Source organism: Hahella sp. HN01 (assembly GCF_018986435.1).
In the GTDB taxonomy this organism is placed as follows: domain Bacteria; phylum Pseudomonadota; class Gammaproteobacteria; order Pseudomonadales; family Oleiphilaceae; genus Hahella.
Window position 1 is genome coordinate 1 of sequence record NZ_JAHMIN010000005.1, and the last position, 113242, is coordinate 113242.

General features: G+C 54.8%; 108 protein-coding genes and 1 riboswitch (1 of these 109 cut by a window edge). Of the genes, 43 read left to right on the forward strand and 65 right to left on the reverse strand.

The features are described 5' to 3' along the window. Both KP814_RS06100 and KP814_RS33345 read left to right on the forward strand, forming a co-directional pair. On the forward strand, positions 1-1029 hold a 1029-nt coding region (locus KP814_RS06100), incomplete at its 5' end, for an ISAs1 family transposase (RefSeq protein WP_216735921.1). Between the two features lie 833 nt (positions 1030-1862). Further along, positions 1863-2093: a DUF433 domain-containing protein gene (locus KP814_RS33345; protein ID WP_216735922.1), complete on the forward strand. Its 231-nt coding sequence runs from the start codon at positions 1863-1865 to the stop codon at positions 2091-2093. Positions 2094-2651: 558 nt separating this feature from the next. Here KP814_RS33345 and KP814_RS06110 read toward each other — a convergent pair. The 3 genes from KP814_RS06110 to KP814_RS06120 all read right to left on the reverse strand — a co-directional run bounded on the left by KP814_RS06110 (position 2652) and on the right by KP814_RS06120 (position 4699). Continuing rightward, entirely contained in the window at positions 2652-2825 is a 174-nt protein-coding gene (locus KP814_RS06110; protein ID WP_216736151.1) for a hypothetical protein, read from the reverse strand. Continuing rightward, on the reverse strand, positions 2795-3016 hold the full coding sequence (locus KP814_RS06115; RefSeq protein ID WP_216735923.1) for an AlpA family transcriptional regulator: 222 nt from the start codon (positions 3014-3016) through the stop codon (positions 2795-2797). The genes KP814_RS06110 and KP814_RS06115 overlap by 31 nt, the downstream gene beginning before the upstream one ends. A gap of 441 nt (positions 3017-3457) precedes the next feature. Beyond that, positions 3458-4699 carry a site-specific integrase gene (locus tag KP814_RS06120; protein ID WP_216735924.1) on the reverse strand — a complete coding sequence of 414 codons (1242 nt, stop codon included), beginning with the start codon at positions 4697-4699 and terminating at the stop codon, positions 3458-3460. A 415-nt stretch (positions 4700-5114) separates the two neighbouring features. On the opposite strand from KP814_RS06120, the gene KP814_RS06125 reads away from it, so the two are divergent. The 5 genes from KP814_RS06125 (at position 5115) to bfr (ending at position 8939) form a co-directional block, all read left to right on the forward strand. After that, the gene (locus KP814_RS06125; RefSeq protein WP_216735925.1) at positions 5115-6137 is read left to right on the forward strand and encodes a phospholipase; all 1023 of its coding nucleotides are present in this window, start codon (positions 5115-5117) and stop codon (positions 6135-6137) included. Between the two features lie 2 nt (positions 6138-6139). Further along, entirely contained in the window at positions 6140-7387 is a 1248-nt protein-coding gene (locus KP814_RS06130) for a peptidyl-prolyl cis-trans isomerase (RefSeq protein ID WP_216735926.1), read from the forward strand. A 197-nt stretch (positions 7388-7584) separates the two neighbouring features. Beyond that, positions 7585-7974, forward strand: coding sequence for a hypothetical protein (locus tag KP814_RS06135; RefSeq protein WP_216735927.1), 390 nt, complete (start codon positions 7585-7587; stop codon positions 7972-7974). A gap of 142 nt (positions 7975-8116) precedes the next feature. Beyond that, a complete protein-coding gene (locus KP814_RS06140) occupies positions 8117-8347 on the forward strand; it encodes a (2Fe-2S)-binding protein (protein ID WP_241566926.1) in 231 nt (76 codons plus the stop codon). A gap of 112 nt (positions 8348-8459) precedes the next feature. After that, positions 8460-8939 (forward strand): bacterioferritin, encoded by a 480-nt coding sequence (bfr, locus tag KP814_RS06145; RefSeq protein ID WP_011400513.1) that lies wholly within the window; start codon positions 8460-8462, stop codon positions 8937-8939. Between the two features lie 90 nt (positions 8940-9029). Here bfr and KP814_RS06150 read toward each other — a convergent pair whose 3' ends face one another. Continuing rightward, positions 9030-9521: a DUF2505 domain-containing protein gene (locus tag KP814_RS06150; protein WP_216735928.1), complete on the reverse strand. Its 492-nt coding sequence runs from the start codon at positions 9519-9521 to the stop codon at positions 9030-9032. Between the two features lie 319 nt (positions 9522-9840). Between KP814_RS06150 and KP814_RS06155 the strand changes: the two genes are divergently transcribed. Together KP814_RS06155 and KP814_RS06160 are read left to right on the forward strand one after the other, a co-directional pair. Continuing rightward, positions 9841-12528: a site-2 protease family protein gene (locus tag KP814_RS06155; protein WP_216735929.1), complete on the forward strand. Its 2688-nt coding sequence runs from the start codon at positions 9841-9843 to the stop codon at positions 12526-12528. Positions 12529-12533: 5 nt separating this feature from the next. Beyond that, on the forward strand, positions 12534-12836 hold the full coding sequence (locus KP814_RS06160; RefSeq protein WP_216735930.1) for a peptidyl-tRNA hydrolase: 303 nt from the start codon (positions 12534-12536) through the stop codon (positions 12834-12836). 66 nt (positions 12837-12902) lie between these two features. On the opposite strand, the gene KP814_RS06165 is transcribed toward KP814_RS06160, so the two are convergent. Then, positions 12903-14876 (reverse strand): ribonuclease R family protein, encoded by a 1974-nt coding sequence (locus KP814_RS06165; RefSeq protein ID WP_216735931.1) that lies wholly within the window; start codon positions 14874-14876, stop codon positions 12903-12905. Between the two features lie 426 nt (positions 14877-15302). On the opposite strand from KP814_RS06165, the gene KP814_RS06170 reads away from it, so the two are divergent. Next, positions 15303-16307 (forward strand): putative solute-binding protein, encoded by a 1005-nt coding sequence (locus KP814_RS06170; protein WP_216735932.1) that lies wholly within the window; start codon positions 15303-15305, stop codon positions 16305-16307. Between the two features lies 1 nt (position 16308). On the opposite strand, the gene ilvE is transcribed toward KP814_RS06170, so the two are convergent. Beyond that, the gene (ilvE, locus tag KP814_RS06175; protein WP_216735933.1) at positions 16309-17193 is read right to left on the reverse strand and encodes a branched-chain-amino-acid transaminase; all 885 of its coding nucleotides are present in this window, start codon (positions 17191-17193) and stop codon (positions 16309-16311) included. Positions 17194-17373: 180 nt separating this feature from the next. On the opposite strand from ilvE, the gene KP814_RS06180 reads away from it, so the two are divergent. Beyond that, positions 17374-18807 (forward strand): PLP-dependent aminotransferase family protein, encoded by a 1434-nt coding sequence (locus KP814_RS06180; protein ID WP_253938208.1) that lies wholly within the window; start codon positions 17374-17376, stop codon positions 18805-18807. Between the two features lie 6 nt (positions 18808-18813). Here KP814_RS06180 and KP814_RS06185 read toward each other — a convergent pair whose 3' ends face one another. Then, entirely contained in the window at positions 18814-19419 is a 606-nt protein-coding gene (locus KP814_RS06185) for a hypothetical protein (protein ID WP_216735935.1), read from the reverse strand. A gap of 106 nt (positions 19420-19525) precedes the next feature. Then, positions 19526-19802: riboswitch (cobalamin riboswitch) on the forward strand. A gap of 77 nt (positions 19803-19879) precedes the next feature. Here KP814_RS06185 and KP814_RS06190 point away from each other — a divergent pair. The 6 genes from KP814_RS06190 to KP814_RS06215 all read left to right on the forward strand — a co-directional run bounded on the left by KP814_RS06190 (position 19880) and on the right by KP814_RS06215 (position 27944). Continuing rightward, the gene (locus KP814_RS06190; protein ID WP_253938209.1) at positions 19880-20761 is read left to right on the forward strand and encodes an ABC transporter substrate-binding protein; all 882 of its coding nucleotides are present in this window, start codon (positions 19880-19882) and stop codon (positions 20759-20761) included. Then, the gene (locus tag KP814_RS06195; protein ID WP_216735936.1) at positions 20751-21722 is read left to right on the forward strand and encodes an iron ABC transporter permease; all 972 of its coding nucleotides are present in this window, start codon (positions 20751-20753) and stop codon (positions 21720-21722) included. The genes KP814_RS06190 and KP814_RS06195 overlap by 11 nt, the downstream gene beginning before the upstream one ends. After that, positions 21719-22501 carry an ABC transporter ATP-binding protein gene (locus KP814_RS06200; RefSeq protein WP_216735937.1) on the forward strand — a complete coding sequence of 261 codons (783 nt, stop codon included), beginning with the start codon at positions 21719-21721 and terminating at the stop codon, positions 22499-22501. The genes KP814_RS06195 and KP814_RS06200 overlap by 4 nt, the downstream gene beginning before the upstream one ends. After that, positions 22498-23295 (forward strand): energy transducer TonB, encoded by a 798-nt coding sequence (locus KP814_RS33120; RefSeq protein WP_216735938.1) that lies wholly within the window; start codon positions 22498-22500, stop codon positions 23293-23295. The genes KP814_RS06200 and KP814_RS33120 overlap by 4 nt, the downstream gene beginning before the upstream one ends. Before the next feature lie 175 nt (positions 23296-23470). Next, complete coding sequence (locus KP814_RS06210; RefSeq protein WP_216735939.1) at positions 23471-24487, forward strand: LacI family DNA-binding transcriptional regulator; 1017 nt, start codon at positions 23471-23473, stop codon at positions 24485-24487. A gap of 286 nt (positions 24488-24773) precedes the next feature. Then, positions 24774-27944 carry a glycoside hydrolase family 3 protein gene (locus tag KP814_RS06215; protein WP_216735940.1) on the forward strand — a complete coding sequence of 1057 codons (3171 nt, stop codon included), beginning with the start codon at positions 24774-24776 and terminating at the stop codon, positions 27942-27944. Positions 27945-28053: 109 nt separating this feature from the next. Here KP814_RS06215 and KP814_RS06220 read toward each other — a convergent pair whose 3' ends face one another. Then, complete coding sequence (locus KP814_RS06220) at positions 28054-29424, reverse strand: MATE family efflux transporter (protein ID WP_216735941.1); 1371 nt, start codon at positions 29422-29424, stop codon at positions 28054-28056. A 532-nt stretch (positions 29425-29956) separates the two neighbouring features. On the opposite strand from KP814_RS06220, the gene KP814_RS06225 reads away from it, so the two are divergent. From KP814_RS06225 to KP814_RS06235, 3 genes are all read left to right on the forward strand, one after another. Then, positions 29957-32182 carry a hypothetical protein gene (locus tag KP814_RS06225; protein WP_216735942.1) on the forward strand — a complete coding sequence of 742 codons (2226 nt, stop codon included), beginning with the start codon at positions 29957-29959 and terminating at the stop codon, positions 32180-32182. A 100-nt stretch (positions 32183-32282) separates the two neighbouring features. After that, positions 32283-33401 (forward strand): hypothetical protein, encoded by a 1119-nt coding sequence (locus KP814_RS06230; protein ID WP_216735943.1) that lies wholly within the window; start codon positions 32283-32285, stop codon positions 33399-33401. A gap of 39 nt (positions 33402-33440) precedes the next feature. Then, positions 33441-33647, forward strand: a complete 207-nt coding sequence (locus KP814_RS06235) for a hypothetical protein (RefSeq protein WP_216735944.1) — start codon at positions 33441-33443, stop codon at positions 33645-33647. A 1-nt stretch (position 33648) separates the two neighbouring features. Here KP814_RS06235 and KP814_RS06240 read toward each other — a convergent pair whose 3' ends face one another. From KP814_RS06240 to KP814_RS06250, 3 genes are all read right to left on the reverse strand, one after another. Beyond that, on the reverse strand, positions 33649-34605 hold the full coding sequence (locus KP814_RS06240; RefSeq protein ID WP_216735945.1) for a substrate-binding domain-containing protein: 957 nt from the start codon (positions 34603-34605) through the stop codon (positions 33649-33651). Between the two features lie 106 nt (positions 34606-34711). Continuing rightward, positions 34712-35728: a hypothetical protein gene (locus tag KP814_RS06245; RefSeq protein ID WP_216735946.1), complete on the reverse strand. Its 1017-nt coding sequence runs from the start codon at positions 35726-35728 to the stop codon at positions 34712-34714. Positions 35729-35790: 62 nt separating this feature from the next. Next, complete coding sequence (locus KP814_RS06250; protein WP_216735947.1) at positions 35791-36774, reverse strand: carbohydrate kinase family protein; 984 nt, start codon at positions 36772-36774, stop codon at positions 35791-35793. A 187-nt stretch (positions 36775-36961) separates the two neighbouring features. On the opposite strand from KP814_RS06250, the gene KP814_RS06255 reads away from it, so the two are divergent. Further along, positions 36962-37249 carry a hypothetical protein gene (locus tag KP814_RS06255; RefSeq protein ID WP_127974168.1) on the forward strand — a complete coding sequence of 96 codons (288 nt, stop codon included), beginning with the start codon at positions 36962-36964 and terminating at the stop codon, positions 37247-37249. Between the two features lie 87 nt (positions 37250-37336). Here the strand turns inward: KP814_RS06255 and KP814_RS06260 are convergent, their stop codons facing one another. Both KP814_RS06260 and KP814_RS06265 read right to left on the reverse strand, forming a co-directional pair. Further along, entirely contained in the window at positions 37337-38098 is a 762-nt protein-coding gene (locus KP814_RS06260) for an SDR family NAD(P)-dependent oxidoreductase (RefSeq protein WP_216735948.1), read from the reverse strand. Positions 38099-38109: 11 nt separating this feature from the next. Continuing rightward, positions 38110-39123: an NADP-dependent oxidoreductase gene (locus KP814_RS06265; protein WP_216735949.1), complete on the reverse strand. Its 1014-nt coding sequence runs from the start codon at positions 39121-39123 to the stop codon at positions 38110-38112. Positions 39124-39477: 354 nt separating this feature from the next. Here KP814_RS06265 and KP814_RS06270 point away from each other — a divergent pair, with 354 nt between their 5' ends. Further along, the gene (locus tag KP814_RS06270) at positions 39478-40251 is read left to right on the forward strand and encodes an ABC transporter substrate-binding protein (protein ID WP_216735950.1); all 774 of its coding nucleotides are present in this window, start codon (positions 39478-39480) and stop codon (positions 40249-40251) included. 39 nt (positions 40252-40290) lie between these two features. On the opposite strand, the gene KP814_RS06275 is transcribed toward KP814_RS06270, so the two are convergent. From KP814_RS06275 to KP814_RS06285, 3 genes are all read right to left on the reverse strand, one after another. Continuing rightward, a complete protein-coding gene (locus tag KP814_RS06275) occupies positions 40291-41391 on the reverse strand; it encodes an acyltransferase family protein (RefSeq protein WP_216735951.1) in 1101 nt (366 codons plus the stop codon). Positions 41392-41686: 295 nt separating this feature from the next. Continuing rightward, entirely contained in the window at positions 41687-42577 is an 891-nt protein-coding gene (locus KP814_RS06280) for an NAD(P)-dependent oxidoreductase (protein ID WP_216735952.1), read from the reverse strand. 30 nt (positions 42578-42607) lie between these two features. Beyond that, positions 42608-43021, reverse strand: a complete 414-nt coding sequence (locus tag KP814_RS06285; protein WP_216735953.1) for a VOC family protein — start codon at positions 43019-43021, stop codon at positions 42608-42610. A gap of 110 nt (positions 43022-43131) precedes the next feature. On the opposite strand from KP814_RS06285, the gene KP814_RS06290 reads away from it, so the two are divergent. Together KP814_RS06290 and KP814_RS06295 are read left to right on the forward strand one after the other, a co-directional pair. Then, positions 43132-44082, forward strand: coding sequence for a LysR substrate-binding domain-containing protein (locus tag KP814_RS06290; RefSeq protein ID WP_216735954.1), 951 nt, complete (start codon positions 43132-43134; stop codon positions 44080-44082). Further along, positions 44082-44555, forward strand: coding sequence for a hypothetical protein (locus tag KP814_RS06295; RefSeq protein ID WP_216735955.1), 474 nt, complete (start codon positions 44082-44084; stop codon positions 44553-44555). Before KP814_RS06290 ends, KP814_RS06295 begins: the two co-directional genes overlap by 1 nt. On the opposite strand, the gene KP814_RS06300 is transcribed toward KP814_RS06295, so the two are convergent. Further along, positions 44549-45427, reverse strand: coding sequence for an ABC transporter substrate-binding protein (locus tag KP814_RS06300; protein ID WP_216735956.1), 879 nt, complete (start codon positions 45425-45427; stop codon positions 44549-44551). The genes KP814_RS06295 and KP814_RS06300 overlap by 7 nt on opposite strands. Before the next feature lie 168 nt (positions 45428-45595). Between KP814_RS06300 and KP814_RS06305 the strand changes: the two genes are divergently transcribed. Further along, the gene (locus KP814_RS06305) at positions 45596-46051 is read left to right on the forward strand and encodes a GNAT family N-acetyltransferase (protein ID WP_216735957.1); all 456 of its coding nucleotides are present in this window, start codon (positions 45596-45598) and stop codon (positions 46049-46051) included. 8 nt (positions 46052-46059) lie between these two features. Here the strand turns inward: KP814_RS06305 and KP814_RS06310 are convergent, their stop codons facing one another. After that, positions 46060-46824, reverse strand: coding sequence for a zinc ribbon domain-containing protein (locus tag KP814_RS06310; RefSeq protein WP_216735958.1), 765 nt, complete (start codon positions 46822-46824; stop codon positions 46060-46062). Positions 46825-46967: 143 nt separating this feature from the next. Here KP814_RS06310 and KP814_RS06315 point away from each other — a divergent pair, with 143 nt between their 5' ends. Further along, positions 46968-48524 carry a cryptochrome/photolyase family protein gene (locus tag KP814_RS06315; protein ID WP_216735959.1) on the forward strand — a complete coding sequence of 519 codons (1557 nt, stop codon included), beginning with the start codon at positions 46968-46970 and terminating at the stop codon, positions 48522-48524. On the opposite strand, the gene KP814_RS06320 is transcribed toward KP814_RS06315, so the two are convergent. The 3 genes from KP814_RS06320 to KP814_RS06330 form a co-directional block, all read right to left on the reverse strand. Next, positions 48525-48974 (reverse strand): hypothetical protein, encoded by a 450-nt coding sequence (locus KP814_RS06320; RefSeq protein WP_216735960.1) that lies wholly within the window; start codon positions 48972-48974, stop codon positions 48525-48527. A 51-nt stretch (positions 48975-49025) separates the two neighbouring features. Continuing rightward, positions 49026-49445, reverse strand: coding sequence for a MarR family winged helix-turn-helix transcriptional regulator (locus KP814_RS06325; RefSeq protein ID WP_216735961.1), 420 nt, complete (start codon positions 49443-49445; stop codon positions 49026-49028). 68 nt (positions 49446-49513) lie between these two features. After that, positions 49514-50392 carry a metal-dependent hydrolase gene (locus KP814_RS06330; RefSeq protein ID WP_216735962.1) on the reverse strand — a complete coding sequence of 293 codons (879 nt, stop codon included), beginning with the start codon at positions 50390-50392 and terminating at the stop codon, positions 49514-49516. Positions 50393-50555: 163 nt separating this feature from the next. On the opposite strand from KP814_RS06330, the gene KP814_RS06335 reads away from it, so the two are divergent. The 3 genes from KP814_RS06335 (at position 50556) to KP814_RS06345 (ending at position 55179) form a co-directional block, all read left to right on the forward strand. Further along, entirely contained in the window at positions 50556-51539 is a 984-nt protein-coding gene (locus KP814_RS06335) for an AraC family transcriptional regulator (RefSeq protein ID WP_216735963.1), read from the forward strand. 72 nt (positions 51540-51611) lie between these two features. After that, positions 51612-53384, forward strand: coding sequence for a gamma-glutamyltransferase (gene ggt, locus KP814_RS06340; RefSeq protein ID WP_216735964.1), 1773 nt, complete (start codon positions 51612-51614; stop codon positions 53382-53384). Between the two features lie 178 nt (positions 53385-53562). Further along, on the forward strand, positions 53563-55179 hold the full coding sequence (locus tag KP814_RS06345; protein ID WP_216735965.1) for an NINE protein: 1617 nt from the start codon (positions 53563-53565) through the stop codon (positions 55177-55179). Positions 55180-55198: 19 nt separating this feature from the next. Here the strand turns inward: KP814_RS06345 and KP814_RS06350 are convergent, their stop codons facing one another. Further along, positions 55199-55750: a TetR/AcrR family transcriptional regulator gene (locus KP814_RS06350; RefSeq protein ID WP_216735966.1), complete on the reverse strand. Its 552-nt coding sequence runs from the start codon at positions 55748-55750 to the stop codon at positions 55199-55201. A gap of 131 nt (positions 55751-55881) precedes the next feature. On the opposite strand from KP814_RS06350, the gene KP814_RS06355 reads away from it, so the two are divergent. Continuing rightward, the gene (locus KP814_RS06355; protein WP_216735967.1) at positions 55882-56322 is read left to right on the forward strand and encodes a nuclear transport factor 2 family protein; all 441 of its coding nucleotides are present in this window, start codon (positions 55882-55884) and stop codon (positions 56320-56322) included. Positions 56323-56325: 3 nt separating this feature from the next. On the opposite strand, the gene KP814_RS06360 is transcribed toward KP814_RS06355, so the two are convergent. Beyond that, the gene (locus tag KP814_RS06360; protein WP_216735968.1) at positions 56326-57252 is read right to left on the reverse strand and encodes an isopenicillin N synthase family oxygenase; all 927 of its coding nucleotides are present in this window, start codon (positions 57250-57252) and stop codon (positions 56326-56328) included. 294 nt (positions 57253-57546) lie between these two features. Between KP814_RS06360 and KP814_RS06365 the strand changes: the two genes are divergently transcribed. Together KP814_RS06365 and KP814_RS06370 are read left to right on the forward strand one after the other, a co-directional pair. Then, positions 57547-58452: a DUF4349 domain-containing protein gene (locus tag KP814_RS06365; protein WP_216735969.1), complete on the forward strand. Its 906-nt coding sequence runs from the start codon at positions 57547-57549 to the stop codon at positions 58450-58452. Positions 58453-58626: 174 nt separating this feature from the next. Beyond that, positions 58627-60297 carry a glycosyl hydrolase family 8 gene (locus KP814_RS06370; RefSeq protein ID WP_216735970.1) on the forward strand — a complete coding sequence of 557 codons (1671 nt, stop codon included), beginning with the start codon at positions 58627-58629 and terminating at the stop codon, positions 60295-60297. A 15-nt stretch (positions 60298-60312) separates the two neighbouring features. On the opposite strand, the gene KP814_RS06375 is transcribed toward KP814_RS06370, so the two are convergent. The 26 genes from KP814_RS06375 to KP814_RS06495 form a co-directional block, all read right to left on the reverse strand. After that, positions 60313-63456, reverse strand: coding sequence for a transglycosylase domain-containing protein (locus KP814_RS06375; protein ID WP_216735971.1), 3144 nt, complete (start codon positions 63454-63456; stop codon positions 60313-60315). 401 nt (positions 63457-63857) lie between these two features. After that, entirely contained in the window at positions 63858-66923 is a 3066-nt protein-coding gene (locus tag KP814_RS06380) for a VPA1262 family protein (protein ID WP_216735972.1), read from the reverse strand. A 134-nt stretch (positions 66924-67057) separates the two neighbouring features. Then, entirely contained in the window at positions 67058-68146 is a 1089-nt protein-coding gene (locus KP814_RS06385) for a hypothetical protein (RefSeq protein ID WP_216735973.1), read from the reverse strand. Then, positions 68122-68835, reverse strand: a complete 714-nt coding sequence (locus tag KP814_RS06390) for a hypothetical protein (RefSeq protein WP_216735974.1) — start codon at positions 68833-68835, stop codon at positions 68122-68124. The genes KP814_RS06385 and KP814_RS06390 overlap by 25 nt, the downstream gene beginning before the upstream one ends. Further along, positions 68832-69353, reverse strand: a complete 522-nt coding sequence (locus KP814_RS06395) for a DNA-binding protein (RefSeq protein ID WP_216735975.1) — start codon at positions 69351-69353, stop codon at positions 68832-68834. The genes KP814_RS06390 and KP814_RS06395 overlap by 4 nt, the downstream gene beginning before the upstream one ends. Next, positions 69350-70249 carry a hypothetical protein gene (locus KP814_RS06400; RefSeq protein WP_216735976.1) on the reverse strand — a complete coding sequence of 300 codons (900 nt, stop codon included), beginning with the start codon at positions 70247-70249 and terminating at the stop codon, positions 69350-69352. Before KP814_RS06400 ends, KP814_RS06395 begins: the two co-directional genes overlap by 4 nt. Further along, the gene (locus KP814_RS06405; protein WP_216735977.1) at positions 70246-70602 is read right to left on the reverse strand and encodes a phage tail assembly chaperone; all 357 of its coding nucleotides are present in this window, start codon (positions 70600-70602) and stop codon (positions 70246-70248) included. Before KP814_RS06405 ends, KP814_RS06400 begins: the two co-directional genes overlap by 4 nt. A 13-nt stretch (positions 70603-70615) precedes the next feature. After that, positions 70616-72616 (reverse strand): phage tail protein, encoded by a 2001-nt coding sequence (locus KP814_RS06410; protein WP_216735978.1) that lies wholly within the window; start codon positions 72614-72616, stop codon positions 70616-70618. A gap of 13 nt (positions 72617-72629) precedes the next feature. Then, complete coding sequence (locus tag KP814_RS06415; RefSeq protein WP_216735979.1) at positions 72630-73226, reverse strand: phage tail protein; 597 nt, start codon at positions 73224-73226, stop codon at positions 72630-72632. Beyond that, positions 73223-74392 (reverse strand): baseplate J/gp47 family protein, encoded by a 1170-nt coding sequence (locus tag KP814_RS06420; protein WP_216735980.1) that lies wholly within the window; start codon positions 74390-74392, stop codon positions 73223-73225. Before KP814_RS06420 ends, KP814_RS06415 begins: the two co-directional genes overlap by 4 nt. Beyond that, a complete protein-coding gene (locus tag KP814_RS06425; RefSeq protein ID WP_216735981.1) occupies positions 74389-74706 on the reverse strand; it encodes a DUF2590 family protein in 318 nt (105 codons plus the stop codon). The genes KP814_RS06420 and KP814_RS06425 overlap by 4 nt, the downstream gene beginning before the upstream one ends. A gap of 2 nt (positions 74707-74708) precedes the next feature. Further along, complete coding sequence (locus KP814_RS06430) at positions 74709-76733, reverse strand: phage tail tape measure protein (RefSeq protein ID WP_216735982.1); 2025 nt, start codon at positions 76731-76733, stop codon at positions 74709-74711. 7 nt (positions 76734-76740) lie between these two features. Next, the gene (locus tag KP814_RS33350; RefSeq protein WP_371824041.1) at positions 76741-76920 is read right to left on the reverse strand and encodes a hypothetical protein; all 180 of its coding nucleotides are present in this window, start codon (positions 76918-76920) and stop codon (positions 76741-76743) included. Beyond that, complete coding sequence (locus KP814_RS06435; protein WP_216735983.1) at positions 76917-77195, reverse strand: putative phage tail assembly chaperone; 279 nt, start codon at positions 77193-77195, stop codon at positions 76917-76919. The genes KP814_RS33350 and KP814_RS06435 overlap by 4 nt, the downstream gene beginning before the upstream one ends. Continuing rightward, positions 77185-77391 (reverse strand): phage holin, encoded by a 207-nt coding sequence (locus tag KP814_RS06440; RefSeq protein ID WP_216735984.1) that lies wholly within the window; start codon positions 77389-77391, stop codon positions 77185-77187. The genes KP814_RS06435 and KP814_RS06440 overlap by 11 nt, the downstream gene beginning before the upstream one ends. 1 nt (position 77392) lies before the next feature. Continuing rightward, positions 77393-77872, reverse strand: coding sequence for a hypothetical protein (locus KP814_RS06445; protein WP_216735985.1), 480 nt, complete (start codon positions 77870-77872; stop codon positions 77393-77395). Next, positions 77869-78456 carry a hypothetical protein gene (locus KP814_RS06450; protein WP_216735986.1) on the reverse strand — a complete coding sequence of 196 codons (588 nt, stop codon included), beginning with the start codon at positions 78454-78456 and terminating at the stop codon, positions 77869-77871. Before KP814_RS06450 ends, KP814_RS06445 begins: the two co-directional genes overlap by 4 nt. Next, on the reverse strand, positions 78453-78689 hold the full coding sequence (locus KP814_RS06455) for a TraR/DksA C4-type zinc finger protein (RefSeq protein WP_216735987.1): 237 nt from the start codon (positions 78687-78689) through the stop codon (positions 78453-78455). The genes KP814_RS06450 and KP814_RS06455 overlap by 4 nt, the downstream gene beginning before the upstream one ends. A gap of 3 nt (positions 78690-78692) precedes the next feature. Beyond that, the gene (locus KP814_RS06460) at positions 78693-79148 is read right to left on the reverse strand and encodes a DUF2597 family protein (protein WP_216735988.1); all 456 of its coding nucleotides are present in this window, start codon (positions 79146-79148) and stop codon (positions 78693-78695) included. 18 nt (positions 79149-79166) lie between these two features. Then, entirely contained in the window at positions 79167-80270 is a 1104-nt protein-coding gene (locus KP814_RS06465; RefSeq protein WP_216735989.1) for a DUF2586 domain-containing protein, read from the reverse strand. Between the two features lie 2 nt (positions 80271-80272). Further along, the gene (locus KP814_RS06470) at positions 80273-80926 is read right to left on the reverse strand and encodes a phage virion morphogenesis protein (protein ID WP_253938210.1); all 654 of its coding nucleotides are present in this window, start codon (positions 80924-80926) and stop codon (positions 80273-80275) included. Further along, on the reverse strand, positions 80910-81398 hold the full coding sequence (locus KP814_RS06475) for a phage tail protein (protein ID WP_216735991.1): 489 nt from the start codon (positions 81396-81398) through the stop codon (positions 80910-80912). Before KP814_RS06475 ends, KP814_RS06470 begins: the two co-directional genes overlap by 17 nt. Then, positions 81398-81862, reverse strand: coding sequence for a head completion/stabilization protein (locus tag KP814_RS06480; RefSeq protein WP_216735992.1), 465 nt, complete (start codon positions 81860-81862; stop codon positions 81398-81400). The genes KP814_RS06475 and KP814_RS06480 overlap by 1 nt, the downstream gene beginning before the upstream one ends. A gap of 97 nt (positions 81863-81959) precedes the next feature. Continuing rightward, positions 81960-82661: a phage terminase small subunit gene (gpM, locus tag KP814_RS06485; RefSeq protein ID WP_216735993.1), complete on the reverse strand. Its 702-nt coding sequence runs from the start codon at positions 82659-82661 to the stop codon at positions 81960-81962. A gap of 4 nt (positions 82662-82665) precedes the next feature. Then, entirely contained in the window at positions 82666-83703 is a 1038-nt protein-coding gene (locus KP814_RS06490) for a phage major capsid protein, P2 family (protein ID WP_216735994.1), read from the reverse strand. 25 nt (positions 83704-83728) lie between these two features. Then, positions 83729-84544 (reverse strand): GPO family capsid scaffolding protein, encoded by an 816-nt coding sequence (locus KP814_RS06495; protein ID WP_216735995.1) that lies wholly within the window; start codon positions 84542-84544, stop codon positions 83729-83731. Positions 84545-84703: 159 nt separating this feature from the next. On the opposite strand from KP814_RS06495, the gene KP814_RS06500 reads away from it, so the two are divergent. Genes KP814_RS06500 through KP814_RS06510 form a run of 3 tightly spaced genes read left to right on the forward strand, consistent with a single transcriptional unit; the run spans position 84704 to position 87777 of the window. Next, the gene (locus KP814_RS06500) at positions 84704-86449 is read left to right on the forward strand and encodes a terminase large subunit domain-containing protein (protein WP_216735996.1); all 1746 of its coding nucleotides are present in this window, start codon (positions 84704-84706) and stop codon (positions 86447-86449) included. A 13-nt stretch (positions 86450-86462) separates the two neighbouring features. Further along, positions 86463-87455, forward strand: coding sequence for a phage portal protein (locus KP814_RS06505; protein ID WP_216735997.1), 993 nt, complete (start codon positions 86463-86465; stop codon positions 87453-87455). A gap of 58 nt (positions 87456-87513) precedes the next feature. Further along, positions 87514-87777 (forward strand): ogr/Delta-like zinc finger family protein, encoded by a 264-nt coding sequence (locus KP814_RS06510; protein WP_216735998.1) that lies wholly within the window; start codon positions 87514-87516, stop codon positions 87775-87777. Here the strand turns inward: KP814_RS06510 and KP814_RS06515 are convergent. The 10 genes from KP814_RS06515 to KP814_RS06560 form a co-directional block, all read right to left on the reverse strand. Next, the gene (locus KP814_RS06515) at positions 87770-87976 is read right to left on the reverse strand and encodes a hypothetical protein (RefSeq protein ID WP_011400437.1); all 207 of its coding nucleotides are present in this window, start codon (positions 87974-87976) and stop codon (positions 87770-87772) included. The genes KP814_RS06510 and KP814_RS06515 overlap by 8 nt on opposite strands. A 382-nt stretch (positions 87977-88358) precedes the next feature. Further along, positions 88359-89090: a hypothetical protein gene (locus KP814_RS06520; protein WP_216735999.1), complete on the reverse strand. Its 732-nt coding sequence runs from the start codon at positions 89088-89090 to the stop codon at positions 88359-88361. Positions 89091-89161: 71 nt separating this feature from the next. Further along, on the reverse strand, positions 89162-92011 hold the full coding sequence (locus tag KP814_RS06525) for a UvrD-helicase domain-containing protein (RefSeq protein WP_216736000.1): 2850 nt from the start codon (positions 92009-92011) through the stop codon (positions 89162-89164). A gap of 179 nt (positions 92012-92190) precedes the next feature. Beyond that, complete coding sequence (locus KP814_RS06530) at positions 92191-92970, reverse strand: hypothetical protein (protein ID WP_253938211.1); 780 nt, start codon at positions 92968-92970, stop codon at positions 92191-92193. Beyond that, positions 92970-94343, reverse strand: a complete 1374-nt coding sequence (locus tag KP814_RS06535) for a hypothetical protein (protein ID WP_216736001.1) — start codon at positions 94341-94343, stop codon at positions 92970-92972. Before KP814_RS06535 ends, KP814_RS06530 begins: the two co-directional genes overlap by 1 nt. A 171-nt stretch (positions 94344-94514) precedes the next feature. Further along, positions 94515-95102: a 3'-5' exonuclease gene (locus tag KP814_RS06540; protein ID WP_216736002.1), complete on the reverse strand. Its 588-nt coding sequence runs from the start codon at positions 95100-95102 to the stop codon at positions 94515-94517. 64 nt (positions 95103-95166) lie between these two features. Continuing rightward, entirely contained in the window at positions 95167-95334 is a 168-nt protein-coding gene (locus KP814_RS06545) for a hypothetical protein (RefSeq protein ID WP_253938212.1), read from the reverse strand. A gap of 37 nt (positions 95335-95371) precedes the next feature. Then, a complete protein-coding gene (locus tag KP814_RS06550) occupies positions 95372-95509 on the reverse strand; it encodes a hypothetical protein (protein ID WP_216736004.1) in 138 nt (45 codons plus the stop codon). Further along, a complete protein-coding gene (locus KP814_RS06555) occupies positions 95506-96060 on the reverse strand; it encodes a hypothetical protein (protein WP_216736005.1) in 555 nt (184 codons plus the stop codon). The genes KP814_RS06550 and KP814_RS06555 overlap by 4 nt, the downstream gene beginning before the upstream one ends. A gap of 457 nt (positions 96061-96517) precedes the next feature. Further along, positions 96518-99172 (reverse strand): toprim domain-containing protein, encoded by a 2655-nt coding sequence (locus KP814_RS06560; protein WP_216736006.1) that lies wholly within the window; start codon positions 99170-99172, stop codon positions 96518-96520. A gap of 495 nt (positions 99173-99667) precedes the next feature. Between KP814_RS06560 and KP814_RS06565 the strand changes: the two genes are divergently transcribed. The 4 genes from KP814_RS06565 to KP814_RS06580 all read left to right on the forward strand — a co-directional run bounded on the left by KP814_RS06565 (position 99668) and on the right by KP814_RS06580 (position 103377). Next, the gene (locus tag KP814_RS06565) at positions 99668-99985 is read left to right on the forward strand and encodes a helix-turn-helix domain-containing protein (RefSeq protein WP_011400427.1); all 318 of its coding nucleotides are present in this window, start codon (positions 99668-99670) and stop codon (positions 99983-99985) included. Then, positions 99985-100998, forward strand: coding sequence for a tyrosine-type recombinase/integrase (locus tag KP814_RS06570; RefSeq protein ID WP_216736007.1), 1014 nt, complete (start codon positions 99985-99987; stop codon positions 100996-100998). The genes KP814_RS06565 and KP814_RS06570 overlap by 1 nt, the downstream gene beginning before the upstream one ends. A gap of 466 nt (positions 100999-101464) precedes the next feature. Next, the gene (locus KP814_RS06575) at positions 101465-102613 is read left to right on the forward strand and encodes a hypothetical protein (protein ID WP_216736008.1); all 1149 of its coding nucleotides are present in this window, start codon (positions 101465-101467) and stop codon (positions 102611-102613) included. Then, the gene (locus KP814_RS06580; RefSeq protein ID WP_216736009.1) at positions 102610-103377 is read left to right on the forward strand and encodes a hypothetical protein; all 768 of its coding nucleotides are present in this window, start codon (positions 102610-102612) and stop codon (positions 103375-103377) included. Before KP814_RS06575 ends, KP814_RS06580 begins: the two co-directional genes overlap by 4 nt. Positions 103378-103476: 99 nt before the next feature. On the opposite strand, the gene KP814_RS06585 is transcribed toward KP814_RS06580, so the two are convergent. Continuing rightward, positions 103477-104352, reverse strand: a complete 876-nt coding sequence (locus KP814_RS06585) for a LysR family transcriptional regulator (RefSeq protein ID WP_127974138.1) — start codon at positions 104350-104352, stop codon at positions 103477-103479. Between the two features lie 113 nt (positions 104353-104465). Here KP814_RS06585 and KP814_RS06590 point away from each other — a divergent pair, with 113 nt between their 5' ends. From KP814_RS06590 to KP814_RS06600, 3 genes are all read left to right on the forward strand, one after another. Further along, complete coding sequence (locus KP814_RS06590; protein WP_216736010.1) at positions 104466-105671, forward strand: MFS transporter; 1206 nt, start codon at positions 104466-104468, stop codon at positions 105669-105671. Between the two features lie 65 nt (positions 105672-105736). Beyond that, on the forward strand, positions 105737-106612 hold the full coding sequence (locus KP814_RS06595; RefSeq protein WP_216736011.1) for a transporter substrate-binding domain-containing protein: 876 nt from the start codon (positions 105737-105739) through the stop codon (positions 106610-106612). Between the two features lie 274 nt (positions 106613-106886). Continuing rightward, positions 106887-108221: a reverse transcriptase family protein gene (locus KP814_RS06600; protein ID WP_216736012.1), complete on the forward strand. Its 1335-nt coding sequence runs from the start codon at positions 106887-106889 to the stop codon at positions 108219-108221. A 22-nt stretch (positions 108222-108243) separates the two neighbouring features. Here KP814_RS06600 and KP814_RS06605 read toward each other — a convergent pair whose 3' ends face one another. Both KP814_RS06605 and KP814_RS06610 read right to left on the reverse strand, forming a co-directional pair. Next, entirely contained in the window at positions 108244-108609 is a 366-nt protein-coding gene (locus KP814_RS06605) for a thiol-disulfide oxidoreductase DCC family protein (protein ID WP_216736013.1), read from the reverse strand. A gap of 20 nt (positions 108610-108629) precedes the next feature. Continuing rightward, a complete protein-coding gene (locus tag KP814_RS06610) occupies positions 108630-109079 on the reverse strand; it encodes a TerB family tellurite resistance protein (RefSeq protein ID WP_216736014.1) in 450 nt (149 codons plus the stop codon). A 116-nt stretch (positions 109080-109195) separates the two neighbouring features. Here KP814_RS06610 and KP814_RS06615 point away from each other — a divergent pair, with 116 nt between their 5' ends. Further along, positions 109196-110131 (forward strand): hypothetical protein, encoded by a 936-nt coding sequence (locus KP814_RS06615; protein ID WP_216736015.1) that lies wholly within the window; start codon positions 109196-109198, stop codon positions 110129-110131. A 6-nt stretch (positions 110132-110137) separates the two neighbouring features. Here the strand turns inward: KP814_RS06615 and KP814_RS06620 are convergent, their stop codons facing one another. The 3 genes in view from KP814_RS06620 to KP814_RS06630 are tightly spaced (at most 39 nt apart) and all read right to left on the reverse strand, a layout consistent with a single transcriptional unit that may run on beyond the window. Further along, positions 110138-110608 (reverse strand): DUF411 domain-containing protein, encoded by a 471-nt coding sequence (locus KP814_RS06620; protein WP_216736016.1) that lies wholly within the window; start codon positions 110606-110608, stop codon positions 110138-110140. 39 nt (positions 110609-110647) lie between these two features. Next, on the reverse strand, positions 110648-111007 hold the full coding sequence (locus KP814_RS06625) for a cupredoxin domain-containing protein (protein ID WP_216736017.1): 360 nt from the start codon (positions 111005-111007) through the stop codon (positions 110648-110650). Beyond that, on the reverse strand, positions 111004-113242 hold the 3' portion of the coding sequence (locus tag KP814_RS06630; protein WP_216736018.1) for a heavy metal translocating P-type ATPase. 374 nt of this gene lie beyond the right edge of the window; only the last 2239 of its 2613 coding nucleotides appear in the window; its start codon lies beyond the right edge, outside the window — the gene reads right to left on this strand; its stop codon occupies positions 111004-111006. The genes KP814_RS06625 and KP814_RS06630 overlap by 4 nt, the downstream gene beginning before the upstream one ends.

A 113242-nucleotide genomic window follows, 5' to 3' on the forward strand; every position in this document is an offset into this window, starting at 1 on the left:
CTCTGCGGGATCATCTGTGGCGCTGACGATTGGGTCACCATCACTCGGTTTGGCGACGCTAAAAAAGAGTGGTTTGAGTCTTTTCTGGAGCTGCCCAACGGCATTCCCTCCCACGACACCTTCAACAACATCTTTGCGAAGTTAGACCCCGAGGCGCTAGAGACAAGCTTTCTATCCTGGACTTCGAYGCTGGCGGAGCAGATTCCAGATGATCAGATCGCAATAGACGGCAAAACGCTACGGCGCTCATACGACCGATCCTCTTCCAAACCCGCCATTCATATGGTTAGCGCCTGGTCGACAGCGAACGAACTGGTGTTGGGACAGGTGAAAACTCAGGAGAAATCCAATGAAATCACTGCTATTCCTAAACTGTTGAAGGCATTGTCATTAAAAGGAAGTCTCGTCACCCTGGACGCGATGGGATGTCAGCGGGAGATCGTGAAGCATATCCGTCACGCGGAAGCAGACTATTTAGTGGGTGTGAAGGAAAATCAGGCCTCATTACACGATGAGATTCACGACCGGTACGTGGACGCTGAGGCTAAAGGCTTCGGCGAGGATTTTGTCGACTTTGTATGCGAACCAGGGCGCGCTGAGGATGAGAAGCGGCGCTGCCGCGTTTCAACGAATCTGGAGGGCTTGGAAAAGCTACAAAGTCGCTGGCAAGACCTGAAGAGTTTCATCGTCGTAGAAACAGAGCGAATGGAGTCAGGACAAAGAACGCTGGAGCGCCGCTTGTATATTTCGAGTCGAGAAGGCGATGCGAGATATTTCCTGAATGCGACGCGAAAGCACTGGCACATAGAGAACAAACTGCACTGGGTGCTGGATGTAGCGTTTAAAGAGGATGACTCGCGGCATCGCATGGGACACAGCGCGGAGAATCTAGCGGTGTTGAGACATATGGCGTTGAATTTATTGAAGAATGAGAAGACGGACAAAGGRGGTATAAAAACTAAGAGGCTACGAGCGGGCTGGGACCATGGTTACTTAAAAAAAGTGCTATCGGGTCTGGCTACTATGTAGCCACATAGTGCGATTTGCCTGCATAACCACCTCGTTAAACTTGGCGTCGTTGCCGGTTCACTGAGGTGAATAGTTGAGTCTGTTTTGAAAGAAAATCGGCGAACGAACGCCAACGTAAGGGGGCTGCTTGTTGGAAACTATCGGGCCTACTCGATCGGTATTTTTTAGGATGCGTTTAAGCTGCTTGGTATTATTAATGCGGCATAGATATAGGCATGCTATGCCGCATATTTGATGCTCGGATGATTATAGAATGCTTCAATTTGATACCGGTTCTCCTCAAGCCAAGCTTTCACCGCCTGGGCGTGATGAACTCTCAATTTGTCCAGTATCAGGAAGACCTTGCATTTCATCAAGCCGAGGTAGTTTTAGACTACATCATATTCTTTGTGAGATTGTACAGGCGAGGTTCTCAAAAATCACAGCAACACATTGCATCCAAACTCATAACGCTCCTTGAATTGGCTCTAGTTTGGAAAATCATGGAGGGGCTCTTTGCTCGCCTGGAATCACCTTGTATTTCAATAGGAGAAAAATCAAGTTGTAGATGGTTAGGCTTGCAGGTGGTGCATATCGTCAAATCCGAGTTTTTGACCGCGCTGATTGAATAACCTAAATAGCCATATGTCAAAACAATACGTGGGACTATGGTAGATTCTAAGAAGGTGTCCGTAAGGCGGAGTAAGGGAAGTCAAAAAGCAGGGTTTTATAGCTCCGTATGTTGGATTAGAGGCTGTAGGTAACAGGGCCTTGTTGGTCCGCATGACGGAATAAATTAATCCACGCGACGGAATAGAGAATTTTTATTTGTCGCCTTGACGCTGGCGTTTGCTTTGACGCTCAGATCAGACAGGGCAAGTCTTTTTTCGCAGATTGCCGTCGCAGACGTGCTGGCTTTCTTGGCGGACGGGATGCCTGTCACAGACATTCTGGAAAAGGTTTCTGGCCTTACCGTCGCCAAGGTGCGGACTGCCTTGCTATGTGCGGCTGAAAGATTAAGCGGAGATGTGGCTAACCACGACCCCAAATGGCTGATTTTGTTCGAGAATAAAAAGTCGTCCTAAGTGAGAGGATTTTTTTATGTTCGAATATTGCCTGAGCGCCTGCATAATCCGCTTTCTCGTTCAGGCCAATACATAGGTTGCGCCCACTCTATAAAGTCCTCTTATAAAAAGCCTCAGGCCGTATTCTGATTTTCATTGCTTGGATAGTTTGTCATCAGGCCTCAACCCCCTCATATCGGCGTGGCTGACATTACGTTCGAGCACTCCGCAGGCAGGGTCTAACCTCTCCAGAATGCGGATTAACTAAGTAGAGGGAGGACCTACGGTTCGAGCGATAGGGTTTCAAATTCCTCTGCATCGTAATAGTAAGCTGGTTATGTTTTTATCCGGGCTAAACTGTCATTATCTCTCTGCTGTGGAGGCTATTATTCAAGTCGCTTCCAGTGGTCTATTCCTCACTTAAAACGGAGTAGGCGGCTTGTTTCAGAGTGGTGGCCTTCAGGTTGGTGAGCGTGAGAAGTGCCGGTGGAGCTTGTTATTTGTTTATTGAGGGGAAGAAAAAACGGCCCAGAAACAGGGCCATCGTAGATTCGCATCATCACCTTGAGTAATCTCCGGCTATCCGGCCACCTTTTGAGCGTAGTGAGAAACTTGATGGTTGTTATGATTGAGTAGTGGGTGAGGGTAGCCATTCTGTTCTTCGAAGCTCAGGCACATGCGATTCCAGAGTACCCCAAATAGAACGCCTTTGGCTTTGCCGCTCAACACTTCGTCTCTTTCCGGTTTACCCATTGAGCGTAAGGTACGCCTGCTTTCAGGGAGGCCTGCCAGTCGTCGAGTGAGGACTCAAACCAGCCCACGGCCCGATCTCCCAAGTGTACTGGAGATGGGAAGCTGCCATTGGCTACACGTTCATAAATAGTCGACCTGGAAAGGCCTGTTAATTTGGTTGTTTCTTTAATTCTGAAAATCATTTCCGCCATGCTTTATCGGACTCCTTTGCTCGAAAACGGATGTTGTAAATAGCCGCTACATAATACTGTGATCCGGTTTATTATCAATTAAATCAGTTGCTTATGATTAGTGCTATATCTGATTTAGACCGTATCTGTCGCTTTGGGAGCAAATACGAGAAAAGGCGGTTTCCACTAATGTGCAAGTGTGTGTTTTAACGAGTAATAACGTGCGTGGGCCGGTTTTAGCCAGAGGATTTATTACAATCTGGTTATACTCGAAAGGCAGCAAAGGGCTAGGCAGGCTATTTAGAATGGCGTCGCTAGATAATGCTTTGTGGGCACTGCCAGGTGCAAGTTTAATTCGTAAAAAATTGATCGTTCCTAACCGTACCATATGATTAGGTTTGGTGAAGAGAGAAAGCGGCGTTAGCTGTAATACGCCGCCGTAGCGAATGAAGGATAGTCTTGTCAGGCGTGAAGAGGAACTACGTTCCCAAAGTCGTTGGCGACATGATTCTCCACCATCTCCCCCCAAGCTTTCCAAGCGGTTTTTTGTTCGTCCACATAGGTTGCCCGTTGATAAGTTGCTACCAACTTGTCTAAGGGTTGATGGTTCAGCATTTTTTCAATGACGTGAGGGGGCGTTTTTAGTAGCTCGCCCCAGGCTGTTGCAGCTGAGCGACGCAGGTCGTGAACTGTGAAGTGCGGAACGCCTTTCAGCTTTGCTGATAGCCGCCCAGGACAGCCAGAAAGGCCGTCTGTATGTATAGGCGCGCTGCCATCGCCTGTGCTGAATACAAATTTGCCATATCCGCTGATTGGGCGCATGGACTTAATAACGCGGACTGCCAAGTCGGACAGGTACACAGTATGTCCTTTGCGGTTCTTCGTGCGCTCGGGAGGCAGGGTCCATATACCCTGTGTTAGATCCAGTTCGCTCCAAGTCATGTTTGCAACTTCGCTACGTCGCGCTCCAGTAAGAATCAGCAACTTGAATGCGTTGATTGTGGCGAAGGCAAGGGGCTCTCTATCAAGTAAGCTCCAAAATGTACGCAATTCGGTAAGTGACAAAACTCTTTCTCGTGGGGCGCCAGAGGTGACCTTGAAACTTTTAGCGCTTAACGCCTCAGCTGGACTTTCTTCAATATGATGGCGCTCTATTGCGTAGCGGAACATCATTTTTAACAGGCATAAAGTTTTGCGGGTTTCCTCCTTGATTCCCTTTTCGACCATAGCGTCAAGCACAGCTGCGATGTGGCGACGGGTGACGTGCTTGGCCAGCAGAAGTCCCAGTGGCTTTTGCAGATGAACGCGCCAGCGCCCCTCATGTTGGGCTAACGTTTTGTCAGCAACTTCACCCGCTGATTTCTGGAGCGCTAGCCAGGATTCAAACAGTTGCTTAACCGTTACAGCGTTAGCGTTATTGGCGCGCTGTTCTCTCTGTACATGTTGAGGATCAAACCCTTCAAACAGCTGTCGACGTATCGTCTCCACTTGCTGGCGGGCTTCCCTTAGAGACACAGCAGGATAGTCTCCTAACGTTAGCTTGGCGGGTTTCTTGGTGGCGGGTCGGCGATAGCGAAACACCCAGGTTCGGGCCATTTTGCCTTGTTTTGGGTAGATTCTAAGGGATAGGCCGTTGCCGTCTGAAAGACAGGTGTCCGTTTCTGTTTTGGCGTTGCGTATTTTGGCATCGCTCAGTTTTCCCATTTATACAGCACTCCGTTAGTTCATGGGTTAAAAACAAAAGTCCCCCGCATTTGTACCGGTACATTTTTCGGTACACATTTGAAGCGGATGCAGGTGATTAATTGCGGACAATATTGGATCAAAACCTCTTTTATTTCAATGAAGTAAATGATTTTCTGGATGGTTTTGGATGCCGGTGCACTCCGTGCAGCTCACCTGTTTGGGTGATTGTAACCCTGATCATATTTTATTCTCCTAACGGCGTTCAGAGAATGCCGCAGAAAACGTCCTGGTTAAGCGGGTCGGTCCATTAATCCAGGAATGACGGGCGATTACGAAAAGGCGCTCTCATCTTTTTCGTTACAACCTTTCTGTAACACGCAGTAGTTAGAGTTTCCTTACACAAACACGATAAAAAATAAGGAGATGACTGTTCATGGGAAATAAAAATCTGATTTTGGCCGGCGTTATCCTTGCTTCCCTCGGGGCTCAACCTGCTCTGGCTTTCAAACAGGAAACCCACAAGCGCTTCGTTATCGACGCTGTCGAGTTCATGCGCACGCATCCTGACATCACCAACTACGCCAAACTGGAAGCAGTGGCCGCTGCAGCGGGAATCAGCGTGACTCAGATGGCGGATATGATTGGTCAGGGCGCCTACGACGTGGATGACTTCGAAGACACTTTTCTGTGCGGCGCGGTGACCGGCGATTGTGTGCTGGCGCCGGTATGGGGTCTGGGCTCCAGCATCGTCAACTACACCTCTTACTGGCACTTCCAGAACCATACTCGCGGCGCGGACGCTCATGGCAACGACATCGGGGGCTATGACTATTCCAAGCTGAGCGTGAAGGGGGATGTCGATAACATGGCGGCGTCCTGGCTGAAAGGCGACCACCTGGATGACGGCGCGGGCGGTCAGACTGGATGGTTCGGGGCGGAGGACTCTGAATACAAGAGCTATCAGGTCACCGAGGCCAACTATCGGCAGGGCAGTTACTCCACCTACAGCATGTACAAGGATTTTGAGAGCATTCCCTTTCAGCCCATCGATAACCTGGGGCAATACTGGTACAGCGCATTCTGGGCGCAGCCTACGATTCAGACGCTGGGTTTCACCCTGCACACCACGGACTTGTTGCAGCCGCACCATACCTGGACCACCTCCGCATTGAACCATTCCGGCTGGGAGGCCTGGGTGCGTGACTACTACGACTCGGAGAACCTGAACGATGACGCCCTGGTAGAGCAGGCGCTGGCGGACTTCCCCACATTAAGCGCCAACTCTGCGGAAATTCGTCCCTTGTTGACCAAGGGCGGTGAAATTTCCTACTCCATGGGCGGCGTGGTGTTGTCTTCCACAGATCACTCGGATCGGCTGGCTGTGGCGAAAATCGTGGTGCCCCACGCTATCGCCATGACCGTGCGCATTCTTAATCACGCCATGAACCGGTTCTGATCATGCGCGGGACATTCCAGGTCCTGGCGCTGGCCCTTTGCCTGCTGTGCGCAGGCGGGGCCTCCGCCTCCGTCTACTTGTCGGTGGATGACACCAGCCTGTCGCGCGAAGCATTTGATGCGTTGCATCAGCAGGCGAGCCAGCTTCGCAAAATGGATCGCAAAACCTTTGCTGACGAGTTAATCGACGCCTTGCTGATGTACCGTTGGGCGCAAGAAGAACTCCCTGAAGAGCAATGGCGGGGGACTGAAATTGGCTACGCCTATGGATGGCATATCCGCCGCCAGTTGGATCGGACGTTGGCCAAGCTATATCCCAAGTGGCCAGCTTCGGAATTGATGCGACAGTACTCCAAACCCGGCGTAGAGGCGCGGGAGGCGCTGACGACGATCGCCGCCCAATCGATTCTGGGCTACCAACTGACGCCGGCGCAGCGGGACAACGCCGCCTCTCTGGTACTTGCCCGTATGGCCTTTCCAGACCAGCAAGACGTGACGCTGACATTGCTGGAAGTATACGAGGGACAGTCCATACAGGGTAAAAAGGCGCTGATGGAAGGCGACGTCAAACTCTTGGGTATGGAAATGCTTTCCTGGAAGCAACATCAACTGCGCTTATGGTGGCTAAGTCACGAAGGCGGCGTTGAGAGGGATGCCATTGACGATCTGAGACGGACAATTGAGGCGCATTATTTTTACCCCAAGATCCTCAACGCATTGGGCGTGATTAAACGCAATCATGGCGATAATCCCGGGCTGATCAAGTTCAGAGAGCAAGTTAGCGCGGCGCAGATCAACAGTTACTATCAGCGACATCAGGAAGACTTTCGTTTTTTGGCGAAGATCAAGGCGCGCGGCGCGATATATGGCGATGAGGCCACAGCGCGACGCGCTCGCCAACAGCTAATGAACGGCCTGTCCTGGGCGGATCTAAAAGCGCCATCCCATCCCGCCAACTTGCCGTTAGACGCTGAAGGCTGGCTGCATAAGGATGCGGTTAAACCTACGGACTGGCTGGCGTCATTGGCCTTCGCCACCCCGCCGGGAGACGTCAGTGAAGTCGTTCGTTCTCCGACGGGAGATTGGGTGATTCTGCAAGTGAGCGGGCGCGAGTACGACTATTATCCCGCCGACAGCGAGACGGTGCGCTATCTTGCCACTGATGTGCTGGCGATTCAGCAGGCGGTGGCGGCCTATAGTGAGCTGATCAATCAGCTGCGTCGTCAGGCCAGTCTGCAAAGTAAGGTATGAACCGGAAGTCATGGCGACCTGGCTGGATCCTGTCGGCATTCTTCTGCGCCGTCTGTATGGCGATGGGATTTTTCTTTTTCATCAGCACTGACGCGCCCAAGGACTCAGTCCCGCTTTCATCCAGTCTTGTCGCGGTTCCGACGGCTGAGCTACCGCCGATGCAGGCGCCTAAATCTGCACCGCCAGTAGGCTCGTCAATGCAAGCTGTCACTCAGGAAGAAGTCCTACCTCAGTTAGATGAAGAAGAGGCATACCCTGAGTTGCCCACCGACATTGAGGCGTTGGCGTCGTTGTCCGCCTCCATTGAAAATGGGGACCGGCGCGCTCCTCCCATCACCAGGCGTGCGCCGGAAGAAGCGCCGGATGCGGAAACCCTGGCGGATCATGAAGCCTATGCCCGCCTGGAAGCGCAGCAGCATCAGCGGGTGCTCAATAACTTCCGCTCCGCCGCCCGGGACAAGGCGGATGAATTGGAGCGCCTGATCGCCGAAGGCCGCACCCGCGGCGTCTCCCCCGAACTGTTACAGGAGGCGGAAGCCAAGCGCGAGGCGCTGTTGGATGCTATCCATATGATTAATCAGGAATAATTTTTTATAACGATTTTACTGCGCTACAGCTCAGGAAATTTTGGTTACAGTCCGGCAAAGAAACTATTAAAAACATTATTGACAATCATTCTCATTAGCATTAACTTTCTTCACAGACTGCTAATAAATGAGAGAGATTTTCATGTACGTATGTCTTTGCAACGGAATTACCGATCACTCCATTCGCGAAGAAGTCGCGAAAGGCGCTCAACATCTGCGTGATGTAGTGCGTTCGTTGGGATTGGCGAAAGACTGCGCCCGCTGTGTGGAAGCCGCTCGTGAAGTATTTGACGAGGCTAAATCTCAATACGATCTCTCTATGGCGGAGCAACTGGCTTACGCAGCAGATATTCCTACCTTGACCGCCGCCTGAAAATTCGATTGTACTTTCCTTCCCGTTACAACTAACCTTAAGGGTTGAGTTGGTAACCCCTTGTTTTTATGGGGTTATTGCAATTGAGAATCATTCTGACGGGAGCGCTGTGATGAAGGGCGATAAGAAGGTTATCGAACACCTTAACCAGATTTTGGCTAATGAACTGATTGCGATTAATCAGTATTTTCTGCATGCGCGCATGTATAAAAACTGGGGCCTGACGGCTCTGGGCAAGAAAGAATATGAAGAGTCCATTGATGAAATGAAGCACGCCGATCAATTGATCGAGCGGATTCTGTTTCTGGACGGCATTCCCAACCTGCAAAAACTGGGCAAGCTGATGATCGGCGAAACCCCGAAAGAAATGCTGGAATGCGATCTCAAGCTGGAACTGAAAGCTATTCCAGACTTGCGCGAAGCAATCGCCTATTGCGAGCAGGTACGCGATTACATCAGCCGCGAGGTTCTGGAGAACATTTTGGAGTCGGAAGAAGAACACGTCGATTGGCTGGAGACTCAGCTGGATCTGATGGAGCGTGTGGGCATGGAGAACTATCTGCAGAAGCAGATGTCCGACGCCGATTCCTGACAGACCTTCTTTTGCATCGCTCCGGCGCCGGCCGCCCTTGGGTTGGCCGGCTGCCTTAAACCTCCCTGTTTCTCCTCTTTTTTCAATCCGTTAGAGGTTGGCGCGCAGATAATCCGCTACAAAAGCGAACTCGTTCTGCATCGTCTCCTGAGATTTAGCGGCGACGAACTCCGCCAGCTTTTTGCCTACCAGCGGCACGCGACACTCGAAGTTCAGCGTGACCTCATGGACGCTGCCTTCCCCTTCTGAGTACAAACGCATTTCGCCGTTGATGGAAACAGGCACGCCCTGTATATCCACCTTCACCTGCGCGCGGTATTCGCCGGCATTCTCACGCCAGTGTTCTTCCTGAGTCACCCGGTTCCATTCGGAAATGAATTTTCTCAGCATCGCCGGGGCCTCTGCGGGCACCTCGCGAATTATCTTCAAGTCCAGTGCGGAGTCAGTCTGTTCGCACTGACGGATATCTATGTTGCGGGAACCGAGAAAGCGTTGCTTTTCTTCAATGTGGTGGGGAGCGCCAAAAGCGCTGAAAACGGTGGCTGCTGTGTAAGGGAAATGCTGCTGCCCTTTTACGATCATCCCTAGCTCCTGTTGTGATTATGATTATGAGAGTCGGTCTTGTCTTTATTGTTAATCGCGTCAGCCGCACAGCCAAGCGCGGCAAGGCCTGGAAACCATAGCAGCATGGCTGAAAAGCTGGCAATAATCCGTGGCGCTGAATGTAGCCTGGGTCTCAAATTGGACATTTGTCCGCGGATTGACGGAATTTAAGTGTAATAGCGGTCAATTTGGGTATAATTGCGCGATTTTTAATCGGCCAGACGTTGCGGTGACTGCGTTGCTGGCGACTCCTTCCGACTTGAGAGCGTACTGGTAGTTTTTGTAGCGGTTGCGGTAAATGTCCTATCTGTTTGGTTTCCTGTTATTTCTTATATGCATCCAGGTTTTTGCCTGGGGGGCAGTTACTTGGCGGATTCTGCAACTCAGGGGGAAACTGGAGGTATCCGGCGGAGTCGTTAATGAAGAGGAAGTGGGACAAGCCTATCGACGTGTTTTAATCCCCAATATCGAAGAGCTGTCTGAATTTGGCTTCGCGAAATTTTGTTGGTTACGCTACAGCGAAGGGTTCAGCAAAGACGAGGTGGGTATATATGCCTGTGTGATGTATCACCCAGGAGAGCGGACCTACGTTCTCTTGTCCCTTCAATCTGATCTGAGTGTCGGTCGCGAGGTGCAAGTGACTTTTATCACTTACCTCCGCGATGGCGAAATCCTTGAAACGATGAACGGCGGCAAGCATTGCCTTCTGGCTGATGTCACTGGTTATCACATTGAAGACCCTTATGTCGCCGAGCTATCTCAACATTGGCGTGCACACCTGCACCGTCTTGAACAGAGCAGTGTTGAGCGGCTGGAAAAGACGCCAAAGTGTGTAGTAGATACAGGCGACGCCTTTTATAAGGCCTACATACAGGAGCTGCTGGCGCAGAAGGTCCTAAAGCTCGCTTCCCCCAATACACAATGCGTACAGTATACGCTCGCGGGAGCTTTGCGCAGTCAAAAAATAGCTAAAACTGGGGCGGAACGCCTACAAAAATCCATGCAGAGTGCGCCCAGGCACGCGCCCTCATTGGATTATCAGGTTGCCGCGCATATGCGAATCGATTCAAGCCTGACAGGACAGGAGTCGACAGGCTGGTTAGGAAAGGCGCTACTGTTACTGTTCTCTTTAGGCGCCTTTATGCTGAGCTTTGGCTTCAGAATGGATGCCCCTATATTGCTGATCTTGGTCGCTGTCCTTTTTTTGCATGAGTTGGGACATCTGCTTGCGATGAAAGTCTGTGGATTCCGCGATTTACAGATTCTGTTCATTCCCTTTTTAGGGGCTGCTGCGCGTGGCGATAAGGATCAAGTGCCGGCATGGCAGAAAGTGATTGTTGACCTGATGGGACCGGCGCCAGGGCTGATACTCGGTATCGCGCTTTGTTTCTATTTGCCGATTGATGCTCCTGACTGGATGACTCGAGCGGTGTTCATGCTGATTGTCCTGAACTACTTCAACTTGGCTCCGGTTCAGCCGTTGGATGGAGGACAGCTTTGGAATCTTCTGTTTTTCCGGCGTTGGCCGATGGTCCAGTTTGTTTTCTTTTGCCTCAGTATTTTGGCGTTCGCTGCGTTTTCTTGGTGGTCACAAGAGGTTGTGCTTGGATTGGTGGCGTTGTTCTGGGTGTATTTGCTGCCGAACCAGTGGCGTCAAGCCAGACTGTTTTCCCATATCCGTCGAAAATATCCTCAGCTGTCACAGCATGACTCGTCTTCGCAATTAGCGGCTGTTTATGAGGGTGTAGAAAAGCTCAAGCTACCCTGGAGTGGCGCAATTGCTTATCAGCAGGTCAATGAATTAATGCTGCGCCTGAAGGAAAAGCCGCCTTTAGCATGGGAAATCCTGTTCGGTTTAACCCTATATCTGACGCTGATAGTTGGGGCCCCGGCGGCGCTGATGCAGTCCCCCCAGTACGGCGATTATCTGAAGGATCTGATTGCCCCCTGGCTGCCTGAAAAAGGCATGAACTGGGACGGACAAATCGCCAACGCCAAGAACCCCAGAGAGCGTCTGAGTCTGCTGATTGCCGCAGGGGACTACTATTTCTATTCCGGCGATGAGGTCATGGCTGAGAAATATTACGACTTGGCGCTAAAAGAGACGGAAAGAAACGGCATCAGCCCGGAAGAAAAAATAAAGATTCTTTATCAGTTGGCGCAGGCCTTGTTCATGAACACCAATGATAAAGAGTCCGTATCAATCGCGTATTTGCAGGAAGCTTTGCGGCTATATCAAAAAGAGCGCATCCAGAACGGCGAGTTGATCCCTGATATTTATGAGCTGCTGGTAGAGTGTTATTTATTCCAGTCCGACTACACATCAGCCCTGAAGAACATTGACGGCGCCTTCGCCAACAGCGATATCCGTCGTAATGAGCAGCGTGTGGCGCAACTGTATATGTTGAAGGGCAATGCGCTTTCGGAACTGCATCGGGTGGTGGAGGCGGAGCGCGCCTATATTCAGGGCATCAAGGCTTCCAAGTCCGTGGATTTCAAGCGCACGGTGGAATTGCGGTTATTGGAGTTCTACCTGAATGAAGACCTGAACGACGCCGCCATCAAGCGTCTGGAATCTCTTCTATACGGTCCCAAGGCCTTCACCGGATATACCGACGGGATCAGCTACAACCTTAATCTGCGTCTGGCCTGGGCTTACTACAGCAAAGAACGCTATATCGACGCGGAGATTACGCTGCGGTCGTTGCTGGTGGACATGACTGACGCCGGTTTGGGCGATGTTTCGTTACTGCCCGCCCTAGAGCTGCTGCATATCGTGCAAAGCGCCCATGATCCCTGGCAAGCCGCCGGCACCCGCATCTGGATAGAACAAATTGCGGAAAACACGCTGGATCTGGCCCCGGACGCCTACATCGATTCATTGCGCGAACAGCTTCATTTTATCCCCAAAAGCAGTCGCTACCGTCGCAAACTGGCGGAGGCGGGCCTCACCAGTTTTGGCGTGAAAAACGCCTCGGAATCCTGATTACCATGAAAATGTATATCCTGATTAAAGACACGATCTCTTCCGGGTATGCCATGGTGGCTGCGGCCCATGCGTCGCTCGCCGCCTATTTGAAGTTTCAGGATACAGCTGAAGTAAGAGAGTGGTTGTCAGGCCCTTTCTACAAAACCCTCTGCAAGGTAAACGAAAAGCAGTTCGAGAAAGCCAAAACTTTTGCAGACCATGTGGTGATTACGGAGTCCGCTCTGGAAGGTCAGGAAGTGGCGCTGGCGTTTAAGCCGAGAGAAGAGTGGCCAAAGGACTTTAAGTTTTATCCTCTGTACCGGTAAGCCATTGTTTTGAAGAGGTGAGGCGGGAACCGCCGCAGCGCCGGCTAGCGCTGCGGCGATGTACGATTATTGCTCCGCTTGCGGCTCTTCCGCCTTAACGGGCTGCGCTACCGGGGTAGGCTCCGCCAGCTCCATCTGAATCAGTTTTTTCTCCATGTCGACCGCGCTGATGGTGACTTTCACAGGTTGCTCCAGGCGGAATTGGCGATGCTCGCCAGTGTGCTGGAAGTAAGTGCCGTCGAAGCGGAACTTCTCCTGCAAGGCGCCCAGGTTCACCATTCCTTCAATGCCATTCTCATCCAGACGCGCCTGGAATCCAGAACCAGTGGTGTGCTGCACCACGCCATCGAAAGTCTTGCCGATCAGCGTCTGCGCGTATTCGCACTTCAACCAGGTCTCAGACTCGTTCACGGCGCTACGACCAGCGCGCAGAGACTCCTGCAGTTGCTGGATAGCTTTGTCGTTCAGTGTATGTGGCTTCTGGTTTTTCAGTACGCCTTTGATCTGGCGATGAATGCTCAGGTCCACGTATTTGCGAATCGGGGACGTGAAGGTGGTGTAGTGAGGCAGACCCATGCCGAAATGAGGGCAGGGCTGGTCAGACAGCGCGCCACGCGCCAGCAAACGGTTGGCGATGGCCTTCACGGGAACTTCCGGTGGATTCGCATCCAGGAAGTCCATGAATTTTTTGAAGCCTTCCCACGTATGCAGGTCGCTGCAATCGTAGTCGGAGATCTGCTCGGAGACGATTTGTTTGATTTGATCCAGACGCTCAGGACGGAAACCGCTATGAGCAGTGTACAGAGAACGCTCGGTATTTTGCTTCAGGAAGTCCGCCGCACAACGATTGGATGCGACCATCGCTTCCTCCACGATGGAGTGAGCGACGCTGTTGATCTTGCGATGGATGTTCTTGACCTTGCCGTTCTCATCCAGCTCCAACTGATAGTCCGGGCGGTCTTCATTCACCAGCGCGTGCTCGCGGCGATGGCTGGCCAGAGCCGTTCTGACCTCATTCAAGGCTTGCAAGGTCGCGCCGTGGGCATGAGCGCTGGCGTCGCCGGAGGCTAACGCGATGGCGACTTCTTCATAAGCCAGATTGGCCGCGCAACGAATAGAGGCTTCCTCGATGGTGTAAGAAGAAATGGCGCCATCAGCGTCGATCTGCATTGTGCAAACCAGAGCCAGACGATCTTCGCCGGACTTCAGTGAACAGAAGTGGTTGGCCAGTTTGGCTGGCAACATAGGCAATGTGCGGTCGGCGAAGTAGAAAGAGCTGCCCAGACGTTGCGCGTATTTGTCGATGTCGCCGCCTTCCGGAATCAGTGAGGACGGGTCGGCGATGGCTGCGAGCAGCTCCCAGCCTCCTTCAGGCTTGGCGGTGGCGAACAGGGCGTCGTCCATATCTTGGGTGCTGGCGGCGTCGATGGTGACGAACGGCGTTTCCCGCAGGTCTTTACGCTTTTCCAGCTCCGCGGCGACTTGCTTCTGCAGCTCGGCTTCGTTGATGGAGGCGCGGTTGTGCGCCTGCAGATTGTACTTGGCCAGCATGTAATTAACTTCCAGGCCGGATGCGCCTGGCTTGCCGATGATCTTCACCACCTCGGCCTGTGGTTTGCCTTCAGGGAAGGGATGCTGCAAAACACGGCACAGAACCAGGTCGTTGACGTGCGCTTGCTGGCGCTTCTTCGGCGGAATGAAAATCCAACGGTTCATGCCCATCAGGTCGGGCTCAACGAAATGCCCTTGGCCACGGGTGAAATAACGGCCAACGAAATACTTCAGTTCACTTCTCATGTGTTGCACGACTTTGGCGACATCGCGGCCTTTGTCGTCCTGGCTGACTTCCACCAGAATTCGGTCGCCCGGAAATACTTTCTGCATTTCGTCCGGGTTCAGGAAGCACTCTCTGCCGTCATCCAACACAGCAAACCCAAAACGCCCCGGACTGCCTTTCACCGTTCCTTCAAAACGGTTATTGGCGATACGCAGGTCTTGTTTGAACTGTTTCAATTGGGTTAAAGCATCGGAATTTAACATGGAAAAGTGGTCACTCGTGATGATTGCTGAAAGGGAAAGCTGATCGTTACCGCTGGTTGTCCGGGCTTACATCGAAGGAGGGTCATATTACCCCGAATGCCCGCGTGGTTCTAGCCGCGATAGCGCATAAATCATGCATTCAGCCGGGCGGAATAAGGCCTGGGGCCGTTTTTACAAGTAAATTTTGACACGGCTCACGGGATATTGCTCCAAACTGGGGCGAATCTTTCCTTCTCCTTGAATATCGCGGAAACGTGCTCTCTGTGGCATTAAGACGCGTTAGTTTGTCATATATTCCGCGATAGTCAGGCTGAACTCGAAACCCAATGACGCCGCGGCGGATGGGCCATTTCGGCTGACTCAGACAGGGACGACCGTTGTACAAGGAAAACCTCAATACCAATAACAATAATGGAGATTCACACCATGACAGCATGCCTTCGTCGTGCGTTGCTGGGGCTATTCCTGGGCGTCGCCGCACTCACCGCGCAAGCGGCTGAGCAACGCAGCTATTGCGTTTTTGATCCTCTTGGGGCCGCCGGCCCTGTGTATAACCTGATGAAAGCCACCCGTATTCAGGCCCTGAACTGGGGCTATGATCTGGAATTGAACGCCTATACCGACGAAAAAATCGCGGCTGACGACTTTCGCGCCGGCCAATGCGACGCCGTATTGCTGACTGACGTGAGGGCGCGGGACTTCAACCGTTTCACCGGAACCCTGGTGGCGCTGGGCGCGATTCCGGGATATGGCGAGCTGAAGACGATTTTGCAGACGCTGGCCCAGCCGAAGGCCGCCAAGCTGATGACCAGTGGCGATTTTGAAGTCGCCGGGCTGCTGCCCGCCGGCGCGGTGTATGTGCTGGTGCGGGACCGCCGCGTCAACAGCGTACAGACCATACAGGGCAAGAAAATCGCCACTTTCGATTATGATCCTGCGGCGGTCACCATGGTGCGCCATGTGGGCGGCTCCGTGGTGGGCGCGACGCCCTCCAGCTTCGCCGGTAAGTTCAATAACGGCAGCGTCGATGTCGCCTACGCTCCCGCGATCGCCTACCAGCCTTTGGAGCTATATAAAGGCGTAGAGCCGGATGGTGGTGTGTATTCATATAGTTTTGCGCAGATGACCTACCAGATGCTGGTGCGAAAAGACCGCTTCAATGCGGATTTCGCCCAGAATGCGCGGGAGCATTTCCAAGGGCGCTTTGATGAACTGATGGAGATGGTGCGAAAGGCGGAAGCGGAAATACCTGCGAAGGTGTGGATACATCCCAATCAGGAGGAAGCCGCCGGGTTTAACAATATGCTCAAAGAAGTGCGTATTGCGTTGAAGCAGGACGGCGCTTATGACCCCAAAGCCCTGCAATTAATGCTGAAAGTGCGTTGCCACAGCGACCCCGCCAACGCGGAATGCGTTGACGGGCGCGAGTGATTCAAGCGCTGCACTCTTGCGCTATCAAGGCGGCGAAAGCCTGACGCAGGCGTTGCAGAATCTCGCCGGGCGATGTGCGGAGGGGACGTCCGTCCACCTCCGCGACAGGTAAGATCCCTGCGCCGCTGCCGGTCAGGAAGCATTCATCCGCCGTATACAGGTCGTAAGGAGTGAGCGTGCGCTCACTGACAGATATGTTGTTGGCCTGAGCCAGCTCCATGATTACCGAGCGGGTCACTCCCGCCAGCGCGCCGTCGCTGGTGGGGGGCGTCAGCAGGCGACCCTGGCGGACGATGAACAGGTTTTCCGCTGAGGCTTCCGCCACCTGACCGCGTTCGTTCAGCAACAAGGCTTCATCGGCGCCGGCGACATTGGCTTCCATGCGCGCCAGGATCGAGGTCAAGTAGTTGAGGCTTTTCACTCTGGGGTCCAATCCCGCCCCGACGGTGCGGCGTACGCTGGCGATAATCAGTTTGAGTCCTTTCTCCTGCGCCTCGCTGGAGGCCATGCTGAGCTGATCCGCCAGAATGAACACATTCGGCGTCGCGCAGTTACGCGGATTTAACCCCAGGTTGCCCGGGCCGCGGGTTACCACCAAACGCAGATAACCGCTCTCGCCGTCATAACGGCTTATCAACGCGCTGATTCCTTCGCGTAAGGCGTCGGCGTCATAAGGCAGGGTGATTCCCAACGCGGCGGCGGAGTCCTGCAGACGCTGCAGATGTCGCTCAATGCGAAAGGGCGTACGTTGATAGAAACGCAGTCCCTCAAAGACGCCGTCCCCATAGAGCAAGCCGTGATCGTAGACGGAAATCGCGGCTTCCGCTGCGGGAACGATGGCTCCGTTCAGCCAGCAATAAGGGATGGGGAAGGCGGCGGTTTGCATAGTCTTTCTCCTGCTTGGTCAGGTTGATGGGGAAATATATCAACAATAAACAGACGAAGGATTGCGATATAGGCCAAGAAAAATTTATATATATCGATACAGTTTTTCATTTTCGCTCACTGTACTGATATATCGATGAAGAACTGTACTTGTTTATGTATGAATGAGGCGGCGATCGGCATGAGCAAAAAGCGATATGAAGAAGTAGCTGACGCTGTGGCGGGACGCATCCGTCAGGGCATGTACGCGGTGGGAGAGCGTATACCGGGCACCCGTGATCTGGTGGAGCACTTCAGCGTCAGCGTGTCCACCATCATGGCGGCGCAACGTCTGCTAGAGAGGCGGGGTTGGGTGGAGGCGCGGCCGCGATCCGGTTATTACGTGCGCCGTCGCAATCAGAATGGATTGGCCGAACTGGAGGCGGCGTTGCCCAAGGTCACAGGATTCGAAAGCGCGCCAACCCTGGTGGACACGCAGCAGACCATCATGAGCCTGGTGCAGGCGACCCAATCCCCTAAGGGTATGAATTTCGCCATGGCGGCGCCGGCGACGCAGTTTTTGCCGGCGGCGGCGATGGAAAAAGCGTTCCGAGCGGCGTTGCGCAGGCCCAGTGAAGAGATTGAAGGGTATAGTTTTCCTCCTGGCGCGTTGCGTTTGCGCGAGGCCATTGCGCAACGCATGAAGGATGCCTGGTGCGATCTGGAGCCGGACGACATTCTTATTACCAATGGCTGTCATGAAGCGCTGACTCTGGCGTTGAGGGCGGTGACACAGCCGGGAGATGTGGTGGCGGTGGAGTCGCCAACGTACTTTGGATTGCTGCAAGTCATTGATGCCTTGGGGTTAAAGGCGCTGGAAATTCCCGCCGACCCGAAAAGCGGACTCAGTCTGGAGGCGCTGCAACTGGCGTTGGAGCAATGGCCGGTCAAAGCCTGCGTGGCCATGCCCAACTTTAGCAACCCTCTGGGGTGCCTGATGCCGGATGAGCGCAAGGAGCAACTGGTGCGTTTGCTGGAAGTGCGGGGCGTGCCCTTGATCGAAAATGACATATACGGCGAGCTGGGTTTTTCCGGCCTGCGGCCGCGAGCGGCGAAGAGTTATGACCGCGCCGGCGGCGTGCTGTATTGCTCGTCGTTTTCCAAATCAATCGCCCCCGGTTTGCGGGTGGGATGGATGGCGCCGGGGCGCTGGCGGACGCGGGTCGGTTACCTGAAATTCGCCAGTACGCTGGCCTGCCCAAGTTTGCCGCAGATGGCGGTGGCGCATTATCTGGCGCAGGCGGATTTCGACCGCCATCTGCGACGTATGCGCCATGAGTTCGCGGTACATGTGGAGCGTATGACGACGGCGGTGCTGCGGCATTTTCCTACTGGCGTGCGAGTATCGCAGCCAGCGGGTGGGTTTGTGTTATGGGTAGAGCTGGAGGAGGACTGCGATACGGTCGCGTTGTATCGCAAGGCGCTGGCCGCTGGCGTGAGCATTGCGCCGGGAACTCTGTTCAGCGGCGATGGCGACAAGTACAGACATTGCCTGCGGCTCAATTGCGCGGCGCCCTGGACGGCGGAGGCGGAAGACGCGATCCGCCAGTTGGGCGTCTGGTTGCGCGCAGGCTAAGCGGGATTACCAGCCGAAGCTGAACGTGGGATCAATGAAGAACATGACGCCGCTATAACAGGCGAGCATCAGAAAGCTGCTGATAAAGCCGTGAAAAGCGGTCTTGTAGCCGGCTTCTTCGTCCTTCTTGAAAAGAAAGCGATAACCTGCGAAACAGCTCAAACCAATCACAAACAGCGCTACCAGGGCGAAGCCGCCGTTGATCACCTGCATATTGATGATGAAATTCTCTCGCGCCGTAACAGCCGCCGGCGCTTCGTCCGGATACAGGATAAAAGAGCCCGGCAGCAATGGGTGGGCGGTGGCTTCAATGGTGTAACGGTAGAAAGGCCAGAAGCGTCCGCAGCGGGCGAGCAGGCGATCGCCTTCCTGGACGCTGACCACGGCGTTGGCGGCGAATAGCGGGCCGCCGCAAAGATCGAACTCCTTTTTCACCTCTTCCCGGCTGTGCAGTTCGACACTGCGTTCGATGCTCACCGGCGACCAGCCGGTCAGATTGAAGACGGTATATTCCAACAGGCTCAAGCCATAGGCCAATCCGGCATACATGAACACGAGGAACAGCAGACGTTTCAGAATGAGTCCATGGCGGGACAAGGGCGCGTCGGTCATACAGTCTTATTCTTGTCGGTAATTACGGGAGCGTAAAACTGACACAATCTTGCAGGCAGGTCCAGCGCCCCTCAGCGGCTTTCTGGACTTAAAATGATCAATTCACGATAATGTGGGCCGCAATGGTTCCAGTTGCTCAAAGTTCGATCATTTTCGATGAGAGCAGGATTAAATGGGAATCCGGTGGGCGCCACTTTATGTGCGCCTGATCAGCCGGAGCTGTCCCCGCAACTGTGAGCGAAGAGTTCGTCCCGGATAACGCCGCCCCTCCTTATCGCGACGTTATCAAAGGCCACTGGGTGGAGATTGTCTCCATGTTCGGGAAGGCGGGACAGGACTACGAAACGCAAGCCAGGAGACCTGCCATTGTTCGACTCCCATTCGGAGCCTGTTTTATCCGACCGTAAACGGGGAATTTACGCCGGATTCGCACCTCGCATCGATTCAAGGCGGCATCTGCATGTTGGTTAAGGCTTTTCGGGCCCTGGGAGTGCTATCAGCGCTTACGTTCACACTTTCCGTCAACGGGGGCGATGCGCGCGCGGCTGAGCCCACGGTCATGTCGGTCAATCAGTGCGTTGACCAAATGATGGGGTATCTCGCCCCGGAAAATCTGGTGTCGGTCACCTGGCTCAGCCATCAGCCCTCTGAGCTGGAAATTGCATCGACCTTGCGTGACATTCCCGCCAACTTTGGTTTTATCGAGCAAGTGCTGGAACTCCGGCCGGATATCGTGATGGCGGGCCAGTATGGGGCGTCCTCGCTTAAACCGCTGGTGCGGAAGTTCAATATGCGTTGGGTGGAGATTCCGTTGCCGCAATCTCTCGATGATTTGGCGTCAAGCTGGAGCCTGATGGGTGAAGCGGTGCGCAAACCTGAGCAGGCGGCCAGTATCGTTAGCCGGCTGAGAGCCTATTTCGCTCAGGTTCACGGGAAGATTGCGGATAAACAAGTCAGAGCGCTGATTCTGAACGCCAATGGCTGGATCGCTGGCGAGGGTAATTTCCAGGACGCCTTTCTGGACGCCATCGGCGTGATTAACGTGGCGAGCGAACAGGGCGTGCAGGGCTGGGGACAAGTGGATCTGGAGACGCTGGTACGCTGGCGGCCGGATTTGCTGCTGATGGTCAGCAACAGCTATGACAGCGAAGCGTTGGCTACGAATTGGGTGGAACACCCTTTATTGAAGCGCCGTCCTTCCCGTTTCGAGCCCCTGTATATCCCGGCCGACTGGCTCTCCTGCGGAACGCTGGCTATGAAGCTGGCGGCCCAAAAGGTAGCGGATCACATATTGGCGCACGAGCGTAAAGCGTCAGTGTCGGAGACAGCGGATGACTTATAACCGTTTGCTCCTGATTCTGAGTGTGTCGCTCGCCTTTTTGATCGGTTTGTCTCTGTGCACCGGCCGGGTGACCGGGGTGAGCTGGCCGGGGTGGGATCTGGAAACCCAATTGATTCTATGGGAAATCCGTCTGCCGCGGACACTATTGGCGCTGTTATGCGGAACCGTATTGGCGCTATCCGGCGCTGTGTTGCAGGGACTGTTGCGCAATCCGCTGGCGGACGCCGGCGTACTGGGGGTTTCCTCCACGGCGGCGCTGAGTTCGGTGTGCGCCATCTACTTCGGCTTTTCCGCCAGCGGCCTGTTTACGCCCGTGGCGGGCATTATCGGCGCCATGCTGGGACTGCTGGCGCTGGTAATGATCGTAGGATCGGAAGCGGGCATTGTGATGATCATCCTCGCCGGGGCCGCGATTAATTCTTTCAGTTCAGCGTTGACGGCACTGGCGTTAAATATGGCTCCGAATCCTTTTGCGGTGCAGGACATTCTGTTCTGGCTGATGGGTTCATTCGAACATCGCACTCTGCAGCACTTTTATTTGGCGGCGCCGCCTGCGCTGCTGGGGATGGCGTTGCTGTTCAGCGTGTCGCGTTCCCTGGATGTCCTGTCGCTGGGGGAAAACACCGCCCGCTCCATGGGCGTGCGTCTGCAGAAAGTGCAATGGGTGGCGGGCCTGGGCGTGGCGTTGGCGGTCGGCGCGAGTGTAGCAGTGAGCGGCGTTATTGGTTTCGTGGGGCTGGTGGTGCCTCACATGCTGCGGCCGTTTACCGAGTGGCGGCCCGGTCGATTACTGCTTCCCAGCGCCTTGGCGGGCGCCAGCCTGATGTTGCTGACCGATATCGCTGTGCGCTGTCTGCCGCCGGGACCGGAGTTGCGAGTCGGCGTTATTACGGCGCTGCTGGGCGGGCCGTTTTTCCTGTGGCTGCTGCGCCACCTGCGTAAAGCGGAGGCGTTGGTATGAGCGACGCGCTGAGCCTGGAGCTAAGCGGATTGCAGGTGGGTTATCCCGGCGCTCCGGTTCTATCCGATGTCAGTTTTCGTCTTCCATCCGGTCAACTGACGGCGATACTGGGCAGCAACGGCGCAGGCAAGTCCACTCTGTTGAAAACCATTGTCGGCCTGATCCCCAAATTATCCGGCGCCATGCGGCTGCAAGGTCAGGATTTGTGTGAGATGGCGCCGAAACAGCGCGCGCAGCATATCTCTTATCTGGATCAGGATACCGACTGTCATTGGCCTTTGAGCGTGGAAACCCTGGTCAGTCTGGGCCGCTTTCCAGCGCAAACCCATCGCAGCAAATTAAGCGCGCAAGATCAGGCCCTGATTCAGAACGCCATGCGGCAAGCGGATGTCACGCATTTGGCGCAGCGCACCGTCACCCGCTTGTCCGGCGGCGAGCGCGCCAGSRTSAYSCTGGCGCGTGCGCTGGCGGTTGACGCTCCCGTATTGATGGCGGATGAACCGGTGGCGGGTCTGGACCCTCAGCACCAGATTCAGGTGATGAGCCATTTGCAGGATTGGGCTGGAAGTGGGCGAATCGGCGTAGTAGTGCTGCACGATCTGACTCTGGCGCTGCGGTTTTGCGGACAAGCGATGCTGGCGATGCCAGACGGAACCCTGGTGGCGGGCGACACTAACGAGGTCTTGAGCGATGAGCGCATCCAGCAGGCGTTCGGCGTCTCGGTGGTGCGGGGGCTCCATGAGGAACGGCCTTATCTGCTGCCCTGGAGTCTGAAGTGAGCACGGACGTCAGCAACGCTAAATACCCGCCATTACTATGGATGGCCCTGGTCGCCTCCCTGGCGGCGCATTTGGCGTTGGTGCTGTATTTCAATTCCCCTCAGCCAACTAGAGATCGGTTGAAATCGACCACGATGACCGTGGCTATTCAGGCTCCGGCGGCGCCAACGTCAGTTTCCGTAGCGCCGGCTCAACCTCAATCTCAACCTGTGGAACCGAAGCCGACTCCGCAGCCAGTTCTAAAGTCAGCGCCAGAACCCGTGTCACAGAAGCCCAAAGTGGCGCTTAAGCCGGTGGAGACGCCCGCCCCCAAGCCAAAACCGGTTCCAGTAAACAAACCTGTCGTAAAAGAGAAGACCCCTAAACCAACGCAGGTGGCGCACAAATCTGTTGCGCAACCTGTTCCACAAACCTCAGCGGCGAAGTCGCAGGTCACACCCGCTGTGAGCAAGCCCGCTCAGGCGGTTCCGACGCCAGCCGTGGCCGCCGCGCCCGTCTCTGCGCCTGTGGCGGTCAGTGCGCCGTCGGAGCCCAGGTATCAGTTAGGCGAAGCCAATACGCCGAAGCCTGAGTATCCTGGCCTCGCCACCCGGCGCGGCTGGCAGGGCACCGTCATGGTGGAGCTGTTGGTGGACGCTTTGGGCAACCCCGTGAAAGTCTCCATCAAGCGCTCCAGCGGCTACACCGTGCTCGACAAGCAGGCGCTGAAAACCCTCTCCGGCTGGCGTCTGGCGGCGGCGGATGGACTCGACCGGGAAACCATCGTGGTGCCGGTGGTGTTTCGTCTGAATTGACAAATTTCCCATACTGTCGCATAACTTCCTGCAGACTCCCGTTGTGGCTATGCCTGCAGGCGCGGGCTGCAAGGGAGCTTGTTAGGCTATCGCCTAGTTGACATGCATTGCCCGCTTCTCCCATGATGGCCGGCTCTGAAAGCGTTTCCCCTTAAGCAAGGTGCCCGTCCTCCGAATGATTACAATAAAAGAAGTCTCCGACCGTGCGAAGGTCTCGATATCCACAGTCTCCCGTGTGATTAACAACACGGCTCCCGTTAAGGAAAGCACCCGTAAGCGGGTATTTAAAGCCATGAAGGATCTGGGGTATCGACCCAATTCATTCGCTCAGGGACTGGTCACCAACCGTTCCAATAATATCGGTCTGGTGGTGACGGATCTGCTTGGCGTATTCTTCGGCCCCCTTATTTCAAGTCTGGAGCGCGCTTTGCGCGAATCCGGCTATAACCTCATCATTTCCGTAGAGAATTATTCATCCGACGAGATCAAGGAAACCATCGACATGCTGGCTGGCCGCCGTTGCGACGCCATCATTCTGTTTCCGTACTGCCTGACGGATGAAGAGTTGATCAGCCTGAAGGAAAAATCTCCGCCGCTGGTGTTGTTGAACCGCTATGTGCCTGAATTGGCTGGCGAATGCGTCATCGTCGACAACGAGCAGGGCAGTCATCTGGTGGTAGAGTATCTGGCGTCCATAGGGCATCGCCGCATCGCCTGTATCAGTGGACCGTTAGGCAATGAGGAAGGGCGCGCGCGTCTGTCCGGCTATCGTCGCTCGCTGGAAAATCTGGGTATGCGCTATGACAAGGACCTGGTGGTGGAAGGCGACTTCACCGTAGAGGGCGGCTATATCGCTACTCAGCGCTTATTGAAGCGCAGCCGCGACTTCACCGCCATATTCGCCTGTAACGATCAGATGGCCGCTGGCGCTATGAAGGCGCTGCGCGAAGCCGAGTTGAGCGTTCCTGAAGAGATTTCCCTGGTTGGCTTCGATGACGTGGAATACGCCTCGTTGCTGTATCCGGCCCTGACCACCGTGCGTCAGCCGGTGAACGCCATGGGTAAACGCGCTGCGGCGCTGGCGATTCAATCCATTCAGGGCGAACGCCGGACGCAGCCGGCTCCCATGTTTGAGCCGGAACTGGTGTTGCGCGACTCCGTCGCCCCTCCCAAAAACTCCTCAGCATCTTAAAACCCCGCTTCGGCGTTATTACGTTCTATTGACAATAACGCCTGAATTAGGGCAATTTATGAAATCGCTTTCATTATGGCGCGAGCTGTTTTGCGGTGCATTTACCGCATAGCGTCGAAAAAGCCGGCTAGTGCCCTGGTTTTCGTTAGTAATCGTCCGTTGTTCAGGTCGGGATACTCAGCAAACTATCAGGTATCAGGAAATTGAGTCGGATTTATTAGTTTTGAAATGAAAGCGCTTTCATAATATTTCGGTCCACTACCGCTAAATATAAAAAGGTGACCACATGTACGTATCCAGACGCCTCAAGCTGAAGGCGCTGTCGACCATGATGATTGTCGCGGCGCTGACGGCATGCAGCAGTGATTCCAACGATAACGACGGTAAAGATGGGCCGGGAACGCCTGACCCGGTAGTCGGCGTTGATTACATCAATACCTTCAGTGATTGGCCGGCCATTCAAAGCGCCATCGCCAAAGACCCGCAAATTGAAGCCAAGATCGTCGAGATCATGGCGACCATGTCTCTGGAAGAAAAAATCGGACAGATGATCCAGCCGGAGCTGCAGCATCTGACCCCGGAAGAAGTAAAACAGTACCACATTGGCTCCGTGCTGAACGGCGGCGGTTCCTGGCCGGGCACGAAAAAGCATGCGACGGTGCAGGAATGGCTGGATATCGCCGATGCGTTGTGGGAAGCCTCCATGGATGAGAGCGACGGTAACGCCGCCATCCCCATTATCTGGGGGACGGACGCGGTGCACGGTCACAGCAACCTGGTGGGCGCGACCCTGTTTCCCCACAACATTGGCCTGGGCGCGGCGCGAGATAAGGATCTGATTCGCAGAATCGGCGCGGCGACGGCGGAAGAGGTGGCGGTGACCGGCATTGACTGGACCTTTGCGCCCACTCTCGCCGTGGTGCGCGATGATCGCTGGGGGCGCACCTATGAGGGTTACTCCGAGGATGGCGAGATTATCTTTAATTACGGCGCCGCTATGGTGGAGGGCCTGCAGGGTAATTTCGACCAGTCGCATGTGGTGGCCACCGCCAAGCACTTTATTGGCGACGGCGGCACGGACAAGGGGAATGATCAGGGCGACAACTTGGTGGACCAGAATACGCTGATCAACCTGCACGGTCAGGGGTACTATTCCGCCCTGCGCGCTGGCGCTCAGACGGTGATGGCGTCTTTCAACAGCTGGCAGGGCGAGAAGCTGCACGGCAGAAAGGACCTGCTGACCGATGTGCTGAAAGGCAAGATGGGCTTTGATGGTCTGATCGTGTCCGACTGGAACGGCATTGGTCAGGTGGATGGCTGCACGGAAAGCAACTGTCCGCAAGCGGTTAACGCGGGCATAGATTTGTTCATGGTGCCTTACAAAACCGACTGGAAGGCGTTCTACCAAAACACCATCGACTCCGTAAACGCCGGCGCCATTGAGATGTCGCGCATTGATGACGCCGTGGCGCGCATTCTGCGGGTCAAACTGCGCGCAGGTCTGTTTGATAAGCCCAAGCCCTCCCAGCGCGCTCTGGCGGGGAAAGTGGAAGTGCTGGGCTCCAGCGAACACAGGGAACTGGCGCGGGAAGCGGTGCGTAAGTCGCTGGTGCTGTTGAAGAATAAAAACGGCATCCTGCCTCTGAGCCGGGACGCCCGGATTCTGGTGGCGGGCAAATCCGCGGACAGTCTGTCCAATCAAAGCGGCGGCTGGACCATTTCCTGGCAGGGAACCGGTCTTAATGAAGCCGAGGACTTTCCCGGCGCGACGTCCATCCTGAAAGGCATTCAGGATGTCGCTTCCAATGTGACCTATGATGCGGACGGCGGCGACGCTGACCCTAACCTGCATGATGCAGCGATTGTAGTGATCGGAGAAACGCCCTATGCGGAAGGCGTCGGCGATCTTGAAGGCGCCAAGACGCTGGAGCATGCCCGCAATTATGCGCAGGATCTGGCGGTGCTTGAAGCTATCCGCAACGCCGGCGTGCCGGTGGTGACGGTCTTCCTGTCCGGGCGTCCGTTGTATGTGAATAAAGAGCTGAACCGCTCCAACGCCTTTGTCGCCGCCTGGTTGCCGGGCAGCGAAGGTGAGGGCGTAGCGGATGTGCTGTTCGCCAAAGCGGACGGCGGCGTCAACAACGACTTCGTTGGTAAGCTGTCTTACTCCTGGCCAAACTCGCCCTGTCACACGCCATTGAATAAAGGCGACGCCAGTGATGCTCTGTTCGCCTACGGCTACGGACTGAGCTATCAGGACGCCGATAGCCTGGGCGACGATCTGAGCGAGGTAAGCCAGGCCTTTGGCTGCGATCAGACCGATCCCGGCGATGGCGGAACCACCAACGTGAATCTTGATCTGTTCACCAGCGGACAGAATCAGGGTGACTGGGTCATGCGCATCGGCGGTCCTTCCAACTGGGGCGGAACGCCAGTCAGCATGGACCCGGCGGTGACCACGGCGCTGGAAGGAAATGAAGTGAGCGTCTCTACCGAAGACGGCGCCATTCAGTTCAGCGCCAAGAGGGTGAAATGGACGGATGTGGGCCAGATCTACATGCAGGCCACGGAAGACAACAAAGGCAAGGATCTGACGCCTTACTACAACTCAAAAACGTCGGTGAAATTCCGGGTTAAAGTGAATGAAGCGCCTGCTGGCGACGTTAATCTCTCGTTGCATTGCGTTTACCCCTGTCTGGGTGAAGTAGCGGTTGGCGACTTTATGCGCGGCCTGCCGGTGGGTGAATGGACGGAAGTGAGCATTCCTTTCCAGTGCTTTGTGGACGACGGCCTCGACTTCAGCAACGTCAATACGCCATTCCTGCTTTACTCTGGCGGCGCCATGGATCTGTCTTTGGAAAATATCCGCTGGGAGCCGAATACCGCGGCGGACACGCCGGATTGCAGCAGCTTCGCGCAGGAAAATGTCGCGCTGACGGAAACCACGGACGTGTATACGGATGGCGTGACGGACACCGAATTGTTCGCTCAGCCCGGCGTGTGGGCGGTCTCTTCCTGGGACCCCTATCAGGAAGACGCCAGCTTCGTGACCCTCGACGCGGCGCTTGCTGACGGCGCGGGAACTGTTGTGGACGCGCAATACGGCGCCCCGGCGGCGGAGCATGCAGCGAAAGGCGTTGTGCTGTTCAAGTCCGCCAAGCCGCTAAACGTTTCCGCCCTGAGCAAGCTTACTTTCGATGTGAAAGTCATCGATTTCGCCGCGTCTACCGGATTGATGGCGAAAGTGAATTGCGGCGCCGACTGCGGCACGGGTGATATCGCTATTCTGGACAGCTCCGCCGCGCTGAATGTCTGGCATCCGGTGGAGATCAACTTTGCGGACTATGATGGCCTTAACACTGCGGAAGTGACTTCGGTTCTGGAGATTCTGCCAGTGTGGGATTCAGAAATGCGCAATGTGCATTTCCAGGTGGATAACGTTCGGCTGGTGAAGTAAGTCCTGCGCAGTTATTTACCTGATATGACTATCTGAGCAAGGCGCGACAGGGATGCGCGCACCAAAAAAAGCCCGGTCTCCCGGGCTTTTCTTTATCAAGAGAGGCGCATCAGGCGGGAACTTCCGCCAAGCCGCCTTCGTCATTGTCGTGGCGGATGCCTTTGCTGCGCCACTTGCCAGTGCGCCAGCGCCACAGGTTGATGACCGCCCGCAGGGATTCATCCACGACAAAGCACATCCACACGCCCAGCATGCCGTAGCCCATATCGAGCCCGACCCAGAACACGAAAGGAATCACCGCCCACATGAAGATCATGCTGTTGACGGCGGAGAAGCGGGCGTCGCCCACTCCTTTCAGGCCCATGCCGGCGATAATGTTCACCGCTCGCGCTGGCTCCATGATGATGCAGGCCGCCAGCATCCACTTGCTCAGCTCGATAATCTGCTGATTATCCGTGAACAGGGTCAGCAGGCTGTCGTAGATCCATACAAACATCAGCATGTTGATGAAAGCGAAGCCGGATGCGTAGGCCACTGACTTCCAGAAGATGCGGTTCACCTCTTTGAAGTTTTCGGCGCCCATGAAGTGCGCCATCAGAATCTGGCTGCCGGCGCCCAGGGCGAAGGCGAAGGTGATTTCCACCACCAGCACCCGCAACACATAGGTGTTGGCCCCCATCGCCTCTAGCCCCAGACTGATCACCGCCATGGATACAACTATCTGCTGCACGGTGTAGCTGAACGGCTCCATCGCCGAAGGAATGCCGATTTTCAGAATCGGGCGCATTACGCGGCGAATCGGGCCGGACATGCCTTTGAAGCGGAAACGGATCTTCATCGGACCATGCACCACCCACATTACCAGCAGCGCGCCCACGGCGAAGGAAATCGACGTCGCCATGGCGATGCCCAGCAACCCCATCTTGGGCAGCCCGAACCAACCCAGGAAGAACGCCGCGTTCAAAATCACATTGAGCGCGTTGGTGGCCAGCGCGGTGGCCATGTTCCAATGGGTCATGCCTCGGGACGCCAGGATAGAGGCGTAGGAGAAACGCACAGCGATGCAGAAGAAGCTGAAGGACACCGCCAGAAGATAAGTCTCTGAATGTGCGTTCAACTCCGGCGTCATGCCCAGCCACAAGCCGACGCGGTCGGCGTAAATGAAGCTGACGATAAACATCAATAGCCCAAGCAGGCTGCTGATGCCGATGTTCGCCATGTAGGTCGGCAAGATATGCTGCGTTTGCTTCGCGCCCATGTATTGCGAAGCGACGCTGGTGCCTGCGGTGGTGAACATCGGGATGATGAAGAACCCCAGCAATAACACTGGCAGTAGCACGCCAACTGTGGCGGCGACTTCATCTGAGATACGACTGAGGAAATAGGCGTCGGCGAGAAACACCAAACCGCCGGTTATTTCTTCAATAAAGATTGGCCATGAAAGCACCCACAGGTTGTGGGACCTTAATTCGTGGTTCATTGATTGTATACCCTGGCTATAAGCCTACAACTGGCCTGCGGCGCAGAAAGAGCGCAATCCCGGTGTTAAACGGGGAGATTCGAAGACCTATTTGTTTCTGTCAGAAAAATATCAGTAAGGGCGTCGCTGATGATGTGCGTTACGCGTAATGCGCCTGAGCGCGATCAATATCAGCCGGCCTGGAGCGTTCTTCGTCAGGCGACGAGAGGAATGTTTTTAGTTTGCATGGATACCAGGCCTCCATTGGGGTTGGAGTTGAAGAGAGCAGATCAATATACACCTGCGATCAAAAAATGCCAATAGCGCTAAACACTTACGCAGTGCCTCAAAAACTAGTAACAAATAGTCACGAATTATCCCGCCAGCCAGGCGTTCCGTCAGGTCTGTTGTGCTTTACTTAAATACTGCGTCCTATGCGAATTTGGCTCGGAGACAGATTGAATCTGCTCATATTGGAAGGGGGATTCCGGCGCTGACGCAGGCGGAAGTTAAACGAAAAATTCACAGGCTACGGCTATCGCGAGGAGGAAACATGTCCAAATTCGATAGGTTCAAGAACAATCTGACGCCTCTCATGCTGGCGATCGCTCTGACTGCATGCGGCGGAGGCGGTGGCGGCGGTGATGACGACAGCGGCGGCTCGACCAGCGTCACACTGAGCGGCGCGGCTTCCAAAGGCATTATCATCGGCGGCCTTGTGCGCGCTTATCCGGTGATCAATGGCGCGGTGGACACCTCCAACGTTTTGGGCCAAACCACGACTGGATCGGACGGAACTTACAATTTGACGTTGAGTTCCGGTTACAGCGGGCCTGTGGTCGTACGCATAACGCCAACGACCGGCACGCTGATGCGTTGCGATCTAAGCGGAGGATGCGGAAGCGGTGTCGCCTTTGGGCAGGACTACGCTCTGACGGACAGCGGCTTTGCGCTGAATGCAGTGGTTCCCACGGGCTCATCGAATATATCGGTCAACATAACGGTGTTGACTGATGTCGCCACCCAGGTGGCGCTGAAAGATATCACTATGGGCGGCGCCACCAGCGCGTCTGATATCCAGGCGGCGGTGACGGCGGCGAATTCGAAAGTGGCGAATCGTTTTGGCGTGGCGGGCGACCTGACCAAAATTGCGATAGTGGACATCACCAATCCGACGGCGGTGGCCGCCGCTGGTCAGGGCGGGGTCAAATACAACACCCTAAGCGCAGCCATCGTGCAGGCGGTGCAGGGAGATTCTCCAGGGCTCAGTATTGAGCAGGCGGTAGCGGCCTTTGCGGAAGATTTCGCTGATGGCGGCATCGCGGACAAAGCGGACACTGATGGGACGAAGACGACGCTGCAGGAAATCCTGGCGAGCACCTTGGATATTCTGAACGCCGCAGTGGCGGCGGATGAATCAGGCAATTTGGACCTGGGCGGCCTGATCACCATCATCACCGCGGAAGAGAGCGATGTGCAGAACAACGGCTCCACTGATGAATCTGAAGGCGAGGCCAGCGATACCGCCAACGCGACGGAATTAGCTCAGGCCAAGGCCATGGTGCAGGAGATTCGTAATCTAGGAACCGGCATGCTGTTGAGCACTGCAGATCGGGTGTCAATAGAGGCGTTTGCAGACCAGATCGCCGCCGCTACCTTTGCTACGGATGACAATCTCTCTGAAGTGCTGGACGTCATGGCGATCGCGCTGGAGCAAATCGCGGCGTCTTACATGGCCTTTGCGGAAGACGGCTCGACGGATGGCTCTCCGATAGTGACCGTTAATATCGTGAGCGGCGGGGCTTCATTTACGGTAAACACTACGATTGAAGGCGTCGCCGTATCGTTGACCGCCACGGACCTTTCCACCATCAATGTGGGCGATGAAGTGGAAACGCCGATTTCCGGCGGCACAAACACCACCCAGGCAATCAGCGCACAAGTAAATTTCTCTATCTTGGGCGCCGTGGAGTCCAGCTCGGTATCTCTAAACGTGAACAGCGGCAGTAGCGTCATGGTCACTTTGTCCTACACCAGTGACGAAGATGATACCGCTAGTGGCGGGACATCTACGACCGTACAGGATGAAGATTTGGATCTCAGTAATCTGTCTTTGGGACTGAATGTGACGCTGGCTGAGAAAGGAGTAGGAAATCCGGTTTCTTTCACTGGGGCGATGAGTGCGACTTTATCGGCGTTTTCCGCGGATATAGACGAGACGGATACCCAGACCAGCAGCACCTATGAAGAGAGTTGGATGGAAAGTTACACCGCAGGAACGTTTGCGATGACGTTGAGCGGTCAGTTCAGTAACGCCACAGACTCATTTTTCGCATCGCTGGCGCTGAATGCCAACGCCACGGGCGTGACCCTAAGCTGCGAGGGTTCTATGTCAGGCGGAACATCCTCGGAAACCTGTACGGATGAGAACGGATCGACCTATGTAGACGCTGACGCCACCCTCATATTCAAAGTGACGGTCAATGGCGTCGCTGACGCCATCAGCGTGAAGCTGATCGTGGATCGCACCGGCCTGGAATCCGGGCAGGCGACCCTGGAACTGAAGTATGGCGGCGTCACTCTGAATGCGGCCGTCGATTCCGTCGCGCAGACACTCACCGTCACCAACCAGGATGGCGTCACACTGTCCGTGGCGGAAGGCTCCGATGATAAAGTGACTGGAACCATCACTAACAACGGAACCCAATACGCCACCATATCCGAAGTGAGTGGCGTGGTGTTGGTGCGCTTCAGCGATGGTGACTTTGAATCGTTTTAAACTAAGCTGAATACAGTATGCGAAACCTAAAGGGAGGCTTGTCCTCCCTTTTTAACGCTTGGCGCTTGCGAAACGAATCATTAAAAACGGAATCTGGCTTTTGTCTGATTATGGAAAACAGCTAAGGCGTATTACGCTGATTGGCGCGCTGGGTTGCACGCTGGTCTATGGGGAGATGGTTGCGGCGAGCGATGACGACTGGCGGCTGTATACGGAGGTGGAAAGCTTTTCCTACAGCAATGCGGCGCCGATTTACCAAATCGCCCATGACCTGAAAGGCGATCCCGTGGCCCGGGGCGATGTGGCGTACACACATGATCATATCGAGATCGGCGCCGAATATCGCAACCTGAGCCTGTCCTTCGTCGAGCGTTACGACTACTACCTTGAATTCAGTCCCGACGCTGCGGAACTGATATACCTCTACAACAATGACCTGCCTCATGAAAGCGACGCCCACTATGACCTTTACCTGGCGGCGAACCAACTGCGTGCGAAAGGCGTCAAGCTGGGCTACCGGTTTGCATTGACGGAGGCTTTCAACGTCAAGTTGGCGCTTTCCTACTTTCGTGCGGATGAGCTGACTGAGGGCTATCTGCGCGGCTATCTGGATACACCAGATGCCTCACCCACAGGCGAGTTGGAGCTGGATTACGCCTATACGGAAGACCACCTGCTGGACCGACCTCCAGAAAACGTCAGCGGCGATGGGTTTGCGGTGGATCTGTATCTGCAGTGGCGGCCTCACCCGCAGTGGGAGACGCGACTGGCGCTGGAAGATGCGTTCAATCGCATATACTGGGATCGCGCGACGGCGACGGTCGCCCGCGCTACCTCCGACACCATTGATTATGATGAAGACGGCGCCTTGGACGTGTCGCCGGCGTTGAGCGGTAATGAAGGCTATCGTGATCACGTGCAGGAGTTGCCGCTGCGAGGGTTTTTATGGAGCGAATATCGCCTGAACGATGCCGTCAGTCTGGGCGCTGGTTGGCGGCGTCACGATAAGTCCGACTTGGGTCTCATAGGGGCCGCCTACCGTTTCAATGAGGGGCTGACGCTGGGAGGTCGCTATTATTTCAACGCGGACGCCCTCAATCTCAACCTGCAGGTTTATGACCTGTATCTTGGCGTGACCATGGATCGTCTGCAGTGGAAGCAGGCCAAGACCTTAGGGCTGAGTCTGTGGTGGAGTTATCGTTTCGGTGGCGCTGGATAGGATTTAATGAGACCCTCGGGTTTTGATCAGGAGTGGTTCATGCTTTCCAGACTGGTCAGCCGCGCCTACCGGCTCAGGCTGTGCGGCGTGTTGCTGTTGTTATTGTATCTACTCAATCTTGCGTTGCCTGAGGAGGCGTCTCAGTCGCTGCCTGGATGGTTGATTGCGCTGTATATTTTCGGTTGTTCGATATCAATGGTGTTCGCCATGGATCTGTTTCGCTGGTTTCAGGGCGACCGCGATTAATTCAGGGCTTGGGCAGCGGCTGCAGTAGTTTGACGCCGGTGTCGGTGAACGCCGGTATGGGCTTTCCTTTGATCAGATCCAATGCCCTCTGCACCGCCAGATAGCCCATATACTCTGGATTCTGCACCACCAGATTACTGATTTCTCCCGCATACATCGCCGCTTCCAATTCCTCCGTCTGATCGAAACCGATGAAGCCAAACCGCTTTGTTGTACCCGCTTGCCGAATCGCCACCAGGGCGCCGACAGTTGTGGATTCATTGGGTGTGAACAGGCCGTCGATGGTCGGCAGTTCCTTCAGCAAGCGCAGCATTTCGCTGCGCGCGGCGCCGCGATCGTCGCCGACATATGGCGCGGCGGCGATGTGAATCATGTCGTACTCCATGAGCACGTCCAGAAACCCCTGTTCCCGCTGATCCGTCGAGGAGTTGCCCGCCCGCAGGCGCAGCAGAACCACATTGCGCTTCTTGCTCAGATCGAGGGTGGTGAGCAGGGCGCGGGCGGCCAGTTGGCCTGCGGCGTAATTGTCGGTGGCCACCAGTCCCTGGTGGGCGTCGCCGGCGAGATCGGAGTCCACCACCAGCACGGGAATATTCCTGGCGCGGTATTGAGCCACACTGGGGCCCAGATCTTCGGCGGAGTTGGGCGCCAGAATCAGAACATCCGGCGGCGTTTGGCTAAGGTGGTAAGACAGAATCTGTATCTGTCCCGCAATGTCGCCGTCATCCTTGGTGCTGCGATGCAACAAGGTGACGCCAGCCTCGTTGGCGGCTTTTTGCGCGCCCTGATAAACCTGTCGCCAATAAGCGTTGCTATCGCCCTTCAGCACGAGCAGAAGTTTGGGTTGGAGGGCGTCAGCCTGGGATAACGGACTGGCGATGAGCCACATTAACGCCAGCAGCGCGGCGCAAACACTGAAATATCGGACAGCTCCGGGCGAACGGAGTAAGGAAGGCATAAATCTGGTCGGTCTGTTGGATTTATTTACTTTAAGTTTAGACGGGCTTTCGCAATAGCCAATGAAAAAGGGCGGCAGCGCCGCCCTTACCACTCGGCAAATGGCATTATTTGCGGCTCATTCGCTCGGTAAAGGCGTATTCACGGGACTGGGTTTCAATCAGATCCTGCACCAGGGCCAGAACCACCGCGATGGCTTTTTCCACGCCGGAATTGTGCTGGGAAAGCTGTTGTTTGATTTCTTCGTCGGCGTCGTGATAACCCAGAGCGGGTCGACGCACCGGATGCTCGCCAAGAAACAGGGCGTGACGCAGGCGATACAACTCTTTGAAGCAGTCCGCCGATTCAGGCGGGCGCCCAAGAACCAGTGTGACCCGCTCGCGTAGGTGCAACATGTCTTCGTCGCTGCGGGCGCCCATGAGCATTTCCAGTTGATTGGCCACCAGCATGGCGGTGCGGGCGCCGTAACGATAGCGTTGCTGGGCGATTTTCAGCATATCCACCAGGACTTTGTTGGCGGTGGAAATCGCGGTATTACGATGGCTGGTTCCCAGCATTTCGAACCAGTCCCAGACCTTCTCAAAACTTAACTGGCCGATGCGCGGCCAGCCATGGTCCACGGCGCTTTGATTGGCGTCATAGAACGCTTTGGAGTCAAAATCCTGAGCCTCGAAACGGTGCGCCTGCTCGCCGAGGAACTGGGTCGCCAGGAGCTGACAGGAGCCCGGCAGCGCGATGTTCATGCCCAGCATCAGTTGTTGAATGAATACGCTGGCGGTGTGATAAATGGAATAGGGGGCGGTCAGGTCGTTACGGGCCACCACTTTCAGGCTCAGCGTGGCGCTCAGGCTGACGCTGCTGTCTTCGGCGTGCTTGCGGCGATAGTGATTGAAACTGCCGGAGCTGTCCTTGGCTTGTTGCAGTGCGCGCACCATGTCTGACGCATCCAGAGAAATATCGTATTCGCCGAGCTTGCCGCGATAGGGGTCTTCCACCTTGAAAGGACGATCCTTGAAGAAACCGTCAATCTGACGCCATAAGTCGATGCACAACGCCGTCTCTTGTTCGCCGCCGCTGGGAACCGCGTTTTTGACTTCCAATTGAATCGTTTCTGTGCTTTGCATTAAAGAGGCTCCACTGTCGTGCTGTGCGCTGTCGGGCGCGTCATTCTGACGCCGCCGGCGAGTTATAAATTCAGTGTTTCAATATCTCTACGGGTTCTGGCTGCAATATCCCGTAGCTCCGCTAATGGTAACAGCTTTTCCTTGGCGCCTTTATGTTGCAGGACAGATTCCGAATTGGTCATGGCGTAGTGGAGAGCTGTGGCGGTATTCTCGCCGAGAATAATAGCTGCGGTAAAGGTTGCGGCGAAGGCGTCGCCGGCGCCGGTGGTCTCCACTACCTGCAGGTCGGGCAGGGGGCGCGCATAATACAAATGCTCGCGATCATAGACATATGCCCCTTCCGCGCCGTCCGTGATGGCGAAAATGGCCGGCGGCAGCTTCGCCAGCTCTGGAATCAGGTCGGGAACCGATGGCGACTTGAAGAAATTGAGTCCGAGGAATTTACAGGCTTCTTCTTTATTCATGACCAGAATTTCCACCCGGTCGATCAACTTCGACAACTTGGCGTAGCCCAACTCCGCCTGATAGTTACTGGGATTGAAGGCCAGCTTGAAGCCGTTGCCGGCGACCAGATCGCAGACGGTCTGGAAACTCTGCTCCAGCATGCTCGACAGATATACCCAGCGGGTCTGGAAGGGCTGAATATCCGCCGTCTCAAGATGATCGTTAGCTCCTTTGTAGGCGAGAATGGATCGGTCGTCCTTGATGCTGTTGAGGATAACGGAAAAGCCGGTCTGTCCGCCTCGGGCGCCTATGAAACTGATATGTTCCTCGCGCAATTTATTCAGCACGAAATCGCCATTGGCGTCATCGCCGACTTTGCCCAGAAAGCCGGTATTCAGCCCCAGCCTGGAGAATGCCACTGCGGTATTGGTGCCGCCGCCGCCAGTGGTGGTTCTGAGCTCTTTGATTAAAAGTTTACTACCTAACGGAAAAGCGATGAGTTCGGAATGTGTGGTGCGCGTGTCGATGCGGATCAGCTCGGAATCCGTGTCGGCGAAGTGATCTACGGTGGCGCTGCCGATGGTGACAACATCAAATGTCATAGGCAATATCCTTAATTATTGTTAGCGGAGTTTCGGAATATTACTAGGATAGCTCTAGCTAACGCTATCTTGCTGACCCAAGTCAAGTGCATGGGCGACATCGTTTTTCTGCCTTGGATCAAACTCCCTGTGATACCAAAGAGTATAGTATTTTCGCATGTGGAATAACCTTCGGAGGAGCGGAGCGATGCATGAATTTGAACTGGCGTGCGGGGTCGATGGACTGAGCGATTTTCTCGACGCTTTGGGCGGGCAACTGGATGAACCGCTGGCGCAGGATAAGATCGCGCTGGCGTTAGCGGCCTTGGCGCAACTGGGCGATGGGGAAGAAGAGGACATCGAATTTGATCTGCGCTACCAGGATGCGGTAACCCCGGTCATCATCAAGGCGGCGGTGACCCATAATGTCGGTCCGCGGCTGGTGTTCGCCACGCCCTCTGAGCCCCTATTCGAGGCGGCGCGCCGATTGGCGTAACTGCCTCGTCATGATCCTTCAACATCCGGCGTCGCTCGTCACGCTGACGAAAGACGCCGGCATATCAATGATGGAGCAGATGAGACTTCAGGCGGTTAATCCGCCATCCAGCGCCACCGCCTGTCCGGTCATGAAACTGGATTCATCTGAACATAGCCAGGCGATCATACGCCCTATTTCCGCCGGCTCGCCCAACCGTTGCATCGGATTGGCGCGCACTACCTTAAGCGCCTTCTTCTCGTCCATCGCCTGCAGCGCGCGTTGCACCATCGGCGTGTTGATAAAGCTGGGACAGACTGCGTTGATGCGAATGCCGGAGCTGGCGTATTCGACCGCGGCGGACTTGCTCAGCCCCACCACGCCGAACTTGCTGGCGGAGTAGGGTGCGAGCGACGGCGCGCTGCGCAGACCGGCGATAGAGGCGAGGTTGATGATGCGCCCGTCGCGGCGGGGCAGCATGCATTTGATCTGCTCACGCATACACAGGAACACGCCCTTCAGGTTGATGTCGATCACCTGATCCCAGGTAGCTTCGTCGATATCCGCCATCTTCGCGTTGACGTGCTCTACGCCTGCGCTGTTAACGGCGCAATCAAGTCTGCCGCAGACTTCCATTACGAAGGCGTGCAACTGGGCGACCTGCTCCGCCTGGGTGACATCGGCGGCGCAGAAATGCGCCCGGCCGCCCTGATCGCGAATCAATGCGGCGACGGCGTCGCCCTGTTCCGTATTAATGTCGGAGAGAACCACTTCCGCCCCCAACTGCGCCAGCAGAAGGGCGGTTTCCTTGCCAATGCCGGAAGCGGCTCCGGTGATCAGAATCACCTTGTCCTGCAGATCGTAAGCCATATCCGCGCTCCTTAGTTATCCGCTACCTTGAGCACCAGCTTGCCGAAGTTGTCGCCGCTGAACAGCATCATCAGCGTGTTGGGGAAGTTTTCAATGCCTTCCACCACATGCTCCTTCGCTTTCAGTTTGCCGGCGGCCATCCAGCCAGCCATTTCCATGGCCGCCTTGCCGTAATGTTTGCTGTTGTCGAACACCACAATGCCCTCCATGCGGGCGCGATTGACCAACAAGGACAAATAGTTGGAAGGACCTTTTACCGGTTTGGTGTTGTTGTATTGGGAAATCGCGCCGCAAATGACAATGCGCGCATGCAGATTGATGCGAGCAAGCACGGCGTCCAGGATATCGCCGCCGACATTGTCGAAGAACACGTCGACGCCGTTGGGACATTCCCGCTTCAGACCCGCCATGACATCTTCGTTCTTGTAATCCACCACGCCGTCAAAGCCAAGTTCGTCGATCAGATAGCGACACTTCTCAGTACCGCCGGCGATACCCACAACGCGACATCCTTTGATCTTGGCGATCTGGCCCACCACCCCGCCCACTGCGCCTGCGGCGCCGGACACCACTACGGTCTCGCCCTCTTGCGGCTTGCCGGTGTCCAACAGTCCGAAATAGGCGGTCATACCGGGCATGCCGAGGACGCCAAGATAACGTGGCGCCGGGGCGATGCGCGTATCGACTTTGTGCAGTTCTTTACCGTTGCAGATGGCGTATTGCTGGACGCCCAATGTTCCCACCACCATGTCTCCGGGCGTGAAGCCGGCATGGTTGGAGGCGATAACTTCGCCAACGGCGCCGGCGCGCATGACGTCGCCGATTTGCACCGGCGCAATGTAGGACTTGCCTTCGTTGAGCCAGCCGCGCATGGCGGGATCAAGAGACACGTATTGAATTTTCACCAGTACTTCATCAGCGCCTGGCTGCGCGACAGGTTTCTCGCAGAATTCCCAGGTATCGTCGCCGGGTTCGCCCACTGGACGCTTGGCCAGACGATATTGCTTATTAAGCAGTTCGCTCATGGATGTATTACCTTTATTGTTGATTGCGTCTACTGTGTTTCAGATAGCCTTTTGGATTTTTCAGCGTCGCACATGGCGTTGAGGATTAACACTGGCGTATATGACATAAAATAGGTTGTTTTAGCCATATCTTTGCCTGTAAACGGCGTCCTGGGGATAGGGCGTCGACGTTTGTTCGCTTCTGGTCTGGCAAGCCGTGAAGGCTGCGGAACCTTAATCCATAAGGGGTTAAAAAGCGGCGCGCAGGGGCATAGAATGGGTCAGGTTCAGGTCTAACATTCCCGGTCCGGATACCGCGTCAAACAAGACAATCCCGCGCCGGGGCAGCGCTTTCAGTCACAAGGGATATCGCTGATGATGACGAAAATTTCTGCTCTGATCAGACTGTCCGTCCGCCTCACATTGCTGTGTTTCGCTTTGGCGGGCGTCTGCCGCGCCGCGGACGACTTAAATATGATGACGGAGGACTACGCTCCGCTGAACTTTGCAGAGAACGGTCGTCTGCAAGGCGTATCTGTGGACCTGATGGAAGAGATGCTGCAGATCGCCGGTTACTCGCAAACCCGCGCAGATATGTTGTTGATGCCCTGGGCGCGCGCCTACACCCATGTGCAGCAAAGCCGCAATGCGGTGCTGTTCGCCATGACCCGCACAGAACATCGCGATGGTCTGTTCAAATGGGTGGGGCCGATTATCCCCTCTCATATCGTGATTACCGCTCGCCGCGATAAATCCCTGCGCGTTGCGTCTCTGCAGGATTTGAAGACGCTGCGCATCGCCACCGTGCGCGACGATATCGGCGAACAGTTGTTACTCAATAACGGCGTACCTGACAGCGCGCTGCGGCGCACCTCCAGCCCTCAGGTAGCCCTGGCGATGCTGAGCCTTGGACAGGTGGACGCTTGGGCATACGGCAGGCTGGGCGCAGCCTGGTACATCAAGCAGATGAAACTGAAACCGGGTGACTATGAAGAGATCTTTACTTTGAAAGACTCAGATCAGTATTTCGCGTTCAGCCTGCAAACGCCGGATGACGTGGTGCAGCGTTTTCAGCAGGCGCTGGATCAGCTGAAAAGCAACGGTCGCCATCAGGCCATTGTGAATCAGTATGTGGAAGGGGCGTTGTAAACGCACCCGATGCGTTCGCCGCACCGGGCCTATTCGTTTTTAACGCTTCAACACCAGTGCGGAGAGGCGCGCCGCCCGCACATGGAAATCAGGCGCGGTGTAAAGAAAGACGCCTGGGCCGCGATTGGTGAGGCTCCAGACGAACAGAGACAGGGCGGTGACGCCTAGGGTCGCCAGGGTCGGATACAGCGCGTACCAACCGGTGACCGCCGCACTGCTGTCGAATACGCCGGCCTTGATCAGCGCCGGCGCCAGCCAGACCCCCGCCATCTCAATAAATATCCGATGCAGCACGTAAATTTGCAGCGTGTTCTTGCCCATCCAGCGCAACATTTTGAAATCCGCAATGGACTGTGTGAACGCGAACCCCATGACGCTGATGCTCACTAGCAGCAAGCTGGTGAACAGGAAATGCTCCCAATGCAGTAGTTTCAAGCTCAAGGCCGCCAGTCCAAACACCGCTAGCAGGCCGATACTGCGCAGACTGATGCGGCTGAGCAGAGAAAACAGATGGCGGCCGTAGAAACAGCCCAGCCCGTAAAACACGCCATTGGCGATGATGCTTTTGGTAGGCCAATCATGGACGAAGTTTTGTCCGATAAAATGACCTGTCAGCAAAACCAGCATCGCCAGCGGCCAGCGATTGGACATCAGTTTGCAGATGGCGAAATACCAGGGTAGGGCGTAGAGATACCAAAGGCTGCTGGAACCGGTCAGGGTCAGGGCGATGAACTCCGCCGGATTAGAGGAATACAGCGCGTTGGTGACTTCTGTTAATTGCTTCTCGGAGCCTCCCACCCAGTTCACGATAGTGACTCCCAGCCATTGCAACTCGCCCCAGAGCACGAATAGAAAGACCAGATTGTAAATTCGCTTTTGCGCCACATCGCGCCATCGATACTGAGTGACGGCGCGGTGTACCAGAAAGCCGGAGATCATAAAAAACAGCGGCATGCGCAACGGCGCCAGATAGGTGCTCACCAAATGGTGAAAATGTTCAAACTTGACGGCGGTGGAGCTTAACTCAACTCCGGGCAAAGCATAGGAAGTAATAATGACGTGGTGAAGCACCACTAACAAAATACAAACGCCCTTTGCCGTATCAATCCAATCTATATTGTTTTTAGCTTGGTTCTCCATGATGTAATCCTTGTCCATAAATGGCGGTAAAATTGTGAAGATTTGGAAGGTAACAAAAAATTTTCATACGTCATATAAGCCATATATGGCATGTGTTAAAAGGTGAGTAAGTGCCCGCTTTTTTGAGGTTTTAACAAGATAGAAAGTCGTGTTTTGGGCGCTAAAAAATAGTTTCGAAATGACGTGAAAAAATGTGGCCGGCTTGGTTTTAAAGCGTGTGCAAGATGCGGTGTTATAACGGTGAAAAGTGCGAATTAAATCAGGGTTGAAGGGACAAAAAATCGACGAGGTGGACTTAGTTGAGCGCCCGCTCTCTCAGAATATCCACGACTTCCCGCAACGCTGGTTCGATTTGGGTGGGCGCGCTTTGATGGGGCGTCACCCACACTTTCGGGTGGCTCCATAACGGATGGGTGTCGGACAGGGGTTCCTGTTGGAATACATCCATCATGGCGCCGCGTAAATGGCCGTTGTCCAGGTGCTCCAGAAGCGCGTTTTCGTCCGTCACCGCACCGCGGGATACGCAAACCACGGCGGCCCCTTGCGGCAGGCGGGAGAGACGGTCCCGGTTCAGGAAGCTCTCCGTCGCTGAATTATGAGGCAGCATGTTGATGAGAATGTCGCATTGCCCGAGAAATTCATCCAGCGCCGTCTCACCGGCGAAAGTGGCGACGCCGGACAGTAGCTTGCCGCTGCGCGACCAGCCTGACGTTGGATATCCCAACTGACTCAGGTGTTGGGCGACTGCGCCTCCCAGACTGCCCAGTCCCAGTACGCCGACGCGGGTCTCCCGATTAGCGCGGTAAGGGCTGTTAGTCAGCCAGACTTTGTCCTGTTGCGCTTGCCGAAACTGGTCGAAGTTGCGTTGGAAATGCAGGACGGCGTAGGTGGCGTATTCCGACATCGCCTGACGCATGCCAGCGTCCCGCATACGCTCTACCGGTACCCCCGCGGGCAGGCGTAATTGTTGAAGCAGTCCGTCTATGCCTGCGCCCAGACCGATGACCAGTTTCAGGTTGCACGCCTGGGTCCAGTCCGTCAGAGTGGGGCGCCAGATAAGCAGAACATCGATCTCTTCGATAGCGACGTCTTCCGGCGCCAGCAGCTGGAATTCCGGGCTGATGGTTTGAGCGACTCGCCGCCACGCCAGCAGGTCGAATGCGGCGCTGTGAAATACGATGTTCATGAAGATCTCTACCGTTGTTTGGAAGCGGGATCAGGTTCTGAAAATATCTGCGTCGCTGTTGAAGTATTTAAACTCCAGCACGTTGCCGGACGGATCGCTGACAAAGAAGGTGCCTTGCTCACCGGGTTCGCCGACGAAACGGATTTTCGGCGCCAGCAGGAAGGTGTCGCAGCGTTCGGTAATGCGATCGCGCACTGTTTCCCATTCGCTTTTATCCAGAATAACGCCGAAATGCGGCACGCGGATGCTGTCGCCGTCAACGGCGTTGCGGCCGGCGTCTTCCTGAGGGCTTTCCACGAGATGGGCAGTAATCTGGTGGCCGAAGAAGTCAAAGTCGATCCAGCGCTCCGCGGTACGACCGATAGCGCAGCCGAAACGATCCACATAAAAGGCGCGGGCGGCGTCCAGATTCGTCACGGGAAAGGCCAGATGAAACGGCCGCATACATACCTCCTGAAATAAGTGATAATTGAGCTGTGTGCAATTATCACTGTGAAATTAACGATTAAAAAGCGATATTAACTCAATTTGGTTGAGATTTTCGCACTATGCGGATGCTGCCTCCCTTAAACGCGGTGCGTACGTTTGAATGCGCCGCCCGTCACCTCAGTTTCACCAAGGCCGCAGAAGAACTCTGTGTGACGCCCGGAGCCGTGAGCCGCGCTATCGCCGGGCTGGAGGAACGTCTGCAAACGCCGTTGTTCAGTCAGCACAAGCGCCGCCTGCAACTTACCGCCGCCGGACGCGCCTATCTGTTTCATGTCACACAGGCGTTGGATCGCCTGTCACTGGGCACAGATGAATTGCTGCAACATCGGGGCGAGGGCGGTCTGCTGACGATCGGCGCGTTGCCGACGTTGGGTTCCCGATGGTTGATTCCCAAGTTGCAGGATTTTCAGCGGCGTTATCCCAATATCTCGGTCGAAGTGAAGACGACGCCTTCCGATTTCTCCAAGGCGTTCACCGAATTGGACCTGAATGAACATGGTTTGGATGTGGCGCTGTATATCGGTCAGGGCGACTGGTCCGGCGTGCGGAGACATAAACTGTTCCAGGAGCGACTGCTGCCGGTGGCGGCGCCATCGCTGCGTGAGGAACTGGAGGCCTTGGGACGGGGCGAAGCTGACCCGGGTCGCCTGTTGTTGCATTCCACCCGGCCTCATGTGTGGGCTCACTGGTTCGAGGCGCAGGGCTTTGATTTCACTACGCCGACCTGGCGCGCCCGCTTTGAACATTACTACATGGTGATCGAGGCAGCGATGCATGGACTGGGCGTCGCCTTGCTGCCGGAAGTGCTGGTGGCGCAGGAACTACGCTCCGGCGCGCTGCTGGCGTTGAGTGAACGGAACTTGCCGCAAGCGGAAAACTACTATTTATTGCATCACCCGGCGCGTAGTGAGGAAAATAAAATCCGGGCGTTTAGGGACTGGTTGATGCGGACGGAATGCGCGAGAGAAAACCCCGTATTAAAGGGCAAACCTGCCGATGTGGAAAAGGATGGCTGATGAAAAACGTAGCGCTAAAAGGTTTAAAGGTGTTGCTGGGCTTACTGTGTATTCTCCCTACGACGATGATGTATATCTTTGGGTTTTCATTAGTGTTCTGGCATTCGATACGGAATGAACAGGGGGTGGATTTTGGCATTATGATCTTTTTCGCAGTGACCGGTCTCGGGTTACTGTCATTAGTATGGTTATGGATACGGCGCCCAAGTTATGTTCTGAGAAGTGTTCCGATATGGATATGGCTGGGTTTGATTGCTGGAAATGGTGTTTTTATTTATATGCTTGGCGACACAGGCGGGCGGTCTTATCAACACTCCTTGGTTGGTCGGCTCATGGCGGGTGACTTTGACGTGCTGGTAGGGTTCTGGGTCGCAGGCGGTGGTCCCGCGCTGTTCTCATGGTATTTGCTGTATAAGGTTTACAGGCAGGGAGTGCGTCTATCTTCACAGGAGGGGACAGTCCCTCCTCAGTGAGCGGGGATCAGTCGACGGCTTTCCAGCTCCCCTTCGTATTCCAAGACCTCCCGGAAGCCGTGACGAGTATAAATATCCTGCAGGGTTCCGTCTTTTTTCACGGCTTTCAAGCCGGCGTTGAAAGCCGCCAGCTGGTCTTCATAGTCGGGCGCCTTTTTGGAAAACACCACGTACAGGAATTTGACCTCCAGGGGCGGCTCCAGAAAACGGAGGTCGCGCAGGTATTGCGGGTAGTTTTTTTCCAGCAGGTAGCGGGCGACGAATTTGTCGATGAAGATGAGTTGCACTCGGTTATAGAAGAGACGCTGTAAATTGGTGAGGTCGTCGACGACGTCTTCCTTGTACAGGAAGGACGCGCTGTCAAAGGTGTCGGTGTTGATATAGCCGCGCACCACGCCGAATTTATACTGAGACAGCGCCTGTAACGCCTCAAGCTGATTTCTTCTGGGGTCCACGCTGAACTGGATGCCGCTGTCGTTGCGTACGTAAAAGCCTACAGGGCCGCCGAGAAAGGGGTCGGAGTAAACGAAATCCTCCAGGCGGGAGGAGGAGTAATATTCCGGGAACAGCGCGTCCATTTCCCCTCGTTCGGTCATGTCCAGCGCCCGCGCCCAGGGCAGGAATTTGACGTTGGGCGTGTAGCCGCCGCGTTTGAACGCTTCCGTCACCAGTTCGTAGACGAATCCAAAATTGCGCATCTCTTCGCCGACATAGGGCTCCCAGTTGAGTGTGGCCAATATGGTCGTCGGTCGTTGCGCCGCCATGACGGACGAAGACGGGAGCAGCAGGAGGGACAGCGTCAGCACGGCGATCGCGCGGCGCGCTGATCCTGATTGCAGTGGGAGCCGTATCCAGTGAAAACGCCGTATCATCGGATTTCCGTCGTGGTGTTTTGATTTACGGGTGCGTTTTAAAGCTTAGGTGAGTCCGCCGTATTTGGCCAAAATCGGCGTCTCCCGTCGGCCTGCGTCGATGTGAGAAGACCGGACGGCGAGCAGCGGCCATCCGATCGGCTATGCTTGTTTGAGAGGTAGTAAACGATGAATGTAGTATTGCGACCGGCCACGGCGGCTGACGCCGATACCGTGACTGATATTATGCTGGCGTCGCGAAAGAAGTTTCTGGCTTATGCTCCTATGGCCCACTCGGAACGGGAAGTCCGTGGTTGGGTGCGATATCTGTTGCTTCCCCGCGAGTCCGTGACGCTCGCCGTGGCGGATGAGCGCATCGCCGGATTTCTCTCGCTGGACAAAGGCGACCGCCTGACCTGGCTGACTCAGTTTTATCTCGCACCTGACTTTGTCGGACGCGGCATTGGCACCCAGCTGTTGACCCATGCGTTGTCGCTGGCGTCGAAGCCGGTCAGGCTGCATTGTTTTCAGCAAAACCAGGACGCACGCCGCTTCTATGAACGCCACGGGTTTGTCCCAGTGCGCTTTACTGACGGCTCCGGCAATGAAGAGCGTTGTCCCGACGTCCTTTATGAATTGGCGTAGCCGCGGCGTTATTCCTGTTCGCGCATCAGAAGATACTGGCTGTACAGCACCACGCCGCCCCAGACGACTGCGACAATCATGATCAATGAACCCAGTAAATGGGCACCTTGGGCGATGCCATGGTCGAAGCGCAGCAGTCCGGTTTCCGTGAGCAGGTACTCCCAGTCATGGAAGCCGTATGGGGAGGAGTGGCCGAAGTTGCCGCCCAGCAATGGCAGTTGTCCCGCGCGCGCGTCGTTGATGTAGGGCGCCAGATCGAGAAAGTTTTCTCCGAACCACCAGGCGCACACGGCGGCCCCAAAGGTGTTGTGATGTTTGAACAGCAGAACGCCAAAACAGATGGCGGGCATGATCAACTGGCCCAAACTGCCTCCCAGGGAAGCGATGAACTGCCCCAAGGGACGAAAAATCACATGCCCGGCTTCGTGAAAAGGCAGATTAATCAGGTGAAGAAAGGATTCGCCCGCCGCATTGGACGCGATGGAGGAGGTCATCAACCACAGTCCCCAGAGCGCCAGCGCCGCCAACAGCAGCGCGCGTCCGCCGACGGAAATGGGATCGGGAGAGGCGTCGCCGGGATATAGCAAAATTTCCCGCCAGGAAACTTTCTCTTCCGCTTCTTCCGTTTCCTGCTCGGGTTCCTGCGCGGGATGTGGGCTGTCATGGGCCTGTTGCGGCGGGTGATATTTCAAATATTTTGCGAATACGATGCCGCAGCTTTCGCAGTCGACGTTGCTATCCCTCTGTTCAAACCCACACTTGGGACATTTCATATACTGGCGTGATCTTTTCGTAAATAGGTTTTGTGATTCTAGGTCAGCAGAGATCCGAAGCAAGCGCCAGGGCGTAATCATGACAACCCGTTCGCAACACGCAGGCGAGGGGGCTTCATCGGTCAAGCCAGGTAGAGTGCATCATGCCCGCCCATGTTCATACGCTGAGGTTGTTGCTCGGCGATCAGCTCAACGCCGCCCACAGTTGGTTTCGGGAAACAGATCCGGGCGTCCTTTACGTGATTGCGGAGCTGCCTCAGGAAGTCGATTATGTCGTGCATCATGTGCAGAAAATCTGCGCCTTCTTCGCCTCTATGCAGGCATTTGCCGATGCCCTGCGGAAGGCCGGCCATGACGTGCTGCATCTGACCCTGGATGACACACAAGAGTTCGCCGATTTGCCAGCGCTATTGAAGCATCTGTGCGAGCGTCATCAAGTGCGCTGCTTTGAGTATCAGCGCCCGGACGAATACCGTCTGTTGCAGCAGATGGAACGACTGCAATTAGGAGAGCGGATTGAAATCGCGCAGGCGGACACGGAGCACTTTCTACTGCCTTTTGCGGAGATCTCCGATCATTTTGTGCGCGGCGAGCATCTCACCATGGAGAATTTTTATCGGCGCATGCGCAAGCGCTTTGACATTCTGATGCAGAACGGCGCGCCCTTGGGCGGCAAGTGGAATTTCGACAGCGAAAATCGCAATAAAATCAAAGCGGAGCAGTTGGCGGATATCCCCGATCCCCTGTGTTTCGATAATGATGTCAGCGCCATTCTCGAACGTCTGCGGCGACATGGGGCGAAGACCTTCGGCGTCGCCCATGAGCGTTTGCTGTGGCCGGTGACGCGGCGTCAGGCGCAGCAATTGCTGCAACACTTTTGCGAACGGTGTCTGCCTCAGTTCGGGCGCTATCAGGACGCCATGACCGACGCGGTGGAGGCGCAGTGGAGTTTGTATCACTCCCGGCTGTCATTCGCCTTGAATACCAAAATGTTGCATCCCATGCAGGTGATCCGCGCGGCGCTGGAACGTTATGAGCAGGCTAATGGAGACATCAGCCTGCCTCAGATCGAGGGCTTTGTGCGGCAGATTCTCGGTTGGCGTGAATACGTGCGCGGCGTTTACTGGGCGAATATGCCGGAATACATGCAAAGCAACGCGCTTGACGCAGGAAGACGCCTTCCCAGTTACTTCTGGGACGGCGACACCCATATGCGTTGCGTCAGCAAGGTGGTCGGGCAGTCGCTGCAATACGCCTACGCCCATCATATCCAACGTCTGATGGTGACAGGTAACTTCTGCCTGTTGACCGGGATCGATCCGGATCAGGTGGATGAATGGTATCTGGGCGTTTACGTAGACGCCATCGAATGGGTGGAAGCCCCCAACACCCGCGGCATGAGCCAGTTCGCCGACGGTGGTCTGATCGCCACTAAACCCTACGTCAGCGGCGGCGCATATATTCAGCGCATGAGCGATTACTGCAAAGGGTGCCGTTACGACGTCAAAGCCAAGACCGGCGCCAACGCCTGCCCCTTCAATAGCTTGTACTGGCGCTTTATTGAGCGGCATCGGGAACAGCTTCAGCATAACCCTCGGCTCGCCATGATCTACCGGACCTGGGAGCGTTTCTCGCAAGACCAGCGACGTGAGATCCTGGCGCAGGCGGAGGATTATCTGGAGCGGATCGAATCCCTGTGATCAGACGGCGGGTCGGCTGCGGCGGAACGGTTTCTTAATCGCCACCACCACAAGGGCCAGTATCAGCAGCACGTTAAACGCGCCGAACACCGCTTCCCGCAGCATGGCGTGATCGAAGACCTGATTGGCGTCGTTGACCGTCTCCAGGGATAGCAGAATGGCCGGATACACCATCAACTGGGCATTCAGGGCGATCAGAACAAACCCGGCGACTTTTATCCACAACCAGGTCGCTTTGGGCTTTCCAGACAACAGAATGCCGCTGAGGCCGGCGAGCCACATCGCCGGCAGCGTCAGCCAACCGGTTCCGGCGGCGACCCACTCCCGGTTCAGCGTCAGAGCGCGTAAGTCATTTTCCGGCAGGATGGCCCCGAAGAAGATATACGCGGCGATGCTGCCAAAGAACACGGCGATCGACAGTAGATGAACAGTTTTTAGTAAAGTTCTCACAAACAGACTCCTTTTTTGTTAGTGCGCTAACTATATGCTTAAAAAAACGCCTTACGACATGTTTTTCAAAACGCGTCGCAAGTAGTCTTTGAATTGGGAAGCTTCTTCAGGCGTGAAGGCGTTTAACGCCCGCGCATTGATGTCCTGGGCCAGAATCGGCAACTCGCCCATTAGCTCAACGCCCTTGGCGCTGATATGTATCCGGTAAGCGCGTTGATCGCTAGCGTCCGGGACTTTCAGGATCAGCCCTTTGGCGTCCAGTCGACGGATGATGCCCGACATGGTGGGGCGGTCGAAAAACAGCGATTTTCCCAGCTCGCTGATTTTCTGACCGTCGTTTTGTCGCAACCGCGCCAGCACTGACCATTGTCCCGGCGTCAGATCATAGGGACGTAACGCCGTCTCCAGAGCGAATTTCATCTCTCCGGCGGCTTTGTTGAGCAGAAAACCCAGGCTGTCATCTAATTTCATGGCGCAATATGTTAGTGCGCTAACAATATCGCTGCAAGTAGAAGTTTAAATAGAGCCCTGCAGCAATCTCAAGCCGCCTCCGTCGGGCGCTCATTATTGTTGAGCCAGCGCGCCACTTCCTCCCGGTCGTCCACTTCCCAGGGATGGAAGTCGCGACGTAAATAGCGCAGAAACTGAGGCAATGACTGACGCAGCACGCCGGGCTTGCCCCACAGGAAATTCAGTCCGTGCAGCCAGGTTTTCAGATCCCAGAATTTACCCTCCGTTTTCAGCATGGAGCAGGTGTTGAGGAAGGTGAAGCGGAAGAACTGGAAGGTGACGATCCAGAACGCCACGAAGCGCATCCGATAGAGACCGACCTGGCTTTGATACACATCGAAGGCCACGGATTTATGCTCGATTTCCTCCACCGCATGCCAGCGCCATAACGCCTGCATGGTTGGGCTGGCGCCCGCCATCCAGTCTGGATTTTTCAATACGCCGTGAGCCAATACGGCGGTGTAGTGTTCAGCGGCGCAGGTCCCCGCCAGACGGCGACTGCGTTTGAATCCGCCGACAAACTCCATGTGTTTGTGAAAGCGGGCGTTCATTTTGTCCAGGTTATAGCCGCGTTGCGCCAGAGCGTCGTTGTAGCGGGCGTGTTCCCGGCTATGCATGCCTTCCTGACCGATAAATCCCCGAATGTGCTGTTGCAGTTGGGGATCTTTCACATTTTTGCGGTAGTCGCGCACGGCCTTGATGAACAGATGCTCGCCCTCGGGAAATTGCAGGGAGAGCGCATTGAAGAATGCGGTTTTAAATGCGTCGCCGCCATGCCAGAGCGTGCTGAGTTCGGCGTCCACGTCGAAGCTCAGATTGCGCGGCTCGACGTTGATCTCCGGCGGCGTGCGGCTGTCGCCCTCTCCTGCGGCGGGGTGGCGTTCTGTGGTGCTGTGTTCCATTGTCATGACGGCGTCTCCCGTTGACCCAAGTGATCTGATTACAATCTATAACCGGACGCGGCTCGCAAACAGGTTGCGGCCCATCGAATAGCGGGTCATTCTTTGTCACAACGACAGACTCGGCGCCGGACGCCGCCAACAACAATAAACCTGAGCGGATAAAGCTGTCATGAGAGGTCATTACGTTGCAGCGTTGATCGACTTGTTAGTGGAGCGTGGCGTTGATCGCGCGGAATTTTTGCAGGATTGCCAGTTACAGGAAGACGAACTCAATGCGGACACCCTGATCGACCAACGGCGCCTGGAGCGGGTGACCCGTCTGGCGGCGGAGCGGGTGCAGGAGACCGGTATTGGTCTGCTGGTGGGGCGACGTCTGAATATCAACACCCATGGCGCGCTGGGATACGCCGCCATGGCCAGCGCCAGCTATGAACAGGCGTTGCAGCTACTCGTGAAGTTCTACAGCGTGCAGGCGCCCAAGGCGTATTTTGAATTGCGGACTTGCGATGGCTATTACGAGCTGGCCTGCGAGTCCAGTTTCACGCTGCCAGAGCGGCCCTGGGTGACCACCGAATTTCTGATCAGCAGCATCTACACTTCCACGGAATTTCTCCTGAGCGGGCGCATGCAGGGTGTGGAAATCCATCTTGGTTATGCGGAGCCGCCCCACGTGGCCTTGTATAGAGAGATGTTTCAGGCGCCGGTGCGGTTTCAGCAGGCGTTTACCGGCATCCTTATTCCCTTCAGCGTAGCGCGGCAGCCGCTGCCCTCGGCGGACCCCCTGGCGGCGAGCCTGTTCACCAAACGCTGTGAGTCCATCCAACATGACGACCGGGATGAACAGCTGCCGCGACGGGTGAAGGAAATGCTGTACGCCGGCGCAGGAGAATTCCCCAGCCAGACCGAGCTCGCCTCGCGATTGCACATGAGCGTGAGCACCCTGCACCGTAAGTTGGCGGAGCAGGGCGCTACCTACAAAGCGCTGCTGGCGGAAGTGAAAAAAGAACTGGCGCTGCAGCACTTGCGGGACAGTCGTCTGACCGTGGATGAAATCGCGCAGTTACTGGGCTTCAGCGACGCTTCCAATTTCCGCCGCGCCTTCGTCGGCTGGACCGGCGAGACGCCCAGTGAATTTCGCAAACGATGCTTGTAGGCGCTTGTTATTACTGGCATGTTATTGGCGTACAAGAACGGCATTGTCCATTCACCAATAAGGAATGTTGTTATGCTAAGCGAAACAAAAAAAATAACTGACGCTCGCCTTTTTGGCTTCAAGTCTCTCGTAACTATCCTCTCGAAACCCTTCTTACTCACCCTGACCTTGGCGGTCGCGGCGCCCACCAACGCTGAATTCATTCTGGAGGGAGACCGTAGCGTTCCCACGGAAGCGCATCACGGCATGGTGGCCACTAGCCACACATTGGCGACGGAAGAAGCATTGAAGGTGCTGAAAAACGGCGGCAACGCCATCGACGCAGCAGTGACCGCCGCCTTCGCTCTGGCGGTGACGCAACCCCGTTCCGGCAATATTGGCGGCGGCGGCTTCATGCTGATCTCCTCGGAAAGCCGCAATGAAGTGATCGCCATCGATTACCGGGAGAAAGCGCCAGCGGCCGCCTCCAGAGATATGTACCTGGACAAGAACGGTGAGGCGGACAGCAATCTGAGTCGCTTCTCACACAAAGCCGCGGGCGTGCCCGGCACGGTGGCGGGATTGGCGTTGGCCCTGGAGAAATACGGCACGATCTCTCTGCAGGAAGCTTTGGCCCCGGCGATCCGGCTGGCGGAGGAAGGTTTTATCGTCACGCCTCGCTTCAGTCATGGGGTGAAAGACAGCGCCGAAAGACTGGGCAAATGGGACTCTTCCCGCAAAGTGTTTTTCAAAGCGGACGGCTCTTTCTACGAACCCGGCGACCGCTTTATCCAGAAAGACTTGGCGGCGACCCTGAAACGCATTTCCGAGAAAGGCGTTAAAGGTTTTTATGAGGGCGAAACCGCCAAGCTGATCGTGGAGGAAATGAAGCGCGGCGGCGGACTGATTACGCTGGAAGACCTGAAGAGTTATCAGCCGGTCATGCGCGAGCCCGTTCACGGGACCTACCGGGGCTTTGATATTTATTCCATGAGCCCGCCCAGCTCCGGCGGCATCCATGTGATACAGATTCTGAACATTCTGGAAGGCTATCCCATCGGCTACCTCGGGCATAACTCCGCACAAACGATTCATCTGATGGCGGAAGCCATGAAGCGCGCCTATGCAGACCGCTCCAAGTACCTGGGCGACCCCGATTTTGTAGAAGTGCCGCAGAAAGGGTTGATGTCCAAAGACTACGCGGCGAAGCAGCGCAAGGATATTCCCATGAACCGCGCCACGCCCAGCTCTACGCTGGCGCCGGACAACCCCCTGCCTTATGAAAGCAATGAGACCACCCACTTCTCCGTCGCCGACAACAAGGGCAATGCGGTGTCCACCACCTACACCATCAACTTCAGCTACGGATCGCATATCGTGGTCGATGGCGCTGGCTTCCTGTTGAACAACGAAATGGATGACTTCAGCGCCAAACCGGGCGTGCCCAACGCCTATGGTTTGCTGGGCGGCGAGGCCAACAAGATCGAAGGCAATAAGCGCATGCTCAGCTCCATGTCGCCGACCATCGTGAAAAACAAAGGCAAGAACTTCCTGATTACCGGCAGTCCCGGCGGCTCTCGCATCATCACCACGACCTTGCAGGTGATCATGAATGTCATCGACCATCACCTGAATATTCAGGCGGCGGTGAACGCGCCCCGTATTCACCACCAGTGGTCGCCAGATGAGATCCGCGTGGAAGAAGGTCTCAGCCCCGATACCGTGAAGCTGCTGGAAGGAATGGGGCATGCGGTGAATCAGAAGGCGGCGATGGGCGCCAGCCAGAGCATTCTCATTGATGAAAACGGCGTGTTTTTCGGCGCCGCCGACCCCCGTCGCAGCACATCCTCCGCCATGGGTTTTTGACCCTTCGGGCTTTTAAACTATCCTTACATCCTAGTACTATGCGCCGCTTTTTCTTAACGAAGAAGCGGACGCTTCTCCCATCTCAGTTTTGACCACCACGTCGTAGAACGAACTCAGGATGGTCGTATAATAGCGTAGTATCAATCACTTAGCGGCTGTAAGGCTGACAGGAATAGTCGTGTCTGAATTAAAATTCGATGTTGTTTTATTGGGGCAGTGCCAGCAGGGCATGAACCCAGATGATGTAATAAACAAACTGGCCGCCTTGTTCAGGACGGATGTGGACAAGGTGGAAAAAATGATGGTGAAGAGCCGTCATGTGATCAAGAAAGGCGTTGATGGCGCCACCGCCAAAAAATATAAAACCGCGATAGAGCAGGCCGGCGGCGTGTGTGAACTGGTCAAGAGCGCCGTGGCGCCGGTGCAGAAAGAACCGCCCATGCGCGCAGCGTCTGCGCCCAGGCCTGCCGCCGCCAAGTCCGTTGAACCGATAAGAGCGACGGCTAACGATGCGGTGGCGAACGCCTACCGTGCGCCTGTTGCGCCGGTAGTAAAAGATCAAATCGTTTATTGTCGTCAGTGCGGCGCGCATATCTCCGCCACTTTGAGCGAGTGCCCTCATTGTCACGCCAAGCAATCCCCCACCAGCTCCAAGAGCAAAGTGACGGCGGGGCTGCTGGCGTTTTTCCTGGGCGGACTGGGCGTGCACCGCTTCTATTTGGGGCAATGGTGGGGCATTTTCTATATGTTGTTCTGGTTTACCTGGATTCCCAGCATAGTGTCGTTGATTGAGGCGATCGTCTTTTTTGCGTCGTCGGAAGACAGATGGCAGGAAAAATACGGTCAGGTTCGCGGCGGCGGCGCGGCTATGATTGTCGCGGCGGTTGTCGGGTTATTTGTAATGGTGGCCTTTATCGGCATCCTGGCGGCGGTAGCGATCCCCGCTTATCAAGACTACATAGCGCGCTCTCAAGTCCAGACCTCTATGCCGTTTGTTAAGGAAAACCAGGACAAAGTCAGCGCTTTTATCCAGCGTACGGGCTTCTATCCCAACCAGAACCTGGATGCGGGGTTGCCTGAGGAGCTGCGCGATAAAGTCGCCAGTATTCAGCTGCAACAAAACGCCCGCATGGTCGTGACTTACGACATCAAGAGTCTGCGCGAAAATAACACCATTGACTGGGTTCCCGCAGAAAGGAACGGTCAGATTGAATGGACCTGTATGGAAGGCTCCATGCCGGATCAATACCGCCCGACTATATGTCGGGGTGGGAGCCACACCAGTAGCGGAGACCGGCGCGTCTCCGCCGCGTCGGAGGCATTGGACAAGGTGCTGCGCAGCGCTGACGGACGTTTGTCCCTCAGCGTGCCCGGACGTTGGAAGAAAATGGATGACCTGAATGAAGAGGCGTCTCTGGGAGTCGGCAACTTGTTCGATGACGCCTATGCGCTGATTCTGGAAGAGTCCCGCGTTGATTTTGAAGACGGCTATACATTGACGGACTATTCCGAACTCATTGTGTCCCTGATGCAGGAATCTCTGGAAAATCCCCGCACGCTGGGAGAGTGGAGCCCGGTTGAAATCAATGGCCTGCCTGCGCGCCAGGTGGCGCTGACCGGCTCGACCGGAGGCGTCAAAGTGACCTACCTGATCACCACAGTGATGGGCGACGCGCACTTTTATCAGGTGCTGGGTTGGACGCTGGCGTCCCGCTACGACAGTAAAAGCGAGGTGCTGCAAGCCGTCGCGGCCAGCTTCAAGGAGCGCAAAAATAGCGGTCCGGTGGCCAACTGACGCGATCCGGCTTCTCGACTCAGACGCGTAATATCGCCGCGCATAAAGCCCGCGCCGTCTGGGCGTAATCCGCGTCGCCAAAGCACTGGGCGCGAATAATAGCGCCGTCGATCAGCACCCCAATCTGCCGCGCCAGACTTTCATCCTCCACGCCTGCCTCTTTCAGCCACTGGGCGACTTTCTCATCCATATCCTGCTTATGTCGCCGCGCCAGCTCCCGTTCCGGCTCCTGAGCGTCATAGATCTCCGCCGTCACATTTAAAAACGCGCAGCCGCGAAACTCAGGATCGTCGAACCATTCCCGTAAGGCGTCGAAGATGCCCAGCACCCGCTCTTTACCTGGAGCGTTGAGTGCTTCCACTCTGTCGGTGAACCATTGCATCCAGCGTTGGTGACGCTCCTGCAATGCATCCATCACCACATCCTGCTTGCTGGGGAAATGCTTGTAGAAGGTGCGTTTGGCCACCTCGGATTCCTGAATCACCTGATCCACCTGAGTGGCGCGAAGCCCTTGCTTATAAAACAGGCGATAGGCGCTTTCGATAATTTTTTCTCGTGCTGAAGCTTTCATAATCAATCACTTAACAAATAAGTAGACGAATTTGTCTACTTTCTGATTGCAAAGGTAGACTAGTTTGTCTACTCTCTCCTGCGTAAGTAGACAATATAGTCTACTTTTTGATAAAAACAGAGAGGCAATTCATGTTTATTGAAAGAGACGGCAAACAGATTCCAGTTCCTCCTTTTACCGAAGCGTCCGCCCGCGCCAAGGTGAAAATGGCGGAAGACGCCTGGAATAGCTGTAATCCAGAGGTGGTTGCATTGGGATATACGGAGGATTCGGAGTGGCGTAATCGCGCTGAATTTTTCCAGGGACGTGAGCGCATACGTGAGTTCTTGACCCGTAAGTGGGAGCGGGAAACCCGTTACAAACTGATGAAGGAGTTATGGTGCTATCAGGACAATCGCATTTCCGTGCGCTTTGAGTATGAGTGGTATGACGCAGAGGCGGGGAGATGGATGCGCACCCATGGTAATGAGCACTGGGAGTTCAATGCAGAGGGACTGATGGCGCGGCGCGATATGAGCGCCAATGATTACGCCATCAAACCCTCAGAACTGCGTTACGCAGTGGCCGGCTGATACTTACTTCTTCAGCAGACCGATCTGGCGCAGACGCTCAACCAGATAGTCGTGAGACAGAATAGGTTCGTCGCGCACTGGATTCTCTTCGGTGACGCACTGCGGCAGAGCGGTCAGCCACACGTCTGGATTAGGATGCACGAAGAACGGAATCGAGTAACGGCTGTGTTTGGACGCCTCGCCTTTGGGATTCACCACGCGGTGAGTGGTGGAAGGCAGAACGTGGTTGGTCATGCGTTGCAGCATGTCGCCGACGTTACAGATGATAGTGCCTTCGATCATGGAGATCGGCGTCCACTCGCCCTTCTTGCTCAACACTTCCAGGCCTTCCTGCTCGGAACCGACCAGCAGAGTGATCAGGTTGATGTCTTCGTGAGCGGCGGCGCGCACGTTAGGCAGGGAATCATCATTGATCGGCGGATAGTGCAGGGGACGCAGGATGCTGTTGCCGAAATTGATTTTCTCACGGAAGAAGTTTTCGTCTTCACCCAGGAATAATGCGAAGGCGGACAACATGCGGTTGGACAGGTTATCCAGAGCCTGATACATCTCCAGCATGGCGGACTTGAAGTCCGGCAGTTCTTCAGGCCATACGTTGGGGATCAATTGCTCGTAAGGCGGCTCGCCTTGCACTTCCCGACCCACATGCCAGAACTCTTTCAGGTCCACCACGGCGGCGTCTTTGGCGATTTCTGTGCCGAACGGGGTATAACCGCGTGCGCCGTAGTTATCCAGGAAGTATTTTTTCTTCACCTCTTCCGGCAATGCGAAGAATTTCTCCGCGGCGCGCAGGGCATTGAAGATAGTTTCTTTAGGTACGCCGTGTCCGGTAATTCCCGCAAAGCCCCATTCTTTATATGCGGCCCCTAGATCGGCCAAAAACGCCTGCCGGTCTGAGTCAAACCGGGAAATATCGAGAACTGGTATCATAAGAAAACCCTTCTGTTTAACTGTTATTGTTAGCGGGAGTGTAATAGAAAACTCGACCATTTGGTTAAGAAATTTAAAACTGCCGCTTAAAACTTGCGATGCGTCAAACCCGGCGCACAGGAATGCGGCGGCGGTGAAAACACCCGTCTCCTAGGGGCGGGCCGCCAGAGTGACGGACAAATCGGGGGCGCAATTTTAAGCGTCCATCTTTGGATTTACTAACACTTCTTGAGCAATTGTCCTTAAGATAACCGCGGCCGTTAAGATTCAAACATCAGGGAGGATTCGGTTATCGTGAAACGCCACGTCCTCCCTGTTGATCAGGCAGGCGCCGCAATCAGCGCTATTCGCCTCTCCGGCCTCTGTTTTCGTCCGTCATCCCTGTTCCAGAAGGAAATGATTTCCATGCAGAAACCGATTTTGCGCCGCTTTATGTGGGCGATACTCATGCTGACCCTGGCCGCCTGTAGCCCCACCGATTACCCGGGGCGGATGCAAGGCGATGCGTCTTTACGGGCGGAGTCCGCGCAGCGTGAATCCAACCCCTACCTGGCTTATGAACACTCTGTTCGCGCGCGCTTGCAGGAAGACAAGATCGCCGCCACGCACCAGCAAATCATGGACGCCTGCGCGGCGGACCGGGTAAACCACTGCACGCTGCTCGACGCCGATCTGAACCGGGAATACGCTCGCGCCAGTCTGCGTTTGCGCATCAAACCCGCCGGCGTGAAGCCGATTCTGCAACAACTGGCGCAGGCGGGAGATGTGACGCAGGTGAATACCCATGTGGAGGATCTGGCGGCGTCCATCGTTGATGCGGAAAAGCAGGTGGAGATGCTGACCAGTTACCGGGACCGCCTGCTGGAACTGGAGAAGCGTTCCGCCGACAACATCGATTCACTGATCAAAATCGCCTCGCAACTGGCGCAAACTCAGGCGGAACTGGAGCAGGCAATGGGCGATAACGCCTATCTGCTGCAGCGGGTGAACATGGATATCCTCAACATCTCCTTCGACGCGGAGCACAATGAGTCATTCTGGAACCCTATCAGTCGCTCGCTGTCTTCATTCTCGGAAGACCTGTCGGAAGCCATCTCGGAAGTTATCACCGCATGCGCCTACCTGCTGCCATGGCTGGTGATGCTGAGCCTTCTGTTCTTCCCTCTGCGGTTTATCTGGCGCAAGTTGCGTCGGCGTTAACTGGGCGGAGAAATAGCGTTCCTTTCAATTTTGGCGCTCTTTATTGCAAGAGCGCCTACTCCAAATCCCCTGTCGGAATACGCCGGTATTTACTCCATTCGGGTGATCGTTTGGGAACGATTCCCATCCTAGACTCGGGCGACAACCTGAAAAAACGAGTAAAGGAAGCGGACCATGATGCCTGATACATTTCGAATCGCGCCTTTGGCGGCGCGGGTGATTCTTCTCTCTGGATTAGCCTTGAGCGCGCAGACGGCGCTCGCCGGTTGCGCGGACTCGACGGCGAAAACAACCATCGCTGCGGCGGATGCGGTTTGTCAGGAATCTCTGGCGCAGCAGGCGCAGGCGGCGCGGCCTTTTCCTCAGGCGCTTGAGTTCGCCGGCAAAATCAAACCGGATCATGTGTCTCAGGCGCAAATGAACGCCAAGGTCGCCCAGTTCTACGATTATTGGAAAAGCGCTTACGTGAAACCGTCCAACGGCAATACGCCCGGCGGCGGCTATTACGTCAACATGAAAGGCACCGGCGGCGACGGTAATGAGATCACCACCTCGGAGGCTCATGGCTACGGCATGATGCTGTTTGCTCTCATGGCTGGACATGACAGCGAGGCGAAGCAGTACTTTGACGGCATGTACAACATGTACGACAAGCATCGCTCCACGCTCAACAATCATTTGATGTCATGGGTCATCGACGCCAGCGAAAACACGAGCAAGGATTCCGATTCCGCCTCCGACGGTGATATGGACATCGCCTACGCGCTGCTGCTGGCGCATTATCAGTGGGGCTCCGATGGCGCCATCAATTACCTGCAACAGGCGAAGCGCATCATTAATAACGGTCTGAAAGGCGATGACGTGCACCGTTCTTCCAAGCGCACCATGCTGGGAGATTGGGATGACGACCAGTGGACTACCCGCTCCTCCGACTGGATGACGGATCACATGCACGCCTATCAGAAGGCCACCGGCGACGCATTCTGGGGCGAGGCGGCGGACACCGCCTATGGCGTCATCGACAAGATGACCCAAAACCACGCCAGCGCCACCGGATTGATGTCGGACTTTGTTATCGACAGCAATCCCCGGCCGGCGCCGCCAAACTTCCTGGAGGCGGACACGGACGACGACTTCTCCTGGAACGCCTGTCGCTATCCTTTGCGTATCGCCATTGATGCCGCGCATTTCGGCGACGCGCGCGCCAGCGCCGCCATGAGCAAACTGATGCAATGGGCGGTAAACGCTACAGGCGGCGATCCCGGCGGCGTCATGGCCGGCTACAAGCTTAATGGCGAGCCTTTAGTGGGCTATTCCGCCATGGCGTTCACCGCGCCAATGGTGGCGGCGGCTTCAGTCACTGGGCATCAGAGCTTCCTCAATCAGGGTTGGGATCTGATCAGCGGCAATCGCTCTGACTATTACTCCGACTCTATCAATCTGCTGTCCATGCTGTTTATCTCCGGCAACTGGTGGTCGCCGGTAGAGGGCGGCGGTGATGACGGTGGCGATAATGGTGGGGACGATGGCGGCGATGACGGAGATGGTGGCGACAACGGAGGGGATGATGGCGGCGACGGTGGCGATCAGGACAACCCTGCGCAAACCACTTTGCGTAAGACTGATGACTGGGGCGATGGCTACTGCGCAGATGTACGCGTCCTCAACGCCAGCGATAGCGATCTGGTCTGGTCCGTGTCCGTTCCCATCGAAGGACAGGTCTACACCGCCTGGAGCGCGAACTGGAGCCAGCAAGGCAATGCGCTGAACGCTTCCGGGGTGCACTGGAACCGGGAGTTGGGGCCACGGGAAAGCACGGAGTTTGGTTTCTGCGCCAATCGCTGAGCGATCACCCGGAGGCTATAGCGGCGGAAGCATATCCACTTCCGCCTGCGCCAGCTCCTGATGCGGCTTGACGGTGTCAATGCACAGGGTCACGTCGCCGGGGGTGAGGTAGGGCTCCAGAATCGGCGCCATGCCGCGTAATACCTGCACAGGCAGCGCGGAGGTGAAATGGAAGTCGCTGGAGGCTTTGCCCGGCACATAGGCGGTAAGCGTGCCGAAATGGTTGTTTCCCAGATAGAACACAAAGGTGGCGGTGCGATTGAGCGCCGTGCCGCCGCTGCGACGCCCGTTATCGGAGATATTGAAGATACGGTTGTCGCCGGTGCCGGTCTTGCCGCCCAACGCCAGCATGCGTCCATCGGGCAGTACGAAACCGCCTTGCAGGCGCCGCGCCGTGCCAGCCTCAACCACGTCTGACAACGCGTCTCGCAATGCCGCCGCCACATACGGGTCCATGACCCGGTCGGCTGTGGTGCGATAGTGCCGCAATTTCACTTCATAAGGCGTCTCTGCAGCGAAATGCAACTGATCCAGGCGGAAGGTGGGCAGGCGCAGGCCATCGTTGAGGATGATGCCCATCAACTCCGCCAGGGCGGCGGGACGGTCGCCGGAACTGCCCAGAGCGGAAGCCAGCGAGGGCACCAGATGGTCGAACGGATAGCCCAGACGACGCCAGCGCTGATGCAGGTTGGCGAAAGCCTCTACTTCGAGCATGGTGCGGATACGGGAGTCCTGCGCATTCTTGGCGCGGGTGCGGAACAGCCAGCCGTACACTTCCTGGCGACGCTCGCGACTGGCCGCGGAGAGTTCAGCGAACTCCGCCTGCGGATGTTTCTGTAAATACGCTAGCAACCACAACTCCAACGGATGCGCTTCGGCGATATAGGCTTGATCCGGCAGGCTGAAAGCGCCGGGGGCATAACGTACGAACAATTCCTCCATGCGTTCATCGCTGATTCTGTCATGGGGCAGTCGCTGCGCCAGAAAAGTCTCGAAGGTGCGCAGATCCGAATAGGGGAAGATATAGCGATGCGCCGCCGCCAGCCGCACTGGATTCAGGCGCAGACGGTCCAGAAATATATCCAGTTGCTCTTCGCTGCTTTTACCTTGATAGGCGCTCCAGAAACGTTGCAGGAAGATCAGCCCCTCGCGGTCGGCGAAGCGCGCCAGATATTCATGGCGACGGGGATCGTCGGGGTCTCCCAGTAATTGCCGGCTGTCCTGCTGGTTGGCGTTGATCTCATGGCGCACCAGATCCTGCAACAGGCGCACGAAGGGCAGGTTGATGGACTCGCGCAGGGACTCTCGCACGGTGGGAAAGCGATGATTGTCCTGACTGCTGAAATTGCGGAAGGTATGAACCCCGCCGCCTGTGAAGAATATCTCTTCTGGATTGGCGGAATAACGTCTGTCCAGCGCCGCCTGCAGCATGGGCGGCAGGGATTTGTCCTCCGCCTGGATCAGATACTCCAGCGCCCAGGCGGTGATGGGATCATGTGACGTCTTGGCGGTGTGACGCAGGACTTCTTCGTCCTCGGCGGCGTAAGTCAGGTGCAACGTGGCGATCAGTTCCAGATAGCTGGCCAGCACCCGCAGTTTGGCGGTGGAGCCCAGCTCCAGCTTGCTGCCCTCGTTGATGTCGAAGGGCTGTCCGGTGTTGTCGGTCTGCACCCGCACCCGGTTACCGGTGGCGGAGCGCTCGAACAGGGTGAAGCTGTAATACACCTCTCGCGCCTGGCCCTCGGACAGTAAACGCGGCCCTACCAGTCCAGTGGCTTTGGCGAATTCAGGGTCGCTCAGGCCGCGCAAATAGGCGGACACCTGACGTTGCAGGCTGCCCTGCAGGGTAGAGGAGGCAGTCAGATCGGTGCGATCCAGGTCGTACAGGGACAAATTGAACATCCGCGCCAGACGCAGGCGCGCCACATTGACGCCTTTGTCCGCATCCACCGGCGTCACTACGCGGGCTTCCGTAAAATCACGATAGTGCGTGCGTTGCCCCAGGGCGGCGTCCCGCAACGGCGCGCCGATCTCGCCGCCATTGGCCATCAGGCGCAGATAGCTGTCAGTGAGATTCTCCAGGTCGGCGCGGCCTTGCATCAGATAATAGGAAGGGCGTCGATGTGCGATCATCAGGGACAATATGCGGCGCAGCGTCTGAGCCTGCTTTTCCAGCAGCTCGCCTTCCGCGCCGTTCATGTTGAGCAGATGGTTAGCCTCAATAAAGTCCGCCCCGAACCAGACCCACAAACCATCGCCGACGCCGTGTACTTCGCCTTGACCGGGCGCGGCGGCCAGCGGGACCGTATTAAGGTAGGACAGCACCAGATCCTTGCGCGCGGACAGCGTTTCCGGCCCGGCCTGATAGGCACGCACGCTGGCGGACAGCATTTGCAGCAGCTTGTCGCGGGGTGAGGAAGTCAGCCCTTCGGCGGAATGGCGATACTTTTCCATTTGCGTGGCCAGGGTACTGCCGCCCATAGAGGCGAAATCTCCGCCTAACGTGTTGCCGATGCGCACAACGGCGGCCTTGCTGAAGCGCCCCCAGTCCACCGCGGGATTAATCAGCGGGTGTTCCGTATCCAGCAGGTTACGGTTCTCAATAAACAGCAACGTGCTCGCCACCAGCGGCGGCACGGATTCAAAGTCGTCATAAATCCGCTGTGGGTAACGGTTGCGGTACATCACGTCCCCGCGACAGTCGAGTATATCCAGTCCAGCCTGTGACTTCTCCCGATAGGGTGGGAACAGGCCGTGGGAGGTGTACTCCATCAAGGCGGGAGAGAAACTGGCTTGGGATTTAACTTCCCAGCTTTGTTGATTCAGTTGCTGCAGAAAATCCGGCAGAGCGACATACCCCAAGCGCTTATCAAACGGTCCCTGCTCCGGATAGCGCACCGCCTCCGCAGGCCCCGCAGTAAGGCTGTAGTTCAGTTGACCGGCGTAGCGCGAAAACAACCGCGCCTGAAAACGAGAAGTGTGACTTTCAAAGTAAAAAAGGAGGGTTCCCACGACCAGAATAAGCGCGGTAATGCGCAACAACACCCTCTTCAACCCCGCCCCTTGCTCATTTTCGACAAAAGAGGGCAGAGAATCCGGCTGGGATTCGGAATCAGGCCTGTTAGGCCAATTTTGGCGGGCTTTAAATATCGTAAACATAATTAAATCAATCACTTATGGATAATACTGCTGTTCAATAAATGATCAATATGATTTATTATGTCCACAAAGTGTCCACAGCCGCAAGCGGTGTCCACGGGATGCTGGCTGCGGCTTCCTCCTTAAACTTGGCTCCCCCGTACTTCAAAACATAGCTGAAAGTTTCAATTTAGGAAAATCGTTAGCTCTCACATGCTCGCCAGTGGCGGGCCTTCCCTCGGCTATCCAGTTTCATGGCGAAAAGCTTTTCTCGAAACCCGCAGGCGTGGGGAGGAGTGAACTTCAGCTTCCATGACGGCAGTAGGCTGTAGTGAGTCAATAGCGTGGATTACCCAAGGGTGAAGAAGCTTTGGTGTCTGTTCATCGTTAAAATGGACAAGGGGGAATAACTTCTTTCAAGATCATGTAGCTGGATTATCAAAAAATACATACCACAGATTATTTTTCCTACTTTCGGACAACCATACTTTTTTGGGTTTATATTCAAGAAGGCGATTAATTTCCCTCGTCAAGCTTGTCAGCTCAGAATTGTTTGGCCCATCATTTGAATAGAATTGGCACCAATTCAAAAATCCATAAAGCCAAGCAACCAACTTCATAGATGAGTCCCATTTACTCCAGTTAATGCTGGGTGAAAGAGGCCTTCTAATATCTCTCTCAACCTTCTTAAGCCTTTTAGCTAGTCTATTTATAGCTTCAGACTGCGCTTTAAGAGGGCTAATAGAAAACAACTGAGCTGCAATATCTGTCATCATTACATCCTCTTTTGACAGATAACTGGAAAGTTCAAATAATTTGCTAAGCCTACCTTCCAACTCTGTAATCCATATAGATAAAAAAACTTTCTTGCTATCTGCATATCGCTCGACTAATGGGCATAATACTTTCTCGGGAAACCAAGATGAAATATAGCCAAGTTCTCTCATCCTGCCTCTCATTGAATCAACGATATGTGTAACATCATCGTCTGTTGGGTATTTAGAAATTGCTGTGTTTATAAGGTACTCTATAATATCTTTAGCCCACTCAGGATCGCTCCCACCATGTAAGTTTCTATTTAGTAACCAACCAATAAATTGGATCTGAGTTTTTTTGTCAACTCTATCTATAATCGACAAAAAAACAGCGGCGTCTTGAGTTTCATTCAACTTAATTTCGATATAAGAAAAAGCAATAAATTTCAACACAGGGAGTTCACTTGAAATCAATATTTCCATCTGGAATTTAGTACTTTTACGGTGACAAGAAGTTGATATCTCAGATATACAATGAGCTATCAAATCTAACTTTTTACGAGTTTTTTTAGATGACAAAGAAGGAATTAAATCATTCTCTAAAAGAGCTATAAACTTTTCCGTTTCGTACTGATACAAAATTTTAATTGCATAGTAATCACCCCAGCTTAATCCATCTATCTTATAATATTGTATGAATCCGTCCCTATCTATATCAATCAGATTTCTCAGAAGCACATCCAACGAGGCTTCAAAGTAAGAATATGTTCCTGGCATTGTCATACTATTGGAAACTATCTCGGCCGCATTTTTGAACCTTCCATCTAAATAAATAAATATTTTATCTAGTGCCTTTTGGCTAAAAGCAGCGTCAGCAGAAAAAAAGCTCCCAGTATCCGTATTAGCTATTAGTAGCGAAAGATCATCCCAGCATGAAAACAGCTCTGCGTCCTCTACGGCTTCCAAAGCGGCAGAAACATTTTCACAAGATATCGATTTATTTATTTCTTTGCTTTTCTTTTTTTTTTCATCAAGCGACAGACTACTCTTTTTCTTCAAATAGTCCCTTGAACAGAATGCCAAAGTTAAACTACCTTCACCGGCTAAAACACCTTCAATGTACCTATTAACATGAGGAATAATCTCGCCATCTATTGATGTTACCAATAGAGGGAAATTTTCATTTGCCTTTTGAATTGAGTTTGACAATGAAAACCCTTTCTTTATTCGACCTTTCTTATCTGCAATTAACAAGTATCTGTCATGTATTTCCGAAACCTTATACACCTTTATGCAACTACTTGATAATATATCTTTCATCGCTTCAACTGAGATTTTTATTTTGTCAATATTTTTATTTTTATTGCTTGTTAATATTACTACATTTGAACCATTATCCGCATAGCGAGCAATAAGATCGACTCCAACGCTTTCAAAATACGGATCAAATATTATAAAGTCATCGCCAGCGTGTTTATTGAACAGAGATTTCCACCATTCGACAAATTCCAACCTGCCTTCACCTTCTGTATGGTGAGGAAAAAACTTTCCCTCTGTTTTTTCAGGAAACTCACGCGCTACCAGTCTCTCTATTTTTCGTTGTTCGTTAACCCATAGATCCGGATCGCGAGTGCTAATAGTTGAGGTTTGTCGCCTGCTGCATTTTGTGACTGATTGTGCTGCTTTAACTCTATCATTTCCGTCATTAAGTTTTGTCAGCTTTGTCAGCCATGAGTTCTCAATAACCCCTGAGAAGTATACAGGACTCACACTTAATGATATTTCTCTGATGAAATTATATTTTTGACTAAATATCAAAAAACATTCATTACAATCTCTCTTCTGCCCAAAAAGTTCAATTACTCGACCGTCAACAGATTTCTTCCAGTCTTGATTTATTCTCACATTAAAGGATATTTTATTTTCGTTATGGTATTCATTGGCAATGATATTTGCCTGGAAAGCTTGATTGTTATTTATATGCTCCACTTTTAGCACGTAAGAGATAAATTCTTCATGTCTATCAGGGTGATAATTTATTTTTACGCCATTCTGGCTATCAATAATTTCTAATTTTGAGCGACAATATTCATCGATGGTAGGGAATGACAGTATTTCGAGATCACCTATTCTAGGAGCATCTTTTTTAGATAGGTCAAGCCCAGTATCTAATTTTATTTCACTAGAAATGTAACGATACAATTCATCCAAGACTCTACCATCAGATTGAATAAATGTTTCTTTCTGCAAAGAAATGATTGAAGCACTATTTGCTCCCGCCCCCGAATAAGGGCTAAACAGCCCTCTGTGCTCATAATTATCGCGGGACGGAAGATAGGTAACTGGCTTGAGAACTTTACACTCGTCTAGCTTTAGATTTCCAAACCGCTCTCTAAAGACTTTTTTCATGGCTATTTCTGAACGATTGCTTGCCTCTTCAATTGAGCTTCCGCTATACATTAGTCCGAGAAAAGATTTTATCTCTTTTGCATTTAGATAAGAACTAAGACAAATGACCTGTACTTCTTCTCCCGAAATATTTTTAAATTTATCTTCATTAGGTGCACTCCAAGAATTATTAGAAAAGTGATAAGGAACAACCCAACCATAGACCAACCTGGAAGAGCGATCTTTTTTTTGGAGAACCCAAAGCTGCAAAGCACATTTTGACTCATCATCAAACAAAGGCTTTAATCGATAGTCTTCAAATACAGTATCTATTGTAATATCCATATCAAATTCTACTTGTTATTTTGTATCAGTCATGATGTCCAATTTGTGGCGAAAGCAGTTCTTCTCTATTTTGCACAGAGTAAAATGTTAGCACATGCACCAATACCTGCTTTGGGTATAGGTAATATTTGAGCCTACCGCATTATCCCTATAATTTGACTTTTCAAAGTGCCTGCCCGGCTTGCTTGGCCGCTATGGCTCCCACTACTTGATGGCGTCCCGCTTCCTCCTCCGTGGGTGTGGCTCGCCGTCGTAGCCGCCAACTCCTGAACCACTCCGATTAGATCCGCAATCACCTGCAACACATCCACTCCACCGCCGCCCATGGCGATTGCTGGCGCTTGGATGGTTACGGCGGCGCTGGCTTTTAATTCGATGACTTGCGCCTGAATCTGCCTGGCTGCGCTGGCGATGTCGGTATGGCTTCCCTGAACGTTTATGGTTTTGTTGGCGCTGGTTTGTGTGTCGTTGCCGCTGATCGTCACGGAGCGCGAGCCGCCCACGGTGGCGCTGTCGTCGCCTTGGATCGACGCTTGCCGGTTTCGTGCGACGGCCTGGTTAAGATCGGCGGCGGTGGTCAGGTTCAGGTTATCCGCCGCCGATAAATTGGCGTGCCCGCCGCTCAGCAGCTTTAACGCTCCCAAGGCTTCTACCGTCTTCACGCCGCCGACATATTCCGCGCCATGTTCGCTGACCTCGGTCAGGCTGTCCTGGTAACGTTCTTGATTGTCCTGGGCGTCCACGCGCCGACGGGCGCTTTTATCGGTTATGTCTCCGGGCGTTTCGCGCAACCAGTCGCCTTTGGCGCTCACGCGCTGGCGTACCGCTTCGGATTGCTGCCACACCAGGTCACCGGGTTGGATACCTGGCGCGCCTAAGCCCTGTCCCAATACCGTGCGGATAAAGGGCTGATCCGGTAAGCCATAGGCGAACGCCACCTCTACGATGGTCCCCGGTTCCGGGAAACCGAACTGGCCGCGCTCGATGCCGCCATAAGACGCCGGCAATGGCACGCAACGATAAAGGGGAAGTTCCGGATCTTCCTCACCCTGGGGCGTCAGCACGCGAACGTCTACGGCGTAGCGAGGGCGGAAGCGGTCGCAGAGTTCCGGCTTTTGCAGTGGGTCGCTGATCGCCACCACCTTGGCCAGGCGCGGCAAATGTAAATTCCCGCTCAGTTCTGGAAACATCCGCAATACTATCTTTTTAATCTCTTCGTCCACGGCGCAGCGCTCCAGGTTAGATTCATGTGATTGTCGGCCAGGCTTACCTGGGTGACGTAATGGGTTTGGTTCAGCCAAACGCCAGGGCGGAGTTTTGGTGTTGCCGGCAGGCGGGCGCGGTTGGCCACGCCGAAGCCGTTTAATAAGTGGGTCGGGATCTCCACGGGCCGGGTCGCCCAGTAGCTATGAGCCCACCCGCCAACATAAACCGCGCCGTCGCCTTGCTGTTGCCAGATCAGTTGCGGGATGTCGTACACCTCCGCCAAGGCGTCCATGCAGTGATAACCGCCGCCCCATGAATAAAACGCCGGCGCTTTGGTGTTCGCGTAAGACTCCGGCGGCGTCACAAAAATTAGCCCGGTGTCCTGACTGATCGCCGCCAGGGTCTCGTTTAAGGTCACGTGTCGCAGATTAAGCGCTAAGCGTCGGTTTAACGTAGCGGTTAGCTCCCGACAAAATACCCGCTGTTGCTGGTTATCCAGGGGCGTGCAGCTTTCCACGTAACCAATAAAAAACCGCTGCAAGGCGCTGGGGTCATAGCCCATCGCGAACTGGACCACGCCGGACAAGGGGGCGTCCGCCTGCACGGTAAACACCGCCCGCCCAGGACTGAACAACGCCAGGCGCACGTCTTCAGACACCAATTTAAGCGGCGTTCCGCCCACGCTCAGGGATTTATGCAGCTTCATGCCAGCGCCTTGTCTACCTTACTCAGGAACGTTTCAAAGCCGGTCAGGGTTTCCCCTTCGGCGGGCGCGTCTTCCTGGACGGCGATAGTTTCCCCGGTGGCCTGTTGCACCTCCGTCTGGCTCAGGTCGCGGCGCTGTTCGGTCTTCTCCGCCACGCTCAGGTATTCCGCCAGGGTAAAACTGACGCGCCAAGCCTGGCTGGGGGACAGATCCTTGCACACGAACGCTCCCGTGAATTGCACCTGGCGCACGTTCATCGCTCGCGCGGTATCTTCGACAATGTCGTAAACGCGTAGCTTGCCGGCGCCGTCCTCCGCTTCCGCCACTTTCACCAGGTCGGTTAAGTCGCCCGCGTGCTTCTTCAGGATCAGCAGGGACACGGTCAGCGTTTTCGGCTTGATGCCCTTGTTAGCGCGATCCGTGCCGCTGGTCTGGCCGCCCAGGTCCTCCGTCTCGATGCGCAGATTGCCCGTCACCGTTAATTCGGTCCCGGGGACGGTAAAATCGTTGAGTCTCATAATCCGAAAGTCTCTTTTAAAAAGGTCAGCTGGCCCGCGTTGGCAACAAACAACGCCCCCGCCGTCAGCACGTATTCATGCCCGGGCGCGCCTGCTTGTAACTGCGCCGCCACGGCTGACGCATCGCCCTGGGCGTAAAGCGCAAAACCCGTCTGGCCGTTCAGCTGGCCTTTTAATTCGTTGTAGTGGCTTTGCAGTTCTTTTAAGCGTTGGCGCTTTTGTTCAATGACGGCTTGCAGCTCGGCCATTGGGCTTGGCGTTTCCGCCGCATAGCCTTGCGCCGTGGCCAGCTGCGCCCCGACCGCGCGCCCATGCTGCGCCAGGCGCGGGATCTGCACGCCGTCGCGTGCCGTCCAGGGCGGCGTCAGGGGCGCATCCGGTAGCAACCACTTTTCCTGCTCCAGGGTGGCCAGCTGCGCTGCCCGCCGCTGCGCCAGTTGCAGCTCCGGCGCGGGGAATACCGCGTTGAAAGCCGCCAGGCGTTCGGCGAAGCCCGCCAGATCCCGCGCCACGATCAACACGGCCACCGCGTCCAGCTGGCCCCGGGGCCGGCCCGTGTCCTGGGCGTCAGTCAGTTTGGCCGCCAGGCGCGCCGCCGCATTGGGCGCGGACAAGTAGCGATATAAGCCGCTCCCGTCGCCCACGCCTTCCTGAAACGGATGCACACACAACACACGGCCTTCATAACGCATTAACGCCTGGTAGGCCTCCCGCGCCGCTGCGGCCTCGCTGGCCTGCGTCGCCAGGGGATTTGGAGAGTACGCGAGCGATAGCCCATTAATCCGCGTGCTGGCTTCTGCCAGGGACGCGTCCGCGCCGGCCAGGATCGGCGCCGCCAGGGCGACGGCTTGCGCCTCGGTATTTGACGCGCTGAACGCGGTCAGTCGCCAACTCATACCGCCTCGGGCCGAAGGTTCGGCGCGCTGGGTCGGGGTCCATTCGGAAAATCCGCTTGCTGGGGATAGTCGCGCAGGGCGCAGCGATACGCCCGCCAGCGTTGCGCTTGGCCGTCGCTGTCCAGGTCCTCCACTTTGAATAATTCAATGTCCGCGCGCTTCAACTCCAGGTCGCGCCAGGCGCGTTCCGCGCGCTGCTTGTCATCCAGCGCCGCCGCGCTACGGTCAAACGGGCTCAGCGTCGCGGCGCCGGCTTCCACCTCCGCCAGGATCTTCGCTTTAAAGTGCGCCGGGTACGTGGTGCAGTCACACACAAACTCACCGTATTGGTTTTCTAGATAGCGTTTCGTCATCGTGTCTTATTCCTTAATAGCGCGCGTCCAAAATGGCTCTGCCTTGCCTGATCGCCGTGTGTCCGCTGCCGTTGGGTTGCAGGGTGATATAACAGTTTTTATCGGTGACCCCTTCCGCTCTGGCAAAAATGCCGCCCGTGCAAGACAGGTCCAACAGACTGACCGCCGGCGGCACGCGCATGGTCGGATACCACAGGCTACCCACCGTGAAGCGCTCTTCATCGGTGGTCCATCCTTGCAAGTAGGGAATCGTCACCGCGCGGTAATAGCGTTGGCATTGCGCCAGGGCTTCATGCAATGAAATCGGTTCAAATTCGCTGGACGTTTCGCCCAGCTCCAGCTGCATCGCATGCAGGCGCAGCTGGTTGTTGACCTTGGCCGCAAATCCATAATGGGTGTCGTCCTCGATATGCACGGACACGCTAATCCCGACGCCGGTTCTCTCCGTGCTTAAGTGGTGGTCCGCAAACTCAAAGGCGACCTCCACCTCTTGAAAGGGAAAGGTAGCGCCGCCAGTGACGGCCAGGGCCTTCCAGCCCAGCAGCAGGCTGGTGTCGTGGTTATGCACCGCCACGCCCAGTTTGCCGGTGTAATTGGCGCAGAAGCGCACTTTAAACACCGCTTTGATGTTGCTGGATTTGCCCAGACGGGTGATCGGCTGCAAGGTGGACGCCTCAATGAACTGCACCACGCTCACCAGCGAATTACGGGTGGACGCGGCGGTACAGGTCAACGCCATGCCGAGCTTGTTGTCCAGCAAGTGTGCGTTCAGCTCGCCGTTGAATTTATTGGCGCGATGCAGCCGCCAGCCATCGGCCAGATAGGTTAAGTGGCCGGGACTGACCACGGCGGGGCCGGTTTGCCACACGGAAAAATAGGGATTGATCAGCAAGTTTTTGCGCCCGGAAATCAGCGTCGTGAATTGCTCCTTGCGCAGGTAATTCGGATGCGGGTCCGCCTGGGCCATATGCGCGCCCATAAAGCCCTGCACCACTTGCGCCGCGACCTGTTTCCCTTTGTCCGTGTCCAGGTATTGCGCATGCGGATCGGCGTCCGCTGTGTGCGCCGCCAAGGCCGACTTGGCCACCTCGCCGGCGACGCTACGCCCCTGGCCATCGGTCAGGTATTGCGGATGTGGGTCAGAGTTGGCCTTATGCGCTTTCAGGGCGTCCTTGATCGCGGCGACCGCCAGCGGACGGAGATCTGTAATAACGCCATCTATGGCGATATCCGCCAGCTTCGCCACATAGTGACGCACGCCGTTGGCGTCGGGGCCGCCTTCGGCCTGCTCTGCGACAATCACCTGCAAGCGTGCCTCTACGCCGCTCACGTCGCCCACCAGGGCCGCGTCCACCCAAATACTGGCGGGCCGCGCGGTGACCGTGACGGCTAAGGGCTCGGTCAGCTCGATGCGCACGCCGCCCACATAGCCGACTCCGGGCTGCAATGCGAAGCGCCCACCCGCGCGCACCACTTTAAACCCGTCTTGAATGAAGGTGGCGGCGCCGTAAAAATCCTGATTGCTCAGGCGCTCGCGCTCATCGATGCCCAACAGACGCGCGGTGAAATCAATCTGCCAGGTGTCGGCGCTCACTGTTATGTCCGTCAGCGACTGCGCGCCGTTGAACTCCAGCATAAAGTTGCGGGTGATCGCGTTGCCGGTGACGCCGCCCTGGGTTTTGCGTTTCTGTTGCAGGGGCACATGGGCGATGGCCACCACCGTATTGTCGTCAGTAGTGGACACCAGACCGATCCAGTTAAACGCAAAGTCGCCCTGGGTGCTGTCCAAAATGAGCGAGTACACCACCAGGTTAGGATTGACGTAGCCCACTTGGGTGACGCCGCCGCTAAACACCTGGTGGCTGGCGTCGGGTAAACCTTCGTTACGGTCAATAGGCGCGACGGGGTCCAGTCCCGGCACGTTGGCCAGTACAAAACCGTCGATAGTCAGCGGCGCGCCCGCCGCTTGTTTCTGGGCGATCAGCCGTTCCCCGGCGAGGGTGATCACAGGCATGGTAAAAACTCCTTTAAAGTCGTGCGACTAACTGTTGTGAATCGTGGTTAGGCTCCGCCAGGCGTAAGGACAGGCGGAGACTATTCGGCAAGATCGCCGTCAGGGTTTGCTGGTCCCAGTCAAATTCCCCCACGCGCACGTCGAACGTAACCGGGGTAATCAAGGCGAACTCATAGCGGCGACAGGTGCGCCCGTACATTTGCAGGATGATGCGCAATAGCTCCGGGTTGTCGCTCAGCTGGTTATCGGACAGACGCAAGATGATCACGTCCCAATCCCGCCCCGGGGCGCGTTCTTCGATCTCCACATAGCCCACCCCCAAACGCAGCATGATGCGCTTGAAGCCAGCCACGCTGCCGGCGTCCACCGCATTGGCGTAGGCGTACTTCACCCGCAGCCGGTAGAGGCGTTCCGGCTCGCCAGCAAAGCGCGCGATATTGCGTTGCCAGGCCAGCAGATTGAGCACGCCCAGGGCGCAGGTTTCCGCGTCGATCTGACGCAGCGGCCAGCGCAACCAGTGTTCGACGCGCTCCCAGTAACGACGGGCGGCGCGGGCCAGCTTGGCCAGCTGCTCCCCGCCGAGCCAAAACGGCAATTTAATTTCGATCATGGCAAGGTCACCGTTAGCGACTTCAGCCGGGGAATATCCATCCGGCTGGTGATATCGCCAGTTTTAAAATCAATGGACGCCAGCGCCGGAAACGTCGTGTGTAACTCCTGCGCCAGGCGGCTGAAGGAAAACCGGCTAAACGGAAAGGTCCGCGTGGGTTGGTAGTCCTGGTTCTCCCGAAACGCCGCCCGGATAAACTGCGTCACCGATTGCCTTAACTGCTCCCGCGCGTCCGCATCCAGGGCGCTGTCCGCCCATAGATCGGCGCTGACGTCGTGCTGGGTTTCCGGCATGGCGAACACCTGCAGGTCATCGCCGTGTCCGTGGTTGCCCTCGTCGGATATCCGCGCCTGGATGCGCGCCAAAAAGGGCGCGTCCGGGGTTCCGGTTTCAAACAAGATAAAGGCGTTGGCTGTCCCGGGACCGCGCGGCGCCTCATGCTCAAAAAACACGTTGTCCACGCTGACGCCGTCGAAACTGGCGATAATCGCCGTATACACTGCGTCGGTGTGCCATTGGTTCACCGCGCTGAACTGGTTGCGCACTCGTAGACGTAACGCGTCGTCGGTTTCCCGATCCGCGCCAGGCTGCAACAGCCAGTTGTCCAGGTTGGTGACGGTCACCCCGGGGATGGGGCTCGGCGTCACCGCGTAATAACCCGCCGCCAGGTTGTAACCGCTGCCGGTGTCCGCCGCTTCCACCTCCACCAGCAAGTGGGCTTCGCCGTCTCTAAAGCGCTGCGCCCGGGTGGTCTGTAATCGGTAAATGCGCCCGTTAATGCTGGCGCTCTGTATCCAGGTTCCCGCCGCGATTTCCAGTTCTCCGGAGAGATCGCCCCGGGTGAACTGCACACGTCCGCGCGCCTTGGCCGCCTGCTTGCGCTCCACCGCCACGCCCCAGGCCAGAAGATCCAGGGCGGAGCCGCTGGCCGTCTTCACAAACATTTGCGGCAGCACGCCGGTTATCAGCAGATCCACCAGCCATAGCACGGGCTTGGTCACCAGCGCCGACACGATGCGCCACCAGGGCGAATACTCGCTGTTGTTGCTGAACGCCACGCCCTGGGCGGCGACTTCGTTTTCCCAGACGGTTTTTAGTTCCGCCTCGGTGGTCGGAATGCCGGCCTCTTTGACCAGGCGCGCAAAGTCCGCGTGGTGATCGTTCATAGGTAAAACTCGATGTGTCCGTATTTCAGGGTTTTGGCGGTGATATACACCGTTTCCGGGTCCGTGCGCGTGACCTTCGCCGTGCCCGGTTTGATGCGTGCGTCGTTCTCCACCCGGGTTTCGATGCGGCTCAGGTTCAACGCCACTTTTTCCGGGTTGCGTTCGCCGATCAGCTCCACCAGCAGGCCGCTGTCGCGGATCATGTGTTTGATATCCTGGGCGATGGAGGCGCGCCCGCTGATCTCCTGCGGCACGCCGATAGCGTCCAGGCTGATATCGTTGTTAACGATGTGCAGGTCTATAAAGTCCGCCATAGTCACCCCGCCGCCATGCTCAGTTCATCCGCCAGCATGAAGCCGTTTACCGGCCCGTTGGCGTTCACCTCCAGTTTCTCCACCGTCACGCCCCGGTTGGTCGTGGTGTTGGCGTTACTGACTTGCTGCAGAAATCCCCCGGGGGGTGTCTGGTTCACCCGGCCTTCGTCCAGCGCCGGCGCAAAGCGCTGGATGCTTTCCCGCTCCTGGCGCACTTTTTCCGATAGCTGGATCTCGCCGCCATCGCCGAGGTCGATCCCGGGAATGGCGTTGATTTTGTCTATCAACCAATCCACCCCGGCGCCGATCACGGCGAACGGGTCCAGCTGCGCCAGCCAGTCGGAAAACTGCGCCCACCAGTCGGGGATCTTTCCAAAGGAATCAATCACCCAACCCGCCAGATCCGCCGCCGCCAGCAGCGGGGCGAATACCGCGCTTAAAAAGGCGTTGTCCTCGATCAGGCTGCGTAAGCCGGTCCACTTTTCCACGATCCAGCCCAGGGCGGCGGACGCCGCCGCGCTAACCTCGTCCCAATAGATCACCAGGGCGGCCAGCGCTGCGATCAGCGCCACCACACCCAACACGATCCAGATAATAGGGTTGGCCAGCAGCGCGGTGGAAAACGCCCAGGTCGCCGCCGCGCCGGTCAGCAAGGCCGCCCGCATGGCGGTAAACGCGCCCGCCGCCAGATAGGTTCCGATCTGCAACAGGAACAGCGCCGCGCGCCCGGCGCTGACCGCCAGGGACCAGGCGCGCATGGCTCCCGCTCCCAGCAAAAGCACCGCGTGCCAGCCCGCCAGGACCAGCTGGGCGACGCCGGCGACCAGGGCGAAGGCGGAGGCCGCCGCCACTAAACCGATCACGGTTAAGGTGGCGATCGCTACCAGGCGGGTGAGGTTCGGAAACAAGCGGGTCCAGCGCGTCAGGGTGTCCGCGCCGGCGGTCAACCGATCTAACAGCGGTTGCAGCAAAGGCAGGAACGCCCGCCCCAGGCTGACCTTGACCGCATTCACGCCCGCCGCCCAGCGCTGCCAGGGATCTATCATGGCCTCGGCCATGGTTCGCGCTTTGTCCATGCCGGTCTGCGCTCCCAGCTGGTCGATGGCGCCCGCCAGCCCCTGGGTGTTCTGCATCAGCAGCTTGACCAGGCCGACCGCTTCCGTGGAGCCAAAGGCCTGTTTCAATAGATCCGCTTTGGCCACCGTGTCGATGTCGCCAAACTTGCCTTGAATGCGGGTCAGGATCTCCACCATCGGTAGCAAGCGGCCTTCGCTATCCGTGAACGCCAGGCCCAGGGCTTTCTGGGCGTTGCCGACGCCGGCTAAGAACGCCTTGTATTTGGTGCCGGCTTCGGTCCCGCTCATGGTCGCCTGCAGCGACCCCAACACCGCCATTTGCTCCGCCAGGGTCACGCCCTGGCTTTGCGCTTCCGCGCCCAGGTTGCCAAAGGCCGCCGCCATCTCCGCGCCGGTGGTTTTAAACATCTGCACCGCGCTGGCGGTCTGGCCGGCCAGACGTTGCACCCATTGCGCCTTGCCCATCTGCTCCGCCGTGCGCTGAAACACGCCATACATGGTGCCCATGTAATTCGTGATTGTGGCGCTGTCGGATTTGGTGGCCTTGGCCAGCACGCCGCCGGCCTCGGTAAACGCGGCCAGCTCGCGACCGCTTAGCCCGGCGATGGCGCTTTGAATGTCATAGCTGGAGCGCACGAAATTGTCGGCGGCTTCGCCGTAGCGGATGGAAAAGCGCAAGGCGGTTTCCTCCAACGTGCGCAAGGCCTCGTTGGCCACGCCCAGGCTTTTGACTTCCCCCAACGCGCGATCCATCTCGATGGCCGGCCCCAGCATGCTCTCCAGGGCGACGCCCGCGCCCAGCAAACCCGTAGCGCCGGCGGCCATCTGCACAAAGCCCCGCGTGGCGTGCTGCGTGAGCTTGTCCAGGCTGTGCTGGATCTTTCCGGCGACGCCGCTCGCCCGGTCGATCAGCGACACGCTGAACATTAGCTTTTCGAGTTTGTTGCTCATTCAGTCGTTACCCTTTTAAGGCTTTGGCGATGCCGTTAGCGACGGCGATTTCGTGTTTACTCCAGTAATCACGCTCTAAAAATAACGCCAGTCCCAGGGCGTCCTCGTTGGGCTCCTGCGCGGACAGCCACTTGGCGGCGTAGGCGCGTAACTGGTCGTAGCCGTTGGCGGCGATCTGGTCCGCTATGCGCTGCGCTTTTTTGCCACGATGCCCAGATCCGGGGTGTACTCCTCCAGCACCGCGCCGGCCAGCTGCACCTCCGCGCCAGGTGTTTCTCTGATTAGTTTCACCAGGGCGTCGCGCTGCTCCTGGGCCACGGTCCCGACCAAAAAGTTATGGCTGGGGGCGACCTTGTTCGTGGGCGTCACCGCGTTGACGTACTTGTTGTAAGCCTCGCGCGTCACCTGAAAGCTAAAGTCCTGGTCCAGTACGGTGAGGTCGATCATCTGTTTAGTGGTCATGGTTTTCCCTTTGGTTTTCTAATGCCCGTTTGCGGGCGAGTTCTAAATGCTTTTGCTTGTAACACCAGTTCATCACGAAGGTGGCCACGCCAATCAGCAGGCCGCCGAGCGCCACCCACTGATTGAACGTCAGGCCGGCCACGGTGGTGATCGCCGAGGCCGCATAGTTGGTTACGACGGCTGACTTTTCCGGCACCTTAACCACCTCGCTTAGCCTTAACCGCTTTGACGATCAGAGGGGTGACGTTCTTCACCGCTCGCTCGCCAAATAAAAAGCCCAGCACCAGCACGTTGATGGTGATCAGCGCGGTTTGTTGCTGTTCGTTCAGAGTCCAGGCGCTAAACCACATCCAGTCCAGATACAGGGTGACGAAGCCCCACACCGGGCGCTGACAGCCCCGCAGAAACAACATCAGCGGCCCGAGGATCGGCAGGCGCAACAAGTCTTTGGCGCTGCCTTCCAGTTCTTTGATACGCTCGGTTAACTGCTTTTCCGCCGCCTGGCGCGCTTGCTCCGCCTGGCGTTTTTTCTCCAGTTCCAGGTTTTGCAGCGCCAGCTGCACATTGGCCCGCTGCGCTTCGCTCATGTCCGGCGGAAAGTAATCTTTGACGACCTGGTAAGCTCTGTCCGCCAGGCCGCCGGTCACCACGTCCACCACTTTGCTTAACAGGCTCATCGGTTCACCTCGTCCAACAGGGTGTATGTAAAACGATTGCCGTATAGCCCTGCCGCCTTGCGACATAAGGCCATCAGCACATCAAAGTCGGCGCTGTCCGCAATGACCTGACAGCCCGCGCTCCAGCGGTCCACCTGTTGACTGCTCCCCTGAAGCGTGGCGCGGTGGCAATTAATGCCGAATAGCCCCGTTTCGGTTTCTCCCTGGGCGTCCAGCTGGGCGTTGCGGTTCTTGTCCCGAAACACGGTAATCGGCCCGCGCTGCACTAACGCTTCGTATTTGCCTTGATGTTTGCCCAGCGCCCACACGCCAGCGTATTGGCCGGGTGCGACAATGGCGGTCCCTTTTTCGTTCGCCAGGTGTTCGCGCCAATAAACGCCCGGGTCAGTGGTCGCCGGAAAACTAAAGCAGTGGGTTTGCCCCTGGATCTGAAACGCCACACACAGCAAATCGTTAAAGGTGTTGGCGTGGCGATCCTGGGCGCGCACGCCCACCAGGTTCAGGTTGTAATCGCCGCTTTCAAAAAAACGGTGGCCTTGGTTGCGCACCGCCGCGCGCAGTTGTTCATAGTTGATAGCCATCATCCGCGCCCCCTTTGGCGTATTTGCCGTTGCGCATGTTGGTAGTAGTCTTCGCATTCCACACAGCGGGTGACGCCACCGAGCTGCTGCCGTAGCGGCGGAATGGCGTCCTCGCAGTCGATGCAATATGCGCGGCTGGGTTGGCCCAGGGTGGAGCCGGCCAGCTGCCTGGCTAACGCTTGAGCGTTAAGCTTTTCTTGCAGTTCGGCGGCCTGGTCTAAGATGTCTCGCGCCATGACTTACACCAGCTTTTCCGTTTCCGATGCGTCCACGTAGGGCACGCCGTTGATGCGCACAAAATCCGGGTCCGTCACGTCGTAAGCCAGTTTGTGGGTCAGCTGCTCGCCGCCGCTGGCTTTGGCGTTCAAGAGATCCGAAATTCTTAACTTGCAGCCGAACGCTTCTATGCGCAGTTCCCCGCCGCTGGTGGCGCCGTTAAACACCTGGTCGAAGGGCTCCAGGGCGCGGAAGCTGCCGGCGGCCTTGGCCGCGTCTAAAATGGTTTGCAGGTTGGTGGTGTCCACCGTGATATCGCCCGAGGCGCCGACTTCGCCGTCTACGTATCCGTTAGGAATGCCGCGCGTTTTGGTCACCGCCGTGGCGTCCTCAATGCTTAAAGTGACTTCCTCCACATGCACCAGCATGTCGCCGATCATCACGTCTATGTCTTTGCCGGAGAGGCGCTTTTGACTCATGGTTGTTCCTCCGTGTCCTTAGTGGGACAGATCCAAAATGATGTTGGCGGTAATGTCCTTCGGGCAGTTGTACGGCTGTACTTTCAAGTACACCTCCACCCGGGTTTTGGTTGGCCACACGATTTCGATGCTGTCGTCCTTGGGGCTTTTGATCTCCCCGGGAAAATGTTCGCCCGCAAAAACGACGCTTTTGCTCATCTCGCGCAGCGGACGCATGAAATAGGTTTTGTTGGCGGCGATGCTCACGGGCGTGGAATTCAGCGAGCGGTTCGCCACCCGGGCGATGGCCAGAATACGAATGGCGCGCGCGGCCTTGTCCACGACGCGCAGGTTTTCAATCACCTGGTAGTCGCCCGCCGGCACGTCCAACAGGTTGCAGTCGCCCCAGTACGTCCCCGGGTAATCCGGGTAACGCTGCACGCAGGACAGGCGGTTGGCGTCCAGGGTCGCCAGGGKGGCGTCCGGCAACTCCACGCCGTCGCGATCCACGGGGGCGTCCCCCAGGCCCAACACGGAGCCTGTGGCGACGCGCATCGGGCTATCGGCGATACTCACCGCCCGGTTACACAAGCGCCCCACCAGCACGCCTAAGTCGTTGCCGTGCAGTTGGGGAATCACCGCCACCCGGGGACAGGCCGCGCCGTGGGTGATCGCCGCCTGGGCCGCCTCGTAATCGCTCCAGCTTTGCGTTTCAGAGTCCACGCCGGCGCTGGCGGTCAGTACAATGACGCGCCGGCCGATGGTGGTGCGGATCAATTCCGCCTTGGTCTGCATCGCCTCGATGGCGGCGGCGTCCGCCGCCGGCGAACACAAGGCCACCAGTTCCGGCGATACGGTCAACATGGCCTGCTCCAGGGCGGTTTCCCAGGGATCGCCGCTGTTAATCGGCGCCGCGTAGGCTTGCCAGTTTTCGCCGCCATTGGCCTTGGCCGCCGCGACGTTGGTTTTTAGGGCGCTGTCGTCCGCGCCCAGGATCTCGTCCAGGTTGCTTTGGGTGTTTAGCGATAGCACCCGCCCCAGGTTCTTAGCGCCTACGCCGATAAACAGCGCCTTGCGCTCCACCTCGGGAAAGTTCCCTTGCGAGAGGTTCAAGTTATTGATGGTGACCTTGCCTTGCGCCATGGTTAACCCTTCGTTGCCTGCTTGAATGTCTGTTCAAAAATGCGATCAATGAACGCGTCGATGTCGTGCTGCGTCGCCCCTAAAAAGCTGCGCGCCGGTAGGGGAATCAACCAGCGCCCCTGGCGCGGTTTATCGGTCAGCGCGCGCAGCACGGCGCCGGCCTGGCCGAAAGTCAGGTTCTGCGTGACCCACTTCAGCGTGGGCCGTTTGCGTCCGCGTCCCTGGCCGCGCGGGATGGTGAATCCGGCTTCGCGCAACTGCCTGGCCTGGCCCCGGGTCGCCGGGGCGGCGTAGTCGGGTTGGCCGTGGCGCTGTTGCATGCGGGCGCGGGTCATCACTTCCGTGACGCCCTCTTGCTGCGCTCGCGCGATGCGTCCGACCAGGGTGTTTTTAAAGGTGATCGTCACCCGGTCCGCGCCTGGGAACACCGCCAGGCGTTTGCTAAGGCCGCGCAGCATTTTTTTATTGCCCTGTTTGCGCGCCTCCCAGGGTTTACCGTCCAGGCCGGTCTGGCTGCGCAGGCGCTTGCGTGACTGGGTCCGCACCTGGCGCCCGATCTGTCCCAGAATGCGCTTACGCTTGGCCGCCGGCAGTTTCAAAAGGGCCAGCTGGCGCTTTAATTTCAGGTGGCCGCCGACCTCAAGCTTTACGGACATAAGGCGCATCCGTGGGCAAAGCTTTATCGTCGCCGACGCCGACCGCGTCCGGCTCGTACACCGGGACGGTTTCCACCCGCCAGCGTGCGCCGCCAAACTGGATCGCGCCGGCGGCGTCCGCGACCAGGTCGAGGTTTTCGTAAAAGCCGATGCGAATTTCTATGTCGGCGGTATCGTCGCCGTTCACGTCCACATCAATATCGGGATGACCCAGGCCGTCACGGTCCCGCTCGGGGTCGTGGTCCATGAGCCAGGTCACCACATGGGCGATCAGCAGTTGCGGCGGGCCGCTGTAACGCTCCACCACCAGCACCGCGTCATATTTCAGCCGGCACACGCGCACCCCAGCGCCCAGGCGTTTGTCCGCCGCCTCCAGGGTTCCGTTTTCCATCCAGCTGTCCCACTGTTCCGCCGGCGCCAGCTCCTGGGCCAGCAGAAAGCGGGTCAGGTCGCGCAGCTTCGCCAACGCCATTACAGCAACTCCGCCGTGATACCCGTGGCCGCCCCCAGCAGACGCCGCAGCGCGCGCACGCTGTCGCTTAGCAAATGCTGCTCGGTCTCGTCCGACTCTTTCGCCAGGTTCTCCGCCTGCGCCCGCCGGTTCATGGTGGCGAAGGCGTTCAGCAGCGACGCTTTGGCGCGGCAGGACACGGCGCGCAGGTAGTACAGGACCAGTACGTTGTGACCGTCCAGCTGCTCCGCGCCGACCGCATCCAAGGTTTTAAAGCCGCCGCCGAGCCATTCCGCCTTACGCATCGCCAGGCTGAAATTAATGTCCAGCATGGCCTGGCGCATATGGGCCGCGACCATGTCCCCGTGGTACTCCGCCGGGATGCGGTAAACCCGTTGGAACTCCGCCAGGGACAGGTCCGGGAAAAAGCCGTCATTGGTCAGCGTCGCCTCTAAAACGGCGTTGCTTTTACCGCTGAAACTCATGGTCGCAGCCTCCGAATAAGAAGGCGGCGCGCACTGGGTTTAGCTGACGCGGCGCGAAGCCGGCAGCGCCCCCAGGCGCCCGCCTGGGTGGGTAGACTTAGGCCAGTCCGAGCTTGGCCTGTAGTTTGGCGAGGCGGGTTTTGCATCCCGCCGCCGGGTTGGCCGCCTGCGCCTGCTCGAAGTAGGTCAGCGCCGCGTTCAGGTCGCCGTTTTGCTCCGCATTCAGACCGCACTGGCGGTACAGCTTGCCGGCGACAATGTCGTTCGCCGTGGGCCAGGTCTGCGCGGTTAAACGCGCCGCCGCGTCGTCCAGGTAAGGGCTGGCGCTGTCGCCGGCCTTGAACTGACGCTCCGCCCAGTCGTGGACCTCTTCCAGCACGTAGGTCGGCAAATCCCGTTTAAAGTGGCCAGGCATGCATTGCTGTTGCTCGATGGCGAGCCCTGCCCAACTTAGGGCGCTTTCGATGTCGCCCACGTCGAACAGCCAGATGACGCAAAACACCAATACTTCGTTGGGGTAGCGCTGGCCGCTGTCGCGGTAGGCCTGCAAAAAGTCCATGAACTGAGGCAGCACGCGCGCCTTTAACGCAACCTTGTCCGGGATGCCGTCCAGCTCCGCCAGCTGTTCGCGGCATTGCGTCAGCGCCGCCAGCGCCACCTGGTAATCGCCCCGCACCCGGGGCGACAGAGCGCTATAGGTGGCAGACGAATTGCGCGCTACCTCCGCCGCCGTTATAGCGTCGCTGGCGGCCTGCCTGGCGAGGCGGCGCTGTTTGTGTTGAACGGTCAGCAGCGGCATGGCGTTATGCCCAAGCGCCGGAACCGTCGGGCAACTTCACGTTGGCGAACTCAAAGCCGGCGGCCTTGGTTTCGTCCTCGATCACATAGCCCTCGTTCAGACTGTTGAAGTCTTCCACGCGGTTACGTTTCGGGTTGTCGATCACCTGGCGGCGTAAACTGTCGGCCTGGTAGTAAAGGCTCAGGTTATCCAGGCTGGTGACCAGCAGGCCCCGGGCCGGGAAAAAGGGCGCGGTGATCGCCGGCAAACCACCATAGGTGCGGATAATCGCTTGGTTCTCCAGGCGCTCTTTTTCCGTTGGCTTGTGACCTTGCGCCGCGTACAGCTGCGCCTTGTCCTCCGCCAGCAGATCCCGCCCCATGATCACCACCAGGTCGCCGCCGTCGCGATGCAGTTCGTCCACCATCTGTAAGCAGGCGTGAACGGCTGCGTCCAGGTTGGCGAAGTCGCCGCCCTCGCCAATGCGGATCTGGCCGGCGGTCGCGCCTTCGACGAACCACTGCGAACCGGATTTAAATTCCCGTAGTTGCTGCAACCAGCCTTTGTTCACATCCTCGCCGTTGGGGTGGTCGCCAGGCTTAGTGGCGGGCAAGGCGCAACTGGTGCCCAGCCAGCCCACACGGAGCTTGGAAAGACTGATTGCCTTGCGCACCCATCCGCCGTAACGGGCTTGGAAGTCGGGAAACTTGGCCCAGGAATCAATGGTTTTGTATTTAATGTGAGTGTCGTATTCCACCGGGTGCAGCTCATAGCCTTTACTGCCCAGGGCCAGCACGTCGCTGGTCTGGCGGTCGGCGCTGTCGGTGTCGGTGCGCTTGGGCACAAAGCCCGTCACGCTGCCGATGACTTTTTCCCCTTTCAGTTCGTCCACCGCCACCACGTTGATCAGCTGCAAAAACTCCGAACTTTCGGTGATTTTGTCCTGCAACTCCTGGGCGATAGTGGGCTCTACGTTGAACTGCTCCGCGACGGAGCCCACGCCATAGGTGGCCGCCATGGCGGCGCACATATCGTTGAATAATTTTTTCGTTTTAAAGTTCATTCGGTCCGCTCGTAGGTGGTTAGAGTTACAGCACGCGCGGCGCGGCGTCGCCGACGCCTTCCGGGGTCGTGGTGCCGGGCGCTTCTTCCAGCGCGGCGCTGAACTCGGCTTTTAAACTGTCGTGCGCGGTCTTCAGGTCGGCGAACTCGGCTTTGATCTCCGCCAGGGCTTGCGCCAGGTCCGGGGCTTCAGTTTCTTTCGGGGCTGGTTCGTCTTTGGCGTTTAGCTTGTCCGTCAGGCTGGCGAAGCCGTCCGCCAGAGCGCTGTTAAGCTGGTTGAATTGGTCTTCCGTCATGGCGTGCTCTTGCTCGTTGGGGTCGTGGCTGGGTTCCGTGCGCGCAAACTTGCCCATGAGCCGGGAAAACAGGCTGGTCGGGTTATCCACGCGCAGCGGCGCTAATTCAATCGGGGCGGTAAACAGGTTGTCCGGGTGTTGCGCCCGGGCGTTAAAGCGAAGCTCTGACGTGCCCAGGCTGGCGGGTGAATCAGTCACCGCCAGGCCTGCGAGGTAGGCTTTACCGGTCCCGGCGAAATTCGGCTGGATCTCGATAGAGGTAAACAGCTTTTGTCCGCTGGTGTTCATCAAAATCAGTTGGTCCGAGGGGGCGATTCTGGCGAACAAACACTCCCGGCCTTTGTCGTCCTGTTCGTGCTTCACGTCCACCACCTGGCCCAGGTTTCCAAAAATGCGGATGTGCTCGTACCAGATGTTCGCCGTGTATTCGGCGGGGTCGTAGTTGGCGGCTATGTCGATGATGTCCTGGGCGGCGATGTTGCGCCCGTCAATCGTGGGTCCACTGGTGGCCACTTTGACAAAATCGGTATGCAGGGTGCGGGGCATGGGTTCGGGTCCGTCAGTCGTTGCGATGACGCCAAGATAGGCCTTCCCACCAAGTCCGGCAAAGGCTTTGAATACGCGCTTTTCCTTGTCGTTTTTAGTAGGAATAACAAGGAGTTAAACCAGGATTAACGCCACTAAAAAGCCCTTAAACTGGGCCGCATGTCATCACGTTACCCCCCTGAAATCATCGAAGCGGCGAAGGGCCTTTTTCTTCGCCATGTCACGCCAGCGGAAATCCAGCTGCAGCTGGGGATAAATAACGTCCGCGTTATTTATCAGTGGATCGAGCGGCACAACTGGAAAGACATGCTGCAGCACGAAACCGTCGAGCAGGCCACCGCCCGCCGGTTAATTCATTTAGTGGAAAAGACCAATAAGGTGGCGGGCGATTACCAGGAGATAGACCGGCTTAGCAACCTGCTGGATAGGCTGGCCGGCATTGATTTAAAGAAAGCCAAAACCGCGAGGGAGAAAGCGCAGTCGGACCAAGGCGACGCAGGCGGCAACCGTAAGAAGAAAAAGCGCGGCGTTAAGAATGACGTCAGCGGGATTACCTCGGAACGCCTGGAGACGATCCGCAAAGAACTGTTCTATGACTACCAGCACCGCTGGCACGACAACAAAAACCAGCGCACGCGCTTCATACTGAAGTCGCGCCAGATCGGCGCCACCTATTACTTTGCGTGGGAGGCCTTCCAGGACGCCATCACGTCCGGCGATAACCAGATCTTTTTATCCGCCAGCCGCTCCCAGGCCGACATTTTTAAAGCCTATATCCTCAAGTTTGCGCGGGAGTATTTCGATACGGAATTGAAAGGCGTAGACGTGATCCCGCTCAGCAACGGCGCGGAGTTGCGCTTTGTGTCCACCAATGGCCGCACCGCCCAGGGTTACCACGGCCATTTATACATTGATGAAGTGTTCTGGATTCCCGACTTTGACCGGCTCAACAAGCTGGCCAGCGGTATGGCCGCTCATAAGAAATGGCGCAAAACCTATTTTTCCACGCCATCAGTGAAAAGCCACGGCGCTTACACCTTGTGGAGCGGCGAGCGTTACAACGAAAGCCGCCGCCACAAGGTCGAGTTTGATCTATCGCGGGCGGCGTTACGAGAGGGCCGGCTGGGACCGGATAAGGTCTGGCGTAATGTGGTCACGGTGGAGGATGCGGCGGATCAGGGCTGCGACCTGTTCGACATCGAGGAGCTGAAGCAGGAATACACCGAGGCGGAATTCAACAACCTGTTTATGTGCGCTTTCATGGAAGCGGGCCTCTCCGTGTTCAAGCTGGACGACTTGTTGAGCTGCGCTGTATGCAGCGGCGACGTCTGGCCCGACTTCAAACCCAGGCAGCCGCGCCCGTTTGCAAACTATCCCGTGTGGTTGGGCTACGATCCGGCGCGCACGGGGGACCGCTCCACCGTGGTGGTGGTCGCGCCGCCGATGCATCCCGCCGGCAAATTCCGCGTGCTGGAAAAGATCCAGCTAAAAGGCGCGTTCAGCTATCAGGCGATCCGCATCAAGGATCTATTGGGACGTTACAACGTGCAGTTTGTGGGGATCGACTGCACCGGGCCGGGTCTGGGCGTGTTTGAGCAGGTGAAAGCTTTTTACCCTCGCGCCACGCCCATTCACTACAGCCTGAACGCCAAAACCGCCCTGGTGTTGAAAGCCATGGACGTGATCGAAAACGCCCGCATTGAGTGGGACGCGGAACACACCGACATTCCCCAGGCCTTCCTGCAGGTGAAGCAAACCACCACCGGCAACGACCTGGTCACCTACGTGGCCGACCGCAGCAGCAAAACCGGCCACGCGGATGTGGCCTGGTCGATTATGCATGCGCTAAGCAATGAACCTTTGGACCGTAAGCAGCGCCGTGGCTCCATCGCCATGGCCGGATAAGTGAGCATTGAAAATGAGTAAATCGACTTCGCCCATGGCGTTTAGCTTTGGCGCGCCCGAGGCTGTTTTAGACACGACGCTGACCTCTTACCTGGGCGTGTTCTTAAATCCCCATGGCGACTATTACGCGCCCCCGGTCAGTCTCACCGGGCTGGCCAAGTTGCTGCGCGCCAACGCCCATCACGGGACCATTCCCTATTTTAAGCGCAACATGCTGCGCAAGTTTTACGTGCCGTCACCCGTGCTTAGCGCCACCGATCTGGAGAACGCCGGCTTCGATTACCTGGTGTTTGGCATGTGCTACTTTCAGAAGATCTTTAATCGCCTGGGTCAGATTGTCCGCCTGCAACACATCCCCGCACTGAATATGCGGCGCATGAAAGCGCCGGATCAGTTCTGTTTGCTTCAGCCTAACCAAGTGGACCCGTTAGCATTTCGTCCGGGGGAAATCATTCAGTTAAAAGAGTACGACGTGAACCAGCAAATCTATGGTGTTCCGCAGTACCTGGGCGGCCTGCAATCCGTTTTACTGAATGAGAGCGCAACGCTATTTCGGAGGAAGTACTACAACAACGGCGCTCACATGGGCTTCATCTTCTACACCGCCGACGCCCAGCTGGACCCGGAAGACGAGCAATCCCTGAAAGAACAAATCCGCGCCAGCAAAGGCGTGGGCAATTTTAGAAGCCTGTACATCAACATACCGGGCGGCAAACCGGACTCTGTGAAAATCATTCCCGTGGGCGATATCGCCACCAAGGATGAATTCGAACGGGTCAAGAATCTAAGCCGTAACGATGTATTGAGCATGTGGCGCATTCAGCCCGCGCTGGCCGGTATCATGCCTGAGAACACAGGGGGATTTGGGGATATAGAAAAGATCAGCCGCGTTTACTATGAAAACGAAGTCGTCCCGATGCAGCATGTGTTTTTAAAACTGAATGAGGATTTGTCTAACCCGAAGCAGATTCGCTTTCTCAATCCATTACAAGGAATGGGTAATTAGTACGCGTAAAAGCGTAATATGATACTATTTCCATTCACATGAAATCAGGGGGAAGTCGATGCAAGTCAATTGTGCAGAGTGCGGAAATAAAGCCATTATCACCAGCCGCCAAGTGTTGGACCCTAAACTGGCGAACCTGTATTGCGTTTGTAAAAATGCGGAATGCGGGCATAGCTTCGTAATGAATCTGGCGTTTAGTCATACGCTTAGCCCATCGTCGTTTCAGGCCAAGCGAATGATGATTGAAATGTTGCGAGGAATGGGTCGGGCCGAGCAGTTGGAACTACTAGCCCAGGCTCAACACAACGCGGGCGCTATTTAGTTTCCGCTTTGATCGCATTCTGTGATTTCTCCAGTTTTTCCTTTACGTCCTCAATAATGATATCGAACCCCTCCTGGCTTTCCTGGTTCAACTCTGGCCATGGATTTCGCGTCAAACACTGCTGCATGAAGCTCAACACTCTCTGACTATCCGTCAGCAGATCCAAAGCGTTGTTAATGTTTTTCTTCCTGGATAACAAAACTCGATAACTCCCAAATACTTCCTTTTATGCCTTTATGGCTCAGAACCTCTGATTGATGGAGGCCACAACTATCGTGGTGAATGTTCAAAGCATAACCAATCTGATAACAAACTGACTTGTTGGCTATAAAAAGATCAGATTTCACATTAAAATTTTTAGGTAACTGTATATAAATACAGTCATTTTTATATCACTTTCTTGTAGGCGCAGTGTGTAACGAATCTTTGTTAAATCTTTTCCATTTTGTGAGCCGTGTCACAATTTGTTTTTTCTGCTCATTTACTAACCACAGTAATCATTTATATAAAGTTAGGGAGTCGAGAGACTTTAAGGTGAAAGGCGCATAGCGCTATTCAGCGCTATGCGGAAGGAGGGGGGACTAATCGAGTTTAATGTGAACGTTGTTCATAAACTCTTTTACAGTGCGCTCTATCGCGCCATCTAAATCATGGTCTTCAGAGTAGTACTTTCGACCCAGTGGCTCGCCTTCAAAGTCAAAGACTAATTCATGGTCTTCAGATATTGGCGTATGCCAAAGTCGATCTTTTTCATCCTTCCCCCTTTCCACATCATAGGTAAACCAATGGACTCCATTAATCGTAAGCTTTCTTATATCATCCCTTGTCTGTGGGTAATGCCAGAAGTCCCTTTCAGGGATAATTGGGGTTGCTTTTCTTTCGGGGTATTTTTCTAAATCTCTATTCAAATAGCCCCAAAGTCCATCTGCATATGTCAAAATCCACGCTTCCATTTCTTCTGGGTATAGCATGGAGTCAATTTTTCTATAATGCGGATCACGTCTATTAAGTCGAATGCTGAGCGCCACATAGCCGAGTTCACCAGCCCCAAACGGTCTATCTAAAAACACCCATCCAGCATGAAGTAGTCGCAGTGACATGCCTGTATTACACGTTTTCCATGGCTCAAAAATATCATCCTGATAAATGTTTATTGCTTCTGCGTACCTTACAAAAGGGCCATCCATCTCATGGGGAGGACAACGTAGCCGCAATTCTCTACCAGAAAGATTAAAATTAATCCAAGGGGCTGATGAAAAGTCCGGCCCCATAGGATTCATTTTTGTTGCGTTGAGTCGTCTCAGCCAGCGCATTATTATCGTTTCCCCAGTTCCTTTATCACGCCGAATAATGATTTACCAAGTCCACCATAACTTTCCCATTTTTAAGCCAATTCCCCAATTCTCTTAGTATTCTTGCAGTTGCCAGCATGCATTGGATAATTGGAACATCCTAAAAATTCTCCGTTACTTCCCGGGCGCTTGATCATGTAGCCATTTCCGCATCGATCACATTTGTTAGGAATTGGTCCACCATCGAATAAAACCCTACCATCGTATTTCTCGTCAAACAGCTCTGTGACAAAGAAAGAAGGTAACCAGTCTTGGAACCAAGCGTATACCTTTCTTTTTGCTCGTGTTAGAGCAACATAAAATAATCTACGCTCTTCAGCGTCCGGGTATAAGTCCTTATTTGACCTAAGAGACTCAATTATTGGATCAGTTGTGAACTTTGTAGGGAACGTATATCCAAACCCTCCGTTCATCCCGAGAATGAATACATAATCAGCCTCTAGTCCTTTAGAAGCGTGAATTGTCATAAATTGTATATCTAGCCATTTACCATATTTTCGTTGAACTTCAGTTAGCCACTTGTCATCAATATTTTTAGTATTTTTAAGACTATAGCGACTCAGAATATATACAGATACTCGCTTGTCCGCGTTTTCTGAAACATTCTGGACAGACTTTGCAATCTCAACTATTTTATCAAACTTCAATATTAATTCATTTCGAAGCTTCCCTTTTTTGTAGCGTCGTATATCAACAACAGATTTAATAGATTTGTCAATTTCAGATATAACTTCCTTCTGTATCTGACCGTTCCTATTCTCCTGTATGAAAAACGCACCAACATCAGAGATACCTTGAGCACAACGGAAAGTTTTCGTAAGTTTCGTTATTTTAGTGTAACCAAACTCTTTTTCAAAATTCATGAATAATTTAAGGTCAGATCCAGAGAAGCCATTAATAGCTTGCCAATCATCACCAACTCCAAACAAAACACTATCTTTATGCTTATTAAGCAAAGCTTTGACAAGCATTGAACGTCCCTGAGAAATATCTTGAAACTCATCTACAAGTATAAGTTTGTAAGGCGACTGATAAGCTTCGTCTTCAATGATATTTACAGCTTCCACTATCATGTCATTAAAATCTATTTGCTTATCACTTTCTCTAAGGATTGCGCTATATTCATCATAGATAGGCCAAAATATTGCAGAAAAACAATCAGCTCTATACTTGTCTGAAATTGAAGACATCCTTTTATTAAACTCGCTTCTATCTATCATGTTTCCCTTTACCAGATGGATCGAGTCGAGTATCAGTTGTTGACAACCGTCTCCTCCCATACTATTTACATGAGCGAGAACATCTTCCTGAGCAGGTGGTGAAAATTTCTGCCCTGCTTCTTTCAATTTGTCTTCAATTACTCTGAATATAGTTTTCGTACGATATTGATAACTCGTTGTTTCAAACCAGCGACCTGGAGCTTTACTTTCCAATAAAGACCTTTTTATTTCTGCCTGTTCCGCATACCCTTCCCAAAAAACGGGGGCTTTTCCTTCACCATCTAGAGCAAAATGTTCATGCCATAGATTAACATCCGGATAATAAAAGTCCGGCATATATTTATTCCAAGTGTCTGGCAATTCGTCAAAATTTGACTCATATTCAAATGGTACACCTTTTATGAAAAGCCAATTTGCGATTGCCAACTCTTCACTAGAACGAACTAGCTTTCCGCTTAGAGTTTTAAATGGAACAAACTCGAGCCCCTTGCTATTTTTTTTGGCAGTTCGTTGTCGTTCAATGTAGGAATCATACTCTTTAAAGTTAGAGAAATAATTATCACTTGGTGAAGCTTCTTTAAATAACGTGACAAACCAAATCCAGCTTTCCATAAAATTAATATTTTTCAGGCAGTGTTGTATTGCTTTATTAAGGCGGATGTAGTCGTCAGCTTTATATGAAAGTCTTGAAAAAGGCTTCTTTCCAGTTGCTTGTGCGTCTTTTCTTGCTGCTTTTCTTACTATGTTATAGCCTAAGGCATGAAAGGTATGGGCTTTAACTTTGACACCATCTAAGTTTGGGGCTATGCGTTTATTAATCCGTTCATTAAGCTCTAAAGCCGCAGCTCGATTAAATGCTAGCGCAATAACTTCGTCAGGTTTGAAAACCCCATTTTTTATCGCATAACCTATTTTTCCGATCAATGTAGAACTTTTCCCTGAGCCAGCAGCTGCAATCAAAAGATTTCTATCCTCAAATATAATTGCTGAAACTCTTTGTTCGAGTGTTAGTTTTGACTTCTCTATACTGTCAAAAAACGACTTGTTTGATTCGAGTTCTTTTTCTATATATTTATCATTGTAGTACTCAATTATTTGAGATGTTTTGCTTGCGACTTTTCCTGCCCTTGATAAAACCTCTCGCGTAAGCTTCGCTTTACTTATAGAGTCGAAGTAGTTAGATAAAAGCAAGTCGGAAAATTCTCCTTCAACTTTATCTAAGTATTTTTTTGCAGTTTCTCTAAGTTCTATTTCTTCACTTTTTTTGATGTATCTATACTTGCAAAAAAAATCTTTTATGTATGAATTAATATACTTCGTTTCAGAAAATCTTGAATCTACACTCTTTCTAATGCCGGAAATAACGATTGCTTCTAAAGCATTAATGATATTGCTCACTTCAGAGGAGTTAACTCCCTTCAGGGTTATATTCTCGCTTTCATAGGATATCGAAACCCAAGAAAAGAATAGACCTTTTCCTGACGTTATCTTTCTTATTTTTTGAAAGCTGATATCTCTGAATACTTTTCCATTTAAAATTGAGATGCTAGAGTTTGCTTCTTCCGGAGAGATAATCAACCGCCAGCGAGGTGAGATAGAGAGTAGGGACCATATAATATTTGCGCCATATACTTTTCTATTACATGATGCCGATTTTTCCATAAAATTTTTGTCCATTTATTAAATATGTTGTATGCAATAGTTGTAGCGCTATCTCTTGTCGTAACAGCTAAATGATCAAGAAACAAGTATTTGTTTAGGTTATATGGAATGCGTATTAAGCGTGCCAAACTAAATATGAAAGCATATCTAATGTGTTACACACTCGTGGCGATAAAGCATTAATCTTTGCTCTTCAGGGGGGCCATATCATCAAGTCGCTTCTGATATTCCTGGGAAAGTTCAACAAAAACATTAGACATAAATTCACTTATGGCTTCGTCTACTGCTTTGGGGATATTGTTGTCTTGTTTGTAGTACTCGCAATTAATCGCACTTGGCTCAAATATAATTGCAAGATCATGGTCATCTGAAATGGGCGTGTGCCATTCTACTTCGACTGCTTTTTCAGGGAGTTTTGATAGAATCACATACCAGTTACAACCGTTGATATTTACAATATCAATCTCATTCTCTGTTTTAGGATAACGCCAGAAGTCACGCTCTTGGTCTACCGGCCTGACCTTTTTATTTCTGCGTGCTCTAGTATCTCTATTGAGGTTTCCCCACATATCCTCGCAATACTGTAGCAGCCACTGCGACATAGCGCTTTGAATGAAAAAGCTGTCAATTTTCTGAAAGTGCGGGTGTCGTCGACGTAGTTTAATGCTTGTAACGGTCAGGCCAATTGCACCTTTTCCGAAAGGCTTGTCCCAAAATTTCCATCCCGTTGTCAATAGCTCAAGGGACATTCCTTTTTTGCTGCTCCAGACTTTAAATAGCTCATCCCTATATATGTCAATATGTTCAGGAGCCACCTTCAAAGCAGAAGATATTTCATGTGGGGGACACTTAAACCTAAGCATGCTCCCTGACAAATTAAAATGACGCCATGGGGCTGACTTGAAGTCAGGCCCCAGTGGATTCATTAAAGATGCTTTAAATGACTTGATCAATCGCATTACCAGCGCGACCTCACGTCACGAACCAAAGCCATGAATGACTGTTTGAACCCTCCAGACTGATTAATAACTTGCGTATTAAAATCAACGTTACTTTTTGTTGGATTTAGATGAGGGTTGAGCACAGGGCTCCGAGAGCTATTGGCTACTATGTTTCTGATTTTTGACGCACCAAACAACAACCCAACCGCTGAAACTGCAGCAGCAGCGCCACCTCCAAATGTAGAGATTATTGGCGCCCCCATTGCGATTGATCCTATCTTGAAGCCCGTACCAAACGCAGAAGCAGTAAAACCAAAGCCCCAAGCACTATCAATTCGCGCCTGCACGCGAACCTTTTCTGCAACTTCTGAAGGGGCTCCTCCCCACTTTGCTAAAATCTCCGCAGTTTTAAACTGCTCGAGCATTTTAGACCTTACACAAGTCCAGTCATCCGTTTGTGTCTTTGTTACGTCTTTCGCCAAAGTCATACCGCGCCTCTGCATTTCAAGCAATAGAGGGTTGGCGATCATTCCTGGTGCGCCTAAAAACACAGTGTGCTTGTCCAGCTGCAGGTTGGGCGGTAGTTGCTTAAGAGCGCTATACATCAATTCAGCGCCGTTACCTATGACTGTCCAATTAATCTCTCGTCCAATTCGTTGCGTTCTATAAATGCCTCTTGCGAGCATTGTTGCAGTGAATGACGCAGAAGTTTGTTTTTGCTCTGGGGTTGACCACTCTGTACAGTCCCGATACAAAGGTGGTGGATTATAAGCTAGTGTATAGCCTTCTTGCTCCAAATAAGCTTGATCGTCATAGGCATCCTTGATAATAGCTGGCATTGTCTGAGTCGCAGCTACTTTGAGGTTTTCTGTAAAACCTCCATTTATTGCAACATGCTTACTGGACAAATTGTTTTCAGGAGATGAGCTTACCTTCCAACTATCAACTATATATTTGACGTGATAAAAGCCTGGCTTATGGCCTTCGGCATGTTCTACCAGTTCAATATCCGTTATATATACACCCGGAGAAAGGCCGTCTACGCTATCTTGGCGAATTACATAACTAATGCGTAGGTTTTCCACTAGGTCAACATGTTCAAATGCATTTCGTTTATTAGAGTAAGACTGAAATCCCCCTGCGCATGACCTTAGCCGGGATAGACGGGATAATATGAGTTCTTCGTTGCCACCGGCTGCTACTAAGTGTGCGAAGCGCTTCCCTAGATCACCGCCAGGTATATATATTTTTCGGCCTGATTCGTTCCCTACACCATCAAACATCAATATATAGCCAGATGCTGCATTTCCAAATGAGCGTTTAAAGCCATGATTAGTCAAGCCAGGTTGACTCAAGGTCGTTCGGGTAAATTCTGTCGCAGGCGCATTCATGCGGGATAAATCTCCTTATTTAGGGGGGCACTAAAAGGTAAAAATCGACTGTATAGTAGCCAAATCCAGGCAAACGCTGAATCAGCCTAATGGCATAAATTATTGGGGTCAATACTACTGGGCGGAACGACGGGAAGAGGCCAGTCTGGTGAGCAGGCTGGCGAAGGATGTCTAATTAATTGGGCAGGGCATAAAATCCAAAACTAAAAGCCTGGTGAACATGACCTTGATCACTTCTACAGTAGTGAAGCAATCCGCCACAGCCCGGTGGGCGCCATTTACTTCTATGCCCATTTGTGCGGCGGCCTTGGCTAAGCTCTGTCTTCTATAGCCGCCTCGTTTTGCGTCGGGTTCTTTCCGATACCGTGTGTAAGCATTCATAGCGCATTGCCAGTCTGCCTCTATCACCGGTAACCCGTAGGCGGCGCAGGTCTGCATTAATAGCCGACAGTCAAAGTCGGCATTGTAGGCCACCACCGTTTTACCGCCGATCACTCGCTTAAGTGAGTGATACACGTCTGGAAAGTTAGGCTTGTCCGCCAGGCTTTCGGAGGTTATCCCGTGGATGTCGGCGGCTTCGTTCGGCACCGGATTAAGCGGGCGCACCAGCTGGTCAAACAGCACTTTCCCGCGCATATCCATGACGCTGATTTCTATCACTTCCGCCTGGTCGTCCAGGCCTGTGGTTTCCGTATCCAGCACCACTACTTGGGGGCTGTATAGCCACCCTTTAAAAAGCTCCAATAATTCGTTATTCACTTTTACTTTGTCCTAATGAGCAGAGGGCGAGCGATTGCAGCCCTCTGCTTGTGCTTCCATTTGATTAATTCATATCGCCATTATTAACTGGCGTAACGTCATCATTTTCTCTTGTCGTCTGCTTTGCTCGTTTGTTCCTGTCTCTGAACCTGCGGTGGTACTCGCCGCCTTTCACTAGATGCTTTAGCCAGGCGATGAAGTGGCCGTTGTGTTTCGGGTGTTTGCGTTCCATTGCCGGCGCTTTCCTCTGCACGTTTCGCCACGTAGAATCACACTCGGGCTAACGCATGGGCGCCTAGCAGAGCCAACTTGTTGGCTTGGTGTGGTTTGTCTTCCTGATAAATGCTTGTGCGGCTGGTAGCGTCCCGGCCAAGTTCGGCTACCAGTGCTCCTTTAATATTGCTCATATCAGCAACCCCTCTAAAACTGACTCGTAATAGCTATCCATCACGCCCCCGGCCAAGTCGCTTTGACTACACACGCCATGGCTGGCGACAAGTAGCGTTCCCCAGACGGGCTTTAACAGGCTGGCCATGGTCGCCAGTAAAATCTGGTCGCGGCGCTTGGCGTTGAGCAATGCCGCATTTAGCGCCGCCGGGGATCTCAAACCAATCTGCTCCAGACGCCTAACGCCCTTGTAGCCTTCCTTCATGGCTTGGATAGCAAAGGCGTGTTCCCCTAGCAGTTCGACGGCTTGGCTCCAGTAGAAGAAAAAAGCCGGGGTCGCCTGGGGGAATTCGAACGGCGCTCTGTAGTGACGCTTGCCCAGCGTTTCGAGCACGGCGAGCCGGCCTTTTGTTTTCGCCTCATGCACCCAACAGCGCAGCGCCTGCCGCGAATTAAGGGTTTTCGACATGCCCGGCGCAATCGCCAGACCGTTGCAGATCCCCGCCGCCCAGGTTTCCATTGGGCATAAGGGGGCCTCTAAAGTGGGCGCAATCGCCCCTTTATTCATCATGGTGTTAACTCCTTTACATTGATTCCGGGTCAGCCCCGGGCCTGAATCTCCCCCCGATAATTGGGTGGGGGGTGTCGGGATTTGGTAATTTAGGTAAGACGACCCCGAAAACAGCACCTACCTTTATGTTTTTAAATGATTTTTTAGTCACTCCCAAAAAGTAAGAAAAAGGTAATATCAAGGTAAGACAAAAAGTAAGACCCTTGATTTATAACGCTTTTTCCATTTTTAAAAAGGTAATGGGGAAGTAATTTTTTAGGGTTTCAAAAGGTAAGAAACTTACCTCAAAATTACCTAAATATTACCTTTTTATTAAGTTTGTAAGACATTGATTTAAAATAGAAAAACATCACTTTTTAAACCCGTCTTACCAAAATTACCAAATCCCGACACCCCCCTGAAAAAACGGGCTTCCTCTGCTTAACGCGCACATAGGCGCACKTATTTACACGTTTGCTTAGCGCTTAAATATCCAGCAATGAATCGTTTTATTGAGACTCTTGGAATAAACCTTCCCGGTTTCAATGAACTTGTAGCGCTGGCTGTTGGGCAGCAGTTTCTTTAAGGCCTTGAGGTCCAGTGACTTCTGGCCGTGAGTGCGACACACCTCGTCAAAATGGTTCAGGTTAACGGCGATGTTTCCTGTCCCTACGGCGTGGTTTAGAACTTCCACCAGGGCGCTGGACGCAAACGCGTTAGGGTCCGGCTGCGCGTTCAGATACTCGAAAGACTCCCAGAACTCCGCCACCGCCGGGTGGTCATCCGCCAGGCGCTCCTGGCGACTGAGAGCCCGTCCATACAGATAATCGCTCAAAGCACTGAAAGCGCTTTCATTAAGGGTTGGGAAGATATGCCGCAACGCTTTTGCAGCCGCCATTATCTGGGCGTGGTTTTTCACCAAACGCAGCAGGCTGGTTTTAATTTCCCCGCGGTTGGTGAAGGCTTCCTCATAGCGATTAAACTCGTTGAAGAACGTGTTTAAGATCTGCGTTTCATTCTCCAACGCTTTACGCAGAAAGCCCGCCATCTGATCGACGCTTTGCCGTTCGAACCACTGCGCCAGTTTTCGCGTGCCTGGCGAGTGGTGTTCGGTCGTACAGTGACAATGGACAATCCGTTGTAGCAGGGCTTCCGATCCATCCACCTCGGCATTTTGCGCAAACACCAGCGAGCCTAAAAAGAGCGGTTCTTCCGTGTCGTTGCCGCGCTTGGCGACGCCCAGCGTCCCGACCGCGCGCCCGTTAAAGAAGGGTTTAAACTCGTCGAAATCAAACTGCTTCTTTTTCACGTCCATATCGTCGCCCCGGTCGGATTCAATCAACACCAGGGGCATGTTAGAGCTTTGCGTGAATGCGCGTCGGCGTCCGGCGGCCGTCGCCTTCATGGCGTCGAATCCTTCGTAGTCGTCGCGGCCCATGAGCTTCCAAAGAAACTCAATCAACGTGGATTTACCGGCGCCAGGATCGCCCGTCAGTTCAAGAAAGGGAAAGCTCTTGTGCTTCGCCCGGATCTGCTGAACGAACAACGAGCCCAGCCAGAAGGCAAGCGCCGTTAATCCTTGCCAGGAAAAGGTCGTTAAAAAGTTGTCGATCCACTCCGGGTTAAACTCTCCAGGCTGCACCCGAAAGCCCTTAAAGCTGGTTTTGATGCCGCCCCGGTCCAGTTCAAAATACCCCTCCGCGTTGAGTTCCAGTTCTTTGCCTTTACTAAAAGCAAAGGTCTGGTAGACGTAAGCCTGGCTGTCGGCGTGGTAGCCCACATAAGGAATGGATTGAATCTCTTTGACCTTACGGTTTAACCACAACTCATGCAGCATGGCCATGTCTTTGGAGCTACCGGAAAACGCGCCATAGCCCTTGGTGATCATCGCCTTATGAAAGCTCGATGGCGTGTCGATGTTGCTCCCATCAAATGGGATTAACGCATCCGCGTTATTGCTGCTGTACTGCACCCGGAACACATAAAACTTTTCGTCCAGGATCTCGTCGCGCTCCGCATAAAGCAGTTCCGGCACAAAGTTACTGATAGGGAAGGCTGTGCAGTGCTGGCTAAACGAGTCATAGCCTTTACCTAGCGTCAATGCTGCACCGTCCAGTGCTTCGGACAGCTTATGTAAGTCCACCGAAACGGAATACAGCCGGTTCTCAAAGTCGATAACGAAGTAAGAATGACGCTTCCACAAATAGTACGCGTACGCCTTCCACATCACGCTTTGCGCTGTGAACATTTTCCCCCGGTATTGCGCTTCCTGCAGGAACGTATCGTTGATACTATCCAGGCGGTAAAGGTCGTCCCAGTCCTTGCTGGTTCCGGTTAGAGATATCTCGACTTTTTCACCCGCCATCTGGAGCTTGGTGTAGTGGGATTTCATGCTCTTGCGTCCCGCTGCGTCGTCATCCAACGCCAGCACCCAAGTGATTCTTTTCCCTAGATAGGGTTTTATCGCCTCGCTTGGGTAGTAGCCGGCGGCCAGGATCGCCACCGCCTTATGCTCGCAGAAGTGCAGCGCGAGGGCGTGAAAGATCCCCTCCACGATATAAACGCGATCACCTTGTTTAAGCACCTGGGTCGGCGGCATCCACCATTTGCCCTTAACCGGATCAACCAAAACCCATCGCCCATTGACGTTATGGCGTTTACCGCTGAAGTTGATGCGCTGGCCGTCGTCCTTCTGTTTGTCGATCAGCCGTTCCCAATAAAGGGTCCGGTCGCTGTTCAGATAGAAACGGACGGTGTTGCACCACTCCTGAGACTTGGGCTGCTTATAGCTGCCTTGCTCATACCACCCCACCATTTCACTCAAAGGGAAACGGCGATTGTGCGCCAGGTAGGCGTCCGCCGTGGCGTTCGGGTTTTGCTCCGTAGTGGGGAAGCGTTCAGAGTAGTTATTGAAAAGTTCCGGGTATATCTCCCGGGTTGTCTCGCTATAGCCGCAATGTTTTAAACGGTTACAGCTGACGCGCCAGGGCTCTTTCATGCTAACGAAAAGCTCTTTCTTTCCGCAGTTTGGGCATTTGCCCTGCTGTAGGTATTCCCCTACACGCTTGAAAGCGAACTGGCCATCGCTGGCCAGCGCCTCCGCTATTTCGTTTCTGTTATCGAAAATTTGCATTAGTCGTCCTTAGCCCCAATTACCCTTGGCTTTCGCTTGCTTTTACGCATTCCAGTGTCAGCTGGGCGATGTTAATGAGGTGAAGCCTACCAATATGCATGGTTGGTATATTCCCTCTGTCAACTTGTCCTCTTACCTGGTCAACCCTCAATCCAGAATGCTTTGCAAAATTCTCCTGAGTCATCACTGGCGTTAAAACCACAACAGCCTCGCTCATTAGTACAACTCTCCATTTAATCATGTTGTAACTTGGTCTTACGTGTTCCGGAGTATTATTTACTCCTTGCGTCTCGGCAGTCAAGTATTATTAGATCCAGGAAGAGTAAATAATGCTCTTTATGGGTTGCGGGTGCTCATAGTTACTCCTAAAGGCGTAAAAATTCTTACGTAACATTCACTATGTATGCAGCAAGGTGTAATAATGTGCTCTAACGTGGCCTATTAACGAGATCACTGGAAGGCCAACTTATGATCAAATTTTGAGAAGGCAAAGCTATGAAAATGAAGGCGGGTGATCGGCTCCAGGGACTAAGAGAATTGATTGGATTAACTCAGCGTGAATTTGCCGAACTGCTTGGTATTGACTATTTCCGGCTCAAAAATATTGAGCAGCAAAAAGCAAGAATGGCTGAGGATGAGTTCGCTCAAGTTGGATTGCTGATTCCAGAAATGCTGCATTGGGTTGCTTGCGAAAGTGATATCTCGTTAAGCGCTTTGCAAAACAGTGAGGCAAAGCTCTGTAGATTGATCGCAGCGAAAATAGAAGCAGGGCAGGTTCCTGAAGGGTATATGTTGGAGGAAAAAATTAAGTAATGGCTTTTAAGAAAGTTGCAACGGGATGGCAGGTTGATATAAGGCCTGAAGGGCGTGGAGGGAAAAGAGTAAGAAAAACATTTCCTAAGCTCCAGCAGGCGAAGCAGTGGGAAGCCGAGCAAAAGTCAAAAGCCTATTCTGGTGAATGGAAGGTGCCAACCAAGGACAAGCGAAGATTATCTGATCTTGTTAAAACTTGGCATGACCTGCATGGCCATACACTTAAAGATGGAGATAACCGGCTGCACGCATTGAAAGTTTTGTGCGAGAAGTTAAATAACCCTATAGCCAAAGAGTTTACAGCCGAGGACTTTTTAGAATACAGGCGATGGCGACTTACGCAGAAAGTTAAAAACAGCAATAGGCTGGTTTCAGCAAACACGGTAAACCATGATCACATGTACTTATCGGCCGTTTTTAACAAACTGATCAAGTTTGGTAACTGGAAGCTTGAGAACCCCCTTAAAGGTGTCTCAAAACTTCGGATAGACGAACGTGATTTAACCTATCTGGAAAAGGACCAAATAAGGGCGTTACTAGAAGCCCTGAAGAAATCAAGAAATCCCAATGTATTGGCCATGTCGAAAATTTGTTTGGCAACAGGGGCCCGTTGGGGGGAAGCTGAGAAACTGAATGCGGAGCAAATCAGACATAACAAAGTTCACTTTGTTGGCACTAAAAACAGTAAATCAAGAGCAGTTCCAATTTCGGAAGAATTGGCGGTTGAGATACTGTCAGGACGTGCAGAAAGAGGGCGCTTGTTTAGAGGAGCGGGATCAGAAGAAGCATTTGAGCGAGCAGTAAAGAGAGCTGGATTAACCCTCCCACACGGTCAGCTAACACACATCCTACGACACACTTTTGCTTCCCACTATATGATCAATGATGGGAATATCCTGAAGTTAAAATATATTTTGGGGCACGCGTCATTGGATATGACAATTCGCTACGCAAAACTGGCTCCGGCCCACTTGGCTGATGCAGTATCCAAAAACCCTCTTGCTACGCTTTAAGTGTCCGCATTGTGTCCACAGCAACGAGCTGTAAGGATGTTTAAGGAGTAGTTTGGCTATTATAAATCAGTAAGTTATGTTCTATTGTGTCCTATTGTGGGCTATCAAGTCGGATTCGGAATCAGGGAGATGAATATGCGAAAACACGCCCATCTTTGAACCGAACGCAAGTGCTGTTGCTGATTGTGACGACGACAAGGACTGTCATAGATCTGCGCCGTATTACTACTCCCCGGCGGGCCTACGCCTTCACTCTCAGTATAGTCCACCGCACCCCGGCGCGTGCGGGCGGTAACGAAATTTTACGGATTGGGGTGTGGAGGTTGGTTGGGGTATTTCGGTGGATATTCACTGACTTAACCTAGGGATTACGTTATCAGCCTATTGGTCTTGGCCATGAGGCTAATAGGCAAGGGTGTGAATATTGCTAGCATTGCTGTTTTTATAATCAGTTCAGGAAAGCTCCATGCAAGAAAGCAACCTCCCCGCGCAGCACCAATTACTTGATCTTGAAAACCCATTGCCGTCATGGAATTTAAAGAAAAAGATCACAGGTAAGAAATTGATGATCACCAAGGAGGCTGACACCTTCATGCGTGGTTTGAACCTTTACGAAAAAACAAAGGTTTATAATGAGGTGCTAAAGCTAGCCAGCGAGGGAGGTTATGGACGTTTTAGTAAGGGTTTTAGGAAAGACCCTATGTTCATGCGCGAAAAGAAGTGCTCAGGTGGAATTAGCTTTATGTATAACGTGAACCCTGAAATGATCGTAATTAACCGAATGAAGTTGGAACTAGAGCCTACAAGCCTAGCAACTCCTGTAAACAAGCAGCAAATGGGTTTGTTTGAAGTTAAACGTAAGTCTGGTGTTCGCTGGCATGAAGGTTCTACCAAGGCAGATATTGAAGAGTTGGAAAATGCATGGGGGACTCCAGAGCCAATTAGTACTATTAAAACTGAGCATGTTGCTATTAACGGAATGTCAAATGACCTTGAAAAGGCATCTTGGTTAATGGGCGTTCATATGGACACGGCATATTGGGGCGACAACGCAAAGGCATACACTCTGGTATACAACCCCACTCGCGGTAAGCTCGATATCTTCGAGTGTATACAAGATCGGGTTTCAACTTCTAAGCTGGCTGAACTATTGGCAATTATGCTGATAGAGAGTCAGCAAAATGGCGTGAATCGTAAATGGACTGCTCATAGTCAGGGTGGGATTATCATGACCCGAGCAGTGGAGCTGGTGAATATGCGCGGAATAAAGTTAGAAGGGCAACGAGTATCCATTCATGCTGGCGGAAACTATAAGACGCGAGCAGAAAATGCCTTTACAAAAGCAGGGATGATCATCGACGAAATCAGACGGGATCATCCAGATGATTTCGTGCCTCACCTTTTAGGCTTTAACGATTTATCACCCGGTTCATTTATCCGAGGCATCCGCAGTATGAAGCTTGTAACTGGTGATAAACGTCCTGTTGAAGTCAGCCCACATACGCTACCCTACCTTGGGAGAGAGACAGCTATCCGCCACTTGCAGATGAACGGCTATCATAAGAAAGCGGAAAGGCTAGCGGAGCTAACCATGAAGGAGTTTGACCTGCTATGATCAAACAGCTGGTGAGGCCCCTATTAACAGGAAAAGGGCCGAACTTTTCAAAGCTAACTACTAAGGAGTGTGGCATTGGTGACTACAGATTGCGATATAAGCTTCCCGGCAACATCATAAAAATTGGAACTGCCGATGCTCAGACTCCATCAAGAGTTAACTTGCAAGCTGATCTATTTGAGTCATATAGCCCAAAGAAGCTTTTTAACCGTACCTTTGTGCGAATGGATTTCGAGTGGTGGGCTTATAGAGGAATTTTCTTACAGGGCGATTCGGGGCTGATTAGTAAGATGAGTTTGCATCTTGACGTCAATCAAGCAGAATCTCACACGCCACTTTTTAAAGAGAAACTTGATAGTTTGGAGTCGTATCTTAAAAAGGACTACTGGGAATATTACGAAACAGAAGAAAATAAGGATGGAGAGCCTGGGGCTAATTGGCAGCAGCGTTATAATTTTGAAAATCCTGACGAAGTTAGAGCTAAGGGATATATACCCCTTGGGAGGTTAGAGTTAGTGACGCACTTGCCAGAAATATACTACAGAGAGGCTATTAATGGACTTGAATGGCTTCACTATTGCATTAGAGGTGAAGGCGTCGGGCGGGGACAAAGTTATTATTGGGCTTATCCACTGAGCGATAACTATTACTTAACACTCAACTTTCGGGTTTCTTCAGAGATTGGCAACAAAGAACTGAGATATCAGCGTATGTACGAAGATGCTAAACGTATCATGTCAATGGTTGAACTACGTAAAGAGTAACAACAGCACCGACCCCACACCCAATCAGAAGGTGTGCGGGGCTTTATTATTGATTTGCTTCTCTTTTGGGAAGTTAATGACTGCATAGACCATCTTTACTCAACGCCCACTATGCTCCAATAAAAACTCCACAAAGGCCTGGTTTGCTCGGGAGAGGTAGCCGTTGCGGCGCCAGGCGATGCTGAGGTCGAGCCAGATGGGGGTATCGAAGGGGATGGTGACGAGGCTTTCGTTTTCCTCCACTACCATTCCCAGCAGGGTGGAGATGCCGAAGCCTTGTTTGATGATGGATTTGATCAGTGGCAGCAGGTTGGTTTCGAAACCGATGTTGGGGGTGACGCCGGCGGCTTTGGCGAGTCTGTCGACCACTTTGCGGTGAAAGTAGCCTTCCTTGAACATCACCAGTTCCTCCTGGAAAAACTGCTCCGGCGTAACGCTTTCCTGTTTCGCGAACGGGTGTTCCTGGGACACGGTCACCAGCATTTGCTCTCTTAGAAAAGGACGGGCTTCCAACTCCTCCGGCACGAATTCCGCCACGATGACGCCCAGGTCCAGTTCTCCTTGCTCCAGCATTTGCTGCAAACGCCAGGTGCCGCCTTCGATGACCGACAGGTTCAGGGTGGGATAACGATGGCGAAAAGCCATCAGAATGGGCGGGAAGTAAAAAGACCCCAACATGCTGGGCACTCCTACGCGCACCTCGCCGCGGGTCAGGCCTTTCAACTCGCTCATCTCCAGCGCCGCGTCGTCAGCGGCTCTCAGTATCTTTTCCGCATGGCGATACAGAATCGCGCCCTCGTCCGTGAGAGAAATGCGGCGATCGTTACGGTGCAGCAGCGTTAACGTCAGCTCCGTCTCCAGCTTGCGCAACGCCATACTGACCGCCGGTTGCGCGACTCCGAGGGATTCGGCGGCGCGGGTGAAACTGCCGAGGCGGGCGACCTCGTAAAAGTAGCGCAGGCTTTTAATGTCCATAAGTAATCGTTATTAACTGTATAAGCAGCATATATTTTATTGATGATAACTGTAGCTCTATAGTGATCCTGCATCCAGCTTCATTTCAGGAAAGGCGGTTGAGGGGCAGTAGCATGATCGAATCAGGCGGCAGACAATTCTGGTTGGCGACACTGGCGCTGTGTATCGGCTCCTTCATGACGTTCGCCAATGTCTACATCACCCAGCCACTGCTGCCGATGATCGCCGACGCTTTCGACCTGACCGTGTTGGAAGCCAACGGCAGCTTCACCATCACCACTCTGATGCTGGGTTTGTCGCTGCTCATATACGGGCCGCTTTCCGACGCTGTTGGCCGCAAGCCCATCATGCTCATTTCACTGGTCGGCGCTACAGCGTGCACCTTGTTGCTGACGCAGGTTGAATCCTATTCCGCCCTGGTCGCGCTACGCGCCGCGCAGGGCTTTTTCCTCGGCGGACTTCCAGCGGTGGCCATCGCTTACATGGGGGACGAGTTCTCGCCCAAGGCGCTGCTGTTCGCCGTGGGGCTGTATATTGGCGGCAATAGTCTGGGCGGTATCGGCGGACGCCTGATAGGCGGTTTTGTGGGCGAAGCGTTTTCCTGGCGATCCGCCTTTGTGGCGATGACCATCGTCAGCGTTCTGTGTCTGATCGTGTTCGCTCTGATGCTGCCCAATTCCCGCGGCTTCACTCGTAAACCGCTGCGGCCGCGGCAGATGCTGGCGGACTTGGGTGGCCACCTGCGTAACCCGATATTGCTTACCTGCTACCTGATCGGCGGCCTGAATTTCTTCATCTTCATCAACCAGTACAGCTATATCATCTTCGTGCTGGAAGACGCCCCGTTTAACCTGTCCGCTCAGTATCTGGGGCTGCTGTTTCTGACCTATCTGGCCGGCACGGTGGGATCGTCTCTCTCCGGCAAGATCGCGTTAAAAGTCCCGCAGCCTCTGTGCATCGCTCTGGGCGTGGCCATTCTGATGAGCGGAACTCTGCTGACATTGGCGCAAACGCTGCCGACGATTATTGCGGGACTGCTGATTAACAGCTTCGGTTTTTTCCTGGCGCATTCCTCCGCCAGCAGTCTGGTCAATCGCAGCGCCCGCGGGGCCAAAGCCAGCGCATCTTCTCTGTATCTGGTGTTTTATTACCTTGGGGCCAGCAGCGGCGGTTTTTATCTGCATCCATTCTGGAGCGCCTTGGGCTGGGATGGGGTCGTGCTGGGCTCCATGCTGGTGCTGACCGGCGTATTGGGCGCCGCCATCTGGTTATATCGTCGGGAATGCGAACCAGTTGGAGAACCTGACGTCTGCGTGTGATGCCTTCCTCTTTTGTCTATGCTTAACTATGGGGATTTTTAGTCTAGCCGGACGGGGAAAAGTTTGTGCGTACATTACGTTGGGCGGTGGCGTCCGCGTTACTGTTGATGACGCTCGCGGTTGCAGCGGAAACCATAGTGGTGCGATATCCGCGACCTGAGGCGGATGTGGATAAGCGGACCGAGTATCCGCTGAAGCTGCTTGAGCTCGCCTTTCAGAAAATGAAAGTCGACTACAGTCTGGTTCCCACCGATCAGTTGATGAATCAGGGGCGCGCTTTGCAACTGTTGCGTTCCGGCTCTAATCTGGATGTGGTCTGGAGTATGACTTCCGACGAGCGCGAAAAGGAATTGCTGCCGGTGCGCATCCCCATCTACAAAGGCCTGATCGGCTGGCGCATCTTTCTGATCAATGAAAGCGACGTGGAGCGCCTCAGCCGCCCCATGACCGCGCAGGACATGAAACAGTTTCTGATGGTGCAGGGCCACGACTGGCCGGACGCCAAAATCCTGCAGATGAACGGCTACAAAGTGCTGGGCACGCCCAACTACGAAACCATCTTCGATATGCTGGCGCGCCGCCGCGTGGATCTGTTTCCCCGCTCTATCGTGGAAATCTGGGCGGAGCTGGAGAACCATCGGGAAATGGGGCTGGCCATCGAACAGACCAAGCTACTGCGCTATCCCACCGCCTTTTACTACTTCGTCGCTCCGGATAACAAGGAACTGGAGGCGCTGATCGAAGAAGGTCTGCTGCGCGCCTTGGCGGACGGCTCCTTCGACGATATGTTTTTCTACTACCACGGCGAACTGCTGAATAAAGCCAAGCTGGCGCACCGCGAAGTGTACATGCTGACCAATCCTATCCTGCCTGAAAGAACCCCTTTGCATCGCGAAGGTCTCTGGTATCAAGGTTACGAGGACTCGCCACGGGTGCGTTGATCCCCTTGGCGTCGCGCTTCCAGCGTTGACAAGTGCGTTTGTTGTCCTCTACCTTGCTCTGCGACGACGCTTCAAGCGAGCGTGATCCGGAACCGGCGCGACCGGGCCTGATCCGTTGCTCCGGGGCTACCCCGGGGTTACATGTTGACTGAACATATCGCCGTCCATACCGCCCTACGCCAAGGCGTAGAACGGTATCGACCACGGGAGGAGGGTTGGAGCGTCGTCCTCTTTCCCTTTTTAGCGTCCAATACTCTCCAGGGATTTTTTGGCGATGAGATATGACCGCTGGTTGGCCGCCCGCCTCGCCGACGCATACCAATCCGGCCCGCCGATAACGCGGGAAATGAATCAACGCGCCGCTCTGTCCCTGGCGCAACACCCTGGCTGGCTTTCGCCATTGACGCGCCGAATGCGGACGCGGTTCCATCGGGCTTGGGAAACTACCTCCGCCTATACTCTGACGGAAGCCATTCTGGCTGACCGGGGCTTTCAGCGGGGGCTTGCCTTATCTTCCGACCCGGTTCAGGTGCGGTATATATTTTTGCCGTCGCCTCAGGAACTGCCGCCAGACTCTCCGGCGGCGCAATGGGGATTGCCGGCGTTGCGTTGCGCTGGCGACCTGCTGGACTGGCTGCATTTGACCCCGGAGGACCTGAACTGGCTGACGCAGGCCCGTGGGGAACCGGGTAGGGCGTCATCCAGATTGGGACATTACTGTTATCGCTGGCTGGATAAACCCCGTGGCGGCGCCAGATTACTGGAAGCCCCTAAATCCTGGTTGAAGACAGTGCAGCGGCGTATTCATCAGGAGATTCTCGCTCCGCTGCCTTTGCACGACGCTGTTCATGGTTTTCGCGCAGAGCGCTCCAGCCTGACTCACGCCCGCGTCCATATCGGGCAGCCATTGTTGCTTAAGTTCGACCTCAAGGACTTCTTTCCGTCGGTGAATTATGCACAGATTTATCGCGCGTTCCGGCGTCTTGGATATGGTCATCAGGTCGCTCGCCTGCTCAGTAAGCTGTGCTCTCATGTCACGCCCAACGAGATACTTCGCCATCCGGCGGCGCGTCATCTTGAACGCGGCGATGAACTATTCCGCCGTGCGCACTTGCCTCAGGGCGCGCCAACCTCTCCGGCGCTCGCCAACCTCGCCGCCGCTCATCTGGATCGGCGCCTGAGCGCGCTGGCTGACAGTATGGGGCGGCGTTACAGTCGATACGCCGATGATTTCGTTTTATCGGGGCCGACGATGAGTCCCGGCGCGATAACGCGCTTACAAGCCTTGGTCGGCGCTATCGCATTGGAAGAAGGTTTCGTTTTGAACACGCGCAAAAACGCGGTGATCGGGCAGGGCGCGCGTCAGCAGGTGGGAGGCGTGGTAGTGAACGCCAAGGCCAATATTCCGCGCAAGGACTACGATGCACTGAAAGCGGTGCTGCATAACTGCGTGCGCTTCGGTCCCGTTGGACAGAATCGCCAGAGCCACGAGCACTGGGCGGCGCACTTGAGGGGGCGCATTGCGTATATGGCGGGAATCAATCCAGAAAAAGGGCGCAAGTTGCTGGCGTTGTATCAGCGTATTGTCTGGCCGCAGGAATCCGTCTGAGCGTCATCGCTAAAGCCGAACTTTAAACACGTCCGCTTTTCTGCAGGCGTTGCATGACACTGCGGCGATACCAGCGGGACAACCAGCTTTTCAAACCGGGCAGGCTCAGCAGCCAGGCCAGGGGACGCAGCAGCAGAGTACGACGCATAAGCAGGATATAGGCGTCCAGTTCCCGATGAACATCGCCGTTTTCATCGCGTACGTGCAGCTCTGTCATGGCGGCGTGGGGATCGATGCCTTCGCGGCGCAGGTCGTCATCGCGGCCGGTGATGTCCAGCCAGCACACATCGGCGGCGCGGTCCCCCGCCAGCTTTTCATAATTGCGACGGTCGCGGACGCAGCGGGGACAGGCGCCGTCGTAGTAAACCGTCAGTTTAGGTTGGGTCATTATTTTCCCTCCCATGCGGCTCAGGCTTGTTCTTGCGCCTCCAGTTTAGCGCGAATGAACTCCGCATGGGGCACATAGATCAGTTCCGCCGCCCGTCGAACAAAATGCTCTTCGTACTTGTCCAACTGGCCATCAGCGAAAGCCACGCGCCACAAGTTAAGAATGATGCTGTATTTATCCTGGGGCGAGCAGATTTCGTTGATGTGCGAGGTGAACTCATACAAAGAGGTGGCGCTCTCGGCTTCTTTGGCGGCGGCTTCCATCAGCTCGGTCAACTCGGCGCCGTCCACATTGAAGGCCTGCCGCACATACTTTTCCACCACCTGCAGTTCCGCGTTATCCACGTGCTGGTCGACTCTGGCCAGTTGTATCAACAGGGCCGCGGTGACCCGCTCCAACGCCGGTTGCTTGATCGGCATGCGCGCGTCAGCGGCCAGTTCCTGAAAGATCGCCTGTAACTTTTTCAGCATGAATACTCCCATGATATGATGTGGCGTTTATCGCCGTCGGGCGCTTTTCGACTTGCCCCTGACGGAATTCATACCATCATTAACTGATGGATACTCCGCTAACAACAGGCAAGGCTATGAGTTCAGGGATACTACGCGGAGCTGTCATCGTCGCGGCCATATCTATGATGTATGGTTGCGGAGGCGATGAATCAACCGCGCAGCCGCCGAAGATTCCGGAAAAAGGAATCGCGGCGCTGGTGCAGGCGAACTTACCCGCTTCCGGCGCGCAGGCGCAGGTGGGCGCGGTAATTTTCAAGGATAGCGTACGGCAGCCCCTGGTGGGCGGCGATGTGATTGTCGCCGAGAGCGCCATCGACAAGGTGCGCCTGAATGCGCTGGAAAACCTCAGCGGCGACTACCAGGGGCTCCTGGATGTGGCGTCCGAATTCGACACCGTTTATTTCAGCGTGGAATATGATGTGGCCGCGGCGCAGGACAAAAGCTGGTTCACCTCCGGCCTGCCTGATGTCAGCGCTCGCCCCGGCGAATTGGTGGGTTTGACCACTTCTATCGAATTCCCTCCCGCGATTCATTTGGCTTCTCCCGCCGCGCAGATGGAATACGCCTCGCGTAGCGACCGTATTGCGTTACAGTGGGCGCCTCTGGGCGAAGACGATCAGATCCGTTACACCGTGCGCGGACGCTGCGACTATAGCAACGGCCGTCGGCAGTATTACACCCGCTCCGAAGTATTGGGAAGGGAAGACGGCGCCGGTGCGGCGGAAGGGTACGCGGAAATCAAAGTAGGGGACATCATCGCCTCACAGGACGGCGCAGAAAGTGGCTTCCTGGCCGATATGAGCGCGCGTCTGGTCGGCGCCGTAGTGGATGCGCTGACGTTTGGCTCTCCGGAAGTGGACATGCGCAACGGCGAGTTGCAGTCCTGTGAGTTTGATTTGTCGCTGTTGCGCGAACGTATTTCCACGCCCGCGCAGCCCTTCGACGGCGGGCGCATCATCGCCAGCCGCAGCGACACCGTGCGGCTGTATTATCACCCCATCGGCGAGTGACGCGGCTTATTCGTAGTGACTGTAGGGAACGGCTCCACCGTCCTTGCTCACCAGCAATACGTCAAACTTGGCTTTAACGCCGGGAACCTCCATGCCGGGCACATTTTCCCCGGCGGGCATTCCTGGAACGCTGAGACCCAAGGCGTCAGGCTTTTCCTGCAACAAACGCTGAATATCCGCCGCCGGCACGTGGCCCTCGATCAGATAACCATTGACTAATGCGGTGTGACAGGAAGCGAGCTGCGGCGCCAATCCCGCCTGCTGCTTCACTGGCGACACATCGCGGGTTTCATGCACAGTGACGTCGAACCCGGCGGCTTTGACGTGATCGACCCATACTTTGCAGCACCCGCAGGTGGGCGATTTGTAGACGGTCATTTCTTCCGCTGCGGCCTGCTGCGCGCCGGCGAATCCAGCGCTCAGCGCCAGCAGGACGCCGCTGAGACGGCGCGGCAAGGTTGAGATATTTGAGATCATGATTGGCTCCTTGTTGCTCATGCTATTCATCGCTGGCGATCAGACAACTTTCAGCGATCCCTGGTACATGTTCATCTGACAGTTAAATTTATAGACGCCTTTTTCCTGCGCCTGAATGCGGATGTCCTTGGCGTGGCCGACCGGCAACTCCTCGCTGATATTCAGGCCGTCGAAAATCACCATGGCGGCGCAGGGGCTGGGGTCTTTGCGCAGGAAGCGCAAGGTGGCGTTTTCCCCAGCGGGTATTTCGATGTGATTGGGACTGTACACGCCGTCCGCCACCGTGATTTCGATGGCGCCGCCGGCGCTGCGCGCGGCGCTTTGCGGCCGCCACAGCCAGAACCAATAGATCACAAAAGCGATAGCGCCCAGGCCGAGCAGGTTGACCAGAATACTCATGCCGCTTTCTCCTCTTGTTGATGCTGCGCGTTGGCGGCGCTGCTTTTGAACAGACGCAGGCGATTGGCGTTGCTGACCACCGTGACCGACGACATGGACATGGCGGCTCCGGCCAGCACCGGGCTCATCAGCACGCCGAGCAGGGGATACAGCAATCCGGCCGCCACAGGAATCCCCAGCGCGTTATAGATAAAAGCGCCAAACAGGTTCTGTTTGATATTGCGCACGGTGGCGCGGGAAACCTCAATGGCGTCGGCAAGACCGTGCAGGGAGCCGCGCATCAGGGTGATGTCGGCGCTTTCAATTGCTACGTCCGTACCGGTGCCGATGGCGAAGCCTACGTCCGCCTCGGCCAGCGCCGGAGCGTCGTTGACGCCGTCGCCCACCATGCCCACCAATTCACCCTGCGCGGCTTTCTGGCGCAGGTCGCGAATCACGCGCGCTTTATCTTCCGGCAACACTTCGGCGATAACTTCATCTACACCCACCTGTTTGGCGATAGCCTCGGCGGAGCGTTTCACATCGCCGGTCAGCATGATGACGCGCAGGCCGCGTTCGCGCAGACGGGCGATGGCGTCGCGGGAGTCGGATTTGATCTTGTCCGCCACAGCGATGACCCCGGCCAGTGCGCCATCGGTCGCCATAAACAGCGGTGTGGCGGCCTGTTCCGCCAGTTTATCCGCCGCTTCCTTGAGCGGGCTGGCGTCAATGTGATTGGTCTCCATCCAGCGGCGATTGCCAAGCAGCACGGTGACGCCATCAATCACTCCGGTCACGCCTTGACCGGATTCGCTATGGAAGTCGACGGGATCGCTCAAGGTCAGGGACTGTTCGCGAGCGGATTCCACAATCGCCATGCCCAGAGGGTGCTCGGAGGCTTTCTCCAGACTGGCGGCGAGACGCAATAGTTCAGTTTGATCGCGTCCGTCGACCGCCTGAATCTCCAGCACGGAAGGCTTGCCCTCGGTGATAGTGCCGGTTTTATCCAGCACCAGAGTGGCCAGCTCGCCCGCCTGCTGCAGGGCGCCGCCGTTGCGGATCAGTACGCCAGCCTCCGCCGCCTTGCCGACGCCGACCATCACCGACATGGGCGTCGCCAGCCCAAGAGCGCAGGGACAGGCGATGATCAGCACGGTGGTCGCCGCCACCAGCATATGCGCGATCCGGGGATCGGGACCGAAGTTATACCAGGCAAGGGCGGCGATGACGGCGATGATCAGCACCACAGGAACGAACACGGCGGAAATCTTGTCCGCCAGTCGTCCCAGCGGGGGTTTAGCGTTCTGAGCTTTTTTCACCATGGCGATGATTTGCGCCAACGCCGTGTCTTTGCCGACTTTCACCGCGACATAGGTCATGGAGCCAGTTTTATTGAGCGCGCCGGCGGACACCTTGTCCCCCTGTTTTTTCTCCACAGGAATCGGTTCGCCGGTCAGCATGGACTCGTCCACCAGACTTTTACCATCGCGCACCTCGCCGTCCACCGCGATTTTTTCGCCGGGGCGCACGCGCAGGAGGTCGCCTTTACGGACGTTCTCAATGGGAATGTCTTTCTCGTCGCCGTCGCGAATGACGCGGGCGGTTTTGGGCTGCAAGTCCAGCAGTCGTTTTATGGCCTGGGAGGTTTTACCGCGGGCGCGCACTTCCAGCGCCAGACCCAGGTTGATCAAACCAATGATCATGGCGGAGGCCTCAAAGTAGACATGCCGCGCCATTTCCGGCACAGCCTGGGGTAAAGCCGCCACCGCCATGGAGTACAGCCAGGCGGCGCCGGTGCCGGTAGCGATCAACGTGTCCATGTTGGCTGAATGATTCTTGAAGGCTTTCCAGGCGCCGGTGTAGAAGTGGCCGCCGGATTTCGCCATCACTCCCAAGGTGATCAGGCCGACCGCCAACCAGGCGAACTGGCTGAGACCCGTCTGCACCATCATTTCCCCGCCTAACAGCCCCCAGGCCATCAAGGGGACGCCCAGGACCAGGGCCAGCCACATATTTTGCAGCAACCGCTTGTAGTAGGCCTGCTCCGCCTTCTCCTTGGCTTCCTGATCAGCGGCGTCATCCGTCGCCGGGGTGGCGCCGTATCCGGCCTGCTCGACCGCCTGAATCAATGCGTCCGTATCGGCATCGCCTTCCACTGCAGCGGTGCGGTCGGCGAAGTTCATGGAGGCGCTGGCGACGCCGGGAACGTTCTGCAACGCCTGCTCGATTTTACTGACGCAGGCTGCGCACTTGGCT

What these genes read in the sequence shown, in the direction of transcription:
- KP814_RS06350 (WP_216735966.1), bottom strand. Translation starts at nt 55,750, where the DNA reads ATGAAAGCTTCAGCACGAGAAAAAATTATCGAAAGCGCCTATCGCCTG.
- KP814_RS06210 (WP_216735939.1), top strand. Translation starts at nt 23,471, where the DNA reads ATGATTACAATAAAAGAAGTCTCCGACCGTGCGAAGGTCTCGATATCC.
- KP814_RS06250 (WP_216735947.1), bottom strand. Translation starts at nt 36,774, where the DNA reads ATGACATTTGATGTTGTCACCATCGGCAGCGCCACCGTAGATCACTTC.
- KP814_RS06150 (WP_216735928.1), bottom strand. Translation starts at nt 9,521, where the DNA reads ATGATCGTAAAAGGGCAGCAGCATTTCCCTTACACAGCAGCCACCGTT.
- KP814_RS06355 (WP_216735967.1), top strand. Translation starts at nt 55,882, where the DNA reads ATGTTTATTGAAAGAGACGGCAAACAGATTCCAGTTCCTCCTTTTACC.
- KP814_RS06190 (WP_253938209.1), top strand. Translation starts at nt 19,880, where the DNA reads ATGTTGGTTAAGGCTTTTCGGGCCCTGGGAGTGCTATCAGCGCTTACG.
- KP814_RS06215 (WP_216735940.1), top strand. Translation starts at nt 24,774, where the DNA reads ATGTACGTATCCAGACGCCTCAAGCTGAAGGCGCTGTCGACCATGATG.
- KP814_RS06330 (WP_216735962.1), bottom strand. Translation starts at nt 50,392, where the DNA reads ATGACAATGGAACACAGCACCACAGAACGCCACCCCGCCGCAGGAGAG.
- KP814_RS06395 (WP_216735975.1), bottom strand. Translation starts at nt 69,353, where the DNA reads ATGAGACTCAACGATTTTACCGTCCCCGGGACCGAATTAACGGTGACG.
- KP814_RS06360 (WP_216735968.1), bottom strand. Translation starts at nt 57,252, where the DNA reads ATGATACCAGTTCTCGATATTTCCCGGTTTGACTCAGACCGGCAGGCG.
- KP814_RS06420 (WP_216735980.1), bottom strand. Translation starts at nt 74,392, where the DNA reads ATGAACGATCACCACGCGGACTTTGCGCGCCTGGTCAAAGAGGCCGGC.
- KP814_RS06425 (WP_216735981.1), bottom strand. Translation starts at nt 74,706, where the DNA reads ATGGCGGACTTTATAGACCTGCACATCGTTAACAACGATATCAGCCTG.
- KP814_RS06435 (WP_216735983.1), bottom strand. Translation starts at nt 77,195, where the DNA reads ATGACCACTAAACAGATGATCGACCTCACCGTACTGGACCAGGACTTT.
- KP814_RS06510 (WP_216735998.1), top strand. Translation starts at nt 87,514, where the DNA reads ATGCAAGTCAATTGTGCAGAGTGCGGAAATAAAGCCATTATCACCAGC.
- KP814_RS06525 (WP_216736000.1), bottom strand. Translation starts at nt 92,011, where the DNA reads ATGGAAAAATCGGCATCATGTAATAGAAAAGTATATGGCGCAAATATT.
- KP814_RS06170 (WP_216735932.1), top strand. Translation starts at nt 15,303, where the DNA reads ATGACAGCATGCCTTCGTCGTGCGTTGCTGGGGCTATTCCTGGGCGTC.
- KP814_RS06235 (WP_216735944.1), top strand. Translation starts at nt 33,441, where the DNA reads ATGCTTTCCAGACTGGTCAGCCGCGCCTACCGGCTCAGGCTGTGCGGC.
- KP814_RS06610 (WP_216736014.1), bottom strand. Translation starts at nt 109,079, where the DNA reads ATGCTGAAAAAGTTACAGGCGATCTTTCAGGAACTGGCCGCTGACGCG.
- KP814_RS06295 (WP_216735955.1), top strand. Translation starts at nt 44,082, where the DNA reads ATGAAAAACGTAGCGCTAAAAGGTTTAAAGGTGTTGCTGGGCTTACTG.
- KP814_RS06260 (WP_216735948.1), bottom strand. Translation starts at nt 38,098, where the DNA reads ATGGCTTACGATCTGCAGGACAAGGTGATTCTGATCACCGGAGCCGCT.
- KP814_RS06275 (WP_216735951.1), bottom strand. Translation starts at nt 41,391, where the DNA reads ATGGAGAACCAAGCTAAAAACAATATAGATTGGATTGATACGGCAAAG.
- KP814_RS06160 (WP_216735930.1), top strand. Translation starts at nt 12,534, where the DNA reads ATGAAAATGTATATCCTGATTAAAGACACGATCTCTTCCGGGTATGCC.
- KP814_RS06180 (WP_253938208.1), top strand. Translation starts at nt 17,374, where the DNA reads ATGAGCAAAAAGCGATATGAAGAAGTAGCTGACGCTGTGGCGGGACGC.
- KP814_RS06240 (WP_216735945.1), bottom strand. Translation starts at nt 34,605, where the DNA reads ATGCCTTCCTTACTCCGTTCGCCCGGAGCTGTCCGATATTTCAGTGTT.
- KP814_RS06410 (WP_216735978.1), bottom strand. Translation starts at nt 72,616, where the DNA reads ATGCCTGTGATCACCCTCGCCGGGGAACGGCTGATCGCCCAGAAACAA.
- bfr (WP_011400513.1), top strand. Translation starts at nt 8,460, where the DNA reads ATGAAGGGCGATAAGAAGGTTATCGAACACCTTAACCAGATTTTGGCT.
- KP814_RS06495 (WP_216735995.1), bottom strand. Translation starts at nt 84,544, where the DNA reads ATGCCCCGCACCCTGCATACCGATTTTGTCAAAGTGGCCACCAGTGGA.
- KP814_RS06300 (WP_216735956.1), bottom strand. Translation starts at nt 45,427, where the DNA reads ATGATACGGCGTTTTCACTGGATACGGCTCCCACTGCAATCAGGATCA.
- KP814_RS06505 (WP_216735997.1), top strand. Translation starts at nt 86,463, where the DNA reads ATGAGTAAATCGACTTCGCCCATGGCGTTTAGCTTTGGCGCGCCCGAG.
- KP814_RS06110 (WP_216736151.1), bottom strand. Translation starts at nt 2,825, where the DNA reads ATGGGTAAACCGGAAAGAGACGAAGTGTTGAGCGGCAAAGCCAAAGGC.
- KP814_RS06390 (WP_216735974.1), bottom strand. Translation starts at nt 68,835, where the DNA reads ATGAAGCTGCATAAATCCCTGAGCGTGGGCGGAACGCCGCTTAAATTG.
- KP814_RS06325 (WP_216735961.1), bottom strand. Translation starts at nt 49,445, where the DNA reads ATGAAATTAGATGACAGCCTGGGTTTTCTGCTCAACAAAGCCGCCGGA.
- KP814_RS06480 (WP_216735992.1), bottom strand. Translation starts at nt 81,862, where the DNA reads ATGAGTTTCAGCGGTAAAAGCAACGCCGTTTTAGAGGCGACGCTGACC.
- KP814_RS06370 (WP_216735970.1), top strand. Translation starts at nt 58,627, where the DNA reads ATGATGCCTGATACATTTCGAATCGCGCCTTTGGCGGCGCGGGTGATT.
- KP814_RS06125 (WP_216735925.1), top strand. Translation starts at nt 5,115, where the DNA reads ATGGGAAATAAAAATCTGATTTTGGCCGGCGTTATCCTTGCTTCCCTC.
- KP814_RS06470 (WP_253938210.1), bottom strand. Translation starts at nt 80,926, where the DNA reads ATGTCCGTAAAGCTTGAGGTCGGCGGCCACCTGAAATTAAAGCGCCAG.
- KP814_RS06140 (WP_241566926.1), top strand. Translation starts at nt 8,117, where the DNA reads ATGTACGTATGTCTTTGCAACGGAATTACCGATCACTCCATTCGCGAA.
- KP814_RS06555 (WP_216736005.1), bottom strand. Translation starts at nt 96,060, where the DNA reads ATGATGAATAAAGGGGCGATTGCGCCCACTTTAGAGGCCCCCTTATGC.
- KP814_RS06380 (WP_216735972.1), bottom strand. Translation starts at nt 66,923, where the DNA reads ATGGATATTACAATAGATACTGTATTTGAAGACTATCGATTAAAGCCT.
- KP814_RS06195 (WP_216735936.1), top strand. Translation starts at nt 20,751, where the DNA reads ATGACTTATAACCGTTTGCTCCTGATTCTGAGTGTGTCGCTCGCCTTT.
- KP814_RS06490 (WP_216735994.1), bottom strand. Translation starts at nt 83,703, where the DNA reads ATGAACTTTAAAACGAAAAAATTATTCAACGATATGTGCGCCGCCATG.
- KP814_RS06245 (WP_216735946.1), bottom strand. Translation starts at nt 35,728, where the DNA reads ATGCAAAGCACAGAAACGATTCAATTGGAAGTCAAAAACGCGGTTCCC.
- KP814_RS06450 (WP_216735986.1), bottom strand. Translation starts at nt 78,456, where the DNA reads ATGATGGCTATCAACTATGAACAACTGCGCGCGGCGGTGCGCAACCAA.
- KP814_RS06265 (WP_216735949.1), bottom strand. Translation starts at nt 39,123, where the DNA reads ATGAGCGAACTGCTTAATAAGCAATATCGTCTGGCCAAGCGTCCAGTG.
- KP814_RS06560 (WP_216736006.1), bottom strand. Translation starts at nt 99,172, where the DNA reads ATGCAAATTTTCGATAACAGAAACGAAATAGCGGAGGCGCTGGCCAGC.
- KP814_RS06535 (WP_216736001.1), bottom strand. Translation starts at nt 94,343, where the DNA reads ATGAATGCGCCTGCGACAGAATTTACCCGAACGACCTTGAGTCAACCT.
- KP814_RS06445 (WP_216735985.1), bottom strand. Translation starts at nt 77,872, where the DNA reads ATGAGCCTGTTAAGCAAAGTGGTGGACGTGGTGACCGGCGGCCTGGCG.
- gpM (WP_216735993.1), bottom strand. Translation starts at nt 82,661, where the DNA reads ATGCCGCTGCTGACCGTTCAACACAAACAGCGCCGCCTCGCCAGGCAG.
- KP814_RS06315 (WP_216735959.1), top strand. Translation starts at nt 46,968, where the DNA reads ATGCCCGCCCATGTTCATACGCTGAGGTTGTTGCTCGGCGATCAGCTC.
- KP814_RS06620 (WP_216736016.1), bottom strand. Translation starts at nt 110,608, where the DNA reads ATGATCTCAAATATCTCAACCTTGCCGCGCCGTCTCAGCGGCGTCCTG.
- KP814_RS06400 (WP_216735976.1), bottom strand. Translation starts at nt 70,249, where the DNA reads ATGAGTTGGCGACTGACCGCGTTCAGCGCGTCAAATACCGAGGCGCAA.
- KP814_RS06475 (WP_216735991.1), bottom strand. Translation starts at nt 81,398, where the DNA reads ATGGCGTTGGCGAAGCTGCGCGACCTGACCCGCTTTCTGCTGGCCCAG.
- KP814_RS06270 (WP_216735950.1), top strand. Translation starts at nt 39,478, where the DNA reads ATGATGACGAAAATTTCTGCTCTGATCAGACTGTCCGTCCGCCTCACA.
- KP814_RS06290 (WP_216735954.1), top strand. Translation starts at nt 43,132, where the DNA reads ATGCTGCCTCCCTTAAACGCGGTGCGTACGTTTGAATGCGCCGCCCGT.
- KP814_RS06430 (WP_216735982.1), bottom strand. Translation starts at nt 76,733, where the DNA reads ATGAGCAACAAACTCGAAAAGCTAATGTTCAGCGTGTCGCTGATCGAC.
- KP814_RS06225 (WP_216735942.1), top strand. Translation starts at nt 29,957, where the DNA reads ATGTCCAAATTCGATAGGTTCAAGAACAATCTGACGCCTCTCATGCTG.
- KP814_RS06520 (WP_216735999.1), bottom strand. Translation starts at nt 89,090, where the DNA reads ATGCGCTGGCTGAGACGACTCAACGCAACAAAAATGAATCCTATGGGG.
- KP814_RS06605 (WP_216736013.1), bottom strand. Translation starts at nt 108,609, where the DNA reads ATGACCCAACCTAAACTGACGGTTTACTACGACGGCGCCTGTCCCCGC.
- KP814_RS06255 (WP_127974168.1), top strand. Translation starts at nt 36,962, where the DNA reads ATGCATGAATTTGAACTGGCGTGCGGGGTCGATGGACTGAGCGATTTT.
- ggt (WP_216735964.1), top strand. Translation starts at nt 51,612, where the DNA reads ATGCTAAGCGAAACAAAAAAAATAACTGACGCTCGCCTTTTTGGCTTC.
- KP814_RS06115 (WP_216735923.1), bottom strand. Translation starts at nt 3,016, where the DNA reads ATGGCGGAAATGATTTTCAGAATTAAAGAAACAACCAAATTAACAGGC.
- KP814_RS06615 (WP_216736015.1), top strand. Translation starts at nt 109,196, where the DNA reads ATGAGTTCAGGGATACTACGCGGAGCTGTCATCGTCGCGGCCATATCT.
- KP814_RS06220 (WP_216735941.1), bottom strand. Translation starts at nt 29,424, where the DNA reads ATGAACCACGAATTAAGGTCCCACAACCTGTGGGTGCTTTCATGGCCA.
- KP814_RS06570 (WP_216736007.1), top strand. Translation starts at nt 99,985, where the DNA reads ATGGCTTTTAAGAAAGTTGCAACGGGATGGCAGGTTGATATAAGGCCT.
- KP814_RS06285 (WP_216735953.1), bottom strand. Translation starts at nt 43,021, where the DNA reads ATGCGGCCGTTTCATCTGGCCTTTCCCGTGACGAATCTGGACGCCGCC.
- KP814_RS06625 (WP_216736017.1), bottom strand. Translation starts at nt 111,007, where the DNA reads ATGAGTATTCTGGTCAACCTGCTCGGCCTGGGCGCTATCGCTTTTGTG.
- KP814_RS06305 (WP_216735957.1), top strand. Translation starts at nt 45,596, where the DNA reads ATGAATGTAGTATTGCGACCGGCCACGGCGGCTGACGCCGATACCGTG.
- KP814_RS06375 (WP_216735971.1), bottom strand. Translation starts at nt 63,456, where the DNA reads ATGTTTACGATATTTAAAGCCCGCCAAAATTGGCCTAACAGGCCTGAT.
- KP814_RS06565 (WP_011400427.1), top strand. Translation starts at nt 99,668, where the DNA reads ATGAAAATGAAGGCGGGTGATCGGCTCCAGGGACTAAGAGAATTGATT.
- KP814_RS06310 (WP_216735958.1), bottom strand. Translation starts at nt 46,824, where the DNA reads ATGAAATGTCCCAAGTGTGGGTTTGAACAGAGGGATAGCAACGTCGAC.
- KP814_RS06575 (WP_216736008.1), top strand. Translation starts at nt 101,465, where the DNA reads ATGCAAGAAAGCAACCTCCCCGCGCAGCACCAATTACTTGATCTTGAA.
- KP814_RS06550 (WP_216736004.1), bottom strand. Translation starts at nt 95,509, where the DNA reads ATGAGCAATATTAAAGGAGCACTGGTAGCCGAACTTGGCCGGGACGCT.
- KP814_RS06335 (WP_216735963.1), top strand. Translation starts at nt 50,556, where the DNA reads ATGAGAGGTCATTACGTTGCAGCGTTGATCGACTTGTTAGTGGAGCGT.
- KP814_RS06455 (WP_216735987.1), bottom strand. Translation starts at nt 78,689, where the DNA reads ATGGCGCGAGACATCTTAGACCAGGCCGCCGAACTGCAAGAAAAGCTT.
- KP814_RS06280 (WP_216735952.1), bottom strand. Translation starts at nt 42,577, where the DNA reads ATGAACATCGTATTTCACAGCGCCGCATTCGACCTGCTGGCGTGGCGG.
- KP814_RS06185 (WP_216735935.1), bottom strand. Translation starts at nt 19,419, where the DNA reads ATGACCGACGCGCCCTTGTCCCGCCATGGACTCATTCTGAAACGTCTG.
- KP814_RS06500 (WP_216735996.1), top strand. Translation starts at nt 84,704, where the DNA reads ATGTCATCACGTTACCCCCCTGAAATCATCGAAGCGGCGAAGGGCCTT.
- KP814_RS06580 (WP_216736009.1), top strand. Translation starts at nt 102,610, where the DNA reads ATGATCAAACAGCTGGTGAGGCCCCTATTAACAGGAAAAGGGCCGAAC.
- KP814_RS06120 (WP_216735924.1), bottom strand. Translation starts at nt 4,699, where the DNA reads ATGGGAAAACTGAGCGATGCCAAAATACGCAACGCCAAAACAGAAACG.
- KP814_RS06135 (WP_216735927.1), top strand. Translation starts at nt 7,585, where the DNA reads ATGCAAGCTGTCACTCAGGAAGAAGTCCTACCTCAGTTAGATGAAGAA.
- KP814_RS06585 (WP_127974138.1), bottom strand. Translation starts at nt 104,352, where the DNA reads ATGGACATTAAAAGCCTGCGCTACTTTTACGAGGTCGCCCGCCTCGGC.
- KP814_RS06590 (WP_216736010.1), top strand. Translation starts at nt 104,466, where the DNA reads ATGATCGAATCAGGCGGCAGACAATTCTGGTTGGCGACACTGGCGCTG.
- KP814_RS06530 (WP_253938211.1), bottom strand. Translation starts at nt 92,970, where the DNA reads ATGCGATTGATCAAGTCATTTAAAGCATCTTTAATGAATCCACTGGGG.
- KP814_RS06460 (WP_216735988.1), bottom strand. Translation starts at nt 79,148, where the DNA reads ATGAGTCAAAAGCGCCTCTCCGGCAAAGACATAGACGTGATGATCGGC.
- KP814_RS06405 (WP_216735977.1), bottom strand. Translation starts at nt 70,602, where the DNA reads ATGACGAAACGCTATCTAGAAAACCAATACGGTGAGTTTGTGTGTGAC.
- KP814_RS06415 (WP_216735979.1), bottom strand. Translation starts at nt 73,226, where the DNA reads ATGATCGAAATTAAATTGCCGTTTTGGCTCGGCGGGGAGCAGCTGGCC.
- KP814_RS06545 (WP_253938212.1), bottom strand. Translation starts at nt 95,334, where the DNA reads ATGGAACGCAAACACCCGAAACACAACGGCCACTTCATCGCCTGGCTA.
- KP814_RS06165 (WP_216735931.1), bottom strand. Translation starts at nt 14,876, where the DNA reads ATGTTAAATTCCGATGCTTTAACCCAATTGAAACAGTTCAAACAAGAC.
- ilvE (WP_216735933.1), bottom strand. Translation starts at nt 17,193, where the DNA reads ATGCAAACCGCCGCCTTCCCCATCCCTTATTGCTGGCTGAACGGAGCC.
- KP814_RS06155 (WP_216735929.1), top strand. Translation starts at nt 9,841, where the DNA reads ATGTCCTATCTGTTTGGTTTCCTGTTATTTCTTATATGCATCCAGGTT.
- KP814_RS06130 (WP_216735926.1), top strand. Translation starts at nt 6,140, where the DNA reads ATGCGCGGGACATTCCAGGTCCTGGCGCTGGCCCTTTGCCTGCTGTGC.
- KP814_RS06600 (WP_216736012.1), top strand. Translation starts at nt 106,887, where the DNA reads ATGAGATATGACCGCTGGTTGGCCGCCCGCCTCGCCGACGCATACCAA.